The sequence below is a fragment of the Caproiciproducens galactitolivorans genome (assembly GCF_026672255.1).
Taxonomy (GTDB): domain Bacteria; phylum Bacillota; class Clostridia; order Oscillospirales; family Acutalibacteraceae; genus Caproiciproducens; species Caproiciproducens galactitolivorans_A.
On sequence record NZ_JAPOHA010000002.1, the window covers coordinates 172,059 to 287,401 of the forward strand.

A 115,343-nucleotide genomic window follows, 5' to 3' on the forward strand; every position below is an offset into this window, starting at 1 on the left:
TTGCGTCCTGTATCTCGTTCGGTGCGGTTGCATCGGCTTTGATCATGAAAGGCTCAAACGCCAATATACCGCAGGCGCTTCTTGTACTTGTTATAACCGGGCTGCTGGTGGGGGTCGTAAACGCACTGGGCATTATTTATGCAAATATCGCTCCGCTCGTAATGACTCTTGCGGTGTCCAATGTACTCAATGTCATACAACTGATTATCTGCAACGGGTCCCCCACCGGATCGCTGGCGCCCGCCGTAGGATTTCTCGGAAAATATAAGCTGGTATCGGTTCTATCGATGATTACTTTTTTGCTGATTATCGCCGCGATTTTCGTGTACTTTGGCTTAAAGCATAATAACTACGCAAAGCAGCTTTTCGCAGTCGGCAACAATCGCAATGCCGCTCTGCTCGCGGGAATCAATGTAAATAAAGTAATCGTGATTACTTATATTATTTCGGCTATACTTGGCTGCCTGACCGGGATGCTGCTGCTGGGATACGTAAACTTTCCTTACATCAATATGGGCGCCTCCTATGGCATGCTGACCGTTGCCGCGGTTGTTATCGGCGGAGCATCCTTTGCAGGTGGAAAAGGAAACTTTTTAGGCACCATTATCGGGTCCTTGGTTCTTGTTAACTTGTCCAACATTCTGGTTGCCATTCAATTGAACGATGCAGTCAAAAATGTGATTAACGGATTGGTACTGCTGATGATTCTGGTTTTCTATACCAGGGAAAAAGCAATCCGGCAGTGAAAGGGCGGAAGACAATTCACAAATTGCTGTCTGACAACTTAACCATTGATTCCTAAGCATTTAGAAAGGATGGAGAACATGCATAAAAGAATTATCGCGGTGAATTCAAACTGTTACCATGGTTTTACCATTGATGAAGCAATCGATGGCGTTAAGGCGGCCGGATTTCACTATATTGAGTTGACGGCCACCAAAGGGTGGACGGAGCACGTATTTCCGACGCACAGCTTTTCCGAACTGGTAAGAGTTAAGAACAAACTGGAAGCTGCCGGGCTTAATCCAATCGCAATGAGTGGACATTGCAATCTAATGGACCAGGAGCGAATCGGAGATTTTATTCTGAATATGGAACTGGCGGATTTTTTTGGATGCAAATACATCGTATCTTCCATCGGCGAAGCGCATCTGAATGACAAGGTGTGTTTGTCCAATATCGAAGCCGCAGAGAATATCAGAACACTGGTCCCCTATTTAAAGAAGCATCATTTAAAGCTTGTCCTGGAAACCCACGGCGATCATGGCACAGGCGTTATTCTGAAGCAAATTGTGGATTTGGTTGGATCCGAACTGGTTTCCATCAATTACGATACCGGAAACGTTGTTTTCTATGGGAATGCCAATATCAAAGAAGATCTGGAGGCCTGCATAAAAGAAGTAGGATATGTACATTTGAAAGATAAAAAGGGAGCAGCAAAGGAATGGAATTTTCCTGCTATTGGGGAGGGAAATATCAATATGCCGATGATCTTCGATACGCTGGAGAAGGAAAACAACTTTTGTCCGTTTAGCATTGAGATCGAGTTTACCCAGGCCGGCCCTAAAAATCTGGCGGAGGTAAACAAAGCCGTAAAAGCATCTTACGACTATCTTGCGGCATATGGCTTTGTGATTTGAACCGGTTGAACAGATGAAATACTTACTGGAAACACTTAATACGGCATAAAACAGGAGGTTATTGTGTGATTAAAGTTGGCTTGGTCGGTCTCGGAGGAATGGGAACCGTCCATTGGAACAATTATAAATATATAGAAGACTGCAGGGTCGTCGCGGCGGTAGGAAATTCAGAAAATGATATAAGAAACGCAAAAAGCTGGGATATTCCTCTGTTTTCCGATGTCAATGAAATGCTGGATCAGACGGAGGTGGATGTTGTTGATATCTGCACGCCAACCTTCCTGCACTACGAGCATGCCAAAAAGTCCCTGAGCAGGGGGATCCATACATTTATAGAAAAACCGATTGCCCTGCACAAGATTCAAGCCGAGGAACTGTATCAACTGGCGCAGGAGAAGGGTGCCATCCTTTTAGTCGGGCAGGCCGTACGATTTAGCAAACAGAATGCGTTGTTAAAAGAACTGGTACGGACAGAAAAATATGGGAAAGTATTGGACGCATATTTTGAACGCCTGTCCGCCGCCCCGCGCTGGGCCGTTGGAGGCTGGATGTTCGACAAATCAAAAAGCGGTCTTCTGGTATTTGACCTTCATATCCATGATCTTGATTTAATCGTCAGTATTTTCGGCAAACCGCTCAGTTATTCTTATACAAGCGCGGGAAATAAAAATAAAGCATATAAGGAGCAGTACCGTTTTACATACAAATATGGTGACTTCAACATTTCCGCAGAAGCGGCCTGGTTTAACGCGAGCATTCCCTTCATGGCAAGATGGCGCGTATATTTTGAAAATGCAGTGGTAATTAATGACGGGGTCACGGTAACCGCTTATCAGTTTGACCATGATCCCTATGTCTTTGATACCGAGGAAGTGAATAAGATACCAACCGGCATTAATGTGCCGCCGACAGAAATGTATCTGAACGAATTGAATCACTTTATATCTTGTATACGCGAAAACAAGAAATCGGATATCATTAAAAAAGAAGAAATTTTTAATGTACTTGAAATCCTGGAGGATGTCTCTTTCCATAGTGAAAATGAATAAAATCCGAATAAACAGTTTTTCATAGATATTTCTTCCTCGGATTTTTTCTCTGGAAATAACCATCAAAAGTGCCGTTTGGGCCTAACCCTAAACGGCGCTTTGTCTACAATCTAAAACAATATGAGCCATACCCGGAGGTATGGCTCATATTGTTTTCGCAGAGAAATAGTACGGCAGGCCATGTACACAACAGAACGTCCCAATTTCCGGTTTTCCCCGGTTGCCCGGGCGGCCGTTGGCGCCTTCATTGGACGAAAGCTATATCGGTGCTCCCGGATTACGGATACGATTCAGATGTATAAAATTCTACGAGATTTTTACAATGCATTGCCTTACTGCGTTTTCACCGGGCATTTGGGTGTAGATTCCGGTTTCTTCGCCGGATTTGCCGGTGGCGGTGATTTTGAAATAGTAGTCGCTGCCGCTCTTTTGGACAAACTGCGTTTTGAACACGCTGCCGTTGCCCACGGTGAACTGCGGGGTTGCGGTGCTCGCGCTTAAAACGGTCATTTTGAAGATATAGGAAGCTCCTTTTTTCATTGAGAAAGTCATCGTGGTGTCGGATTTTACGGAAGGACCGGCATTTGCCGTAAATGAAGCGCCCTCGCTCCCCATGCGGGTGGTAATCACCGCGCTGCCCTGCTTCAGGCGCGTGATGCGAAACAGGTAGCCGCCCGTGGTTTTCCGCAGGTAGCTGACGGAAACCGCCGCCGCATTGCCGGAGGAGGCCGTCGGCGCGGTGGAAGAGCCGATTCTTACGAGGTAGATGTATGTATTCCGCTGACCGAAATCATAGGTCCCGGTGGTATCAAGGTTGAAGCTCTTTGCCGGGCTTAGTATCGCGCCGAGGGAAATAAAAGTGTATCCATGGGCGGAAGCAAAGGTTTGCGCCGCGGTGTTTTCATATCCCATAATAGAGGCGATGTTGCCCCCGAAGAGCGCCTCTCTGTCGATGTCCGTAACGCTCGCCGGGATGGTGATGCTGTTTATCTTGCATTCCGGGAAAACTCCGGGTTCGATACGCTTTACGCCTTCGGGGATTACGACGGTCTTTAAAGAGCTGCAGTGGGAAAACGTCTCGCTTTCAATGGTGGTCAGTCCCGCTGAAAGGGTTGCGCTGGTCAGACCGGAGCAGCCCGCGAAAGCGGAGGAATTCAAAGTGGTTACGCTGTTCGGCAGCACAATGCTTTGCAGGGCCGAGCAGCCTAAAAATGCGCTGTCGCCGATGGTCTGCAGGCCATCCGGCAGCGTGATGGATTTCAGATTGTTGCAGAGCTCGAAGGCGCCGTCGCCGATTGCTTTCAGGCCCTTCGCGAGCTGCACGTCCTGCAGAGCGTAATCCTGAAGAAAGACTTGGTTGTTTAATTGCTGAAGGCTTGCAGGGACAGAAACGCTCTTAAGGTGGAAGCAGTAACCGAAGGCGCTATCGCCCATACTGGTCAGGTTTCCCGGCAGGGTGACGGCGGTGAGATCGGAGCCCTCAAACGCATGGTCATCGATGGTGGTCAGGCTGTCGGGCAGCGAAATCCCGGTCAGGCTGCCGTCGTACTGAAACGCATACCCTTTGATTTCCGTTACTCCCTCTGAAACGGTGAGATGGGTCAAGGTCTGATTGTCTGCAAAAGCCGAGTTGCCGATGATGCGCACACCGGAGGGGAGAGTGACGAGGGCGTCGCTCCCCTTGTAAGTGAGGAGAACTCCGTTTAAAACAACAAAGGGGGAGGGATTGTTGTTTAGAAAGGCGGTGTTTTCAAACGCGCCGCTCCCAAAATCCGTCAGCGTTTCCGGAGCGGTAACGGTTGAAAGATTGGTACAGTCTTTGAACGCGCCGTCGCCGACTTTTGTTACGCTTTGCGGAATGTTAATGCTTGTAAGCATGGAACCGTCAAACGTGAAGTTTTGAATCGCTTTCAGTCCTTCTGGCAGCGTAACGGTAGTCAGGCCGGTGTTGGAAAATGCGCCGGTTTCAATATCCGTAACGCTGTCGGGAATCACGATGCTGCCCAGATTCAGACAGCTCCCAAATGCGCCGCTTTCGATGGAGGTAACTCCTTCGGGAATGGTAACGGAAGTTACCGTTCTGTTGTTGAAAAATGCGCTCCCCCCAATAGCGGTCACGCCGTCGGGAATCACAACTTCGCTTTCCGCGCCGTTGTATCGGGTGAGAACCCCGCTGCCGTCAATGACGAAATCGCTGCTGGAATCGGCTGCGAAAGCAGCCGTGCCGGTAAAGATGCTGATGACAAGGAATGCCGCGAGGAAAAGTGCGGTGAATTTTCCGGTTCTTTTCATATTGTCTCTTCCTAACTCAATTTGTTTTTAAAACTATAATCGGTATCTAACCATTATGAAAAATATGGATGTTTCTTATAACTCACAATAATTTCTATCGGTATATTAATTTGCAAGTGAGTTCTCTTCGCCGGAATAGGGGGCAATCCTCCCAGCCGAATTATTAAGCAATTTTCACGATACAGTGCCTTACTGCGTTTTCACCGGGCATGGTAGTGTAGATCCCGGTCTCATCCCCGGAGTTGCCGGTGGCGGTAATTTTAAAGTAATAGTCATTTCCGGATTTTTTGACATACTGCGTCTGGAATACGGAGCCGTTGCCCACTGAAAACTGTGGAACGGCGGTGCTGGCGCTGAGTGCAGTCATTCTGAATGTGTAGGTCGCTCCTTTTTTCAGCGCAAACGACATCGTCGTGTCCGACTGGACGGAAGGACCTGCCTGCGCCGTAAAGGAGATACTGTCGGAACCGACTGTCGTGGTGATTTTGGAAGTTCCCTGTGCAAGGCGGTTGATGCGGAACAAATATCCGGCGGGGGTCTTCTTCTCGAAGCTCACGGAGACTGCGGCCGGGTTGCTGGAAGAAACCTTCGGAACGGTGGAAGAAGAAGTCCATACCATGTAGCAATAGGTTTTCCCGCTGCCGAAATCGTAAGTTCCGTAGGTGTCCAGACTGAACTTCGGAAGTGGAGTTCCGACCACGCCGAGTGAGACGAACTTCGCTCCGCTGTTGTTTGTGTAGTACTGCGCCGCCGTATTCTCATAGCCCCGGACGGTCAGGCGGGACTCGATATTCTGGAACGCGGAGGAATCAATAAAAGCGATGCCCTTCGGGATGGTGATGGTGTCAAATGTATAGCAGTTGTAGAAGGCAAGAGAATCGATTTTGGTAACGGTTTCCGGCAGCGTCACGTTGGCCAGCTTTTTGCAGTCGGCGAAGGCGCTGCTCTGAATCTCGGTTAGTTGGTTCGGGATGTGGATTTCGGTCAGGCTTTCGCAACCGTTGAAGGCGGCGTTGCCGATCTCGGTGATGCTGTCCGGCAGAATAACGCCGTCGAGGTGGGTGCAGCTTTCGAACGTGGCGAGCGGGATGCTCCGGATACCATCTTCAATGAAGGCCGTCGTGAGATTTTCACAGTCGAAGAAGGTGTTTGTGCCGAATTCCGCGAGGCTTGCGGGCAGGGAGACCTTCTGGAGGGAAGAGCAGAACGAGAAAGCGTAATCTCCCAGATGAATCAGGCCGTCCGGCAGCGCTGCTTCCGTTACCTTTGTGCGGATAAAGGCCTGTTTCCCGATGCTTTGCAGGCTGCTCGGGAACGTGATGCCGGTCAAGTTCGAACACTGAAAGAAGGCTTCGTCGCCAATGCTCCGGAGGCCCTCCGGCAAAGTCACCTGCGTGAGCGCCGTGTTATTTTTGAAAGCGGCAGCGGCGATCTTCGTGACCCCGTCCGGAATCACGACCGACGCAGCGTTTCCGCGGTAGGAAAGAAGCACGCCGTTGAAGATCATCATGTCGCCCGCGAAGTTCTGATCCCAAGGGGTTCCCTCGAAAATGGATGTTCCGAAGTCGGTTACGCTTGGGGACATGGTGACGCTGGTCAGATTCGGGCAGCCGTAGAAAGCGTGATCGTCAATTTCTTTGAGCTGCTCCGGGAAAACGATCTCTGTCAGCTTGGTGTCGGCGAAGGCATAGGCCCCGATTTTGGTCAGACCGTTCGGCAGGTTGATTTCAGCGAGGGGCTCGTCCGCAAATGCCCGGTCGTCGATTTCCCGCAGACTGGAGGGTATTGATGGAAGTCAGCCCCGAGGAAAGGGTCACGTTGTTCAGATTGGAACTGCCCTGAAAGGCGCTGCCGCCCAGGCTGGTCACGGAATCGGGAAGGGTGATTTTCGTAAGGCTGTTACAGTACGAGAATGCCCTGTCGCCAATGGTCTGCAGGCCGTCCGGCAGTGTAAAGGACTTGAAGGAGCTGCAGTTCCCAAAGGCATAACTGCCAATCCCTTTTAGGCCCTTCGTAAGCTGCACATTTTCAAGGGAGGTACATTGGTAAAAGGTGCTGTCTCCGAGCTGCTGCAGGCTCGCGGGGATGGACGCGCTTTTCAGGGATGCACAGTTAGAAAAGACGCTGCCGCCGAGACTCACAAGATGGCTCGGCAGAGTAACCGAGGTCAAGCCGGTCTCCTTGAACGCATTGCTCCCAATCTTTATCATGCTGTCGGGCAGGGAAACCGAAGCAAGATTCGTGTCGTATTCAAACGCATTGTCGCCGATTTCCGTTACCCCTTCGGGGATTGTGATCCCCGTCAGGGACAGATTGCCGGAGAAAGCATTCTGATTGATTTTGCGCACGGTTTCGGGAATGGTGGCGTTCCCAAGCCCTCCCCGGGTCGCAATCAGAATCCCGCCCACGACGATAAAATTGGAGGGATAATTCTGTACCCAGGCGGTTCTCTCAAATGCATCCGTGCCGAATGTCTCCGGCGTTCCGGCAAAAGTGACGTTTTCGAGGGAACTGCAGTCGGAAAAAGCATTGTCGCCGATCGCGGTCACGCTCTTAGGAATACGGATACTCGTCAGCTTTGTATTTCGGAATGTACGGCTTCGGATCTCCGTCAAGCCTTCCGGCAGATTGATCGATGCCAATCCGGACCAGTCGAAAGCTTCGCCCCCGATTTTCGTGACACTGTCCGGCAGTGTAAGACGGTTAAGCTTCGAGCAGCCTTTAAAAGCATCAAAACCGATGCTGGTGATTCCATTTCCAAGGGTAACGGAGGAAAGGCTAATACAGGACTGAAAAGCCTCCTTTCCGATGGAAGTCACACTGTCCGGAATCGTGGCGGAAGTCAGGGAATAATCTGAAGAAAACGCATCGTCTCCAATTGAGGTCACGCCATCAGGAATTATTACGGAAATCAGGTCGATTTTATTGGCAAACGCTCCGTTTCCAATCGCGGTCACGCCGTCCGGGATGACGACGTCTCCGCCGCTTCCGTTGTATTTGGTCAGGACCCCGTTGCTGTCGATTTGAAAATCACCGGTCGCCGCGTACGCAGCCACATTGGAAAAGATGCTGATGAGAATGGTAAATGCTAAAAGAACCGCGGTAAATTTTGCTGACCGTTTCATAGTTCCACCTTTATCCCCTTTTTAGTTCATAATTTATTCATTATTATTATACGGTTAGCAAATTTTTCTTTCAATGCACAATAACTTCCAATAAATATTCCTTTTTTATGAAAATCCGGATTTATAGGATGTTATTCCCCGCCAAAAAAACCGATCGCCCGCGGGATCGCGGAGTTTTTATAAATTTTATAAATCCAGCAAGAAATTAACTGCTATTTTTTATGAAAAAACAGACAAACTATCTGGGAAGAGGTGCGAATGTCTGAAGGGTTTCTTAAATTAAGGAGGAGCTTCAATTGCAGATCTTGCTGAAAAAAATTCATTTTGATATAGATTCACCGTTTCTGCCGGTTGTTTTCCTGATACTGATTGTCCTGTTCTGTTTTGTCCTGTTCATACGGTATTACCGGCTTGGCCATTTTGATAAAAAAGTGCGTTTTTCGGTTTGTTCCCCGGGCGAAGGAGACAAACCGGGTCCGAGCGAGTGGGAAAAGCAGATGCTTGCTCTGGCGGAAAGCCACAGTCAGGTCAGGCTGACCGGCTATAGCTATGTTCTGAATTATTATAATCAGGCCGCCTATAAAGAACTGAATAAAATCAGAGACAGCATCTCTGCCGTATCCACCGATATTATTTCCCTGATTCCGGCAGCGCGCTGGCTCTTTGACAATTTCCAAATGCTGTACCGGGAAATTAAAAAAGTGCCTTCCTCGGGAACGGGCTATGCCGTATTGCCAATCCTCAAGGGAAAGGAATACCATAACTTTCCCCGTATTTATATTGTGGCAAAAAAGATGGTGGCTCTTTCCGGCGGACACCTGAGTGAAGAAAATATTTCCGTAATGCTGAAAGCTTATCAACAGAAGATAGCGCTCACAGACAAGGAAATCTGGGTTTTGCCGGAAATGCTGGGGTTTTGCCTTCTTGAAGAGATCATCGCAATCGCAAATGAAATTCTTCATATGATTGATGTAAAGTCGAAGGCGGAAAAATTTCTCCGGGATAAGCTGGCAGACAGGCAGGGACCGGCCGATATAGCGGCATTGCTCTGCGAAATAGAGGATGACTTACGGCTGAACTGCTCGTTCCATGCCCATGTAATATACATGCTGAAAAATATGTCCTTTGATGAGGCTTCCATTCAAAGATATCTGAAATATCATTTTGTTTCCCAGGGAAGACAGATGAAATCTTCCGGCATATTCCTCGAGGAAGGAAAGATTGAATCCTTTCTTGAGACAAATATCCGGACCTTCATTGTCAGCCTGAGGGATATCAATGAAGTGGATCAGGAAAAATTCTTTCAGGAATATTCCTGTCTGGAGCAGATTTTATCACAGGATCCGGACGGCGTTTATAAGAAAATGGATTTGGAATCCAGGGGCATGTATCGCGGAGTCATTGTTAAATTATCGCTCCGTTATCGGCTGACGGAAGAAAAGATAGCGAAGGACTGTCTGGAACTGGCGGTTCAGGGAAGGGAGGACCTGTACGGTTCTCATCATGTAGGGACCTATCTTTTGGGTAAGGGATATCCGATTCTGAAAGCCAAGGCATTCGGAAAACCGATTCCCAAAAGCATTAAAAAAAGGGTGAACATAAAGGGCTTCCTTTATTTTCTCACCCTGTTCCTTATTACTCTGGGGCTGAGCGTTTGCCTGCTCTATGCTTTCCGAACCCTCGGCGGGCTGCAGGATACCGGCCGGTATGTCATTACCCTTCTGGCGGCAATGCCGCTGCTGATGGGTATATCCATCGAGATTACAAATTTTATATTTACCAGAAGAATCACCGTTAAGAAAATTCCCTCCCTGAACTATTTGGAGGAAATACCGGAGGAAGCAAGAACCTTTGTGGTCATGCCGGTTATTGTTTCCTCAAAGGAACAGGGACTGGAGTACATGGACCGCCTTCAAAAGCATTATCTGGCAAACCGGCAGCCGAACCTTTACTTTGCATTGCTGCTTGATTTTAAGGATTCCCCGAATCCGTTCATGCCGAAGGACGAGGTGATTGAAAGCGCCCTTGTCTTACGCATGAAGGAACTGAACGAACTCTATCCGTCTGAGCACCAGCGCTTTTCCCTGTTCTTCCGCTGCCGCAAATGGAATCAGGCGGAGAACTGTTACATGGGGTGGGAGCGCAAGCGAGGAAAGCTGGAAGAGTTTAACAGCCTTTTAAATGGGGAAGAAAAAGAGAATACCACCTTTTCCTCCATTTACTGCGACGAGGAGCTTCTTACCACCTTCCGGTATGTGATTACACTGGATGCGGATACCAATCTGATCCGCGACAATGCCGCGAAACTGGTCGGACTGATCGATCATCCTTTAAATAAACCGATTCTGGATCAAGCCAATCAAAAGGTGAAAGAGGGCTATGTCATCATACAGCCCTCGGTAAGAAATCATATCGTCGATAAGAACGGCAGCAAGTTTACAAAAATTTTTGGAGGGGAATCGGGCCTTGATCATTATGGAACCGTGATATCGGATATCTATCAGGATATTTTTAACGAAGGAATTTATACGGGAAAGGGTATCTATGATATCAGGGCCTTCCATAAGGTGCTGCAAAACAAGGTGCCGGAAAACCGGATTCTCAGCCACGACCTTTTCGAGAGCTGCTATGCACGGACGGCTTTTTCCAGCACAGCCAAGATTATGGACAGTTTCCCGAACAGCGTTTTATCCTTTACCAAAAGGGAACACCGGTGGCTGCGCGGGGACTGGCAGCTTCTGCCCTGGTTATTTATGAAGAAGACCTCGGACGGGAGAAGTTTATGCGCATTGTCAAAATGGAAAATCTTCGACAACCTGAGAAGAAGTCTGGTGCCTCTGAGTAAGATTCTGTTTATCCTGCTGAATCTGGCATGGATGCCAAAAGCATATTATCTTTGGCTGCCCTTTGTTTTCTTTAGTGATCTATTTGCTATGGTGATCCTTTTGTTTTCAGTAGCAGCCCAGAAGCTGATCCGGCCGAAGCTCATCCTTGTTTATAAAAGCTTCTTAAAGGAACTTGGTGTGATGGTGGAAAAAGCATTTCTGGAGTTTACAATCACGCCCTATCGCGCTTATATTGCATCCGACGCCATTGTCAGAACGCTGTATCGGCTCTTTATCAGCAAAAAAAATCTGCTTCGCTGGAATACGGCGGAAGCAGTGGACGCCTCCATTGTCAATACCAGAAAAGGGTATTTTCTTACCATGTGGAGCTCGCTTCTTCCGGCTCTTGCGCTCGTGATCCTTTTATTCATGAAATATCTGAGCCCCGCGGGAATGATTCTGACAGCAATCGTAATTGCCGGCTGGAGCATGGCCTTTGAAATCGCGTACCGGATCAGTCAGCCGGAAAACAAGCTTCATTCGAAGGATGAAGCACAGGACGGGGAACTGCTTCTGGATACCGCACGCAGAACCTGGCTGTTTTTCAAGGAACTTTCCACGAAGGAAAATAACTGGCTCTGTCCGGATAATTATCAGGTTTCAACGGTTGCAAAAGTCAGCGATAAAACATCGCCGACCAATATCGGGCTTCAGTTTCTGGCAATCCTGTCAGCCAGGGATTTTGGGTTTGAAACGCTGAGCTCTACCGTTGAAGCCGCGGAAAACCTGATGGAAACGGTTCAGAAAATGACGAAATGGAAGGGGCATCTCTATAACTGGTATGATATTCAATCTCTGGAGGTGCTCAATCCCGCCTATATATCAACGGTAGACAGCGGTAATTTTCTGGGACATCTGATTGCCTTGAAAAACGGCCTTTTGGAGCAGATCGACAAGCCGGTTTATCCGGACAGTTTTCTGTCCGAACTTAGGATTGCGGTTCAGAACAGCAATGAGGAAATCCAGATGAAAACAGGCGATTCCTCCGAAAACAGGCTCGGGACCGGGTATCAAAGCATAGGCGAACTGATCGAAGACATTGCGGATATCCGGGAAAATTTAAACGCGAGGGCGCCCAGACTGCCTGTGGATTACCGCTGCACCAGACGTTTGATGAGCCTCCTTGACAGTACTGTACAGGAGGCTGCGGCCTTAAAACTGAAGGAAGAAAGCTTTTCTTCCTGCCCTGCGCTTCGCCGTATTGCAGCGGAGGGCAATCCATTTGCGGATAGCATGATTAACCGGATCAAAGCACTCTGTGCTAAAATCGACTGCCTTTTAGCAAATGCCGATTTCCGCTTTTTATTTAACGAACAGAGAATGCTGTTTCATATCGGGTATCATGTATCCTCGCATACGCTGGACGACGGCTGTTATGACCTGATGGCGTCGGAATCGGCACTCACAAGCTTTCTTGCGGTCGCTATGGGGGAAGTGCCGTTAAAGCATTGGTATAAACTGGGAAGACCCCTGACCCTTGTCGAGGGCATTCCGTGTTTTGTATCGTGGAGCGGTACGATGTTTGAATATCTGATGCCCAATCTTGTATTCAAAGAATATGAAGGCTCCGTCTATGCGCAGACTTCTAAAGCAGCGGTACTTCAGCAGATGGAGTATGCAAAGGAAGCGGAGATTCCCTGGGGGATATCGGAATCCCAGTATTATCGTTTTGATTTAAACTTAAATTACCAGTACAAAGCCTTCGGTGTTCCAAAGATAAGGCTCCAGCCTGTCCGCAGGAACTCCCTTGTGGTTGCTCCCTATGCAACGATGCTGGCGCTGGATATCGCAGAAGAGGAATGCATAGGGAATTTAAGGCGGCTGAAGGAATTAGGCGCCTTCGGCGCCTACGGTTTCTATGAGTCCGTTGATTTCAGCGTACCGAATTCTGTGGAACTGACACCTTATTGCATAGTAAAATCCTATATGGCGCATCATCAGGGGATGAATCTTGCTGCCATTAATAATTATCTGAACGGGGGCATCCTTCGGGAGCGGTTTCATGCGGAGATGATGATCAAGGCTTCGGAAGTCCTGCTGGAAGAAAAACGCCGGTCCTATTTGATTTCCATTGCCAGACAGGGATATACCATAAAAATCGGAAAGCCGCTTTTTAAAGAAGATGTTTACAGCAACCGATCGGTCAACAGTGCGGGCGTGAATCCTCCGGTTGTGAATTACCTGTCAAACGGCAAGTATTCACTGATGATCACTTCGGACGGGGACGGCTTCAGCAAATATGAGGATCGGATGCTTTACCGCTGGCGATCGGATATTTACGCGAATACAGGCAATTATATCTATATCAAGGACATGAAGCAGGGAAAGTTCTGGAGTGCCGCCTATCATCCTACCAGAACGGAGCCGGAGGATTACCAGGTGATTTTCTGCCCGCATCAGGCGGAATTTAAACGCAGGGACGGGGATATCGAAACAGACATGATTGTCAGCCTGGACGCGGATCATGATTTTGAGATACGCAAGGTTACCTTTACCAATCACGGGAATCAGGAAAAGCAGCTGGAAGTGACCAGTTATCTTGAGGTGGTGGATGATACCCATCTGGCGGAATTGAGCCATCCTGCGTTCAATAAGCTCTTTCTGGAAAGTGAATATCTGGAAGAGCAGGGAATCTTCCTTACAAAAAGACGACGAAAGAAGGAGGAGGATCATCCTTATCTAATGCACATGGTAAGAACAGGAGCGAAGCTGTGCAAAAAATTAGAATATGAAAATGACAGAAAACGCTTTATCGGAAGAAGCAATACTTTGGAGAATCCGGATTCTGTGGTTAACAGCATTGCTTTTTTTAATAATTCGGGCTTTTGTAACGATCCGATTATGAGCCTGCGGGCGCAATTCTGCATCGGAGCAGGTGAAACCGCCTGCATTTCTTTCATTACCGGGGTATGCGGCAATAAGGAGGAAGCAATAAAAATAGCAGGGGAATTGAATGTAAGTTACCGGATTGATGATATCCTGGAGAAATTCAGGCTTCAAAAGAACTTGGAGTTAAAGTATCTGGAGATTACCAGAACCCAGCTGAACGCCTTTCAGGATTTGATCAGCCCGGTCTTCTATTCTGCGGGCAGTTACCGGGGGCCGGATGAAAATATACGCCGGAACTTTATGAACCAGAGTTTCTTATGGAAATTCGGCGTATCCGGCGATAACCCCATTCTGCTTTTAATGGTTCGGTCCGTCGAAGAGGAAAGAATCGTGAAGGACGCATTAAAGGCTTACGAATATCTGCGGATTAACCATGTTATGGTGGATCTGGTTATCCTGATTGATTCCAAGCATGGCTATCTTCAGGAAGTGGATGAATTCATCAACGATATGACAAGCTCTCTTCGGATTTATGATTCCGGAAACGAGAAGCCAAGCTTTTTTACACTGCACACGTATGAGATGAAACCGGCGGAGATCGATTTGCTGTATACGGCAGCGCGGGTTGTATTTTCAGAGAAGACGGGGATTTATTTTAACAATGTAAAAGAAAACCTGTATGAGTTACTGGAGAAATATTAGTCTTTAAGGAGGAAGGAGGCTTGGATACAGCACATACACCGGCAGCACAGGAGAAAGAAACAGAGAATTATGAATTTTTTAACGGCTTTGGAGCATTTGCCTGTGGGGGCAGAGAATATGAAATTCTGCTGGAGGGCGATAACAGGCCGCCGGCACCCTGGATTAACGTTATAGCAAACAAGAGCTTCGGGTTCCAGATATCGGAGTCGGGCGCGGGCTTTACCTGGAATATCAACAGCAGGGAAAATAAGCTTACGCCCTGGTCCAACGATCCCGTAAGTGACAGAGCCTCCGAGGCAATCTATATTCTGGACGAAATAACCGGCGAGGTAATGACTCCCATGTCCCTCGGAAGGTCTGACCGGGGCATTTACCGGGTAAGGCATGGTTTTGGATATAGCAGGTTCCTTCATAATGAAGCACTTGTTGATCAGGAACTGACGGTTTTTACCCCTTTGGATGAGTCATTGAAGGTATGGAACCTTAAGCTGACGAACCGTTCCGATAAAGTGAAATATCTGAGCCTGACCTATTATGTAGAATGGGTTATGGGCACGCAGAGGGAGCAAACCAATCCCTATATTCTTACTTCCTATGACAATGAGCATGAATGTTTCTGTGCAAAGAACATCTATACCATGAACTTTCAAAACCTCTATTCCTACCTGTTCTCCAGTGAAACGATCATCGGTTATACCGGCGACAGGCAGGAGTTTCTGGGGCAGAGGGGCAGCATCCGGGAACCGCGGGGAGCGGAAGTTAAGCTGTCGTGCAATACGGGGGTATGCTATGATTCCTGCGGAGCAATCCAGGTATCCGTTGCAATACAGCCGCAGGAGAGCAAGACGGTGCTGTTCGGGCTCGGGCAGAGCGGCAGCCTGAACGAGATCTACAAAACCAGATCCAAGTACCGGGATGCCGCCGCCGCTGAAAAAGAGCTTGATCGGGTGAAAGCCTATTGGGACGAATTATTAGGGACGGTTCAGGTGAAAACAAAGGACAGGGCGGTCGATATTCTGGTGAACGGCTGGCTGCTCTATCAGACGCTGTCCTGCCGCATCCAGGCAAGAGCAGGCTTTTATCAGTGCGGAGGAGCTTATGGGTACCGGGATCAGCTTCAGGATACCCTTTCGCTTCTCTTTGCGGATTCCAGTATTCTGCGCAGGCAAATTCTCATTGCCTGCGGCAGGCAGTTTGAAGAAGGGGATGTTCAGCATTGGTGGCATCCCCCGATGGGCATCGGGGTAAGGACGAGAATATCGGATGATTTACTGTGGCTGCCTTATTGTACCGCCGCCTATATCCGAAGCACCGGAGACGCCGCGATTTTGAAGGAGCCGGTACTTTATATCAGGGGCCCGGTGCTTAAGGAGGGCCAGCAGGATGTAATGTTTACCCCGGAAATTTCCGAACGTTCCGAAAGTGTTTATGAGCATTGCAAAAAAGCCATCGACCGGACCCGCTTTGGGGAACATGGGCTTCCTCTCATGGGGGGAGGCGACTGGAACGACGGGATGAATGCGGTAGGAGCGATGGGGAAGGGAGAAAGCGTTTGGCTTGCCTGGTTTTTGTATACCGTACTGGGTGACTTTCTTCCTTTATGCTTTCAGGAAGGCGATGAGGCCTACGGCCGGGAACTGGAACAGAAACGGGAAACCCTGCTTCAAAACATTGAAGAACACGCATGGGATGGGGAATGGTATCTTCGGGCCTTTTACGACGACGGCTCGAAGCTCGGTTCCAATGAAAACGACGAGTGCAGGATCGATTCTATCAGCCAGTCCTGGAGCGTGATATCAAAGGGGGCGAAAAAGGAACGGGCGAAAACAGCAATGCAGTCGGCATGGCGTTATCTGGTAAGGGAGGAAGAATCCCTTTCCCTGCTTTTGGCGCCTCCTTTTAATAAGACAAGCAAAAACCCGGGTTATATCAAAGATTATATCCCCGGCATACGGGAAAACGGAGGGCAGTATACCCATGCGGCGGTTTGGCTGGCGATTGCCGCGTCGATGCTGCCCGACTATAACATGACGCAAACCCTGTTCACTATGCTCAACCCGATTCACATTACGCAAAACAGGAAGGATGCGCTTCGATACGAGAAGGAACCGTATGTAATGACGGCGGATATCTCCCTCAGCCCGCCCTATACCGGAAGAGGCGGCTGGAGCTGGTATACCGGTTCCGCAGGCTGGATGTATCAAGGACTGTTAAACTGGTTTTTGGGTATTCGGAAAGAGGGGAATGAGCTGGTCATTGATCCGGCGACACCTGCAAGTTTCGGGGATTTTTCGATTGAATATAAGTATGGGAGGTCTCTCTATGAAATCAGGGTTGAAAGCAGAAGTAAGGGAACGCTGACAACGGAAGCAATCACTGTGGATGACAGGTTCATTCAGGGGAACAGAGTATTGCTGGAGGATGACGGAGAAAAGCATCGGATTGTTGTATAGTCCCTTGCTCGGCTCCACACCGGCAGTCAAGCGGTCAGGAATGCTCCCCATAGAAGAAGCCCGCATGGCTCTGGGCTATGCGGGCTTTTTGCTTCTGATTTTTGCCCAAATGGCGATTGGACCGTTATTGAAAACGAATCTTCACATCTTTGTGATTCCCGCTTTCCTTTTGGAGGGCGGGGTTTTTTATCATGCGGAAAAATGGAGCTGTAAAATGGAAACGCCTGTTCCTTTCCACAGAACGTCCTTAAAACATTCATGACTAGTTAATAATTATAGTATAGAATAAAAAAATAGCGAATAAATTTCTAAAATATAACGAATTAAAAGGAGTTTTATCATGAAAGAGATTATTTTAAATGCAATGGAACGAAACGAAAAAACGAAAAAAGTGAGAAATGAAGGTTTTGTTCCGGGTGTTCTTAACGGGCCGGGCGCAGCTTCCACCTCTGTGAAGTTTGAAAGTGCGGCGCTGAACAAAATCATCGCAAAAGAGGGGCCAAATGCGAAATTATGGGTTGCATTAGGTGACCGAAAAGAATTCGGCTTCATTAAGGAAGTTCAGAAACACCCTGTGGAAGACCGCATTCAGCACGTTGCAATCCAATTGGTAGAAAAAGACCAAACGGTCAAAATGAAGCTGCCGGTTAGTTTTCTTGGCCAATCGGAATTGGAAAACAGATTGCTGCAATTGCAGGTTGTTAAAGCAGAGATTGAAGTAGAAGGACAGGCGGCGCTTATCCCGAATGAGGCTGTAGCGGATATTTCCGAGAAAACGTCCGGAGAAAACGTCACCGGCGTTGATTTTAAACTTCCTTCCGAGATTAAAATCCTGGATTCGGAAGAGGAAATTTACGCTGTTATTAAGGATGACAAGAGAAAATTTGCGGAAGCCGAAAGTGATTAAATTTTAAGTTTGCGTAGGGTACAAATCCCCATTTTATGTATAAAGCCAAGCCCGCCTATGATTTGATAGGCGGGTTATTTTTACGACTTAAAGATAATAAGGAGTTTGAGCGGAGGATAAATCCAAATAATAGGAAACGGCCGCCCATTTCTGGACGGCCGTTTCCTGGAAATTAAGCAGTATTTCTAGAGTCTTATAATCTCAAATTATACCTGTATTATAAACGCATACCGCATAAGTTTGGTGATTTTAAAAAAAAATCTCTAAAAAAAATCTTTAAATTTAATCTATATGACAGGACAGGGGAATATACGCTTTGGAGCAGAAATATTGGATACACTTTTCACACAAAACAAACTTACCCGCCGAACTATATGGATTGGCAATCATTTGCACATTTATCACATACTTCTGCGCATTTTATGCAATGGTCGTCTTGAAACATTTCGCATTCCTGCCCGCATTCCTCGCAGATCAAAGCGCAAAGTTTGCATAGATCCGCAGCGTGACGCGAATCCATCGTCATGAAGGAAACTGCTACTTTGCAAATGCATGCACATTCCTGAAGCTTGGATATGCATTTTTTGCGCTCGGCAGCATCCGGTTCATTTAAGCATAAATTCATACATTCCACACAAGCCTGTGCGCATTGGTTGCACTCATCAATGCAGCCTTGATATTTGCTGGTGCCGTCTGTTACTACACCCATATTGAGTCTCCTTTAAAATGGTATTTTTATTATTGTTGCCCCCTGAAACGGCATTATGTAAAGAAAGGTATTTGGAAACTGGGGATATTCGGGTACATCGGCATTTGGCAGTGCGCCTTTTATAGCCAAAGACCCTTGCAGGATTGCGGGTGTTTTGTACTTTCTTGATATTCATATATTGAAAAAAACCTGTAATGCTGTTAAAATGAATGCATAGTGTTGTCTTGCCTGACCATCAAATTTCAGGAGTGTAAAAATGTCTGATTCACTGATTACAAAAAATGCAATAGCGGCATCGATCAAGGAATTAATGCGAAAAAAACCGCTTCAGAAGATATCGGTCGCTGATATTATGGAAAACAGCAAAATTAACAGGCAGACCTTCTATTACCATTTTAAAGACAAGTACGATCTGGTGGACTGGATCTATTATAACGAGGTCGTTTCGGCAGTCACACAGCATCGAACCTTTAAAGAATTGGATGAAGTGGTGTTCGACGTATTGAACGCAATGAAAAAAGAGCAGTATTTTTATACGAATGCGTTCAGTGTAACCGGCCAGAACGCTTTTCAGGATTATTTTTTCAGCGTAACCAAAGTGCTTTTGGAAGAGATTATCGACGTCCTTTCGCAGGGGCAGATTGAAAATGAGGACAAGGATTTTATTGCCGATTTTTATGCGTTCGGGCTGGTGGGGATCGTTATCCAGTGGGCGCGCCGGGGAATGAAACAGCCGCCGGAGCAGATTGTTCAGCGGTTGACGCATTTTATAAACGACAGTAAATATAATGCCGCCGTCCGCTATTTAAAAGAACATGAGGAGGAACAGATTGACACTCCGGTTTTTAAAAGCGATTTTGACTGAAAGTATTCGGGAAAATGAGTGGATATCCGGCAGTTTTCATCTTTAAAATAAGGAATAATATGATATACTTATAGATAGATTCAAAAGGAGGTTCGGCGATGCAGATTACGAAGCTTTCTGTTATTATTCCGGTGAAAAATATAGAGCAGGAAATGTCGGGCGTTTTGCGCTTTGTTGCACAGCAGGCAGCCGGGCTGGAAACGGAATTTATCGTAGTCGATATGGGTTCGTCGGACAAGACGGTTTGGGAAGCGGTTCAGTTTATAAAAGAACAGAAGCTCCGGGGATTTGTCATACAGAACGGCGACGGGCCGGTAGCCGCTGCTTTGAATACAGGCCTGCAAAAATCCAGCGGCGATTATGTTACTTTTATATTCGCAAGAAGATTGTACCGCGATTTTATTCAGGGCTATTATGAAACCGCCGTTCGCACTTCCGCCGATTTTGTCTTCGGAAGCTTGAATGAAGAGGAGTCCAATGCTGCGGAGCGGCGAATCAGTAAGGTCGTTTTTCAGGAGCCGGGCACACAGTATATAAAAAATATTCTGAACAATATCGTTCATATTGATATATCGGCTATTTTCATCAAACGGAAATTCCTTTTTGAACGGCAGATTCGCTTTTTCGATACGTGTGCACACGGTTATGCGGAAGAATTTGTTTACCGCTGCCTGCTGTCCGCCGCAGTCATTGCGCAGTCGTCGACGATTCTAAAGCGCGACAATCTTTTTGAGCTGAAAAGGGGCAAGCTGAAGCCGGTTGGCAAAAATATTTTTCAGCATACCGATGCAATGCTGCGTATTTTGGACATCCTAAAGACGAACCATCGGGAAGATGCAGAATTAATACGGCTTTTTGAGCGCCGGAAGCTGCCGCTTACCGTTATGAACGGAGTCGATATTCTTCTTCAGGAAGGAATGGGCTATAATGCGGTTCGGGGATATCTTCGCGTAGCAGGATATGACAAGCTGCTCCTTACCGGAAAGCAGACCGATCGGGACCTGAAACGCCGGATTACCGTTTGGCGCGCGGTTCCCTGGATGTACAAGGTAAAAAAATAAGTACGGTGAAAGCCCCGCGGTTCACAGGAGCCGTGGGGCTTTTGTGCATTTTTCCTTGAAGTGATTCCGGCAACATGGTATAATAATGTGCAAACCATATATTGGGGGAGGTAAACCCTTTTGTCAGAACAATTTCCGGTTCAAATATTGCCGCAGACCCGGCCGCAGGCCGATTATATCCGCGACTTGGCGCAAATTATGGCGGTGAGAAAGCGCGGCTCCGTTCCGATGGCGCTTGTGCACACCTATGGCTGCCAGCAGAATATGGCAGACGGTGAAAAAATCAAGGGCCTTCTTTCGGAAATGGGCTTTTCCTTTACGGACAAAGAGGAGGAAGCCGACCTCATTCTCTATAATACCTGCGCCGTCCGTGAACATGCGGAGGACAGGGTTTTCGGCAATGTGGGCGCTTTAAAGAATGTGAAGCGCCGCAATCCGTCGCTGATTATCGCACTTTGCGGCTGTATGATGGAGCAGGAACATGTTTCCGAACGCATACGCAAAAGCTTCCCGTTTGTCAATCTGGTTTTTGGCACGCATGTGATTCACCGACTGCCGGAGCTTTTGTTTACGGCGATTACCGACGGGCACCGGGTGTTTGAACGCGGCGACGACAGCGAGGACAAGCAGATTGTGGAAGGCCTTCCGGTTCGCCGTGACGGGGACATCAAAGCGTGGCTTACCGTTATGTACGGCTGTGATAATTTCTGTTCCTACTGCGTGGTGCCCTATGTCCGCGGGCGGGAACGCAGCCGAACGCCGGAAGCGATCTTGGAAGAGTTCACCGGCCTTGTAAAGGAAGGCTATAAGGATATCACGCTGCTTGGGCAAAACGTGAATTCGTACGGGAAGAATCTTGATCATCCGGTAAACTTTTCGCAGCTTCTCCGGATGCTTGACGAGGTGGAGGGCGATTGTCGTATCCGCTTTATGACTTCGCACCCGAAAGACGCAACGCATGAGCTGATCGACACCATTGCGAACGGAAAGCATATCAGCCATCATCTGCATCTGCCGTTTCAGTCCGGAAATAACCGGGTGCTGAACGAAATGAACCGCCGGTACACCCGGGAAAAATACCTTGCGCTGGTCGATTATGCAAAGGAAAAAATTCCGGACCTGTCCCTTACCTCCGACGTAATTGTCGGCTTCCCGGGCGAAACCTACGAGGAATTTCTCGATACGGTTGATTTAATTAAGACGGTGGGCTTTACTTCCCTTTATACGTTTATCTATTCGCCCCGTGTGGGGACAAGAGCCGCAAAAATGCCCGACCCGGTTCCGGCGGAGGAAAAATCAAAGTGGTTTGTGGAACTTTGCAAAGCACAGGAGCAAATTGCGGCGGAACGCTGCGCGGGCATGGTCGGCACGACCCAGCAAGTGCTTGTTGAAGACCGGAATCCGAAAACGGGACTTTTAACCGGAAGAACCGACGGCAACATTGTTGTGGATTTTCCGGGAGATCCGAGCATTATCGGGAGCTTTCAAAATGTGAAAATTACCTCCGCGCGCAACTGGATATTAAGCGGAGAGCTAATAAAATAAAAAATAATTTTAAGGAGTTTCAACATGGATATTATCAGCCTGGCCAGAGAGATCGGCAAAGAGATTCAAAAGGATGACAGGTATCTTAACTGGCAGCTTGCCAAGCAGAACAGCGATGACGACCAGCAGCTTCAGGATTTAATCGGGGAATTTAATCTGAAAAGAATTGCGATTAACAACGAAGCGTCAAAACCGGAGCAGGATACCGACAAAATGCAGCTGCTCAATCAGGAACTGCGCCATGTCTATGCCAAGATTATGCAGAATCCGAATATGACCGCGTACAATAAGGCAAAAGAGGAAATAGACGCTCTGCTTCAGCGTGTTGACGCGATTATCCGGCAGTCCGCCGATGGCGAAGACCCGGAGACAACCGATTATGAACCGTCTTCCTGCGGCGGAGACTGCTCAGCCTGCGGCGGATGCCACTAAATTTTACCGATTCAAGAAGGAGATGAAATGCAAGCGATGGCAAACCTGTCACCAATGATGCAGCAGTATTTTGAAATTAAAAAACAGAATCCAAACACGATCTTGTTTTTCCGACTTGGTGATTTCTATGAAATGTTTTACGACGACGCCAAGCTTGCATCGAAAGAGCTGGATTTAACACTGACGGGGCGCGACTGCGGACAGGAGGAACGCGCCCCTATGTGCGGTGTGCCTTTTCACAGCTATGAAAGCTACGTTGCCCGCCTTGTGGCCAAAGGATATAAGGTGGCGATCTGTGAGCAGATGGAAGACCCCGCTTTAGCCAAAGGCCTGGTAAAGCGTGATATTATCCGCGTTATTACGCCCGGTACCGTGCTGGAAAGCAGCATGCTTGACGAAACGCGCAATAATTTTATTTGCTCGCTATGCGTCGAAGGCGCAGAGGCGGGCATTTGCTTTGCGGATATTTCCACCGGCGAACTGCACGCCACCACCCTTTGCGGCGGGGATTTATCCGAACAGCTGAAAAATGAACTGTCGCGGTTTTCACCGCGGGAAATACTCATCAACCAGAATGTTCTGGAATTTTCCGAACTGCCGAAGTTCATAAAGGAACGCCTTTCCGCCAGCCTTGAACTGCTTGACGGCGAAAATTTTGAAAAAGAATCCTGTACGTCCCTTGTTCTGCGGCAATTTCAGCGGGAGAATCTCGAATCTTTAGACCTTTCTGGGCAAGACAATATTGTTCGCGCGCTCGGGGCGCTGTTTTCCTATTTAAAACAAACGCAGCGCACTGGCATTGAGCGCATTAATGCGATTGACCTTTACAGCGGCGCGCAGTATATGCATTTGGACTTAAATACCCGCCGCAATCTGGAACTGCTTGAAACCATGCGCAATAAGGAAAAACGCGGCTCGCTCCTGTGGGTGCTTGACAAAACGCGCACGGCGATGGGCAAACGCTTAATCCGCAGCTGGATTGAACAGCCGCTTTTAAGTCCGGCGCAAATCAGCAGACGGCTGAATGCCGTTCAGGAATTGTCGGATGACCCCATTTTGCGCGACAGTATTGCCGAACAATTGAGCGGAATCCATGATCTGGAACGTCTGATGTCCCGAATTGTTTACGGCTCCGCAAACGGAAGGGAACTTCGTTCGCTTTCCTCCGCGGCTGAGAAGCTTCCGGGTTTAAAAAATATCCTGAAAGGTGTAAAGTCAAATCTCCTTACAGATATTTATCAAAGCATCGACGTACTGGATGACGTATTCCGGCTGATTGAACGTTCCATTGTTGAAGAACCGCCGTTTTCCATCCGCGAGGGTGGCATGATAAAACCGGGTTATAACGAAGAATTGGACCTTCTGAAAGGAGATATGAGCGACGGGCGGGGGATTATCGCTCAAATCGAAGCGCAGGAACGGGAAAGAACCGGTATCTCAAAACTGAAAGTCGGTTACAACCGCGTTTTCGGCTACTATATTGAAATCAGCAACGGCTATAAAGATCAGGCTCCGCCGGAATACATACGAAAGCAAACGCTTACAAACTGTGAAAGGTTCATAACCCCCGAACTGAAAGAACTGGAGGGGAAAATTCTCGGCGCGCATGATAAGTCGGTGCAGCTGGAATTTCAGCTTTTCGATGCCGTACGAAAGGAAGTCGCCGCACAGCTTACCCGCGTACAGAAAACAGCGCACGCCGTCGCACAGCTCGACGTCCTGACCTCTTTCGCGCAGGTTTCGGCCGATAACCATTATATCCGTCCGGTCGTGAATCTGGACGGCAAACTGATTTTGAAAGAAAGCCGCCATCCGGTGGTGGAGATTTTGCTCGACGCTCCCTTTGTCCCCAATGACGTTACCCTCGACCAGAACGAAAACCGGGTAGCCATTATTACCGGGCCGAACATGGCGGGAAAATCCACGTATATGCGGCAGGCGGCGCTCATCGTCATTATGGCGCAGATCGGGTGCTTTGTTCCGGCTTCTTACGCGGAAATCGGTATCACAGACAGCATATACACGCGTGTAGGCGCGTCGGATGATTTAGCTTCCGGGCAGTCGACCTTTATGGTGGAAATGTCCGAGGTTGCCGATATTATGAAAAATGCAACCGAAAGCAGCCTTCTTATTCTGGATGAGATCGGGCGCGGTACCTCCACCTTTGATGGGATGAGCATCGCCCGCGCCGTTTTGGAATATGTGGCCGATAAAAAGCTTCTCGGCGCAAAAACGCTCTTTGCAACGCACTATCATGAGCTTACGGAACTGGAAGAACTGGTGGACGGCGTTAAAAATTATAATATTGCCGTGAAAAAACGCGGGGACGATATCACTTTCCTCCGTCGGATTGTACGCGGCGGAGCGGACGACAGCTTTGGCATTGAAGTTGCCAAGCTTGCCGGTGTTCCGGATAAAATTGTAAACCGCGCGAAACAGGTTCTGGCGGAACTCGAAAGCGGCCAGCAGGTAACGATGCCGAAGAAACGCGGCAGACGCAATACGCAGGTGGAACAGGAAGAGATGCAGCTTTCGATTACACCTCCGAATGAAGCGGAAGTGATGGACAGGCTTAAAAAGCTCGACGTAAACACGTTAACGCCGATCGAGTGCATGAATACGCTGTTCGAACTCGCAACGCTGGCAAAAGAATAGGGGCCGCGGTATGTGCAACCGGATTATGCAGCGGTATTGGATCAATTTAGAATGATACGGCTTTGTAAAGGAGGTAAATGATGGGCATAATCAATGTATTGGATAAGCATGTCGCCGAGCTGATTGCGGCGGGAGAAGTCGTTGAGCGCCCTGCCTCCGTGATTAAAGAACTGGTTGAAAACGCGATCGACGCGGGTGCCTCCGCCGTTACCGTCGAGATAAAAAACGGCGGGATAACGTATATGCGTGTTACGGACAACGGGAGCGGCATATTCCGCGACGATGTTGCCGTTTCCTTTTTACGCCATGCCACCAGTAAAGTTCACAGCCAGGACGACCTCGATACCATTTCCACCCTGGGTTTTCGCGGGGAAGCGCTCGCTTCGATTGCGGCGGTTTCCCATGTGGAGCTGCTGACGCGCACACAGGATGAGCTTGCGGGCACGCGTTATGTGATAGACGGCGGCGTGGAGCAAATCTGTGAAGACGCCGGCTGTGCGCAGGGAACGACCATTGTGGTGCGGGATCTGTTTTATAATACCCCGGCCCGTATGAAGTTTCTGAAAAAAGATGTTGTGGAAGCCAACGCGATCGCGGCCATTCTTGACCGGATTGCGCTTTCCCATCCGGAGGTTTCCCTGCGTTTCCTCCGCGATTCGCGGGAAGCGCTGCACAGCCCCGGCGACGGGAAGCTGAAATCCGCGGTCTACGCGGTTTACGGCAGGGAATTTACTTCCGGATTAATACCCGTCGACTATGAGCTGAACGGTGTAAAGCTTTGGGGCTTTATCAGTAAACCTTCCGCCGCGCGCCCGAATCGAAGTATGCAGCAGTTTTTTATCAATGGCCGTTATATCAAAAGCCGAACCGCGATGGTTGCGTTGGAGGAAGCTTTTAAAGGTTCCATTATGGTCGGGAAGGTTCCGGCCTGCGTGCTTCATTTAAAAATCGCTTTTCAGGCGGTGGATGTGAACGTTCATCCCACGAAAATAGAAGTTCGGTTTATGAATGAAAAGCCGATTTTTGACGCGGTGTATCATGGCGTGAAAACCGCGCTGAATCAGGGGGACACGCCAAATGTGCTGTCTCTGCCGAAGCCGGTTCTTCCGCCGTTTGAACAGCCGAAAGCGCCGGTTCAGCTGGAACTGGGTACAAAATCGCCGGCACAGGCCGTTAAAAAAATGGACGGGCCGCCCCGCCTGTTTGTCGTCAACGACGTTCAGGCTCCGCTTTACAATGCCCATTTTGAAGTGAAGAAGATAGAATCTCCCGAGCCTGCCCCGGTTCCCCCAAACCTAAATCCACCCGCTGCACCAAAGACGGATGAAATTCCGGTCGAACCGAAGGCTCCGTTATCGGAAGAAATACCGTCGGAACCGCAAAAGCCGGAAAAACTGATCGGCGAGGCGTTCAGCACGTACATCATTGTGCAGCGCGGGGGAGACGAACTGGTTTTTATCGACAAGCACGCCGCCCACGAACGGATGCTTTATGAAAAGCTGAAAGCAAACGGCGGTCAGGCGGTTCGGCAAATCCTTCTTGAACCGGTAACCGTTACGCTGGAGAAAAACGAATACGCCGCTATCCTTGAATCCCTTGCCCTTTGTGCCGACGCGGGTTTTGAAATTGAGGATTTCGGCTCCGGTACCGTACTTGTCCGCAGCGCGCCGATGATTCTCGGCGGGGAAGACGTTGCTTCTGCGGTAATGGAAATAGCCGGTTATCTGCAAACCGCAAAAAATGATATTACGACCGAAAAGCTCGACTGGCTGTACCATAATGTTGCGTGCCGCGCGGCGGTTAAAGCCGGAAGCGAAAGCTCGCCGCAGGAACTGATCGCGCTTGTTCAGAGAATGGAAAATGAGGACATCCGTTACTGCCCGCACGGGCGGCCGGCATATATTATCATGAAAAAGAAAGATTTGGAGCGCCAATTTGGGCGAATACAATAACCATGGACAGGAATGAGAAAATACCCGTGGTTGCGGTCGTCGGGCCGACTGCTTCCGGCAAAAGCCGCCTTGCGGTTGAAATCGCGCTTCGGTTAAACGGCGAAATCATATCCGCAGATTCGATGCAGATTTATAAAGGAATGAATATCGGAACGGCGAAGCCGACGGAACAGGAAATGCGGGGAGTGCCGCACCATCTAATCGATTTTGCCGACCTTTCCCGGCCGTTCAGTGTCGCGGATTACGTTTCGCTTGCTTCGCAATGCATAACCGAACTGCATTTGCGCGGAAAACTGCCCATTCTTGCCGGAGGAACCGGCCTTTATGTCCGTTCCCTGCTTCAGAATATCCAGTTTACCGAAACCGACCGGGATGAAAAATTGCGGGAGGAACTTGCCCGGAAAGCGGAAAGGGAAGGCCCGGAAGTCCTTGTGGAAGAGCTGAAAAGCTTTGACCCGGAATCGGCGGAACGAATCCACCCGCATAACATCGGCCGATTGATACGGGCAATCGAAATTTACCGTACAACGGGCGTGACCATGACCGAACAATTAGAACGTTCGAAGCAAGCGCCTTCTCCTTACGATTCCTGCCTGATCGGTTTGGATTTCAAGGACCGCCAAATGCTTTATGACCGAATTAACCTCCGTGTCGATTTGATGATGAAGGAAGGTCTGCTTCGCGAAGCGAAGGAAGTTTTAAGCAGGCCGGATTCACAGACCGCGCTGCAGGCAATCGGTTATAAGGAGCTGCTCCCGTATTTAAACGACCGGTGCACGCTGGAGGAAGCGGTGGAAAGAATCAAGCAGGAAAGCCGCCGCTATGCAAAACGCCAGCTTACCTGGTTTCGACGCGATGCGAATATCAACTGGATTATAATAGACGAAACAATGGACTTTGATTTGGTGGCGCAACAGGCCATGCAGATTATCAGCCGGAAAGGGTGGTTCGATGAATAGCCTGCTTTTAAGAAGAGCCTCGTCGGCTATTTTGGCCATCCTTTTGTTTGTTTATTTAGGATATCAAATTTATAACGCCCATTATGAACCGGTGCAGACGGAAACGGCGTCCTACGCCAGCACCGCCGACACCGTACAGGTGAACGGTACGGCGGTACGGAAGGAACGCCCGATTACCGCGCAGGCAAACGGCGTGATTACTTATGTTGTCAGTGACGGCGGTAAAGTCGCCACGGGCGGAAAGGTCGCCCAGATCTATGCAAACGAACAGAGCACGGCCGCCCATCAGGAGCTTGAAAATCTGGACAGCCAGATTGCCGAATTGCAGAAGCTCAATACGCCGGGCGATACGTATGCGGCAAGTCCGGATTCCATCGGAAAGCAGATTAACCGGAAGCTTACGGAAGTTCTTACCGATTTGAATGCGGGGGAAACTGTAAAATTAGCGAACGCCCGAAGCGATTTGCTGTATTTAATGAATGAGAGACAGATTGTTACAAACCGCTCTGTGAATTTCAGCGCCAGAATCGCGGCCTTGCAGGCAAAGCGGAACACGCTTGCCGCATCCGGCAGTGCGGCGACGGGGTCCATAACCGCCCCGGCTTCGGGCTATTTTATTCGTTCAACAGACGGATACGAATCCGTATTTGATTACAACAATATCCTTACGCTTTCACCCGCCGTACTGAAGGAAGATCTGAAAAAAGCGCCTGTCCCGCAAAGCGGAGCAATCGGTAAAATCTGCGAAGATTTTAACTGGTATTTTACGTTTGTGATTCCGGGAAATCAGGTTGTAAAATTCAGGCTGGGAAATAAAGTTACGATGAATTTTCCGTTTGCTTCCAGCGAGGCGGTTCCCGCAAAAGTTGTTGCGGTCAATCAGCCAAATAAGGATTCCGAGGCTGTCGTTGTTTTGGAAAGCAATTATATGAATTCCTCTATTGCCTCCATGCGCAATGCAACCGCTCAGATACAAATTGAGGAATATACGGGAATACGGGTCAGTCAGAAAGCCGTTCATTTTGCAACGGTGACAAAAACGGTAAAAGATAAGAAGGGCAACAAATCCACTGTTAAAAAAGAGGTCAACGGCGTTTATGCAATGCATGGCAGTGAATTGGTGTTTGAACAGATCTTTCCGCTTCTGAGCACGGGAGATTACGTAATCTGTGATGTTGATCCGCCGAAGGACGAGCTGATGACTGCTTCAACCGTGAAACTGTTTGATGAAGTTGTGATAGAAGGGACCGATTTATATGATGGAAAAGTCGTCAAATGAGTTTGCACAGCGTTTTCAAAGTCTGGAAGAAAACTATAAGATAATTCGAAATACAATTGCCGAGGCGGCTGTTCAATCAGGCCGCGAACCCAAGGACATTACGCTGCTCGCCGCAACGAAAACCGTTCCAGTCGAAGTGATTAACCACGGGATAGAGCTTGGAATTGACCATATCGGGGAAAACAAGGTACAGGAACTTTGTGAAAAATACCCGTCCTATGCGCTTGATCATTGCGAACTTCAGTTTATCGGCCATTTGCAGACAAACAAGGTGAAAAACCTGATTGGGAAGGTCGGCATGATTCAATCGGTCGACAGCGTAAAGCTGGCGGGGGAAATTTCCCGGCTGTCCCTTTCCCATAATCTTACAACGGATATCCTGATCGAAGTGAATATCGGCAAAGAGGAAAACAAGTCCGGTGTTCTTCCGGAGAATCTGAATGATTTGATACAGCAAATTGCAGTTTTGCCGTCTTTGCGCATCCGCGGTTTAATGGCGATACCGCCGGCGGACGCGGATGAAAAGGAAACACGGGGATATTTTACAAATATGCATCAATATTTTGTTGACATAATGGGTAAAAAAATAGATAATGTTAACATGGAGTTTTTATCCATGGGAATGTCATCGGATTATTCTCAGGCAATTTTATCGGGAGCCAATATGGTTCGGGTCGGTTCCGCCCTGTTTGGCTCAAGAGTATACAAATAAAATAATTTTAGGAGGGATACCTATGGCAGGAATTGTAGAAAAAATCAAAGATATGTGGAACCCACCGGAGGACGAATACGATTACGATTATGACGGCGTTCAGCAGGAAGAAGCGCCTGCACGCCAAAACGAGGAAACAGAAGTACATGAACGCGACACCATTAAGCGCGCTTATGTTCCGAACAACAATAATAAGGTAGTCAACATTCATGCGACGGCGCAGCTTCAGGTCGTTCTGTTTAAGCCGGAACGCTTTGGCGAAGAAACCTGCGCGGTGGCGGACGAGCTTTTAAAAATGCATACCGTGGTATTGAATCTTGAAAATACAAACAAGGATATTTCCCGCCGGATCATTGATTTTCTAAGCGGCGTTGCTTATGCAAACGGCGGAAAAATCAAAAGGGTTGCCACAAGCACGTTTATTATAACTCCATACAATGTAGATCTTACGGGTGACGATGTTTTAGATGAATTAGAAAATAACGGTGTTTATTTTTGATGGACAAGCAGGCGGAGGACGGAATTCTCGAAGCAAAGCTTAACGACGCCGTGCGTCTGGCGCAAAACGGAGGAAGGCCGCGTTTTGTCGGTTTTCTGGATGAGCGCCAGGCGCATCTGGCGGAAAACAGAATGTCGCATATTCATTTTAAAAACTATATGCTCTTCGGCGGAAAGGAAGACGCGGAGCGTGTAGTTTTTGGCGCATTTCCGGACTTTCTTGAGCCGGACGCCGAGCTATTCCCAATCAGCGCGGTAACGGCGTGTTTTCGTTCCTGCGACAGCCTCGGCCACCGGGACTTTATGGGTGCTATCCTTGCAGCCGGAATTCAGCGGGAGGCTCTCGGCGATATTTTAATCGAAACGGGACGATGCGTTTTCTTTGTGCGCAGCGAAATTTCCGATTTCATCCTGTCGCAATTGGACAAGATCGGAAAAGTGGGCGTTCAGATGAAAAAGGGTGCCGAACAGCCCCTTCCGCCCTGCGGGCAATTTGCGGATTTTTCCGCCGTAGTGGCTTCTTCCCGGCTGGACTGCATTGTTGCAGCTGTCATTGGCACCAGCAGGGAAAAATCATGTGAATTGATTCGTTCCGGTATGGTTATGCTGAACCATGAAGAAATTTTGTCCGTAAATGCTGCCGTAACGCCGGGCAGTAAACTGTCGGTCAGGGGAAAAGGCCGCTTTGTTCTTGACCGCCTCGGTCCCGTTACCAAAAAGGGCAGGCTGAGCATTGCAGGCAGGAAATATATTTAACGGAGGGCTTCCAAAATGTTATCTATGAACGATATTATCAACGCCAGTTTTCGAAAAGCAGGCTTTTCCGGTTACCGAACCGATGATGTGGATCAGTTTATCGATGCGGTTAAGGAATCCTATGATTCCCTTCTGAAAAAAGAAGTGGAACAGAAAGAGGAATACGAAAAGCTGAAAGGCGAAAATAACCAGCTTGTTGAGAAGCTTAAAATTTTAGCCGCGAAAGTGGAAGATTACCGCAAGGAAGAGGATGAAATTAAAAACGCGCTTGTCAGTGCCCAGAAGCTGGGGGACGCCTCGATCCGCGAATCCCGCCATAAGGCTGAAATCATCATTAAAGACGCCAATATTAAGGCGGAACGGATTATCACCGGCGCGAAGCAGAGTGTTGTCGAGCAGCAGAAGGAACTGGAAACCCTGCAAAAGACGGTCTCTGATTTTCGTTCCAAGCTTTTAAATATTTATAAAGAGCACCTGACCTTAATTGATGCGCTGCCGACTCAAAAACCCGCGCCGGAAACCGCTGAGCCGCCGAAGCATGCTGCGAAAGAAGAGTCTCCGGAAAAGGAGAAGCAGCCTTCTGAACCCCAAGCGGCGGATGAGCAGCCGCAGGACGATGCGAAGACCGCCCAGAAGCCGGACGATCTTTTTAATGCGGAGATTTCCAATTTTGACGATGATCTGCAGGATACTTCCTCGCCTTACCGTTCACCATACAGTGCTGCGGATAATCTCTCCGGCAATAAGACTTCTCCGGACGGCAGCTCGAATTAAAACAACGAATTCTGTCTAAGGAGATTACCGTTTCTTATGGACGGCGTAAAATGCGCGCGCTCCGGAGTTACAGCCGTACGGTTGGGGAAAACTGTGAGCATTCGGATGTTTGCGGCCGCCGCGCGAAGGTTTTAAAATAATTTAGAAAAGGGCGGGCGGATGGTTCGCCCTTTTTATCACAGGATTGGAGAGATTCCGTTGGCAGTCATTGCTTTACTACTGTCGGTGGCGGCAGTTGCCGTTGACCAGATTATCAAGCTCCTTGTTACATCAAATCTGAAGCCGGACAGCGGATTTACCGTTATAAATGGCTTTTTGAATATTTTTTATATTAAAAATAGAGGCGCGGCTTTTGGAATTCTGCAAAATCAAAGATGGTTTTTCATTGTTGTCACTTTAGCAATCAGTATATTGCTGATCATTTCGCTGTTTAAATATGAAAATCACACGGTTTACTCCTATATCGCCGCAATCCTGATTATTGGCGGGGGCTTTGGAAATTTAATCGACCGCATTCTTCATGGGTATGTGATCGACTATCTCAGTGTTTCTTTTTTTCCGCCGATCTTTAATTTTGCGGACTGCTGTGTAACGGTCGGAACCGTATTCTTAATGATTCATATTCTGTTTTTTTCAAATTTGGATTCCGACGCCGAACGGGTTATTCGTAAAAAGTAATGAACAGTGAATTAAAAATCGTTATCGGACCGGAGGACGTCGGTCTTCGGCTGGATAAACTGATCAGTATCAAGGTTGACGGTTTGACGCGTTCCGGGGCGGAAAAGCGGATTGAAGAAGGCTGTGCTTCCCTGAAAGGCAAAACGCTCAGTAAAAGCTATCGCGGCGCCGAGGGCGACTGTATTTGTTTATTGCTGCCGGAACCGGAGAAAACGGATGTGGAGCCGGAGAATATCCCGCTCGATGTCGTTTATGAGGACAATGACCTTTTGGTTGTCAACAAGCCAAAGGGGATGGTTGTCCATCCGGCCGCCGGAAATCGTACCGGTACTCTGGTGAATGCGCTTCTGGCGTATTGCGGCGATTCTCTGTCTGGCATTAACGGTGTTATCCGGCCTGGAATCGTACATCGGATTGACAAGGACACAAGCGGCCTGCTCATTGTTGCAAAAAATGATTTTGCACACCGGAAGCTGGCGGCGCAGATTAAAGCACACAGTTTTACACGCATCTATGAAGCGGTTGTCCACGGCAATGTTAAAGAGGACGACGGAACGGTTGACGCCCCCATTGGGCGGCATCCGGTTAACCGGAAGATGATGGCGGTAACGGAAAAGAATTCGAGGAATGCCGTTACGCACTATCATGTTCTTGCGCGCTATGAAGGTTTTACGCATATCCAGTGCAGGCTGGAAACAGGAAGAACGCACCAGATCCGGGTGCATATGGCCTATATCGGCCACCCGGTGGCGGGCGATCCGGTTTACGGCCCGAAGAAGCCGGTTCCGAATCTGAACGGACAGTGCCTCCACGCCCGCGTTATTGGCTTTGAGCATCCGCGTGACGGCCGTTATCTTGAAATTACAAGCGATCTTCCCGAGTACTTTACCGGATTTTTAGCGAAACTACAGCAGAAATAACAGGAGATAGGCGGGTCTTGTTATGGATGAGGATACCCTGCAAACAAGATATTTAATTGTGATTGCGGCGTTTCTGTGTGCGCTGATTATCGGATACAACGCCTTTTATGTTCCGGAAGCCATGAATGTTACGGTTGCGGCCGACAGTACTTCTTCGGGAGAGGAAGCCTACACGCCGCAGGCCGTTTCCGGTCTGCCTCCCAAAGAAAGGGAGATGCAGAGCAAAGCGGAAAGCCGGGTCGGAAAAGTGAACATCAACACCGCTACTGCGCAGCAGTTATGCGAGCTGGATGGAATCGGCTCCGTTATGTCCAAACGGATTATCGATTACAGGCAGCAAAAAGGAAAATTTAAATCGATTGAAGAGCTTAAAAACGTAAGCGGTATCGGAGAGAAAACCTTTGCAAAATTAAAAGACCATATAACGGTATAATTGTGTATATAAAATTCAGTAATAAAGGCTGGTATCGTTACTAACGATGTCGGCCCTTTTTGTATACGCAAAAAATGAAATCGGCGCCCCTTTTTCAGGGCGCCGATTTCAATGTCCGGGTGCGGTTCGGTTATATTTCTTCCGGTTCCGTTTCCTCCGCGTTTTTCTTTTGATACAGCCGTGCGGCCTTTTCCATTTCCGGAAGGGCTTTTTGCGCTGTATCGACGCAGCGGAGCAATTTTACGACAAAGTAACCGCTGTAAACGGTGAGCGCAACTGTCAAAGCGGCAGTAATCGCCCCCGCGGCCGTCGCCGCCTTCATCCATTTTGAATTCCGAATCCTTTGCATTTTCATGATAAACCTTCTTTCTATCAGTCTCCAAAGCTGATTCCGATATCACGTGCGGTTTTTATAATATCGCTGTCGGCGGGGACACCCTTTAATTTTCCGGCAACCTCGTTCAGCGGAACGGGTACAATCACATTATTTTGAAGCGCCGCCATGAATCCGTATTTTTTATCCGCGATCAGTTTTGCCGCCGCCGCGCCGAATCGGGTTGCAAGCAGGCGGTCGTACGGGCAGGGGCTTCCGCCGCGCTGAAAATGCCCCGGTACGGTAACGCGGATTTCCTGACCGGTCCGTTCGCTGATTTCCTTTGACAGGCGGTAGGAAATAGAGGGGTAGGGCATCTTCGCCCGAGCCGCTTTAAATTCTTTTTTGCCCATGGAGGCTTCTTCCTGGGACAGTACGCCTTCCGCGACGGCTAGAATGGAAAACCGTTTTCCGTTTTTGTTGCGCTGTTCCAATGTTTTTACAATGCTGTCGATGCTGTAGGGAATTTCGGGGATAAGAATCACGTCCGCCCCTCCTGCAATACCCGAATGCAAAGTCAGCCACCCGGCTTTATGCCCCATAATTTCCACAATAAATACCCTGCCGTGCGACGTTGCCGTTGTATGGATACAATCCAGAACGTTGGTGGCGATTTCCATTGCGCTGCTGAAACCAAAGGTCATTTCGGTACCCCAAACGTCGTTGTCAATGGTTTTAGGCAGCGTTACAACGTTCAAGCCCTCTTCGCTGAGAAGGTTCGCCGTTTTATGCGTACCGTTTCCGCCCAAGACGACCAGACAGTCCAGCTTCATCTTTTTGTAATTTTCTTTCATATTCTGGACTTTGTCCACGCTGTTGTCATCCATAACACGCATGAGCTTAAATGGCTGGCGGGAAGTTCCGAGAATCGTTCCCCCAAGGGTAAGAATCCCTGAAAAATCATCCGGTTTCATCTGTTGATAACTGCCTTCGATTAAGCCCCGATAACCATCGTTAATGCCATAGATTTCAACGTCTTTACCGAATTCCACATAAAGTCCCTTTGCAACGCCGCGAATCGCTGCGTTTAATCCCTGGCAATCTCCGCCGCTTGTTAAAATTCCTATTCTTTTCATAGCTTTCCTCTCATTTTACCCGATTATTTCATTTGTTCCGCATTGTATATTGGCCGGAAGGGCTTACTGCTGTCCTGCTCAATCAATTGTTTTACCGCATCCTGTGCCAGACGCGAAAATTCGATCTGGCAGTTGCAGGGCGCTTTTCCTCGTTTATCGATATGGGTATAAACGGTATCCGACTGCATAACGCGCGCGTTGATGTTGTCGCTCAGCATCAGGTTCAGAATATCGAATGCCCGCTGCCGCAGGGCCTCGTCTTCTACCGGAAATACGAGTTCTACGCGCCGGTCAAGATTGCGCTGCATCCAGTCGGCGCTGCCCATGTAAATTTTCGGATTCCCTGCGTTTTCAAACCGGTAAATCCGGCTGTGTTCGAGCAACTGCCCGACGATGCTGTAAACCGTTATATTTTCACTGACGCCCGGCAACCCGGGAATCAGGCAGCAGATTCCGCGGATGAGGAGCCGAATCGGAACCTTTGCCTGCGAAGCCTTGTAAAGCAGGGCGATCAGGTCGGGGTCTGTCAGGGAGTTTATTTTTACGGTGATGCCGCAGGGGAGATTTTGTTCGGAATTTGCAATTTCGTTTTCGATCATGCGCACGAAAAAGCTCCGCATGCCCTGCGGGGCAACAACAAAGCGGTTGTATTCCGGCGGGCGGGAATACCCGGTCAGAACGTTAAACAGGGAAGAGGCGTCCGCTCCATAAGGCTCTTTGCAGGTGAAAATGCCGATATCCGTATAGATTTTTGCGGTGGAATCGTTGTAGTTCCCTGTTCCCATATGCAGGTAGCGGCGGATACCGTCTTCATCGCGGCGTACAACCAGCAGAATTTTGCAGTGGGTTTTCAGGCCCGCAAGGCCGTAAATAACATGACAGCCCGCTTCCTCCAGCTTTTTTGCCCAGAGAATATTGTTCTCCTCGTCGAACCGCGCTTTCAGCTCGACCAGAACGGTTACCTGCTTGCCGTTTTCAGCCGCGGTAATCAGCGCGTCGATGATCGGGGAATGGCCGCTGACACGGTAAAGCGTCTGCTTAATGGCAAGCACGTTCTTATCCTCCGCGGCCTTTCGCACAAAATCAACGACCGTCTCGAAACTCTCGTAAGGATGGTGCACCATACGGTCCTTCTCACGGATTGCTTCAAAAATATCCTCGTAGCCCCAAAAATCGGCTGCCGGATAGACCGGCGTAATCGGTTTGAAGCAAAGGGCTTCAAAATCGGAAAGGGATGCAAATTTGGAAAAGAAGGTTAAATCCAGCGGGCCGGGGAACTGATAAATATCGTCCGGCTGAATATCCAGCATGTCGATCAGAAATTCCTGTGTTTCCGCGTCGCTTTTTTGCAGCAATTCCAGGCGGACGGGCTTTCCGCGCTTCCGCTTTTTAATGGATTTCTGAATTTCAATTAATAAATCCTCCGATTCTTCGTCAATATCAAGGTCGGAGTTGCGGGTGATTCGGAAGGGGCAGGCTGCCCGGATGTCACTCAGTTCAAACAGTTCGCCCATTTTATAAATAATGACGTTTTCCAGCAGCACATAGCATTTTCCGCTGTCGGATGGAATCTGAAGAAAACGGGAAAGAATCGCCGGAACCTGTACCACGGCAAAATAGGAATCCTCTTCGCCTTTCAGCCGGACCGCAATGTTTAAACTCTTGTTTGCCAGCAGCGGAAACGGGCGGCTGCGGTCAACGGCGAGCGGTGTTAAAACGGGGAACAGGACCTTGTCAAAATAATCGGATATATACTGTTTTTGTTCGGCATTCATTTCTTCCGGTGTTAAAAAGGCGATTCCTTTTCTTTTCATCGCCGGAACAATCGAACGGTGCAGGCAGGAATACTGCTTCTCCGTAAACGCATGGATTTTTTCAGACAGCAAAGGGAGGAGCTGCTTCGGCGTCAGCCCGGAAGTATCTTCCACACGATAGTCGGAACTGACTTGTTCCTTCACCCCGGCTACCCTTACCATAAAGAATTCATCCAGATTCGAGGCCGTAATGGACAAAAAGCGGATGCGCTCCATCAGCGGATTGGCTCGCTTAAAAGCTTCCTCCAAAACGCGCGCGTTAAAGTCCATCCAGCTTAATTCCCGGTTGATAAACGGTATTTTTATTTTGTCGTTTTTGTCATTCATTTATTACCACGCCTTATGTTAAATTAGGGAGGAGCGGACGGTCAGAATCGGATTACAGCCGAAAACCTCCTGGAAGAACGGGGCGCATTGTTCAAACGCCCATTTTTCAAGATAAACGTTTTCGTTGCTGTCCGCTGTGATCAATAATTTGTCGTTATCCAGTTTTACCCGAATATCCTTGAGTTTCTGCTTCTGCGCCTTGTCAAGCGCGTTTGCAAGCCGGAAAATGGCCACAAGCTTGGAGACGATCAGCCTGTTTTTATCGCTCAGACGAATAAATTCAATGTCGTCGTAATTCGGCACATCGTATTCGTTGTAGCGGGAAACATAGGCTGTTATCAGCATTTCTTCATCGGTCATACCGTAAATGTCGATATCCTTAATCAAATCAAACGTACTCAGCAAATGCTGTTTAGCGGTTACATAATAGCCGCAGTCATGCAGGATGGCCGCGAGCTCCAGAAGCAGCCTTTTACGGTGGTCAAGTCCGTGCGCGCCTTTCATCTTGTCAAAAATCCGGCAGGCGAATTTCCGGACGTTTTCGGAATGAAGATGGTTGCAGTTGTAGGTTTTCGCAATTTCCTGTGCGCAGGAGATGGCGTTTTCACGGACATGGTCAAAATATTCCTCGCCGCTTTTGGGGAGAAGCATGTGGCGCATCAAAGCGTCCCACAGCTCCACCTTGGGCGCAATAATAACATCGGATTCGGAAAATTCAATCAGCCGGATATAAATCGCAAGCGCGGAATACAGCAGTTCGGCCGTGTCCTCGTTAATGCCGTAGTGGCTGCTGATCTTTTCCTGCGACATGGAGCGTATCTGATTAAACAGGTCGGAAAGCATCTGCGCGGGAATCGTGTAGCAGCCGTTTTCGGGCATTACGCCGCAAATCCGGGCAATTAACTGAATTTCATTCCCCGTCAGAATCAGGTTGGAAACAAGCCCCTTGCTGAACGGGATACGGATATGGCCAATAATGGAATTGAGGTATTCTTCCACGACGGTGTAAAAATCCTCCGTAAGCTCCTGAATATTCCCGAGCATATCATGAAGCTTTAAGGCGCCCATCGGAATGTTCTGCGAGAAGATCATATGCTTTCCGTTATAAAGGGAAAAGCCGATGGTTCCGGCGCCGATATAGGAAATCAGCGCGTTTTCTCCTTTTTTATTTTCCATTTTATCGAGTGTATTTAAAATTTCCGAGTAAATCAGCGTTTTTTCCTGATCATCCTCCAATACCTGGACGGTCATGTCGTTCTGGATTTTTAACTGGTCGATCACATAGGAACGGTTTTTCGCTTCCCGAAAAGCGGTTGTCGCCACTACTTTGTATTGATCCACTCCGTATTCTTTTAAAATGCTGCTGTATCCATGCAGGATACCGGAAAGTTCACGCAGGCTTTCAAAACGGATTTTTCCGTCGGTAAAGACTTCGTGGCCAAGGTTTAAGGGATATTCCAGTTTTTCAAGGTCCGTAATTTCTCTTTTTTTAAGCTGTGAAATTCTCATTTTCAGCATATTCGAGCCGATATCGATCACTGCGGCCACTCTGCTGCTTTTTTTACGATTCAAAACGTCACCACCTATGCTGATTTCTATGGATAATTATAGCAAATCGTTGTTGATTCTACAACGCTTCTTACTATATTATTGTTCTTTTCGGTTTATGAATAAATTTCTCTTCGAATCCGCGGCAATATGAATTTTTCTATTTGCATTGTTCTTCAAAATGAACTGTTCAAAATCATACAAATTCTCCTTGCAGAAGGTCCTTTACAGGATTTAAATTTGTAAATTCGAAATAAATCCTTCATAGTCATATCGTTTCGTAAATATAATGGAAAGAGGCAGGTAAGATTGAATTGTCAAACTGTAAAGGAAATGAATATAATGAACTACGAGCAAAAGAGTATCTTAAAAAGCTTTAAAGACTTTGGGCTCGCTTTATTTTCCAACTGGGTCTTTCAGCAGATCATTTATTTTCTGTTTCCGTTTATCCTTTCATGCGTTATCAAAAACTCAAACAAGCCTTTAAGCCCGGCTTCTTTCTATTCTTATCCGCAGATTATTTATTTTTCTTTGTATATTTTCATCTTAATAGGATTTTCCGCCGCAAATAAGCATATATTGAAGCAGCGAAAAAATTCGGAATTAAACAGGTCTGTCATTGATGAACTGCAAAATAACATAACCAGTTTGACACGGTATATGTCTACGCTTGGCCCCGATGAAAAGGAAGAAATCTTTGCTTCTTTGTCGCAGTTTGTCTGTAATTCATTATATACGATTTTTTCAAATCAATACGAAGACCGCAGCTTTCGAATCAGCGTTATTAAACAAATTCTGAATCGGAATGAATTGATGTATACCATGCCCGGGTATAAATCGAACAGTTTAAGCAAGGGCGACAATCGCCCGCAGCCGGTGTCAAATTGTGAGAAATTTTTTAAAAATATTCTCATGACGTCCATAGAAAAGACCTATATTTTAGACGAAAAAGGGATTAAAAAGAAATTTGGCCCCACACATGAAAAAATCACCGAATATATTGCGATTTCTCACAAGGGAGATTTTGATAATATTTGTTTTATTCTTCAGCTTGATTGTACAAAGGCGGGAAGCTTTGGAAAAAACAAAGAAGAAATTGAAGATTTTATCCAGCAGTACATAGAACCTTTTATCAAACTCCTTGAAAACGCTTATGTTCAGGAAAGAATGAATTTTATGAATAGAGGGGTCGACGACATTGAATCACAAACCTTTTACACTCATTGAGGGGAACAGCGAGATTGACAATGAGCTTTTTTACGAAAAAATAAATAAAATTATAGAAGAGGAGCGTAAGAAAAACGCTGATATACGAACCATTCCAAACAATACCACGGATGAAGTGAAATACTCTTCCTGATAGAATTATGGAATCCCGATGCTATATGATTCGCCCTGCCGGTCTACCGGCAGGACATATTTCATTCTCTCCGCTCTTCTGTTCATTTGCATTTATTGTGGAGTATAAAAAGCGGAGAGCCCGTCCGACTTACCAATTTCTATAGAAAAAAGCCCATCAGCTTATGCTGATGGGCTTTTTGGCGGAGAGGATGCGACTCGAACGCACAATGCCTTGCGGCACACCACATTTCCAATGTGGCTCCTTACCATTAGAATACCTCTCCGAATGGCAATTGTTGCTTGGTTATCAAAGGCAACTCTGATATTATAACGAATGTTTCAGCAAAAATCAACCCCTATTTTGAAGATTCTCGAAATTTTCACATTTTCCGGCGTATTGAGTATTGCATAGCGCGGATTCGTGTTATAATATAAATATATTCTGGAAGCAAATTTAGGAGGTATTCAGATTGAAGAGAACTGAAATAACCGAATTATATTCGAATACGGCGGAGCTTGGCGGGAAAACGGTAACGGTCTGCGGCTGGGTTCGTACGATTCGCGATTCCAAGGCGCTGGGATTCATTGAATTGAACGACGGCAGCTGCTTCAAGGGAGTTCAAATTGTTTTTGAGGCGGATCGAATTTCGAATTTTACAGAAGTTACGAAATTGAACGTCGGTTCAGCCATTGTAGTTACCGGAGAACTGGTTTTGACGCCTCAGGCGAAACAGCCGTTTGAAATCCATGCCGATAAAATTGAAGCGGAAGGCCTTTCCACTCCGGATTATCCGCTGCAGAAGAAGCGTCATTCGCTGGAATATTTACGTACGATTGCGCATTTGCGCCCGCGTACCAACACGTTCAGCGCGGCGTTCCGCGTGCGTTCGGCCGCGGCGTTTGCCATTCATAAATTCTTTAACGAGAACGGATTCATTTATGTCCATACCCCTCTGATTACCGGAAGCGACTGCGAAGGCGCCGGCGAAATGTTCAACGTTACCACACTGGACGCGGACAACCCTCCGCGCAAAGAAGACGGGACGATTGATTATTCTCAGGACTTTTTCCAAAAGCATACGTCCCTTACGGTTTCCGGCCAGCTTGAGGCGGAATGCATGGCGATGGCGTTTGGCAAGGTGTATACTTTCGGCCCGACGTTCCGCGCTGAAAAATCCTATACGCAGCGCCATGCGGCGGAATTCTGGATGATTGAACCGGAAATTGCGTTTGCGGATTTGCAGGACGACATGCGGCTTGCCGAAGCGATGATGAAGTACGTCATTCAATATGTTATGGACACCTGTCCGGATGATATCGCGTTTTTCAATCAGTTTATAGACAAGGGGCTTGTTGAACGTTTAAATAACGTTGTCCATTCGGATTTCGCCTGTGTTACGTATACGGAAGCAGTCGACATTTTAAAAAAGAACAACGATCAATTTGAATATAAGGTGGATTGGGGAACCGATCTGCAAACAGAGCATGAAAAGTATTTAACGGAGCAGGTATTCGGAAAGCCTGTTTTTGTAACCGATTATCCGAAAGAAATTAAAGCCTTCTACATGCGTTTGAATGACGACGGAAAGACGGTTGCCGCAGTTGACCTTCTTGTACCGGGTATCGGCGAGATTATAGGCGGCAGTCAGCGTGAGGAACGCATGGAGGTTCTTCAGCAGAGAATGAAAGACTTTAAGCTGAACGAGGACAATTACTGGTGGTATCTGGATTTAAGGCGTTATGGCGGTACAAAGCACGCGGGGTACGGTCTCGGCTTTGAGCGCCTTGTGATGTATTTGACCGGTATCGCAAATATTCGGGATGTGCTGCCGTTCCCGCGCACAACGGGCACCGCAGAATTTTAGAAAGGACGTGTCTCATATGGCAATGTGGAAAGAAAGTCTGAAAATAGGAGTATCGCTGATTGACAGCGAACATAAGGAACTGTGCGATCGAATTGACCAGCTCTTTGCCGCGTGCAATCAGGGAAAGGGCAGGGACGAAATCATCAAGACGCTTGAATTCCTGGAGGGGTACACCATCAAGCATTTCTCCGATGAGGAGAAACTGCAGCGCAGCAGTACTTATCCGAAATGCAAGGAACATAAAGAAATGCATGAGTATTTTAAAAAGCAGATTGCTGATTTAAAGAAGGATATTACGGAAAACGGCGCTTCGATTGCGGTTGTATCCAAAACAAATTACTTTCTTATGAATTGGCTTCTGAACCATATTCAAAAGGTAGATACCGAATTGGCAAATTACATAAAATAAAATAAATATGCTCTCCTTTTCTTATATGCAGGATTTATCAATTTAACTTGCATTTTTTCATATTATATATTAGAATAGTACCTAGTTTTTAACTTGATATGCATTTTAAGATAGGGAGATGCTCATATTGGATTTCGCGTCAATGTCAGAAAAAGAGTTAAGCCAGGTAAGGGCGGACTTACAGGAACGCTATAACCGTTTTAAAGCAAAAGGGTTAAAATTAAATATGGCCCGCGGAAAGCCGGAAACAGAACAGCTTAAACTTTCCATGGGTATGCTGGACGCATTAAACTCCGCATCCGATCTTTACGCTTCAACCGGGGAGGATTGCCGCAACTACGGTATGCCGTACGGGCTTCCCGAAATGCGCGAACTCTTTTCAAAGTTGATGGGGGTTGAAGCCTCGAATATCATTGCAGGCGGCAATTCCAGCCTGAATATGATGTTTGATACGGTTTCCTGCGCAATGACCCATGGCTTTTCGGGCTGTCAGCCGTGGGGCAAACAGGGCCCGGTGAAGTTTTTGTGCCCGTCTCCCGGCTACGACAGGCATTTTGCCATTACGGAATACTTCGGCTTTGAACTGCTTACGGTGCCCATGCTGCCGACAGGTCCGGACATGGATGTCGTGGAAAAGCTGGTTTCAAATGATGAAACCGTCAAAGGAGTCTGGTGTGTTCCAAAGTATTCCAATCCGGAGGGGATCACCTATTCCGATGAAACCGTTCGCCGTTTTGCCGCTTTAAAACCCGCCGCAAAGGATTTCCGGATTTTTTGGGATAACGCCTATTGCGTGCACGATTTAACCGATACGCCGGATCAGCTCCTGAATTTATGGCTTGAATGCAAAAAGGCGGGCAATGAGGATTTGCCGATCTTCTTTGTATCCACCAGCAAGATTTCTTTTCCGGGTGCCGGCGTGGCGGCGCTGGGCGCAAGCGACAGCAACCTGGCCGTTTTGAAAGAGTATTTTTCCTATCAGACAATCGGTCCGGATAAATTGAATCAATTAAGACATCTGTATTTCTTTAAAAACTATGACGGCGTGATGGAGCAGATGAAGAAACACCGCAGGCTGATTGCACCGAAGTTTAAAGCGGTAATCGATAAGCTGGAATCCGAGCTTGGGGGAAAGGGCGTTGCCCGATGGACCCATCCAAACGGAGGGTATTTTATCAGTGTCGATGTTTTGAACGGATGTGCAAAGCGGGTGGTTTCCCTTTGCAAAGAAGCCGGAGTAACCCTTACCGGTGCGGGCGCGACTTTTCCGTACGGGAAGGATCCGAACGACAGCAACATCCGTGTTGCGCCGACGTACCCGCCGGTTGCCGAGCTGCAGGTTGCCATGGATTTATTCTGTATTTGCGTTCAGCTTGCCGCGGCGGAAAAATTATTAAATCCATAAGAGAGGGAGCTTGGCTCCCTTTCTTTTTTTGGATGTCTTCACGAATAATCTTGTCAAACTAATTGACATTTTAATGTATTAACCATATAATTGATGTGTTACGTCTGCGAGGATTCACAGAAAACCAAAATTGGAGGATTTACGAATGAAGCGAGTAGCAAAACCTGTATTTTTCATCGTCGCCCTCCTCATACTGTTTTTAACTTATTCCGCAACCTTTGGAATTAAGGGTAAAAACGGGGATAATTCGACCACCTACATAAAGGGTGTTGGCGACATTAGATGGGGAATAGACATTAACGGCGGCGTCGAGGCAACATTCAGCCCGGCAACTTCAAAAAAAGCGACCAAAGAACAGATTGATTCCGCAAAATCAATCATTGAAGTCCGCTTAACGACCAATCACATTACCGATTATGAGTTATATTCCGATTATAACAATGATCGTATTATTGTACGTTTCCCTTGGAAGAACGATGAAAAGACCTTTGATCCGGAAAGCGCCATTAAAGAACTTTCCGCGACTGCGATGCTTACCTTCCGCGCGGGAGACGAGTATACAACAGCGACAACCGGTTCGGATGGACAACCTGTCTACAAAACACCGAAGGGTGAGACAGCGACCAATGTTATTTTAACCGGCAGTGATATTAAAAGCGCCAAGTCTGAAATGTATCAGGATCAGACGACCGGCAAGGCAACTTATCAGGTCGGCATGGTACTCAATGACAGCGGCACCAAGAAATTTGCCGCCGCCACCGAGAGCATGCAGGGCAAAATCATCTCCATCTGGATGGACGACGTCCGTATTTCCAATCCAAGAGTAGACGCGGTTATTACCGACGGCAAGTGCTCGATTCAGGGCAACTTTACGGCTGCGGAAGCTTCCGCTCTGGCAAACAAGATTACCGCCGGTGCGCTTCCGTTTAAGCTTACGACATCAAACTTCAGCACAATCAGCCCGACGCTGGGTTCCTCTTCTCTGCACGCAATGCTGATTGCAGGAATGATTGCTTTTGGCATCATCTGTGTATTCATGCTGTTCCAGTTCAGGCTTCCGGGCTTCATTGCGATTATCGCTCTGCTCGGACAAATTGCGCTGTCCTTTGCGGCAGTATCCGGGTACTTCGCGTTTATCCCCAGCTTCACGCTGACGCTGCCCGGTATCGCCGGTATCATTCTTTCCATCGGTATGGGCGTCGACGCAAACATTATTACCGCCAGCAGAATTAAAGAAGAACTCTGGTCTGGAAAAACCCTTGACGGAGCAATTCAAAAGGGCGACGACAACAGCTTCTGGGCGATTTTCGACGGGAATATCACCGTTGTTATCGTTGGTGTAATTTTGATGCTTGTATTCGGGCCTTCCAACATCCTCTCCGCGATGTTCGGCGCATCCACTACCGGCTCGATCTATTCTTTCGGCTACACGCTGCTTATCGGTATTGTCGGTAACTTCCTGTTCGGCGTAACGGCTACCCGTTTAATGACAAAATCAATTTCCGGGTTTAAGTTCGCGCGCAATAAATGGTTATACGGAGGTGCCGCAGAATGAAAACCTTTAAAATTAGATTTTTTGAAAACAGAAAGATTTTCTTTGCAATCTCTCTCGGCATTATGGTCATCGGATTGATTTTTAACGTTATATTCGGTACCCAGCTGGATATCCAGTTTAAGGGCGGCGCCGAAATCAAATATTCCTTTGACGGCAAGATCGTACAGGAAGAAGTAGAAAAAATCGTTCAGGATACAACGAAAAAGGACGTTACAGTCCATATTTTGGAGAATGTGAAATCCTCTGACGGCAAATCTGTAAAAAATAATGTTTCGATTTCTTTTGCAGGAACAGAGTCTATTTCCGTTGATAATCAGCAGGCAATTGCGAAAGCGCTTACCGTAAAATATCCGGATGCGAATTTCCAGGTTGTATCATCCAGTTCTGTTAACCCGACCATGGGTCACAGTTTCTTTGCAAAATGTATGGTTGCTATTTTGCTTACCTGCGTTCTGCTCGTATTTTACATTGCGCTCCGGTTTAAAAAGATCGGCGGTATGTCCGCCGGTGTAATGGCCGTTCTTGCATTGCTGCATGACGTCATTATGGTTTATTTCACATTTATTATCTTCAGAATTCCGCTGAACGACAGCTTCATTGCCGTCGTACTGACCATTCTGGGTTATTCGCTGAATGATACGATCATCATTTATGACCGTATCAGAGAGAACCGCAGACTGATGGGTCCCAAAACGCCGTATTCCGTTTTGGTTAACACAAGTATCAACCAGACGTTTACCCGTTCCCTCTTTACGGCGGGCTGCACTTTCTCTTCCATTGCAACCGTGTTTATAGTCGGACAGGTCTATGGAATTTCCAGTGTAACAACGTTTGCACTGCCGATGATGGTCGGTATTGTTACCGGCTGTTATTCATCCGTCTGTATTGCAGGACCTCTTTATGTTATGTGGCAGAACCATAAGGCAAAACAAAAAGCCGAAGCAAGAGCCTAAAAGCTTACAAAACAATATTTATAAAGAACCACCGATGTTTCCATTCATCGGTGGCTTTTTTATTGCCGCTCTATAGATGAAATGAATTAAAATTGTCTGAATATTTCAGGAAAGACAGGAAAACGGTTCGAATATTTCTGTTTTTCTTCCATTCTTATCTCGAAGAAGAATAAAATATTGAATATTATTTGTCAAAATGATACAATGATTAATTATGGGGTAGGTGTCGTTTGTGAGTTTAAAGAAATGGGAAGTATTTCAGAGTAATCCGAATGTAACAAAACAGATTACAAAAGATATGAATATATCCGGGCTTCTTGCCGTATTGCTGGAAGAACGCGGCATTGTGGAAATGGAACAGTTCGAAAAGTTCTTTCGTTCAGAAGGAAATCTTTCCGATCCTTTTCTGATTACCGATATGGAAAAAGCGGCTGACCGTATTTTAAATGCGATTGAAAATTTCGAAAAAATCGCTGTTTACGGAGATTATGATGCAGACGGCGTAACCGCGACCGCAATGCTGTATTCCTATCTGGAATCCTGCGGCGCGAATGTCATCTATTATATTCCCGAGCGTGAAGGGGAGGGCTACGGCCTGAACTGCAATGCGGTCGATACGCTGCATGCGCAGGAAGTCAATCTGATTGTAACCGTGGACAACGGCATTTCTTCCATCCAGGAAGTAGCGTATGCGAATCGTTTAGGGATGGAAGTTGTCGTAACGGACCATCACCGCCCGCGGACGGAATTGCCGGAAGCATATGCTGTGGTCGATCCTTATCGCGTGGATTGTGACTGCCCTTATAAAGACTATTCCGGCGTTGGGGTGGCATTTAAGCTGATTATGGCACTGGAAGGCGAGGACTGTAATCTCGGAGCTTTGCTCGATAATTATGCCGACCTTGTTGCAATCGGTACAATAGGAGATGTCGTACCGCTTACCGGCGAAAACCGAAGCTTTGTAAAAGCCGGATTAAAAATGATTTCGCGTACGGACCGGTTAGGACTGAGGGCGCTGATGGAGCGGGCCGGTGTGGAAGGAAGACAGCTTACGGCCGGAAATGTTGCCTTTACGCTGGTTCCCCGCATTAATGCAACCGGGCGGATTGGTTCTCCGGACCGCGCGGTTCGTCTTTTAATTTCCGAATATCCGGAGGAAGCGTGTGAGCTTTCCACGGAAATCAATGATGATAACGAATACAGACGTCAGATTGAGAAAGAAATATACGAAAAAGTCATGCAAAAGCTTCAGGATGAACCGGAACGCCTTTATGACCGTGTTTTAGTGATTGAGGGTGAAAACTGGCATCACGGGGTCATCGGCATTATTTCCTCCCGTATTACCGACCAGTTTGGGAAGCCGAGTATCATTCTTTCCTATAACGGGGAGGAAGCGAAAGGCTCCGGCAGAAGTATTGAGGGATTTTCGCTGTTTCAGGCGGTCAGCGCCTGCGGCCAATTCCTGTCGCAGTATGGCGGCCATCCGATGGCGGCCGGTTTGACTTTATCAACAAAAAATATTCCCGCGTTTCGAAAGGCAATCAACGATTACGCCGCTTCCTTGGGTAGTCTGATGCCGACGCAGGTACTGAAAATCGATTGCATTCTGAATCCGCGCGACCTGTCGGTGGAGATTCCGCAGGAAATCCATGCGCTGGAACCCTTTGGCATGGGAAATCCGTCCCCGCTGTTCGGCCTGTATCATGTAACCCTGTCCAATATTACGCCGGTCGGCGGCGGAAAACATCTGCGTGTGAGCGTCATGCAGAACGGCTGTACTGTCCGCTGCATGAAATTCGGTACGACTCTTGAACAATTTCCGTACCGTCCGGGTGATATCCTTGACCTTGCAGTAACCTTGGACGCAAGGGAATACAACGGCAAAAATACGCTTTCCATCTTTATTAAAGACATAAAATTATCCGATATCGACGTAGACGCGGTTCTGGCAGACACGGCGCTTTATGAAAAATCCAAAAGAGGGGAACGGCTGTCAAAGAACGAATTGGAACGGCTGTTCCCAAACCGCGGTGCGTTTGCCGCTGTTTACAGAATGATTCGGGACGTAAACGGCTTTTGCGGAAGTCCGGAAATTCTTTTGGAACGCGCCAAGGACGTCGGCAACATGGCAATGCTTTTAACCGTGCTGGATGTTCTGGCGGAGTACCGGCTGATTACGCTGGAAAAGCCGGGCGACATCATCAAGGCGGAAATCGTACATACAACGCATAAAGTTGATTTATTCGGCTCCGACATATTGAAAAATCTGAAACTGCTGGGAAGGGTGGGGGAATGATATGGCATGGCCGCTGAAAACTTACGATGATCTTATCGCTTTAATTAACGAAAGCGAGCACGACTACGACATGCCCGTAATCGACCGCGCCTACCAGCTCGCACTTACCTCCCATCAGGATCAAAAACGCCTTTCCGGAGCACCCTATATTTCTCATCCGGTAGCGGTAGCCTGTATTCTTGTTGAACTGGGTATGGATACCGAATCGGTAGCGGCCGGCCTGCTGCATGATGTTGTCGAGGATACGCCGGTCAATCTGGAGCAGATTAAGAAAAGCTTCGGCCCGGAAATTGCAAATCTGATTGACGGTGTGACGAAGTTAGGCCGCATCCCTTATTCTTCCCGCGAGGAACAGCAGGCGGAAAACCTTCGGAAAATGCTGATTGCAATGGCGGATGACATCCGCGTTATCATTATTAAATTGGCCGACCGCCTGCACAATATGCGTACCATCGAATTTATGTCTCCGCAGAAACAGCGTGACAAAGCGCTGGAAAATATGGAGGTTTACGCGCCGATTGCGCACCGCTTGGGTATTCGTGCCGTTAAGGAGGAATTGGAGGATTTATCCCTCCGGTGCCTGGACCCGGTTGCCTACGAAGAAATTGAAAACGGCCTTGCTTTAAGAAGAAACGAACGCAAGGCGTTTATTGACCAGACGAAAAAGTATATTTACGAACGCGTATCGCCGCTGATTCCCAATGTTTATCTGGAAGGGCGCGTAAAGAGTATTAACGGTATTTTCCGTAAGACCTTTATTCAAGGCCGTTCCATGGAAGAAATCTATGATATTTACGCGGTTCGCGTGATTGTTGATACAGTAAACGACTGTTATAACGTACTGGGCATTATCCATGATATGTACCGCCCGATTCCGAACCGGTTCAAGGATTATATTTCCACGCCGAAGCCGAACCTGTATCAGTCCCTCCATACAACGGTAATCGGGAAGGACGGCATTCCGTTCGAGGTTCAGATCCGCACATGGGAAATGCACCATACTGCGGAATATGGTATTGCCGCGCACTGGAAATATAAACTGGGTATCGGCCCCAAGAGCAATGATTCGCTGGAGCAGCGGCTTGCCTGGATTCGCCAAATGCTGGAAAATCAAAAGGACAACGAAGACGCCACCGACCTTGTCCGCACCATCAAGTCGGATCTGGTTCCGGAAGAAGTGTTTGTGTTTACGCCGCGGGGCGATGTCATCAGCCTTCCTTCCGGTTCAACCGTCATCGATTTTGCCTATGCGATTCACAGCGCCGTCGGCAACCGCATGGTCGGCGCAAAAGTGGACAAGCGCATTGTGCCGATCGATTATAAAGTCAAGACCGGACAGATTATTGAAATTCTGACTTCCAAGGAAACGCACGGGCCGAGCCGCGACTGGCTGAAAATTGTAAAGACAAGCGAAGCGCGCAATAAAATCCGCGCGTGGTTCAAGCGCGAAAAGCGCGACGAGAATATTATTGAAGGCAAGGCCGAACTGGAGCGTGAATTCCGGCGCAACGGCATTGAACTGAACGAAGCGGAGCTTGCCGCCCTGCTTGAAAAAATCGGCGCAAAGCAGAACTGCACCAGTGCGGACGACGTGTATTCCGCAATTGGTTACGGCGGCATCCAGCTTTGGAAGATTATGCCGAGAATTAAAGAAGACTATATGAAGGAGAAGCGCCCCGCTCCGCCTGTACCGGCGCAGGCTCCGGCAAAGCAGGCGCCGAAAAAGCCCGTTGGCGGTGTTACCGTTGACGGAATGGACAACTGTCTGATTAAATTTTCCCGCTGCTGCAACCCGCTTCCGGGCGACGATATTATCGGCTTTATCACGCGCGGGTTCGGCGTATCCATTCATAAACGTACCTGTTCCAATGTACCGAAAAATCTGAGTGAAGCTTCCGAACCGGAAAGATGGATTCAGGCGCACTGGACGGGAGTAGTAAAAGAAGAATTTAAATCTACGCTGGAAATTGTTGCGATAGACCGTTCCGGTCTGCTTGCCGATGTGACACAGCAGCTTTTCAATATGCATATTTTTATCCATTCCTTGAATTCGAGGGAGACAAAGGATGGCAGCGCCGTCATTTGTGCCACGATCACGATTAACGGACTGGAGCATCTGAACAGTATCATTTCCCGCCTTTCCAATATTCAGGGGATTATCTCCATAAAACGTTCCTAATACAAATTCGAATAGAGGTGTATTCTATGAAGATAACAGAAATTACCGGCGGCGTTGTTCCGACAAACTGCTATCTATTAACCGACGACGCTACGGGGGATACGGCGGTAATTGATCCGGGCTTTGAAAGTCCGGAACTGACAAAGGCGGTCATGGAGGCCGGAGCGGGCAAAGTCAAAGCAATTTTGTTAACGCATGGCCACTTTGACCATATACTGGGTGTAAATGCAGTCAAAGAGCTGACGAACGCAGTGGTTTATCTTTACAGCGACGACGTGCCCTTTACAAGCGACAATTCTTTGAATTTATCCACTGCGATTACATCGCAGCCGGTCCAGGCGTTCAAGGCAGATGTTGTGCTGAACGACGGCGATACCATTAAGCTTGGCAGTTTGAAAATCCGTGTTCTGCATACGCCGGGGCATACGATCGGAAGCTGCTGCTTCGTTGTGGAAGACGCCATTTTTACGGGGGATACGCTGATGCAGTGCAGCTGCGGCAGAACGGATTTTCCGACCGGCAGCTATACCCAGATGCTCCAATCTCTGAAAAGACTGGAAAACCTGAAAGGGGATTACCATATCTATCCCGGGCATGAAAGCGAAACGACACTGGAATTTGAAAGAAAAAACAATCCGTTTATGGGGAACAGCGCTTATGACCCTGCTGATTGACGGCCATACCTTCCATTATGAGATGGAAAATCTGTGCCGGCTCTTTTTCCCATACCAAAAAATCAAAGTTTTGGGGAAATTTCCGGAAAACTGCAAAGAGAAAATGCTTATCTATACGGGGATAAAAAAGGAACCGAATGGGCTTACTTTAACGGTACGCGTTCAATTTGGCGAATATTGCAGGGAAGAAACGGAGTGGATCGGTTCTCCCGAATGCGGGAATGAGAACGAGCAGGAACGGCATATGGCGGTTTTGCTTTTCCGGCTGCTGACGGCTTATTGCGGCTTTGTACCGAAATGGGGGATTCTGACCGGCGTCCGGCCGGTGAAGCTGCTGCGCCGTCTTATTTCAGAAATGGGCGAGACAAAAGCGCTGGATTTTTACCAAAATCAGCTGCTGGTTTCCGAACAAAAAACGAAATTAAGCCTCCTTACCATGCAGAACGAGGGCAAAATTCTTTCCTTGTCAAAGCCGGAATCCTTCAGCCTTTATATTTCTATCCCTTTTTGCCCGACACGCTGCTCCTATTGCTCTTTTGTCTCTTCATCCGTGGAAAAAACGGCAAAACTGGTTCCGGAATACCTGCGACTTTTGTGCCGGGAAATTGAGCATACGGCTCAAGTCGCCGCTTCCCTGAAACTGCGGCTGGAAACCGTCTATATCGGCGGGGGAACGCCCACCACCTTGTCTGCGGAGCAGCTTGATACCCTTCTCAGTACGATACGGAGAAGTTTTCACCTTTCTGCCTGCCGCGAATTTACGGTTGAAGCCGGAAGGCCGGATACCATCACCGCAGAGAAGCTTCTTTCCCTGAAAAAACACGGGGTAACCCGTATCAGCATTAACCCGCAGACTTTAAACGATGAAGTCCTGAAAACCATCGGCCGCCGGCATACGGCGGAGCAGACGCTCTCGGCCTATGCCCTTGCGCGCGACCTTGGTTTCGACAATATCAATATGGATCTGATCGCCGGACTGCCAAAGGACAGCCTTGAAAGCTTTGTTTCCACGCTGGATCGGGTGATCGGCCTTGCCCCGGAAAGCATTACGGTTCATACGCTTTCTTTAAAACGGTCGGCCAGATTGTTTCAGGATGAGAGCGAACCTTTCCGCAATGATACCCAAACTGCGGAGCAAATGATCGATTACGCCGATGAACAGCTGTTAAAATACGGATATAAGCCGTATTATCTTTACCGCCAAAGCCGGATGGTCGGCAATCTGGAGAACACCGGATGGGTGAAACCGGGCTTTGAAAGTCCGTACAATGTTTTTATTATGGATGAAACGCATACGATTCTTGCGTGCGGCGCGGGAGCCGTCAGCAAAATCAAGGATCCGTATTCCGACAGCCTCAACAGGATTTTTAACTTTAAATATCCTTATGAATATATCAATCGCTTTGAGGAAATGATTATTAGAAAAGATCAGGTGAAAGCTAATTATGGTAAATTTTGTAGAATATCAGAACGAACTCCATCTGATTAATGCCGCGGCTTCGGATCAGCCGGAGGCCTTTGTCAATCGGACGGAGGAAGCTTACCACGAGAACATCCGCAGCATTGCAGAGAATATTATCTCGCAGAAGAAAAATTGCAGGCTGGTTATGCTTTCCGGGCCGTCCAGCAGCGGAAAAACAACCACGGCGAATCTTTTAAAGAATGCATTCCAAAAAGCCGGTGTCGGCGCGACCATTATCTCTCTCGATGATTTTTACCGCGGGGAACGGCAGGCGCCGCTTCTTGCAAACGGGCAGCACGATTATGAAAGCGTAGACGCGCTGGATGTTCCGGAGGTGGAAAGATGCCTTCTCGATTTAATTCAAACAAACCACTGCAATATGCCGGTTTTCAATTTTGAAATCCACATGCCTTATCCCCACAAACGCCTGGTCTCTTTAGGGGAGCATGATATTGCAATCGTGGAAGGAATCCACGCGCTGAATCCGGTTTTTATCGATCAGCTTCCCCAAAAGGGCGTCTGTAAGATTTATATCAGCGTAAAGCAGGGAATTCATGACGGCAAAACCGAACTCTTCGGCGCGAATGAAATGCGTTTGGTAAGAAGAATCGTACGGGATTACAATTTCCGCGGGGCCAAACCGGAACGGACGCTGGAAATGTGGCCGAATGTAATGGACGGGGAAAGAAAGTACATTAAACCCTACCGCTGCGACGCCGATTACACCATTAACTCTTTGCATGCTTATGAAACCTGTGTCTTGGTGAATCAGGCGATTCCGATTCTGAAAGATGTTCCGAAGGACTGCGAGGATTACCCTATATCCAGGAAACTGATTGAAAATCTGGAGAAATTTACCGCAATCAACAGTGAGTTCGTGCCGAAGAATTCAATTATTCGCGAGTTTATCGGCGGCGGGATATATTAATGAATTTTATTGATTTTTCCGCCGTTCGTGTTATAATCTCATTAAGATAACATTAAAAGGAGCGTGTATTTATGGGATTGTTTGAAGATGTAGTTGTCAATGCAAAATCAGCAGTGAATGTCGTGGGGAAGAAAGCAGGCCAGTTTGTTGATGTATCCAAGCTCAGAATCAGTTCTGCAGATTTAAATAATGAGATTTCAAAGCGTTTCGAATCGCTGGGCAGGACGGTTTATGAAGCGAAGAAGACGGATAATGATGCTTCCGATTTAGTAAATGAATGCATTACGGCAATCGACGATTTGTATGAACAGCTCGACGCCGTGAATGAGCAGCTGGTTTCCATGCGCGCAAAGCAGGTTTGCAAGAACTGCGGTCAGGAAAATCCGCAGGGTGCGGATTACTGCAGCAAATGCGGCCATAAGCTTACGGAGGAATAAGAACGGCATTCGCAAAAAAAGGGGTGTTGCACCCCTTTTTTTAATGCTTGCAATTCTGTTCATATTATTTTTATTTATATAGTATACTATTTTATCGTGCAGTAATGCGTGTAACTATATTGTATTGGATGTGTCTCAATGGAAAGTAAACGGGCTGCTGCCCCAGGAAAACAGAGTTTTTTGCACGGCGCCCTGATTTTAATGGTAGCGATTGCGCTGGTTAAGATTATCGGCGCGCTGTTTAAAATACCGCTTGCATGGATTCTTACCCCGGTGGGGAACGGCTATTTCGGAAATGCATATTCCCTTTATTTTCCGATCTTCAGTCTTGCAACCGCGGGATTCCCGATTGCGATTTCCCGGCTGGTTTCCGAGAATTCCGCACGCGGCCGTTATCGTGACATCCGCCAGATACATACGGTTTCCATCCGGATCTTTTTCATTTTAGGGATTGTCGCGTTCTCAATTATGTTTTTCGGCGCAAAGCCGTATGTTTCTTACGCGGCAAGCAATAATCCGGAAAACGCTCTGCCTGCTATTTACGCTTTAGCCCCGGCTATTTTATTCAACAGCCTGATGGCAATTTACAGGGGATATTATGAAGGGCTTCGTAACATGTATCCCACGGCTATTTCTGAAATTGTCGAAGCTTTAAGCAAACTTGTGTTCGGGCTTACCCTTGCGGCGCTCATTATTCAGTCCGGAATGAACGAGTATGCCGCAAACGGTACGGTTTATGGCATAAAACGGGCCTCGGCAGAATATGCTAAGATCGCGACCCTGCCGTATGCCGCCGCGGGAGCGATTTTCGGGGTTACCATCGGTTCGGTCATGGGCTTTCTCTTTCTGTTTGTATATCATAAGCGGCACGGCGACGGGATAACGAAAGAAATGCTCCGCGCCTCTCCGCGCCCCCTTCCGATGCGGCTAACGACTTCCCGCCTGATTCGAACGGCGATTCCGATCGCGCTTGGTTCCCTGGCGGTCAACCTGTCCACTTTTATTGACAGCACCTTTTTGCAGAAGCGCATCAATGATATTATGGCCGAGAATTCGCAGGTTCTGCTGAAAATGTACGAGGGCGTTATCCCGGATTCGGTTATTCAATTGAATAATGTTCCCACGTTTTTATTCGGATGCTTTTCCAATGCGTCCACGCTGTTTATGCTGGTGCCGGCGATTACGCAGGCATTCGGCGTCAGCGCGCTTCCGAATGTAACGGAGGCCTGGACGGGCGGTGACCCGAAACAGATCAGACGAAGCATAGAGCAGGTTTTGCGAATCGTTTCCATGATCACGATCCCTGCCGGTCTGGGGCTTTCCGTCCTCGCAACCCCGATTGCCTCTTTATTGTACGGAGAGAAAAACGCTCCGACCATAATCGGGAAAATCCTCGTTGTATTGGGCCTCGGCGCAATATTCGCCGCGATGAGCACGCCGATCAACAGTATGCTTCAGGCGGTTGGAAGGGTTGATCTTCCGGTAAAACTGCTGGTGGTTGGCCTTGCGATTAAACTCGTGCTGAACTATACGCTGGTTGGAATCCCGGAAATCAACGTGATGGGAGCCGGTACGGGAACGTTGGTGTGTTACATCTTTATCATGGTTTTCGCGCTGTATTATCTCTGCCGGGAAACAAAGGTTCATCTCAATTATATTCAGATTTTTTTCAAGCCCCTTTTAGCGTCTGTCATCAGCGTGGGTTTGGCCTATTTTGTCCAAAAAGCGGGAACTTTGCTGCATTTGGACAAATTATTCACGCTGCTCGCGATCGCGTTTGCGGGAGTGGTTTATCTGGTTTGCATGCTGTGGTTTAAGGCTCTTACAAGAAACGATATTCTCATGATGCCCAAGGGACAAAAAATTGCGAAAATACTTGAAAAACATAATTGGATAAGGTAAAATAATAAAAGTTTACCGATATTTGGTTTTACAGGAGATATCAATTTGGATTTTCAATTTAAAGAGAAATATAATATGGAGGACCTTCTGAAAATCATGGAGATTCTCCGGTCACCGGAAGGATGTCCTTGGGACCGGGAGCAAACGCACCAAAGTATCCGGAACAACTTCATTGAGGAAACCTACGAAGCGGTTGAGGCGATTGATAATAATGACGCCGAGCTTTTAAAAGAAGAATTGGGCGATGTTTTACTTCAGGTAGTATTTCACGCGCAATTGGAAAAAGATAAGAACAGTTTCGGGTTTTCGGATGTTGTGGACGGCATCGCAAAAAAGCTGATTGTCCGTCATCCTCATGTTTTTGATGATACCGTTGTCAGCAGTTCGGCTGAAGTGCTTGTCAACTGGGATGCCATAAAGAAAGAAACCAAAAACCAGACAACGCAGACGGAAGTCCTGCAAAGCGTTTCCAAAGCCCTGCCCGCGCTGATGCGCAGTGCGAAAGTGCAGCATAAAGCGGCAAAGGTGGGATTTGACTGGCCCGATGTATCGGGGGCGCTTGACAAAGTTGCCGAGGAAACCCGCGAATTAAAAGAGGCGATCGACTCCGGCAGCGGGGAAGACCGAATGGAAGAGTTAGGCGATCTGTTGTTTTCCGTGGTAAATGTTTCTCGATTTTTGAAAGTTGAGCCTGAACAAGCGTTAAGCAATTCCTGTGATAAGTTCATCCGGCGTTTTCAAAAAATGGAACAATTTGCGGAAGAACGAGGAACCGACATGGCTGCCATGTCACTGGAACAGCTTGATTCCCTTTGGAATGAAGCAAAGACTTAATCATTCTCAGCTTTCAGCTGTTGAATAATAAAAAAACGGAGGTCAAATTTATGAACAAAACAGAATTAATTGCTGCTGTTGCTGAAAAAGCAGGTATGTCCAAAAAAGATGCCGATAATGCTGTTAATGCGATGATTGACACAATCGTTAATGCTGTTGCCGAAGATGAAAAAGTACAGATAGTAGGTTTTGGTACATTTGAAGTCCGCAGCCGCAGCGAAAGGCAAGGCCGCGACCCGAGAACAAATTCTCCCATTACAATTCCTGCTTCTAGGGTTCCCGCGTTTAAGGCAGGTAAAGCATTTAAGGAAGCTACAGCAAAATAATTTAACTGTTTGGTTTTTAGGCTGTAACAAATTCGATGTTACAGCCTTTTATTATGAGAGGATCAGTATGAGACTGGATAAATATTTAAAAGTATCGAGAATAATCAAACGGCGTACCGTTGCAAACGAGGCTTGCGACGCCGGGCGCGTGCTGGTGAACGGAAAAGCCGCCCGTGCTTCCTATGACGTGAAGACCGGCGATATTCTGGAATTGCAGCTCGGTTCGCGCAGCGTGAAGGCGGAAGTCCTCAGCGTAAACGAATACGCCAGAAAGGAAACCGCGTCGGATATGTACCGGATTGTGTCCGATGGGCCGGCAAACCTTTAAGTATATGTCCTTCTGCTAATGCATACAAATTGGTATGAATGAGTAGGAGGGTTTTGAAATGGCAGAAGAAAAAAAATCTGTTAAAGGCCCGCAAAATCTGATTCTTGAAAACCGACGGGTGCTTACTGCGACGGGTGTTTCCAATGTTGACAGCTTCGATGAGCAGACGATCATCGCTTATACCGATTTGGGGCAGCTGATTATCAAGGGAACGAAGTTGCAGATCAATAAACTGAATATTGATACGGGGGAGCTCACCCTGAACGGAGAAATCAGTTCGATGTCCTATTCGGAGAATCAGCCGACGGGCGGATTTTTAACAAAGCTGTTCAAATAGAGGAGTGAGGTTGCTTGAATGTTTCACTCACTTGGCAGCTTCAGGGATTTTTGATCTCCATTGCAACAGGCTTTTTTTTAGGGGCGTTTTACGATATTTTCCGCATTTTTCGGACGGTTTTCCAATCCGAACGGCGTGCGGTATTTTTTCAGGACCTCTTTTATATGTTTGTGATCGCCTTTATCACGTTCCTTGTGGCTTTAGGCATCAATTATGGGGAAGTGCGGTTTTACATACTGGCCGGGGAAGGCATTGGGTGGTGCTTTTATTTTTTAACGGTCGGGTTTGTAACACTGCGGGTATTTCGGTTCCTTTCAAAAATTATAAAAGCCTATCTTTTTAGGCCGATTCGGTGGGTCGTCTCGAAAATATCTCATTTCATTCTTCGAATCCTAAAGAAAATTGTGAAAAATACAAAAATAGTAACAGCAATTCCGAAAAAACGCTTGAAACATTGCCGTTCAATAGTGTATAATCAATATATTGGCAAAGTGAAAAAGAAGGCAAAGGTTAAAGGGGGCCGCGCTGCACATGAAAGTCATAAAAAATAAGAAGCAGAAAAGCAGCTTACTGCTGCGTCTCGCTGTTTTCGCATTTGCACTCTACGCTGCCGTCTCGCTTGTCAACCAGCAAATCCTGATTAGCCAGAAACGTCAGGAATTGGATACGATTAAGCAAAAAATTGTTGTTCAGGAAATTAAAAATGAAGATATGAAACACGCTTTGCAGACGGGGACCAATGGGAACAGCGACTATATTGAGCGTGTAGCGCGCGAAAGCCTTAATTTTGCAAAACCGGGAGAACGCGTGTTTGTCAATATCGCGGGAAATTGATCTCTCTAATTTTTAAGGAGGAAATCATTTACATATGCAGCTTGAGGTAGGAACCATCCTGGAAGGGAAAGTTACGGGAATAACAAAATTCGGCGCTTTTGTTGAATTGCCGGGAGGAAAAACCGGCATGGTGCACATTTCGGAGGTAGCTCCCACTTTTGTTAAGGAAATTCGTGATTTTGTAACTGAAAATCAAATGGTAAAAGTTAAGGTTATGAGTATCAGCGAGGATGGGAAAGTAAGCCTTTCCATGAAGAAAGCGGTTGCGCCCGCCCCGAGGAACAGTACGCCTGCCCCTCGTTCTTCAAGACCCGGAAATTATGAGTGGCAGAGCAGAAGAAATGAAGCTGCCAGCTTTGAGGATATGATGTCCAAGTTCAAGCAGACAAGCGATGAAAAGATTTCCGATCTTAAAAAATGTGTGGAATCGAAGCGCGGCGGTTTTTCGAAGCACGGTTCCAATCAACCGAAATAATTTTAAGCGGAGTGTGCGCACTCCGCTTTTTTTTGGAGGCAAACGATGTTAATTATTCATGCAAAAATTCATACGATGGCAGGGAATACGATCGATAACGGCTGGATACATATTAAAAAGAACAAAATTGAAGCGGTCGGTCCTTTTTCGGATCAGTCGGCGGAGGATGGCGAGGTCCTTGATGTTCAGGGCGCCGGTGTTTATCCCGGTTTTATCGATGCGCACACCCATCTTGGCATGTGGGAAGACGGCCTTACTTTCGAGGGGGACGACGGAAATGAGGAAACGGACCCCGTAACCCCGCAGCTTCGGGCGATTGACGCGATCAATCCCATGGACCGTTGTTTTTCCGAGGGCCTTGCCGCGGGCGTGACGACGGTTGTAACCGGGCCCGGCAGCGCAAACCCGATCGGCGGGCAGCTTGTAGCGCTGAAAACGGCCGGTTCCCGTGTGGATGATATGATCGTAAAAGCGCCGGTTGCGATTAAAATGGCGCTCGGTGAAAACCCGAAATCCGTCTATCATGGGAAAAATCAGGCGCCGTCCACCAGAATGGCAACGGCAGCCCTGATCCGTGAGGAATTGTTTAAAGCAAAACGTTATATGGCCGATCTGGAACGCGCCAAAAACGACGAAGATTTCGACGCACCGGAATTTGATATTAAATCGGAAGCGCTTTTGCCTGCGCTTCGGGGCGAAACGGAAGTTCATTTCCATGCGCACCGTTCCGATGATATTTATACCGCCATCCGGATTGCAAACGAGTTCCACCTGAATTACGTCATTGTCCATGGAACGGAGGGGCACTTGATCGCGGATAACCTTGCAAAAGAAAGTGTCCGTGTGCTTGCCGGACCGTACCTTTGCGAGCGCTCGAAACCGGAGCTTAAAAACCAGACGCCCGCCAACCCGGGGATTCTGGCAAAAGCGGGCGTCTTAACGGCGATTATTACCGATCATCCCGTTATTCCTTTGCAGTACCTTCCAACGTGCGCGGCGCTTGCCGTTCGTGAAGGAATGGATTATGAAGAAGCTTTAAAGGCAATTACGATCAATCCCGCGAAAATTTGCGGAATTGATCAACGTGTCGGGTCCATTGAAGCGGGCAAAGATGCGGATTTGGTTGTTTTCGATTCGGACCCGCTTCAAATGACATCAAAACCGATTCATGTAATCGCCGACGGTAAAATTGTTTTATAAGGAGACAGACGATGAGAGAAATTGACGTTTCAAAAATTACGGCTGCGGTGAAATCTCTTTTCATAGACGCGAACCGCGTCTTGCCGTCCGACCTGGAAAACTGCATTGCGGATGCGGCGAAAAAGGAAACCTCCCCAATTGGCAAAGAAGTTCTTTGCGATTTATGCGAGAACATGAAAGCGGCAAAGGAACTGAACATTCCGGTCTGTCAGGATACGGGAATGGCGGTTGTGTTTGCCGAAATCGGGCAGGAAGTTCATATGACCGGCGGTTCCTTTGAGGATGCTGTCAATGAGGGCGTGCATCAGGGCTATGTGGAAGGACTTCTCCGCTGTTCGGTTGTGGCCGATCCGATCCGGCGCGGAAATACCGGCGACAACACCCCGGCAATCCTTCATACCCGTATCGTACCGGGCGATCTACTTGTTCTCACTGCGGCGCCGAAGGGCTTCGGAAGCGAAAATATGAGCCGGATGAAAATGTTTACCCCGTCCGCGGGCATAGAGGACATTGTGAATTTTGTCCTTGATACCGTCCGAACCGCGGGCAGCAACCCGTGTCCGCCGATCGTGCTCGGCGTCGGCATCGGCGGGGACTTTGAAAAGTGCGCTTTGCTTGCAAAAAAGGCGCTTTGCCGCCCGGTATCCGAACGGAATGCCGATCCTTTCTATGCGGAGCTGGAAGGCAACATGCTGAAAAGGATCAACGAACTGAATATCGGGCCGCAGGGGTTTGGAGGAATCACGACGGCGCTTGCCGTTAATGTCGAGCAGTATCCTACCCATATTGCGGGTTTGCCCGTGGCTGTCAACGTCGGATGCCATGTGACCCGCCACAAAAAAATTACGATTTAAGGGCGAATACTTTCTTTTGACAGAATATTATGGTATATTATAGTCGATGAATGTTTTTCCTCAATTCTAGAAAAAGGAGATGCTCACATGAAGATTTCAATAACTGGCAGAAAAGTGAATTTGAGGGACAATTTCAAAGAACTTGCTACAAAAAAGCTATCCCGCTTTGACCGGATTTTTGACGAAGACGCGCAGGCAAATGTCGTTGTAACATTGGAAAGAAACCGACAGACCGTCGAAATTACCATAAAATCACGCGGCAGGATCTATCGGGCCGAGGCAACCGATTTTGAAATGAACGACGCGCTCGATCAGGTCATCAGCGCTCTTGGCAGACAGATTCGCAAGAATAAGACACGGCTTGAAAAAGAAATCCATTCCACCGCACTGGATCAATATGTGCAGGATTATCTCCATTCTCCCGAAGAGGAATCCGGCGAATATAATATTGTACGAAAAAAACATTTTTTTGTAAAGCCGCTCAGTGTTGAGGAAGCGATTTTACAGATGAACCTTCTTGGCCACCAATTCTTCATGTTCCGTGACGAAGAAAGCGGAGAAATTAACGTAGTTTACAAACGGAAAGATGGGAATTACGGCTTATTGGAGCCAGATGTGGAATAATAGAATACTCGCACCCATAGATCAGGAATTGGTGCCTAACGGAAAAGAGCTTTTCTAAATTGGGGCTGCGTACCGTCGCAGCCCCCTATTTTATTTTATGGAGAGAAATATGAATACGTTTAAACTTGTATGCCCATGCCTTCTCGGCGTGGAAGGTTTGGTTGCAGAAGAATTAAGGAAGATGGACGCGCAGAATGTTGAACCGCAAAACGGGCGTGTTGTTTTTGACGGCTCCGAAGAAATGCTTGTCCGCGCGAATATCGGTTCCCGGTTCAGCGAGCGGGTACTCGTTCAAATGGGGAATTTTCAGGCCCGAAGCTTTGAGGAGCTGTTTCAGGGCGTGAAAGCGCTCCCATGGGAAGCATGGATTAGCAAAAACGATTGTTTCCCTGTGAAAGGGCGAAGCTTGAGTTCCAAGCTTTCCAGCGTGCCGGACTGCCAGTCCATCATTAAAAAAGCGATTGTGGAACGCCTGAAACAAAAATATAAAGTAAACTGGTTTGAAGAAACAGGTACGCTGTACCAGATTCAGTTCCTGATCATGAAAGACAATGTAAGCATCATGATCGATACTTCCGGCGAAGGACTGCATAAACGCGGGTACCGCGCCAGTTCTACGGAAGCGCCGATTAAAGAAACCCTTGCGGCCTGCATGGTGCATCTGTCGCGTGTGCGGCACGACGCGCATTTTATCGACCCGTTCTGCGGTTCCGGTACCATCCTGATTGAAGCCGCCATGTATGCGCTGAATATTGCCCCGGGAATGCGCCGCCGTTTTTCCGCCGAAAACTGGGCGCAAATCAATCCTGGCCTCTGGCAGAAAGAAAAAGAGCGGGCGCAAAGTCTTGTACTGCATGACGCACCGTTTACGGCTCAGGGCTATGACATTGACGGTGCGGCCGTATCGCTTACATTGGAGAATGCCAAAAAGGCGGGCGTTATCTCCCAGATTCACGCGGAGAGACGGTCCATCGAGGATTTCAAGGCCATTGGGGAATATGGCTGTGTGATCTGCAACCCGCCATATGGGGAACGCCTGCTGGACATCCGTCAGGCGGAAGAGCTTTACCGGACGATGGGGAAGGTTTTCGAACGAAAGCACGGATGGAGTTATTCCATCATCAGCCCGGATGAAACGTTCGAAGAATGCTTTGGCAGCAAGGCGGACCGGCGCAGAAAGCTTTACAACGGGATGATTAAATGCCAGTATTACATGTACTTTAAATAATGCATTTTTGGGGCGTTATGCGTTATGTTTTACCCGTCGGCACGGACGGTCCGCTGAATGAAACAGCCGCGGGAATTATTGGAAGAAAAAATGCAGGATTAGGAATTTTTTCCTATGGGTCTGGAAAGATTATATTACAATCATTTTTTCTCATTACAGCAATTCCATTTCGTATGCGAGACAAAATGTGTTCATCCTCCGCCTACGGCGGGGGATGAACAGAAGCTAACGCTACGATTAAACTGGAAATGCTGTAATTGTAAATAATTTATTAAATTGCAGATTTTAGTAAAAAAGCTCTTGATTTTCTGTAAGCAAGTATATAAAATAGAATTAGCACTCAGGAACAGCGAGTGCTAAAAGATCGATTAATTTGAAGGAGGACATATTATGACTATCAAACCATTGGCAGACAGAATTCTAATTAAAATGGAAGAAGCCGAAGAGACAACGAAAAGCGGCATTCTTCTTGCCGGTTCCGCAAAGGAAAAGCCGCAGATTGCCGACGTTATTGAAGTAGGCCCGGGCGGCGTCGTTGACGGCAAAGAAGTGAAGATGTACGTGAAAAAGGGTGATCGGATCATCACCAGCAAATATTCCGGAACCGAAGTTAAAATCGATGGCCAGGAATATACGATCGTACGCCAGAGCGATGTTCTTGCGGTCGTTGAATAATAGATCGCTGTCAAAATTTTGATATTGGAGGAAATATACGATGGCTAAACAGATTATTTACGGCGAGGATGCCAGAAAAGCACTTTTAAGCGGCATTAACCAGCTTGCCGATACAGTGAAAATCACACTTGGCCCGAAGGGCAGAAATGTTGTTCTCGATAAAAAATTCGGCGCACCCCTGATTACAAACGATGGTGTAACCATTGCCAAAGAAGTTGAGCTTGACGACCCGTTTGAGAACATGGGCGCACAGCTTGTAAAAGAAGTTGCCACAAAGACCAACGATGTTGCCGGTGACGGTACCACAACCGCGACCCTGCTTGCACAGGCAATTATGCGCGAGGGCATGAAAAACGTAGCCGCCGGCGCAAATCCGATGATTATCCGCAGAGGCATTCAAAAAGCGGTTGACGCATCCGTAAAATCGCTGAAAGAGCATTCCAAGAAGGTTTCCGGTTCAGAAGATATTGCCCGTGTTGCAACGATTTCCGCTTCCAGCGAATTCATTGGCAAGCTGATTTCCGAAGCAATGGAAAAGGTAACCGCCGACGGCGTTATCACCGTTGAGGAATCCAAAACGGCTGAAACATATTCCGAAGTTGTCGAAGGCATGATGTTTGACCGCGGCTATATTACTCCTTATATGGTAACCGATACGGAGAAGATGGAAGCTGTTATCGACGACGCTTATCTTCTGATTACCGATAAGAAGATTTCGAATATTCAGGAAATCCTCCCGCTTCTGGAAAAGATCGTTCAGTCCGGCAAGAAGCTGGTTATCATCGCGGAGGATATTGAGGGCGAAGCTCTTACCACCCTGATTCTGAACAAACTGCGCGGCACATTTACCTGCGTTGGCGTGAAGGCTCCCGGCTTCGGCGACAGAAGAAAAGAAATGCTCCGCGATATCGCCACTCTGACCGGCGGCCAGGTTATTTCCGAAGAGCTGGGTTTGGAACTCAAGAATGCAACCATTGAACAGCTCGGCCGCGCCCGTCAGGTTAAGGTTGACAAAGAGAATACCATTATTGTCGACGGTATGGGCAATAAGGACGATATTAAAGATAGAGTTGCACAAATCCGTTCACAGATTGCTTCCACCACTTCCGACTTTGACCGTGAAAAGCTCCAGGAGCGCCTTGCAAAGCTTTCCGGCGGCGTAGCGGTTATCAAGGTCGGCGCGGCAACCGAAGTGGAAATGAAAGAGCAGAAGCTCCGCATTGAGGACGCTCTTGCAGCTACCAAGGCAGCTGTGGAAGAGGGTATCGTAGCCGGCGGCGGCGTTGCTTTGATGGACACGGTTAAAGATGTAGAAAAAGTTGTTGCTGACAGCGAGGGCGACGAAAAGACAGGCGCCCAGATTATTCTGAAGGTTCTGGAAGAGCCGCTTCGTCAGATCGCGGCAAACGCAGGCCTGGAAGGCTCTGTTATTATTGAGCACATTAAGAACGCCAACAAGGTTGGTTACGGATTCAATGTTCTTACCGAGGAATACGGCGACATGATTTCCTTCGGCATTGTTGATCCGACAAAGGTAACCCGTTCCGCATTGCAGAACGCTTCTTCTGTTGCGGCGATGGTGCTTACAACAGAGTCCCTTGTTGCAGATAAGAAAGAACCTGCAGCAGCTCCGGCTATGCCGGCAGACCCGGGCATGGGCGGCATGTATTAATTTCCCAGCTCGAATAAACGAAATAAAAAAACGGACGTCAAATTTTGACGCCCGTTTTTTTACGTAAAAGTGTTTGGAAAGCTTTGCCATCCCGTTGCGTTACAAAAAATATTTCCTTTTTTATTCTTATGTGATATAATAATTTTATAAAAGTAATAAGTGAATTTTTCGCTTGTTGGAAAATTAACAAGTGGCTGTGAATCGACACGAGCCAACCCGCCCGGATTCGATTTCCTAACACGGTATGATGGATTCCTCTAAAACGCGTTAAATTCCGGTTTTTCAGCTTATTCCCGCCTTTGTATTGGAATTCAATTTATGATAAGATAGCAACTACACCGGGAAAGGGGTGGTAACATGGAGGCATATTTACCGTATATTTGGCTTGGAGTTATTATTTTGGCGGCGGTTGTGGAAGGGTTAACTGTACAGCTTGTGTCGATTTGGTTTGTAATAGGCGGCGTGGGCGCGCTGATTGCGAATCTTTTAGGCGCTCCGCTGTGGCTCCAAACAGTTGTCTTTGCGGCGGTAACAACGATCACATTGATCGGGACCCGGCCGGCTGTCAAAAGACTGATGAATTTTAAGAAGGAGGATACGAATGCCGGCCGTTATATTGGCGAAACCGGTCTGGTAATTGCCGAAATAAATAATACACTCGGCGTTGGCCAGGTGAAAGTTCGCGGCAGTATCTGGACGGCCCGCAGTGAAGATGGTTCCAATATTAAAGAAGGAGAAAATGTAAGGATCAACTCCATTGAAGGAGTAAAACTGATTGTCAAATCCATACATAAATAATATTTAGGAGGATTTCTTATGGGTTATGTTTTATTAGGTTTGGTAATTGTGGCTGCTTTGATTTTTATTACAAATATTAAAGTCGTTCCGCAGGCGCATTCTTATGTTATTGAGCGTTTGGGCGCCTATAACAGCACGTGGTCAACCGGGCTTCACTTCAAGATTCCGTTTGTGGATAAGATTTCGAAAAAGGTATCTTTGAAAGAACAGGTTATTGATTTCCCGCCCCAGCCGGTTATTACGAAGGATAACGTCACCATGCAGATTGATACGGTTGTTTATTTTCAGATCACCGACCCGAAGCTCTATGCTTACGGCGTTGAACGCCCGATTTCCGCAATTGAGAATCTGTCCGCAACAACGCTGCGTAACATCATCGGTGAACTGGAATTGGACCACACGCTTACTTCCCGCGACGTCATCAATACGAAAATCCGCATCATCCTTGATGAGGCGACCGATGCCTGGGGCATTAAAGTAAACCGTGTCGAACTGAAAAATATTATCCCGCCGAAGGAAATCCAGGAATCCATGGAGAAGCAGATGAAGGCGGAACGCGAGCGCCGCGCGCAGATTCTGACGGCGGAGGGTGAAAAGAGCAGTGTGATTCTGATTGCCGAAGGTGAAAAGGAATCCGCGATTCTGCGTGCCGATGCCAAGAAGGAAACCCAGATCCGTGAAGCACAGGGTGAAGCGCAGGCAATTATGCTGGTTCAGCAGGCTTATGCGGACAGTATCAAGCTTTTGAACGAGGCGGATCCGCACGAAGGGGTTATTGCGCTGAAGAGCCTGGACGCATTTACAAAGGCGGCCGACGGCAAAGCGACAAAGATTATTATCCCTTCCAACATCCAATCCATCGCCGGCCTTGCGGCTTCTGTTAAGGAACTGGTTACAGATGATCCAAAACCGGTCGAATAACGGCGTCATATTATACAAATAATGTTCCGTTTCATACCATACAGCAATAGTTCTATACAAAAATAATTTTTCGTATGATCATCTATTGAAATTCACGGTTGAATCCCCTACAATAAATACATCATAAGTTGTCGGAGGGAAATGCAAATGACAGGATCTTCCGTTCCTAGCAATTTTGGAATGAAAAGAATTCATTGTCGAGTTGCGCCAATATCCCGTTTGTTATCATAAGCTCAGGCTGTGCCTTTTTGAGGTGCAGCCTCTTTTTTATGTTTATCTTACGGGCCGACGGAAACAATAGGAGAGTGTAATGATGGGTGTAAAAAAGGCAGCGATTATTATGGGCAGCGACAGCGACTTCCCAACCGTTTCGGCCGCTGTAAAGCGCTTAAAATCCCTTGGGATTCCCATGGAGGTTCATGTCATGTCCGCGCACAGAACGCCGCAGGCGGCAGCTGAATTTTCCGGTTCCGCCGTGAAAAACGGTTTCGGCGTCATCATCGCCGCGGCTGGAAAAGCGGCGCACTTAGCGGGCGTACTTGCCGCAAATACGACATTGCCGGTCATCGGCATCCCGATTAAATCGTCGACTCTGGACGGCCTGGACGCGCTTTTGGCCACCGTACAGATGCCGAGCGGCATTCCGGTTGCTACGGTGGCAATCGACGGAGCGGATAACGCCGCGATTCTGGCCGCTCAGATTCTTGCGCTTTCCGATGAGACACTTGCCGCGAAACTGGTCGAAATGAAAAAGCAAATGGCGGAGGGCGTTGCGCAGAAGGACGCGGCAATTCAGGCGAAAATTCAGGAACTGTAATATTAGGGGGATAAAAATGAAGAGTTTCAGCGACAGCTACAAAGCGGCCGGAGTGGATGTTACCGCCGGGTATAAAGCGGTTGAATTAATGAAAAATCATGTTGCGCGAACAAGCATACCGGGTGTTGTTTCCGGGCTCGGCGGTTTCGGCGGCCTTTTTCAGCCGGATCTTTCCGGAATGAAAACGCCTGTATTTGTAAGCGGGACGGACGGCGTGGGAACAAAGCTGAAAATTGCCTTTTTAATGGACAAGCATGATACCATTGGAATTGACTGCGTGGCCATGTGTGTAAACGATGTGGTTTGCTGCGGAGCGAAACCGCTGTTTTTCCTCGATTACCTCGCGGTGGGTAAAAATTATCCGGAAAAGATTGCGCAGATTGTGTCCGGCGTGGCGGAAGGCTGCGTACAGTCTGGCTGTGCGCTGATCGGCGGGGAGACCGCGGAGATGCCCGGATTTTATCCGATCGACGAATACGACCTTGCCGGTTTCTCCGTCGGAATGGTCGATCGGGAAAAAATAATCGACGGGTCGCAAATGGAAGTGGGCGACGTGCTGGTTGGCCTGCGCTCCTCCGGCGTTCATTCCAACGGTTTTTCGCTGGTTCGTAAAATCTTCAATATCAGCGAAAAAAATATCAATATGCATATTGATGAACTGGGTCATACGCTTGGCGAAGAACTGCTTACGCCGACAAAAATCTATGTGAAATCCGTTCTCGCGCTGATGGAAAAGATCAACATTAAAGCGATTTCCCATATTACCGGCGGCGGATTTTTCGAAAATATTCCGCGTATGCTGAAGCCGGATACCACCGCTCAGATTGAGCTTGCGTCCCTGCCGAAGCTGCCGGTGTTTTCCATGATGCAGCATCAGGGCAATATTCCGGAGCGCGAAATGTACAATACGTTCAATATGGGAATCGGTATGTGCATGGTTGTTTCAAAGGAACAGGCCGATACGGCGGTTGAAGAACTGAATGCCATGGGAGAACAGGCCTATATCATCGGAAGCGTCGTCAGCGGCGGCGAAGGGGTATCCCTATGCTGAATATTGCCGTTCTGGTATCCGGGGGCGGCACGAATTTGCAGGCGCTGATCGACGCGCAGAACCGCTCCGAGATAACGGAAGGCAGAATTGCGGTTGTCATTTCGAGCAGGGAGGACGCCTACGCGCTGGAACGCGCAAAAAAGGCCGGAATCCCAACGGAAATTATCATTCGTAAAACCTATGCCAGTCAGGAAGAGTATGATACTGCATTGCTTGAAATTTTGGACCGCTATCAAATCGGCCTGATTGTTCTTGCCGGTTTTATGACGATCATCAGCGGCAACGTGATCCGTCATTATGAAAATAAAATGATCAATGTCCATCCGGCGCTGATTCCGTCGTTTTGCGGCGAAGGATTCTATGGACTGCGGGTGCATAAGGCGGTACTGGAAAAGGGCGTTAAACTGACCGGCGCGACGGTGCATTTTGTAAATGAGGTCTGTGATGGCGGCCCGATTATCTTGCAGAAGGCGGTGGAGGTACTGCCGGACGATACGCCGGAAATTCTTCAGCGCAGGGTAATGGAACAGGCGGAATGGAAACTGCTTCCCAAGGCGGTCGCGCTGTTCAGCGAAGGGAAAATAACGGTTGAGAACGGAAAAACCAAGATACGGGAGGATGCCATATGAAAAAACAATTCCTTTTGGAAAATCTGAAAGCAAATACATATCCGGGACGCGGAATCGTCGCCGGAAAAATCAGCGAATGCGCGGTAATTGCCTATTTTATCATGGGCCGCAGCGAAAACAGCCGCAACCGTGTATTTGTCAGGGACGGCGACGGCATCCGCACGGAAGCGTTCGACCCGGCAAAGCTGGTTGATCCCTCCCTGATTATTTATTCCCCCGTCCGTGTACTGGATGACACAACGATTGTGACAAACGGCGACCAGACGGATACAATCTATGTGTTCATGAAAGAGGGCAAGTCTTTTGCCGACGCTCTGCGTACGCGTACTTTTGAACCCGATGAGCCGAATTATACGCCCCGCATTTCCTGTATCGTCGACAAGTCCGGCGATTATAAGCTCTCTATTCTGAAAAGCGCACACGGCAATCCGGATTCGGTGCAGCGCTATTTCTTTGAATATTCTTCGCCGGTCAGCGGGGAAGGCCATTTTGTCCATACGTACTGCGGAGACGGCAATCCGCTTCCGTCTTTTGAGGGCGAACCGACGCTCGTCGGAATTTCCGGCGATATTGATGAGTTTACCGATAAAGTATGGGAAAGTCTGAACGAAGAAAATAAAGTTTCTTTATTTACCCGGTTTATCAATTTGGAAACCGGCGCGGTGGAAACACGGATCGTCAATAAAAATCAATAATTTTTAGGAGGCTTTGAAATGGCAAACGAGCTTACTCTAAAATACGGATGTAATCCAAATCAGAAGCCGTCGCGCATCTATATGAAAGACGGCGGAGATCTGCCGGTACAGGTTTTAAACGGCAGACCGGGATATATCAATTTTCTGGACGCTTTCAACAGCTGGCAGCTTGTAAAAGAGCTGAAAGCGGCGACCGGCCTTCCGGCGGCGGCTTCCTTTAAGCATGTCAGCCCGGCGGGCGCCGCGGTTGCAACCGAGCTTTCGGATACCTTAAAGAAAATTTATTTTGTAGACGACCTTGAACTGTCCCCATTAGCCAGCGCTTACGCTATGGCGAGGGGAACGGACAGAATGTCTTCCTACGGCGACTGGATTGCCCTTTCCGACCCCTGCGACAAACAGACGGCTGCCCTGATTGCACGCGAGGTTTCCGACGGCATTATCGCGCCGGGCTATTCGGAGGAAGCGCTGGAAATCCTCAAATCCAAACGCAAGGGCGGTTACAACGTCGTTGCGATCGACCCGAATTATCAGCCGGACCCGATTGAACGCAAGGACGTATTCGGAATCACCTTTGAGCAGGGCAGAAATGAAATCAAAATTGACGGCGAAATGCTGGAAAATATCGTTACCAACAATAAAAATATCCCGGAAAGCGCAAAACGCGATTTGCTGATTTCCCTGATCACGCTGAAATACACACAGTCGAATTCCGTCTGCTATGCCAAGGGCGGGCAGGTGATCGGCGTAGGCGCCGGACAGCAGTCCAGAATCCACTGCACACGTTTGGCAGGCAATAAAGCGGATACCTGGTTCTTACGCCAGCACCCGAAGGTGCTCGGTTTGAAGTTCAAGGAAGGCATCCGCCGTCCGGACCGTGACAATACCATTGACGTTTATATTTCCGACGAATATAGGGACGTACTGGCGGAGGGCACGTGGCAGAACCTGTTCGCGGAAAAACCGGAACCGCTTACCCGCGAGGAAAAACGCGCGTGGCTCGATACCCTTACGGATGTCGCGCTTGGTTCGGATGCCTTTTTCCCGTTCGGCGACAACATTGAGCGCGCGCACAAGACAGGCGTGAAATACATCGCACAGCCGGGCGGTTCCATTCGGGATGATAACGTAATCGACACCTGCAATAAATACGATATCGCCATGGCGTTCACCGGCATAAGATTATTCCACCATTAATCAGCCATAAATAAAACGGATTGAGGCGAAAGCGATGAAGATATTGGTAATCGGCGGGGGAGGCCGGGAGCACGCGATCATCCGCAAGCTGAAGGAAAGCCCCAGAGTAACGGAAATCTGCTGCGCCCCCGGAAACGGCGGAATCTCCCGGGACGCCGTCTGCGTGGACATTCCCGTAACAGATATCGACGGAATTGTAACGTTTTCCCGGAACAAGAAAATGGACATGGTTTTTGTTGCCCCGGACGATCCGCTTGCCGCCGGAATGGTGGATGCACTGGAAGAGGCCGGAATCCGCGCGTTCGGGCCGCGCTCCAATGCCGCGATGATCGAAAGCAGCAAGGTGTTTTCCAAGGATTTAATGAAGCGGTATCACATCCCTACCGCGAACTATGAAGTATTCAGCGATTCGGGCAAAGCATTGGAATATATCCAGAAGAACGGCCAATACCCGATTGTGATTAAGGCCGACGGCCTCGCCCTCGGCAAAGGCGTGATTATCGCCGCCGATTACAGGGAAGCGGAGGATGCCGTAAAATCCATTATGGAGGACAAGGTATTCGGCGCTTCCGGAAATCAGATCGTCATTGAGGAGTTTATCACGGGGCCGGAGGTTTCTGTTTTGGCTTTCACGGATGGGAAATGCGTAAAGCCGATGGCATCTTCGAAGGATCACAAGCGTGCCCTTGACAACGACAAGGGGCTAAATACCGGGGGGATGGGAACGATCAGCCCGAATCCCTATTATACCGAAGAGACAGCCGGGCTTTGCATGGATACGATCTTTCTTCCGACAATCAAAGCGATGAACGCGGAAGAAAGAACGTTCAAGGGCTGCCTGTATTTTGGCCTGATGCTGACGAAAGACGGGCCGAAGGTGATTGAATACAATTGCCGTTTCGGTGATCCGGAAACACAGGTTGTGCTGCCGCGTTTGAAAACAGATCTTGTCGATATTCTTGACGCCGTAATCGACGGCCGTCTGGAAGACCAGCCGATCGAGTGGAGCGGCGAAGCCTGCGCCTGTGTGGTGATGGCTTCCGGCGGGTATCCGGGGAAATACGCCAAAGGCATGGAAATAACCGGACTGGACGAGAACGGCCAAGTAGCGGGCGCCACAGTGTACCATGCGGGCACGTCTTACAAGGACGGTAAATTCTATACCAGCGGCGGGCGTGTGCTCGGCGTTACCTCTTTGGGGAAATCGCTGGAGGAAGCGCTCGGGAAAGCATATGCGGCAGTGGATAAAATTCATTTTGAAGGCGCGCATTTCCGGCACGATATCGGCAAATAAAAGTACATAAAAAAGGCGGTACGGTTCCATTCCGTATCGCCTTTTATTCTGTTGTTTTTATTCCGCCAGAGCCCTTGTAAGCCAGGCATCCGCAATATCCATTGCCAGGTAAAGTCCTTCTTTTTCGCTGGATTTTACAATCTGTTTCCGTGCGCGGATGTTCTGGTCGGTATACATCAATTGGATGGTTACCTTATCGGCAACCTCAATGTCCTTCACTTTCTTTTTGCTTTTGATTTCAAGCCGGACAACATATTTATCTTTCATGCTTCCGTAATAAATCACATCACCGCAGCGCACCAGCGGTTTGCCCTTATAGGTGGGGAACTGAGGTGTGCTCTCCTTCGCGTCATTCATTCAAAAGTGTCCTCCTTCTGTTCAGTTCATAAGTGCTTCTGTAAAAGTGCTGTGATTTACTCACCTAAATACGATTTTAATAATACTTGTAACAACTCATCACGATCAATTCTGCGGATCAGGCTGCGCGCATTATTGTGTGTAGTAATATATGTGGGGTCCTCCGAAAGGATATAGCCGACGATCTGGCTGATGGGATTGTATCCCTTTTCTTTCAAAGCATCATACACCAGGGTGAGTGTTTTTTTAATATCCTCTTCACGGTCGTTTCCGAGTGAAAAGGTCATTGTTTTATCAAGCATTGGAAACACCTCCGATAATGTCATCATACAACATACATACAATAATTTCAAGAACTATTTTATGAACAGATGTTTATGAACGTAAATTTGCACCCACTTTTTCAAGCTCTTTTATCGTTTTTTTAATGATTCCGCTTACGCGGTCTTCGGTCAGCGTATCGTTCAAAGAACGCAGAACGATACTGAATGCAACGCTCTTTTTGCCTGCTTCAATCTGCTCTCCCTTGTAAACGTCGAAGAGCTTGATGTTTTCAAGCAGGTTTCCCGCGCCGCGTACAATCGCCTTTTCAAGCGTTAAAACAGGAATGCTGTCGTCACAGATCAGCGCAAGGTCGCGGGTAACGGCCGGGAACTTCGGCAGCGGTACATACGTTTTTTCTGTTTTCGCGTACTGGAACAGTAAGTCGACATCCAGCGTGAAGCAATAGATTCGTTCGTCTATCCCGTAATTTTCCGCAACCTTCGGATGAATTTCACCGATAACACCCAAACGGTACCCGTCGATACGCAGCACGGCGCAGCGCCCGGGGTGGAAGCTTGCCTCCTCGGAAGAAGCTTCTATTTCATAATCATATACGCTCAGTCTTTCCAAAAGCTGCTCCGCCATACCCTTTGCGGTGAAGTAATCCGCTTGATTGCCGTACATTCCGGCAATCAGGTTTGTTTTTTCCGTTGGCAGTTCGTCTTCGGTCGTTGGAATATATTCACTGGCCAGCTCGAACAGGCACGCGTCCGCATTGCGGTTGTTATAGTTGCGGGAGAGCACTTCCAGCATGGAGGGAAGGGCGGTCGTGCGCATGATGCTGGAATCTTCGCCGAGCGGATTGGAGATGATCAGGGATTTCCGAAGCGGAGAATCGGCAGGCATGCGGATTTTATCGTAGTATTTGGGGCTGATAAAGGAATACGTCATAATTTCGCTGGCTCCGAGCGCCAGCATCGTGTCGTTGATAACGCGGTTGAATTTCTGGCGGGGAGAATATTTTCCCTGCGCGCCGCCGCTGAGGGACGTTCCGGGAATCTTGTTGTATCCGTAAAACCGGGCGATTTCCTCCGCGATATCCGCTTTATGCTCCAGATCGGGACGGAAGGTCGGAACCAGGATATCGTCTCCGTCAAATTCGCAGTCCAGTTTGGTCAAAATCGCTTTCATCTGGTCGGCGTTCAGATTCAGGTCGAGGAAACGGTTGATCCAGTCAACATCCAGACGGATTCTTCTGCGTTCGCTGCTGGAATGATTATCAAGAATCACATCGTCCAGAACGTCGCCCGCGTCCAGTAATTCGACCAGCTCGCACGCACGCTCGAGAGCGGGCAGGCAGTTGTTCGGGTCAAGGCCCTTTTCATAACGGGAGGAAGCGTCTGTGCGCATACCCTGGTCTCTGGCGGTCGTACGCACGGAGGCCCCGTTAAAGCAGGCGGATTCAAAAACGATGGCGGTTGTGTCGTCCATAATTCCGCTGTATTCGCCGCCCATTACGCCGGCTATGGCAATCGGTTTTCTGGCGTCCGCGATCACAAGGTTTTTCGAGGTGAGCTTGCGTTCAACGCCGTCCAGCGTGGTGATGCTTTCGCCGTCTTTTGCGCGGCGCACACGGATTTTGCCTTCGTCGATGAAACGGATATCGAAGGAGTGCATCGGCTGGCCGTATTCCAGCATAACGTAATTCGTAATATCAACGATATTGTTGATCGGGCGCACGCCCATGGCGCGAAGGCGCTCGCGCATCCAGCGCGGCGACGGCTTTACACGCACGTTTTTTACAACACGCGCGGAATAAATGGGGCATAGATCGGTGTCTTCGACTTTTACGTCAAGCAGCTCCTTACAGGAGCCGTTTCCCGCTTTCACCACGGGCTTATGCAGGTTGAGCGGCTTGTCGAAAGTAGCGGCGGCTTCCCGTGCAAGCCCAATGACGGAGAAGCAGTCCGGCCGGTTCGAGGTGATTTCAAATTCGACCTTTGTGTCGTTGAAGCCGAGCGCCTCGCAGATCGGCTGCCCAAGCTGGCAGTCTTCCTGTAAAACAAAGATACCGTCTTCAATGGCGTAAGGAAAATCGTGTTTTGTCAGTTCCAGCTCGCCGAGCGAGCAAAGCATACCGTTGCTTTCCACGCCGCGCAGCTTGCCCTTTTTGATCTTTTTGCCCCCCGGGAGAGAGGAGTTGTTCATGGCGACAGGAACAACGTCGCCGACTTTTAAATTCTGTGCGCCGGTAACGATCTGGACCGGTTCGCCCGAACCGACAGCAATCTGCGTAATCCATAAATGATCGGAATCCGGATGCTTATCCAGAGAAAGCACCTTGCCGGCAATTACATTCTCAATTTCGCTGCCTTCAACTTCCCAGCCCTCCACTTTGGAACCGCTCATCGTCATCGCCTCGGTGAAATCCCGAATCGGCATTTCATCCAGCGTTACAAATTCTTTTAACCATCTCATAGAAAGATTCATTGTTCCGAACCCCCTTAAAATTGCTTCAGGAAACGTACGTCGTTTTCATAGAACAGGCGTAAATCGTCAATATTGTATTTCCGCATGACCACGCGCTCAAGGCCCATTCCGAGCGCAAAGCCGCTGTAGACCTCCGGGTCAATGCCGCAGTTGGAAAGAACTTTCGGGTGCACCATGCCGCAGCCGAGAATTTCGATCCAGCCCTCGCCCTTGCAAAGTCGGCAGCCTTCTCCGTGGCAGTTGAAGCACTGCACGTCCACTTCGGCGGACGGCTCGGTAAACGGGAAGTGGTGCGGGCGGAAGCGTACAACGGAATCTTCTCCGTACATCCGCTTAACGAAAGTCTCAAGGGTGCCTTTCAAATCCGCAAAGGTAATCCCTTTGTCAACGACCAGTCCTTCAATCTGATGGAAGACAGGGGAATGGGTGGCGTCCACTGCGTCGGAACGGTAGACTCTTCCGGGCGAGATAATACGGATCGGCGGCTTTTGTTTCTCCATCACGCGAACCTGAACCGGGGAGGTTTGTGTGCGGAGCAGAATTTTGTCATTGATATAGAAGGTGTCCTGCGTATCGCGCGCCGGGTGGTCTTTCGGAATATTCAGCGCTTCGAAGTTATAGTAATCGTATTCCACTTCCGGGCCTTCTACAATTTCAAAGCCCATGCCGACAAAGATTTCCTTAATGGCGTCGAGTTCAATGCTCAAGGGATGCTTTGCGCCGAGTTCGCGGCGGGTTCCCGGCAGGGTGACGTCGATTTTTTCCTTTTCCAGCCTTTTCTGCATTTCCTCTTCTTTTATTTCGGTCGCGCGTTTTACTAAGTCTTCCTCTATAAAAGAACGGATTTCGTTGGCCAGCTGCCCGATCTTCGGACGTTCATCCGCCGAAAGGCCGCCCATTTGTTTTAAAATGGAGGTAAGTTCTCCTTTTTTTCCAAGATATTTGATTCGCAGATTTTCCAGTACCTGCTGCCCTTTTGCTTCTTCCAATTCACGCCTCGCTCTGTCGCGAATTGCCTCAAGCTCCTGCTTCATAGCAAAATCTTCCTTTCAGATTAGAAATAAAAAACGCCCTCGCCCCGAAAGGGACGAAGACGAAAACTCCGTGGTACCACCCTAATTGATTCTTTATGGGGCCTTTAACGGTGCCTGCCGTCGCAGCCTACTGCAATTTCAGCTGTGCCACTCCGAAGGGAACTTCACTGTTTTCACTTGCAGGCACGCTTTCAGCCGGGACGCGCCCTCTCTTGGCAAGCAGGGTAAACGGTTACTTCCTTCATCATTGTGTTAATAATAAATAATATAGCACCTTCCTGCGGCAATTGCAAGCATAACCTGATCATTCCGGGCAAGGCCCCGTGGAATCCCGGATAATCAGTTCCGGTTTCAGCAGCAACTTGCTGATGCTGACGCCGCCGATCAGCTCCTCAAGCATGATAAACGCGCTTTTTCCCAGAGCCACACGATCCTGGCGAATCGTTGTAAGCGTAGGGGAAAGGTGCCGGGCGATCGGAAGATCGTCAAAACCGGTTACGCTGACGTCCTTTGGAACCTGAACCCCCAGCCGTTTCAGCTCGTTAATCACGCCGGATGCGATCAAATCGCTGGCGCATACGATGGCTGTCGCGCCGTTACTGAGAAAGGTACCGACGTGATCCTTTGCACAGTCCGCTACGTAATATCCGTTGGCAATCAGGTTTGGATCCACTTTCAGCGAATACCGGTCCATTGCCTGAAGGAACGCGAGACGGCGGTCGTTTGTCACCATACTGTTTTTCGAGCCGTTTAAAAGGGCGATTTTTTTATGCCCGTAGTCATATAAATGTTTGATTGCCATGTCGATGCCGTTGTATCCGTCGGTGCCGACATAACCGACATGCCTGTTGGGATTGTAGTTGTCAAGCAGGACGGTCGCCACATTTGTTTTATCAAGCTGCCGGATATAATCATCGTGAAGGGCAAAACCTAGAAGAAAGGCTCCGCAGAATCCGTTTTTCAGCATAAAAGTATCGTATTTTTCCTGTGTGAGCATATTCAGATTGGTAGGAATCACGGAAACTTCGCAATGGCGCCGGACCGCGCTGAGCTTAAAGCCGACGACGATTTCATATCCGAACTGATCAATATTTTCGTATTCCATATTTTCGATTAAAATACAGACTTTGCGCTTGCCCAGCTTCTGTATCCTTTTCGAAGCGTAACCCATTTCTACAGCGGTATCCAGTACCATCTGGCGCATTTCTTCGCTGATATCCCCTGCGCCGTTAAGCCCTTTTGATACGGTGCTGATGGAGATTCCCAGTTTCTTTGCAATGTCTTTTATCGTGGCCACTGTAATACCCCTTTTTCTTAATCTTCCAATATGGAAATCGTTTTATTCATTTGAAATCATACAATAAAATTTTCAAAAATGAAACAGTTACAGCGAAATTTAAATAAAAATGGAATTGACATTGTTTATCCGCTTTGCTATTATTATGTCATAATTTTCGTAAATTTTCGTAATGAGGGGCTGATATCCTTGCCAAACACGGCAAATAACAAGCAACCTAAGCGAAGTTCCGGTATTTTACTTCCGATCAGCAGCCTGCCTTCCGATTACGGAATCGGCACTTTCGGGAACCAGGCATTTCAATTTATTGATTTTTTAAAAAATGCCCGGCAGAAGTATTGGCAGATTCTTCCCATTGGGCCAACCAGTTTTGGAGACAGCCCGTATCAGTCTTTTTCCGCTTTTGCGGGGAATCCCTATTTTATCGATCTCAATATTTTAATAAACGAAGAATTGATAATGAAAACGGAAGCGGACGCGTTCGACTGGGGCGGCGGGAATGAAGTGGACTATTCCGCTCTCTTTGAATCGCGTTATACGATTTTGCGCACGGCTTATCATAGAAGCAAACATTCTGGCACGGAAGAATACGAAAAGTTTTGTACGGAAAACGAATACTGGCTGAAGGATTACAGCCTTTATATGGCGCTGAAGTTTCATTTTGATCAGCAGCCCTGGTGGCTTTGGCCGGACGATATCCGCGTTTATCAAGCCGCCGCCGTTCGGAAATACACGGAAGAGCTGAAAGCCGAAACCGAATTCTGGAAATTTTTACAGTTTAAATTTTTTGAACAGTGGAAAAGGATAAAGGATTATGCGAACCAGAACGATATAAGGATTATCGGCGACATCCCGATTTATGTGGCGCTGGATAGTGCGGATGTGTGGTCGCACAGCGAATTGTTCCAGCTGGACGCGCAGCGCAGGCCGGTAAAGGTTTCGGGCGTTCCGCCGGATGCCTTTTCCAAAGAGGGTCAGCTTTGGGGAAATCCGCTGTACGATTGGGATGCAATGGAGCGGCAGGGCTTCGACTGGTGGAAAAAACGGATGGAGTATTCGGCGAAGATTTATGATAAAATCCGGATAGACCATTTTATCGGTGTTGCACAGTATTATGCCATCCCGGCGGAAGAAACGACAGCGATCAGCGGCAACTGGCAGAAAGGTCCCGGACTGAAACTTACAAACGCGATCAACTCCTCCATCGGGAAATCCCGAATCATTGCGGAGGATTTGGGCGTTGTGGCGCCGGAAGTGAAGAAGCTTCTGAAAAAGACAGGCTATCCCGGAATGAAGGTTTTGCAGTTTGCTTTTGAGGGAAACCCGCAAAACGAGCATTTGCCATGCCATTATACAAACAATATGGTGGTTTATTCCGGAACGCATGATAACAACACCCTTGTCGGCTTTTTTGACGGTTTAAAAAGGAAGCACTTGAAATTTGCAAAAGAATACCTTCACGTCAGGAAGAAAAAGGAACTGCCGCAGGCTGCCATACGCGCTTTATACGCCAGCGTTGCGGACACCGTTATTTTACAGGCGCAGGACATTTTAATGCTGCCCGGCAGCGCAAGAATGAATTTCCCTTCGACAATCGGTACGAACTGGCGCTGGCGTTTGAAAAAAAACCAGCTTACCGAAGATCTTGCAAAAGAGCTGGAACGTTTAACGATCGTTTATGACAGATAAATTTGGGTTAGGGGAGAATGCTATGAACACATTTAAAAGTGATGTTATTGAATTGCTGGAATTGGAGTACGGAAAAACAATTCAGCAGGCAAATACCGTTGAGCTTTATCATGCAATTACAAAAGCAGCCATGAAACCGGTAAAAGCAAAATGGGATGTTCCGGCGGCAGGGAAAAAAGCCTGTTATTTTTCAGCGGAATTTTTAACCGGCCGGCTGATTTACAGCAATCTGATGAATTTAGGCCTTTTAAATACGTTGTCGGAACTATTTAATGAAAACAATATCGATATTCGTGCCTTGGAGGAAGTCGAAGACGCCGCCCTTGGCAACGGCGGGCTTGGCAGGCTGGCCGCCTGTTTCCTTGACTCCGCAGCGACAAAGGGAATTCCGCTGAACGGATATGGCATCCGCTATCACTACGGGCTGTTCAAGCAGTATTTTGAAAACGGATTCCAGAAAGAAACGGCGGATGACTGGCTAAGGTTCGGCGATCCGTGGTCCCTGCGGCGCGAAGACGAAAAGGTAACCGTCCAGTTTAAAAACCAGACCGTGTACGCGGTGCCGTATGATATGCCGGTGATCGGTTACGGTGCGCAGATGGTGAATACGCTTCGCCTGTGGCAGGCGGAACCGATAAATGCCTTTAATTTTCGGCTCTTCAATGACCAGAAATTTGAGTTGGCGGTTCGCGAGCGGAATGAAGCGGAGGCCATTTCCAGTGTATTGTATCCGAACGATTCCACCGCAAAGGGGAAAAAGCTCCGGTTAAAGCAACAGTACTTCTTTACCAGCGCTTCCTTACAGGATATGATACGCAGCTATAAGAAAAAGTATGGGAATAACTTTTCGCATTTTCCGGATGAATACGCCGTACAGCTGAACGATACGCATCCGGTTGTGTCGGTTCCCGAATTTATACGCCTTCTGGTTACAAATGAGCGGGTATCGTTCCCGAAAGCGCTAAAACTTGCAAGGCAGACCTTCGCCTATACAAACCATACTATTATGGCGGAAGCTTTGGAAAAATGGGACGTTAACCTCTTTCGGAGCGTTATTCCGAATGTATACCGCTATGTTGTGATGATCGACAGGGCGTTGGTCAAGGAACTTGTAAGCCTGGGTGTTCCGGAAGAACAGCAGGAACAGTATCGCATTATCGCTGAAAATAAGCAAATCCATATGGCAAGGCTGGCTGTGTTTGCCACGCATTCCGTAAACGGCGTTGCAAAAATTCATACGGAAATTTTGAAAAACAGTACGCTGAAAGAATGGTATGCCCTTTACCCCGAACGGTTTAATAATAAAACAAACGGGATTACCCAGCGCCGCTGGCTTGCGCTGAGCAACCGGGAACTGTCCGGTTTTATCACCGAAAAAATCGGCAGTGCGTGGTTAACAGATTTAAGCAAATTAAAGAATCTGGAAAAGTACAAAGATGACGCGGAAGTGATCCGGCAGTTTGCGGAAATCAAACAGATTAAAAAACGCCAGCTTGCGGAATATATCGAAAAGCAGGAAGGCATAAAACTGAATCCGGATTTCGTATTCGACGTTCAGGTAAAGCGAATGCATGAATATAAACGGCAGCTGTTAAATGCTTTTTCCATTTTGGATATTTACTATGGAATAAAAGAAGGAAGAATTCCGGATTTTCATCCTACGGTTTTCCTTTTTGGCGGAAAAGCGGCTCCCGGTTATCTCCGCGCGAAGGGAATTATCAAGTTTATCAATGAAATCGCCGGTAAAATCAATAACGATCCCGCAATAAACGAAAAGATGAAAGTGGTATTTGTTTCGAATTACAATGTTTCGTATGCGGAAAAAATCATGCCGGCCGCGGATATTTCCGAGCAGATTTCAACGGCGGGAACGGAAGCCTCCGGAACCGGAAATATGAAGCTGATGCTGAACGGGGCGGTAACGCTGGGAACCTATGACGGTGCAAATATTGAAATTGTGCAGCAGGCCGGAGAGGAAAACAATTATATTTTCGGGGCGCGCGTGGAAGAATTGGGAAAAATGGAAGAATCCTATGACCCGAAAAAAATCTATCAGCGTGAAGAAAGGGTGCGCAGGGTGGTAGACAGTCTGGTCAACGGAGAACTGGATGACGGCGGAACGAACCTGTTTAAGGAACTGTACGATTCCTTATTAATGGGTGCGAGCTGGCATAAACCGGATGTGTATTTCCTGCTGTATGATTTTCTGCCCTATTGTGATGCGAAACTTCAGGCGATTCAGGATTACGCCGACCGGTTCGGTTTTACCCGGAAATGCTTTTTGAATACGGCGAATGCAGGCGTATTTTCCAGTGACAGAACCATTCAGGAATATGCGGCGGAAATCTGGAATGTGTAAAGGATTCCGATGGGACTGTCCTTGCAAACCGGAGCATGTTATGCTACAATAACGAATAATATATGGTGTTGGAGAGATATGAATGGATATTTTTATTGAACAGATTGTCAAGAAAAAAATTGGAAGCAAGGATATTTTCATCTATATCGCCGTACTTCTCGGAATCGGAATCATTCTTTCCCTGATCGCCGCGATGATTCCCATGCTCCTTCTGCCTGTGCTGGTCGGTCTTATTGCCGCGGCTTATTTTATTTTTACATCCCGCAGCATTGAATACGAGTACAGTGTGACGAACAGCGATATTACCATCGATAAAATTATTTCCCGCCGTAAAAGAAAAAGTGTTCTTTCCGTGGATGCGCACGATATCGAATACTTTGCAAAATACCGTGCGAAGGATCAGCATGCAAAATCGTATTCACAGCGCATCGATGCGTCGGATAACGAAAAGGGCGAGAATACCTGGTGCTTTGTCGCGCGTCATCCGCAAAAGGGAAACGTTTTGGTGCTGTTCAGTCCCAATGAAAAGGTTCTCACGGCGATAAAGCCATTTCTTACAAGGCAGGTAGCATTGGATGCTTTTGGTAGGAATTGATCTGATAGAAAATAAAAGAATAGAAAAATCGATATCCAATCCGCGCTTTTTAAGGAGGATACTCGGCAAATCCGAGTATTCCCAACTTGAGATGCGCGGATTTCCTGTTCAGAGCGTTGCGGCAAGCTTCTGCGCAAAAGAAGCCTTTTCCAAAGCGCTCGGCACCGGGATACGGGGATTTTTGCTCAGCGATGTCGAGCTTCTGCGGAAAAACAGCGGGGAACCGTATTTGCATTTAAGCGGAAACGCGCTGCGAATTGCGGAACAGAGGGGAATCATTTTTCACGTCAGTGTAACGCATACGAAAGAATATGCGTCCGCGGTCGTAATCGGGGAGGAGAAACGCGATGAAGGTATTAAACTGTGAACAGTCGAGGGAGCTTGAAAAAAAGGCCGTAGACGCAGGGATGAGCTATTTGGAGCTGATGGAAAACGCCGGTGCCGCGGCAGTCCGGTTTATGCGGAAAAAGTTCAGCTTAACCAACAAGCAGGCGGTGATCCTATGCGGAAAAGGAAATAACGGCGGGGACGGATTTGTTGCCGCCCGCCTCCTTTCGGAATACGGCGCACAGGTTTCCGTGCTCCTTGTCGACGGCTATCCTGTGACGGAAATCGCGAAAACCATGTTTTCCCGCCTGCGCGGCACAGCGGTTCGCATCGTCAATTACAGCGACAACGCGGATACGGCCGACCGGCTGATTTCGGACGCGGATTTTGTTCTGGATGCAATTTACGGAACGGGCTTTCACGGTTCCGCCGCGCAAAGCCTGCTTCGTCCCTTCCATGCGGTTCGCAATTCCTCCGCGGTCGTTATTGCCGTTGATATGCCGAGCGGGGCGAACTGCGAAACCGGCGCGGTGGAAGGGGAATGTATAAAAGCGGACTATACGGTTACGTTTTCCACTTTGAAGAACGGACATCTGATTCGGCCCGCGCAGGAATTTTGCGGGGAAATCGCCGTTGCGCCGATCGGTATCCGCTCGGAGCTTATCAATAGTCAGGAGCATTCCTTTGAAGTAACGGAGCAGGCCGATGTCCATTCTTTCTTTTCACGGAGGAGCCCGGAAAGCAACAAGGGGGATTATGGGCGTCTGCTGTGCCTGTGCGGAAGTGACGGGATGGCCGGAGCGGCAATTATGAGCGCGAAGGCGGCTGTTCGCTGCGGCGCCGGTCTGGTAAACGTGGCGCTCCCGAGGTCGATTTATCCCATTGTCGCCTCCCGGGTAATCGAACCGGTTTATACTTTGCTTGATTATGATCAGGAAGGGAATTTACAGGATGGAAGCCGTGCGGCTTTCTTTCAAGCTTTCTCCGCTGCAAGCGCCTGCCTGATCGGGTGCGGGCTGGGGAAGAGCAAAAAAACCGCGGAACTTGTCTGCCGGCTTATTTCCGAATCACAAATACCGCTCATCGTTGACGCGGATGGCATAAACATACTGGCCGAGAATATAAATATATTGAAAACAGCCCATGCCCCGATCGTATTAACGCCGCATCCCGGTGAAATGGCCCGCCTGCTGAAAACCTCGGTAAAAGACGTCCAGTCCCATCGGCTCGAGTATGCCCGGAACTTTGCAAAAGAGCACAATGTGATTCTGGTACTCAAAGGCGCCGGCACGCTGATTGCGGAACCGAACGGGATGGCGCATTTGAATATGACCGGAAATGCAGGAATGGCAAAGGGCGGCAGCGGCGACGTACTGGCGGGGATGATGGCTTCCTTTCTTGCACAGGGCATGGAACCGGTAAAAGCGGCGGTCGGTGCGGTTTACCTTCATGGAGCCGCCGGTGACCGGTGTGCCAAAGAACTTTCCCAGTGCGCGATGCTTCCGACCGACATCATTGAAATGCTTCCAGGGCTGTTTTTGGAAATTGAGCAGGAAAGCCGCCTGTTTTCCGCAAAATAACGCGGCGCTCAATATTATTTTTGCGGAGAATGTACAGCCATGCGCCGAATATTCTGTATTTTTGCTTTTTTCATTTTGATGTTGCCCTCCACAGCCTGCGCGGCATCGACCATGGAAACAACCGATATTAATTTCTGTTTCCAATGCAAAGCCGATGTAAATTTTAACGGCGAGCAATTTTCCTGCAACCTGAGCCGCAGCGCGCCGGGCAGGGCAAGTGTTCAGCTTTTGAACGGCGATTTAAACGGTTTATCCTATAACTGGGACGGAGACGGCTTTTCCGTTTCCTACGGGGATGTCTGCGCAAAAAGCGAAGACTGTGTACTGCCGGATACTTCCTTTGCCGTGGCTCTTTTGCAGGTTTTGGATTATGCGGAAAGAAGCGATTCTTTAACGCCGGGTTCAAACGGAACCTTTACCGGGAATTTGAATGACTGTGATTTCACTATTACCGTCGATAAAAATTCAGGCAATATCCAAACGCTCGCTTTTCCGCAAAAAAATTTATCCGTAAAGTTTTATAATTACAATAAAGAAAAGGTGTGACGTCGGTTGCACCTTTTTTATTTTATATTTATGTCATCAACCGCCCGTAAATAATATTATGTGTTAGGGACTGCCTGTGAATAAAACCATTTTGCAATGTCAAGAATATTGGCAGAAACTATATCATAAATTATGCGGAGCGTGAAAGTGGTGAATATTCGAAGAGGCGATATCTATTATGCCGACCTGAGCCCTGTCGTTGGTTCGGAGCAGGGAGGCGTCCGTCCGGTTCTGATTGTACAAAACGACGTTGGAAACCGGTTCAGTCCGACCGTGATCGCGGCGGCAATTACCAGCCAGCGGGCGAAAGCCAATCTTCCAACGCATATTATGCTGAACGCACAAACCACCGGTCTTGCCAAGGATTCCGTCGTATTGCTGGAACAGGTTCGTACAATTGATAAGCACAGGCTGAAAGAGCGCATGGGGCGCCTTGATAATACGTGTATGTCACAGGTTGATCAGGCTTTATCTATCAGCTTTGGCCTTGATCTTGAAGAGGAGCAACGTGAGGCTACATAGAATTGCCTGAAATCATAAAAAGGAACGTATATTTTATTTGGATATGCAAAAAATAAGGAAACCAAATAAAAAAGGAGTGTTGTAATTGGCGTTAACGGAAAGGGAACTGACCGCAATTGAGGATCAGCTCAACGGAGAAAAACTTCTTATCACAAAGTTTAAAGCTTACTCCCAGATGTGTTCGGATTCGGCCATCAAGCAGAAATGCGATTCGATCGCGAACCGCCATCAGGGACATTACGATAAGCTTTTAAGCTTTTTAAGTTAAGGAGTGGAAAAAATGAACAATTCACAATCAAGTACTTCACAGTCCGGCAGTGCGCAGATGCAGGATAAAGAGATTTTAGAGGATGTTCTGACCTCTCAGAAACATCTGACGGAATCTTATAATACGTTTGCAAACGAATGCGTAACTCCGAATATCCGGGACGAATTTATGCGCATTCTGGAGGAAGAGCACCAGATTCAGGCGGAAGTTTTTGACGACATGAAAAAACGCGGCTGGTATCAGACCCCTGCCGCGGAACAGCAGAAAATCCAGCAGGCAAAACAGAAATTCCAAAATCCCGGCCAACAATAAAATGAAAATGCCGGCTCCAAAAGGGGCCGGTGTTTTTTTATCTCCCTTTTTAATTCTTTATCCAATACAATATTTGACACAATGTTTGACCTTGTACCGCTATAATAATTTTAACGCGGGGAGGGATCTCTTTGAAGCAGAAGATCTACATAGATATTCTGGTCGGCGTGAATCTTTTTATTAATTATTTTTTATTGCTTGCCGTTTCAAAATTCCTTTCCGTCCCCGTAAAACGGCCCCGCCTGATTGCCGCCGCTTCTTTGGGCGCCGCGGGTTCCCTGTCCATCTTATTGCCCGAAATTCCGATGCCTTTGTCGTTTTTATGGAAGCTGCTGCTGTCGGCGCTGATTATTCTGGCGGCTTATCGATATGATGGATTAAAAAATTTTTTGCGTGAGCTTGCCGCGTTTTATGTCATTAGCTTTTCCTTCGCGGGCTTTATGATTGCATTATGGTATTTTTTGGCCCCTCAGGGGATGATTATAAAAAATTCGGTGGTCTATTTTAATATTTCACCGCTGTTTTTGGTTGGAATGACGGTTGTCTGTTATTTCATCATCCGGCTGATTCACCGCATAACCGGACGGCAGGCTCCGGAAGACTTGTTTTGTACGATTCAGATTGATATGAACGGAAAGACCGTTTCCTGTTCGGCAAAAGTCGATACCGGCAATACGCTGACCGAACCGTTTTCGAATCATCCGGTTGCCGTAGTTTTTGAAGACTGCATCATCGATATCATACCGAAGCAGAATGAAAAATTTCGTTTGGTTCCTTACCAGTCCGTTTCCGGCCCCGGGCTCCTGCCCGCATTTAAGCCCGATAAACTGACCGTATGTTTCGGAAACCGGAAAACGGAGATTCATGAAGTGTACATAGCGGTTACAAAATCGAAGCTGGGAGCGTTCAGCGCGCTTCTGAATCCGGATTTATGTCAAAAAACGTCCGCCTAAATTTGGCCGTAGGCGGACGATTCATTCGCCGCGGCGGCAGCGGCAAAAGGGAAAAGTGAAAATGGGAATGAATAATTTCATAAGGGAATTGGGAAATAAGCTGTCACGAATATGGCTTCGGCTGGGTCTAAACGGGCATATACACTATATCAACGGACCTGAAACGCTTCCTCCGCCGCTGACCAGAAAGGAAGAGGAGAAGGTGATGCAGAACATTCTGAATAACCTCCCGAATGCGCGGGAGCCGCTCATCACCCATAATCTCAGGTTGGTTGTGTATATCGCGAAAAAATTCGAGTCAAGCAGCGCCGGGGTGGAAGACTTGATTTCCATCGGTACGATCGGTCTGATCAAGGCCGTAAACACGTTTTGCCCCGAACGGAATATCAAGCTCGCTACATACGCTTCGCGCTGTATTGAAAACGAAATTTTGATGTATCTGCGCAAAAGCTCCCAGCTCAAGAACGAGGTATCGATTGATGATCCGCTGAATGTCGACTGGGACGGGAACGAACTTTTGCTTTCCGATATTTTAGGCAGTGATCAGGATACGGTGAACCGGAATATTGAGCAGGAGGTGGAACGGGACCTGCTGTTGAATGCGGTTTCCCATCTGGCCCCGCGTGAACGGGAAATCATGCAGCTTCGTTTCGGTTTAAACAACACTAAGGAACATACCCAGAAAGAAGTTGCCGACACACTGGGGATTTCCCAATCCTACATATCGCGTCTGGAAAAACGGATCATTGAAAGATTAAAGAAGGATTTGGAGCGGGTAAGTTAATTAATCTCGAGATAGGGAAGAATTACGCCGTATGCTTCTTTTAAACGTTCGTAGTTGTAATGGCGGCAGTTGGCGGGGCTGGTGGAAGGCAGGGGGATCGCGGGAACGCCGGCGTCCTTCTCGCAAAAGCGATGATAAAGGGAAGCGGCTTTTGAACCGGTTGTAAATACCGTGTTTATTCCGGTTGCTTTCAGTAACCCTGCGATATTATTCGGTATGGGATTGTGAATGCTGCTGTCGTCCGCGCCGGTAATCGTACAGCTTTTCAGAACGTCCCAAAGCGCAATATGATTTTTAAGCAGGAAGCATGTCTTTTCCTCGTTTGTTGTGGGAAGCTCCTGTGACAGCAGATCGGAAACGACGCGCCAGAAACGGTTCTGCGGATGAGAGTAATAAAAACCGGCCTCGCGGGATTTGGGCGACGGCATGGTGCCCAAAATCAAAATGCGTGAATTTTCGTCGTAAACCGGCTGTAAAGTATGTTTAACCGTTTCCATTGAAGGTTCCTTCTTTTTTGATGTATTTTATCAGTTCCGAATGCTCATTCGGGCATTTTCCGTCCATTACGGCGTTGAGAAGAAAAGTAAGCGTTTTGCCGACCTCGGCTCCCTCCGGGATACCCAGTTTCATTAAATCCGCTCCGCTGACAGCAAGACCTTTCAAAGAATAGCATAGCCCGGATTTCAGGATGTATTCCAGCATCCGATCTGCCTTTTCCAAATCTTCCAGCGTTTTGCTGTCAACCGGAAGCTGCGCTTTCGCGTCCGCCTCTTTTACTTTTAACAGCAGACGGAAATTTTCTGCGCCGAAACGGTTTAAATACCGCAAAATCTGTTTTTCTTCAGGGATCAGCGGCAGATTATGCCGCTTTACCAGCTCCGATATGGTACGGACAGTCCATCCGTCATATCGGAGCTTTTTTAGGGCCTGATTTGCAATTTCAGCACCTTTTAAATCCGGATTTGCTTTATTTTGATTGTCATAAAACGGTTTCCCGATTTCGTGCAGAAGCATCGTCAGACGAAGCACGGGTACCGCTTCCGCAGCGGTTATCGCTCTCAGCGTGTGTTCCCAAACATTCTGCCCGGATTCGGTTTGCAATGCGGCTAAAGGCGCGATTTCGGGCAGGAACTGTTCGATTGTGAATCGGTAATCCCGTAATATTTCTTCGGCGTTCCGTCCGCAAATCAGTTTTGTAAATTCCGTATTGATTCGTTCGGCTGAAATCAGGCGAAGGCGCCCGCAATTCCTGTGGATGCTTTCCGACGTTTCCTTTTCAATTTCAAAATCGAGAACGGAAGAAAAGCGGAGCGCTCTTAAAATCCGCAGACCGTCCTCCTGAAACCGAAGGTCAGGATCGCCTACGCAGCGGATTCGCCGGAGCTTGATATCCTTCAGCCCTTCGAAACAGTCGATCAGGCCGTTTGCGGGATGATAGGCCAGAGCGTTCATGGTAAAATCTCGGCGCGCTAAATCTTCTTCCAGTTTGCGGGTAAAACGCACGCTGTCCGGATGGCGGCTGTCGCTGTATTCCCCGTCTATCCGGTAAGCAGTCACTTCAATCGGCATTTGGCCGATCAGAACGGTTATCGTTCCGTGTTTTATTCCGGTTTCAATCCGTTTATAGCCGGTAAACGCGTTCTTTATTTCTTCCGGCATGGCGGAAGTCGTAACATCCCAGTCAAAGGGCTGTTTCCCCATAAGGGTGTCGCGCACACAGCCGCCGACAACGTATGCCTCAAATCCGGAATTATTCAGCGTTTCGATGGCCTTTTCAACCTGCGGCGGTAAATTTATTTTCATTGTTCCGCCCCTCTTATCCTATAAAATTACAATTATAAATAGTATATACGAGAATACGGTGAAAAAGCAAACAATCCCTTTGAATATTTTTAACTTGCCCTTCGCATGAATCACCCTGCCCATGGTAATAATGATAGTAAGTTTTACATGGAATGAGGGGACGGCATGCAGTACAACAAAGTTGAAATCTGCGGGGTGAACACCTCAAAGCTGAAAGTACTTACCGAAAAGGAGAAAATGGAGCTGCTGCGCCGTGTAAAGGAAGGCGATACAAAAGCGCGCGAAGATCTGATTAACGGAAATCTGCGCCTTGTATTAAGCGTAATTCAGCGATTTACAAACAGAGGGGAAAATCTGGACGATCTTTTTCAGGTCGGGTGCATCGGTTTGATTAAAGCAATCGACCATTTCGATATCAGTCAGGGGGTTCGTTTCAGCACATACGGCGTACCCATGATCATCGGCGAAATCCGGCGCTATCTGCGGGACAATAACTCCATCCGTGTCAGCCGGTCTCTGCGCGATACGGCCTATAAAGCGATGCAGGCAAAGGAAAAAATGACGGCACAAAACAACCGGGAACCGACCATTGACGAAATTGCAAAGGAATTGGAGCTTCCGCGGGAGGATATCGTTCTGGCGCTGGAATCCATCGCCGAACCGGTTTCCCTTTACGAGCCGGTCTTCTCGGACGGCGGCGACACGATTTACGTAATGGATCAGGTGGGGGATAACAACGACGATTCCAACTGGCTCGATGAAATCGCGCTCAAGGAAGCTATCCGGGATTTAAATAACAGGGAAAAGCGAATCCTTTCCATGCGTTTTTTTCAGGGGAAAACGCAGATGGAGGTTGCCTCGGAAATCGGTATCAGTCAGGCGCAGGTTTCCCGGCTTGAAAAAGCCGCGCTTGATAAAATTAAAAAAGACATATAATGATCATTTGTTTATCATGCTGTCGTCGCAATGAATCGTTCGAATCGCTGTATTTGATTTTAGAACAATCCTCTATACAGCGATTTTCGTATTCCATATTAGACTGCACTTTTTTGGTGCCTTCTTTTGCGCTTAAGCCGCAGAAAAGCCGCTGTGAATTTTCACAGCGGCTTTTACAATCTATTTCATTTACAGAACTTCTCTAAATAACTGTTGATGCAGGACTGAATGATTTCTTCCGCGTCCGCCGGCCCTTTTACCTCGTCGATGGCCGTGACCTTTCCTTCGAGCTGTTTGTAAACAGAGAAAAAGTGGGTCATTTCATCAAAGATATGCTTCGGAAGTTCGTTAATATCGTGGTAACTGTTATAGTTCGGGTCGTTAAACGGTATGGCGATGATTTTTTCATCCTTCATACCATTGTCCACCATAATAATAACACCGATCGCGTAGCACCGAACCAGTGACAGAGGCTGAATATCCTCTGAACAGAGGACCAAAACGTCTAACGGATCGTTATCACTCGCGTAGGTACGCGGGATGAAACCGTAGTTAGCAGGATAATGGGTGGATGTGTAAAGAATTCGATCCATAATGAGCAAGCCGGTTTCTTTGTCCAGCTCATATTTGATTTTGCAGCCTTTTGGTATTTCAATTACGGCGCAAAAATCATCTGCATGAATTCTTTTTGGTGAGATATTATGCCAAATATTCATATTGGCCTCCTGATTTTATTTTACTCTATTCTACCATTTTTGATAAGGTTATTCAATTAATTAATTATATAACAAAGTCTGGCATATAACTGTAGTGGAGGTGGGAGCGTGAATTGCAGAATTATTGATATGCGCCATAAAGAAGTGATCAATATAAAGGACGGCATGCGGATAGGATGTGTTTGTGATGTGGAGATCGATACGGCGGACGCGCGCGTGATTGCGATTGTAATTTACGGCCGCCTGCGCTGGTTTGGCCTTTTAGGAAGGGAGGATGACATTATTATTAAATGGCAGGATATACAGGTTATCGGTGACGATACTATCTTAGTGTGTTATAATAATTGCTGTCATACAAGAAAACGTCCGCGCGGATTTGGCGGATTTTTTGGCAACAACTGAAAAAAACTTGAAAATTCTTACCTTTTATGGTATAATCATCTGCGCAATAAAAATCACACGCTTTACTATGACGATTTGGTGCCCGAAAGGGTGTTGCGTCTGATCCGGTAAGGCGGCGGAAAAACCAAGGAGGAAAAATTATGTCAGTCGTATCAATGAAACAGCTTTTGGAAGCAGGCGTTCACTTTGGTCATCAGACCAGAAGATGGAACCCGAAAATGGCTCCGTATATTTTTACAGAGCGCAACGGCATTTACATTATCGATCTGCAGAAAACCGTTCGAAAACTGGAAGAAGCCTATAACTTTGTACGCGACCTTTCCATGGAAGGCAAGTCCGTACTGTTTGTAGGTACGAAAAAGCAGGCTCAGGATTCCGTTAAAGAGGAAGCAGAGCGTGCAGGTGCTTATTATGTTAACGCACGCTGGCTCGGCGGTATGTTAACAAACTTCCGTACCATCCGCCGCAGAATCGACCGTTTGAACCAGCTCAAGAGCATGGAAGAAGACGGTACGTTTGATCTTCTGCCAAAGAAGGAAGTTATTAAACTTCGCCTGGAAATTGAAAAACTCGAGAAATTCCTTGGCGGTATTAAAGAAATGAAGCAAATTCCCGGCGCGCTTTTCATTGTTGACCCGCGCAAAGAGAGAATCGCTGTTGCCGAAGCAAAGAAACTGGGCATTCCGATTGTCGCTATTGTCGATACAAACTGCGATCCGGACGAAATCGACTATGTTATTCCGGGCAATGATGATGCGATCCGTGCCGTTAAATTGATTTCCGCAACAATGGCAAACGCGATCGTTGAAGGAAAAGAAGGCCAGATGGGCGCCGCTGCGGCAGAAGAGAAAGAAAACGAAGAAGCGGCAGCGGAATAAATTACTTTATATTTAGATTATACAAGAGCGGAGGAATATATAAATGGCTTTTACAGCAAAAGACGTTGCAGCACTTCGCGAGAAGACTGGCTGCGGAATGATGGATTGTAAAAAAGCGCTTTCAGCTTCGGACGGAAATATGGAAGCTGCAATCGATTTTCTTAGAGAAAAGGGCCTTGCTGCCGCCACGAAAAAGGCCGGCCGCATTGCTGCCGAGGGCGTGGCTTATGCAGGCGTAAACGAGGAAGGCAATATCGGTGTTGATATTGAAGTCAACGCAGAAACCGACTTCGTTGCAAAGAACGCAGAGTTCCAGAACTTTGTAAAAACCTGCGCGGATACCGTTATCGAGCAGAATCCTGCCGATATTGACGCGCTTCTTCAGTGCAAAGTGAAGGGTACGGATCAAACCGTCGACGCTCTCCTGAAAGATAAAATTCTTACAATCGGTGAAAACATCAAGATTCGCCGCTTTAAGCGTTTGGACGGCGTCGTTTCCGCCTATATCCACGCAAACGGAAAAATCGGCGTTCTGGTTCAATTTGATACAACCCCCGATATTGCTGCAAAAGAGGAATTCAAAGAATACGCAAAAAATATTGCCATGCAGATTGCGGCAATCAATCCGCAGTACCTCAACGAAAAAGCCGTACCGGCCGAAGTTGTTGAGCATGAAAAAGGGATTCTGAAAGAGCAGATCATCAACGACGGAAAACCGGCTGCGATTGCCGAGAAAATTGTTACCGGCAGACTCGGAAAGTTCTTCAAGGAAATCTGCCTTGTAGATCAGGCCTACGTGAAAGACGGCAACCTTTCCGTTCAGCAGTATACGGATGCTACCGCGAAGGAACTGGGCGGCAAAATTGCAATCGTCGATTATGTGCGCTTTGAAAAAGGCGAGGGCATTGAAAAGCGTGAAGATAATTTTGCTGAAGAAATCGCCAGCATGGTTAAGTAATATCGCTTTTATAAATGGCGCAGGATACATCCTGCGCTGTTTTTTTGCGTCTTTCCGGTGGGGCTAAATGTTTCTAAATTATAAAACTTGACAATAATAACTATATTTAGTAATGAAAGCCTTTACTTTACACAATGCTTATTGTAAAATATTATAAAAAGATAATGGGGTGTTCTGTTTGAAACCTAAATATAAAAGAGTCCTTTTGAAACTGAGCGGCGAGTCCCTTGCCGGGAACGCAACGCATGGAATCGATTTTGACACCGTCTTAAAAATCTGCGAACCGATCAAGAAATGCGCGGACATGGGCGTACAAATCGCAATCGTCGTCGGCGGCGGCAATTTCTGGCGCGGCCGCAGCAGCGGACAGATGGACAGAACCCGTGCCGACCATATGGGGATGCTCGCAACCACGATCAACGCGCTCGGCGTTGCCGACGCGCTGGAGCAGCTTGGAATGCAGGTTCGCGTACAGACCGCAATCGCGATGCAGCAGATTGCGGAGCCGTATATCCGCAACCGTGCCGTACGTCATCTTGAAAAGGGCAGAGTGGTTGTATTCGGATGCGGCACAGGAAATCCTTTTTTTTCAACAGACACGGCGGCGGCGCTCCGGGCGGCCGAAATCGACGCCGATATTATTATGAAAGCAACAATGGTTGACGGCGTTTATGATTCCGACCCGAAGAAAAACCCGAATGCCGTTAAATATGATTCGTTATCCTTTATGGAAGTACTGAATAAGAACCTTCAGGTAATGGACAGCACGGCTGCTTCATTATGTAAGGATAATAAAATTCCGATTCTGGTATTCAGCATCAATGAGCCGGAAAATATTTTAAAGGCCGTATGCGGTGAACCGATCGGTACAATTGTAGAGGAGGATTCGTAATGAAAGAAGTATTGGCAAATGCAGAGGAACGCATGAAAAAGAGTATTGACGCATTGTCGGATGAGTTTGCGTCAATCCGGGCAGGAAGGGCAAACCCGGCGGTACTGGATAAGATTAAAGTCGATTATTACGGCACCCCGACTGCAATTAACCAGCTTGCCGCGGTCGCCGTAAGCGAAGCAAGAATTTTAACGATTCAGCCCTGGGATGTTTCCGTTTGCAAAGCGATTGAAAAGGCGATTCAGACTTCGGATATTGGTATCAATCCGCAGAGCGACGGGAAAATTATCCGTATTACCTTTCCTCCGCTCACAGAGGAAAGGCGCCATGATTTAGTCAAAGATATCAGCAAGATGGCGGAGGAACGCAAGATTGCCATACGGAATATCCGCCGTGATGCAATGGAAAAGCTCAAGGGAATGAAAAAGAATTCGGAACTCTCCGAGGACGAATTGAAACAGGCCGAAAAGAAAACACAGGATTTAACCGATAAATACTGCAAACAGGTTGACAGTGTGTTTGAGAAAAAACAAAAGGAAATTTTGGAAATATAGGATAACATATGGAAGATCAATACCTGCCACGCCATGTCGGTATTATTATGGACGGGAATGGCCGCTGGGCCAAAAAGCGCGGGTTACCGCGTTCTGTCGGCCATTCTGCCGGCGCGGCTGTTTTTAAAACCATTACGCGATACTGCGGTTCCATCGGGATACAGTATCTGACGATTTACGCATTTTCAACCGAAAATTGGAAACGGCCGCAGGAAGAAATCGGCGGTCTGATGAAACTGTTCAAGCAGTATTTGGAAGAAGCCTTGCGCGACTTTTTGAATGAGAATATAAAGGTACGTTTTATTGGAGACACCACAGTTTTTTCGCCGGAGCTTCAAAAATTATTTGCCGAAACAGAAGCGGTTTCGGCAGATCATACCGGTATGGTATTAAATATAGCCATGAATTACGGCGGACGCGCAGAAATAACGCGTGCAATGAAATTATTAGCGGAAGAAGTTAAAAATGGCGGATTATCACCGGAAGAGATTGACGAAAACTCCATAGCCAAAAAACTGTACACAGACGGGCAGCCCGATCCGGACTTGATTATCAGGCCGAGCGGGGAGAACCGTATTTCAAATTTTTTACTGTGGCAGTCCGCCTATTCCGAATACGTTATTATGGATATTTTATGGCCGGATTTCAAAACGAGAGATTTGGATCGCGCGCTGAAGGAATATGCAAACCGCAACAGGCGATTTGGAGGGGTTTAATTGAAACAAAGAGTTGCTTCGGGAGTTTCTCTTGTAATTTTTTTAGCAGCAATCGTATTATTTAACGATACTTGCCCGGCAGCTTTGAATGTAGCAATTTCTCTCATTTCCGTATTGGCAGTTTATGAAATTATTTTAGCTTTGGGACTATCCAAAAACCATGTCCTTATTATACCAAGCCTCCTGCTTTCTGCGGCGATCCCGCTGATGCAGCTTGTTGCCGAATCGTATGGAATTAAGCTTGCGATCCTGCAAGAGGGGGCTTATTTTCTTTATACCGTTGTTATTTTCAGCGCGCTGATACTCTATCATAAATTTATTACCTTTCGTGAAGTCGGCGTTATATACAGCATGTCGCTGATGATTCCGTCCTCTCTTCAAACGATTATCAGTCTGCGCACCTTTGGCGGAGAACACGGCATGTTTTATGTTATCATTGGAATTTTTTCAGCGTGGATTGCGGATACCGGAGCGTATTTCGCCGGAAGCCGCTGGGGGAAGCATAAGCTTTGCCCGGATATCAGTCCCAAAAAGACGGTGGAAGGGGTTATCGGCGGTTTTGTGCTGAACATCATTGCCATGATCGTTTTCGGTTACATTTTTCATGTGGTCTTTTATGCTTACAGCGTTGATATTTCCTATTTATCGCTGCTTTTAATCGGCTTCTTCGGGACAATTATGTCCATTTTGGGCGATCTCAGTTTTTCGCTGATTAAGAGGAGCTGCCATATTAAGGATTTCGGTGAACTGATTCCGGGTCACGGCGGGATTCTGGACCGCTTCGACAGTGTGATTTTCGAAGCACCGTTCGTATATTTGTTCGTTCATTTTCTGCCGATTGTTATCCATTAATTTAAGGCAGAGATGCAATAAAATTGCAAAATGGTGAATAATAATGAAAAGATGTCTATCAATTTTAGGTTCAACAGGCTCGATCGGCACGCAGACGCTGGATGTCGTGCGTGGGTTGGGCCTTCGTGTTTGTGCGCTGGCGGCGAATTCCAATATCACGCTGCTGGAAAATCAAATTCGCGAGTTTAAACCGGAACTTGTTGCGGTTTTTGATATAGATGCGGCGAAAAAGCTGAAAATTGCGGTGGCGGACACCCCGGTTCGGGTGGTCGGCGGAATGGAAGGCCTTTGCGAAGCCGCGGCGTTTTCCGGCGCGGATTTGATTGTAAACGCGGTTGTCGGTATGGTCGGTTTAAAGCCGACTCTTGCCGCAATTGCTGCCGGAAAAGACGTTGCCTTGGCGAATAAGGAGACGCTTGTTGCGGGCGGTTCCCTGGTTATGAAAGCGGCAAAGGAAAATTCCGTCCGGATTTTCCCCGTGGACAGCGAACATTCCGCTATCTTCCAGTGCCTGCAGGGCTGTCCGGAGAAAAAAGCATTAAAACGCCTGATTCTTACCGCTTCCGGCGGGCCGTTTTTAGGAAAAACCAAAGAGGAACTGCGGGATATTACACCGCAGCAGGCCCTGAAGCATCCGAACTGGAATATGGGGGCAAAGGTTACGATTGATTCCGCCACCATGATGAACAAGGGACTGGAAATTATGGAGGCTTCCTGGCTTTTTGATATGCCGTCTTCCAAGATTTCCGTCGTTGTACACCGTGAAAGCGTAGTGCATTCCATGATCGAATATGAAGACAATTCCGTGATCGCGCAGCTTGGCCTGCCGGATATGCGTATCCCGATCCAGTACGCCGTTACATGGCCGCAGCGTGTTCCTTCTCCGGTTGGGCAGCTGGATTTGACCGATTACGGTAAATTGACTTTTTATAAACCGGATTCGGAAACCTTTACCTGCCTTGCCGCCTGCCGGAAAGCAATCGAACGCGGCGGGCTTGCGCCCGCAGCGGCAAACGGGGCGAACGAAGTCGCCGTTAAGCTGTTTTTAAATCAGCAGATTTCTTTTCTTCAAATCGGCGAGCTGGTCGCTCAGGCAATGGAAAATCAGCCGGATGTCCGGGAGATTTCATCCATTGACGATATTTTAAATGCAGATACATACGCCAGAGAATATGTTCTAAAAGCAGCTGGCAAATGATGAGGTGATCGTATTATACAAGTATTATTAGTGATTATAGCGGTATTGCTTTTCAGTTTTATTATTTTTATTCACGAATTCGGGCACTTCTTTACGGCGAAACTGTCCGGAATCCGCGTTAATGAGTTTGCAATCGGCATGGGGCCAAAGCTTTGGCATGTTCAAAAAGGGGAAACGACGTATTCCCTGCGCGCCTTTCCGATCGGCGGTTTTTGCGCTATGGAAGGGGAAGACGAGGACAGCGCGGACGACCATGCGTTTAATAACCGGCCCGTTTGGAAACGGATTTTGGTAGTGGTAATGGGCGCGGTAATGAACATCATCCTCGGCATTGTCCTGATGATGATCCTGCTGGGCAAGCAGCCTGCTTTTTCTTCCACAACCATTGCCAAGTTTACGGATCATTCCGCTTTTCAGGCGGCAGGCTTGCAGGTTGGCGACAGATTTAAAAATATTGACGGCTACGATATCAACGGCGACCGTGATTTAAGCTTTGCGTTATCTATTATGAACCCGTCGAAAACGACGATACAGGTTATCAGAAACGGGAAACTGCTTACTTTTGACAACGTCAAGCTGAATACAAGAGAAGTCAATGGAAAAAAAGCGCTTGTAACGGATTTTTATGTAGCGCCGATTGAAAAAAATCCGATTACGCTTGTGCAAAAATCCGTTCAGGATACGGTGTCCACCGTCCGGCTGGTTTGGTTCAGTCTGGTGGGAATGGTTACCGGGAAATTCGGAATGAAAGACGTTGCGGGACCGGTCGGTGCGGCAAGCATGATCGGGCAGGCGGCTTCCATCGGTTTGAAGCAAAGCTTTCTTGCGGCACTGAACAATATCATCATGATGATGATGCTGATTACGGTGAACCTCGGCGTTGTGAATCTGCTTCCCCTTCCGGCTTTGGACGGCGGCAGGCTTTTGTTCCTGATTGTTGAGGGAATCCGCCGCAAACCGATTAATCCAAAGTACGAAGGGCTGGTAAATACGGCAGGCTTCTGCTTGCTGATGGGCTTAATGGTTCTTGTTACGTTCAATGATATTGTCCGGTTGGTGACCGGCAAGGGGCTGGGGGCATAATGAAAAAGACCAGAAAAATTTACGCGGGCGGACTGCCGATCGGCGGCGGTTCAACCATATCGGTACAGTCCATGCTCAACGTGCCTTCAACGGATGTGGAAGGCAGTGTAAAACAGGCGGTGGAACTCGAAAAAGCCGGCTGCGATATGATTCGGGCTGCGATACCGAATATAGAAGCTATTCCGTTGATTCCGGCGATTAAAAGCGCTGTAAAAATCCCCCTTGTTGCGGATATCCATTTTGATTACCGCCTTGCACTTGAGGCGGTTGCCGCCGGAATTGATAAAATTCGAATTAACCCGGGAAATATTGGTTCCGACGACCATGTGAAAGCGGTTGCCGACGCTTGCAGAAGCAAAAATATACCAATACGCATCGGCGTGAATTCCGGTTCCCTGGAAAAAGAAATCCTCGCGAAATACGGAAGTCCCACGCCGCAGGCGCTGGTGGAAAGCGCCCTGTATCATGCCTCTTTGCTTGAAAAATTTGATTTTCAGGATATCGTAATTTCGATGAAATCCTCCGATGTTGACACAACAATCCGGGCGTATGAACTGGCGTCGGAAAAGTGCGATTATCCGCTCCATCTGGGCGTAACCGAGGCGGGAACGGAACGCATGGGCATTATCAAGTCCGCTATCGGCATCGGTTCCCTTTTACAGCGCGGAATCGGCGATACCATTCGGGTATCTCTTACAGCCGACCCCGTCAAAGAGGTTGCGGCCGGACTGGATATTCTAAAAGCGCTGAATTTACGGCAGGAGGGCGTTCAGTTTGTATCCTGTCCTACCTGCGGCAGAACGCGGATTGATCTGATCGGAATTGCAAACGAGGTGGAAAAGCGCCTGCAAGGGTGCAGAAAACCGATAAAGGTTGCCGTTATGGGCTGCGCGGTAAACGGCCCCGGAGAAGCCCGCGAAGCCGACATCGGCATTGCCGGGGGAAACGGGGAAGGCCTGCTCTTTAAAAAGGGACAGATTATCCGCAAGGTTCCCGAAAATGAATTAATAGACTGCTTAATGCAGGAGATCGATAAAATGTAGAGGGTGAATCCCATTGAAGACGTTTGGGGAATTTTTTGGCGAATACATAGAAGCCGCACGGCTTCCTTCTCCCGTCTGCAACGGCTGTATTTCGTCGCTGCAGATTGATACCGGAAAAAGAATGATTACTGCGGACGTGGCGTTTCCATCTTTGGTGGAGCGCCGCGTGCTTTATGACGTGGAAAAGCGGATTGTTGCCTGTAAAGAGCTAAAGCTTTCCAAAGCGCGCATCCTTCCGTCCTTCCCTTCGGACAGCTTCAGCATCGATTATTATCCAAGCCTGGTAATGGAACTGAAGCACCGCGAAGCCAGCGTGAATGGAATCCTGAAGGGTTCCACCGCGCGGCTGGAAAACGGGAAGCTGATTGTTTCTCTGCTGCACGGGGGCCGCGATCTGCTGCTTGCGCGCCATGTCGACCGGATGCTTTCCAAATTAATTCAGGAAGAATTCGGCGTCGGCCTGACGGTAGAGTTTGACGGCCTTCTTTCGCTGGACAGCCAAAATCCGGTTTATATTGAAAAAAAGCTGAAACAGCAGGAAAAGGTTCGGCGTGAAGCAGTCGTGGAAGAGGTAGAAACTTACGAATCGAATCTGAACCACGACAAAACGCCGAAAACGATTCAGATTCGTTCCGGCGAAACGCTGCTTCCCACGATGATTCCCGAAACCGCCCGTGAGTTATATGGACGCCCGACAAAAACGAAACCGATTCTGATCAGCCGGGTTACTCCCGATATCGGCACGGTAACCATTTGGGGCGAAATCTTCCAGAAAGACGAGAGAATCACGCGGGACGGGCAAAGAAAAATCATCACGATGAATATAACGGACTACACCGGCTCAATGACGCTGAAAATCATTGAGATGGTTCCCCAGTGCAAAGCGCTTGATACGCTGGGAAACGGAATGTCTATTATTGCGCACGGCGAGATCGAATATGATAAATACGACCACGAAATTGTGCTGCGGGCAAAAAGTATCCGTACGGTGCAGCAGATGAAAGTGGTGGACAAAGCGGACGTAAAGCGGGTGGAGCTCCATCTGCACACCAATATGTCAAGTATGGACGGTGTAAATTCCGCCGGAGAGCTGATTAAACGCGCGGCGGGATGGGGGCAGAGCGCTATTGCGATTACCGACCACGGCGTTGCGCAGGCATTCCCGGAGGCAATGAATACGGTTGAAGAATTGAAAAAGAAAGATATCCATATCAAAGTGATTTACGGCGTGGAAGCCTATTTTGTCAATGATTTGGTACAGGCTGTAAAAGGAAAGTCTTCCAAATCCCTCGACGATGAGTTTATTGCATTTGATATTGAAACAACCGGTTTAAGCCCGAGTAAGGAACGGATTACCGAAATCGGTGCGGTCCGGGTGAAAAACGGTGAGATTACGGAAAGCTTCGATACCTTTGTCAATCCGCAGATACCGATTCCGGCTAAAATAACGGAGCTGACCGGAATTACGGACGATATGGTGAAAGACGCGCCTCTGGAAAAAGAAGCTATTCAGGCTTTTTATGATTTTTGCGGGAGCGACGCGGTTTTGGTTGCGCATAATGCCGATTTCGATACATCGTTTATCCGGGTCGCGGCGCAGCGGAGCGGAATGGAGTTCCCGTATACCTATATCGATACGGTGCCAATGTGCCGGTCGATGCTGAAAGGGATTAAAAACTGCAAACTGGATACGGTTGCCAAATATTTAAAACTCGACCCGTTCAATCATCACCGCGCAAGCGACGACGCCACCGTGCTCGGCAAAATCTTTATCGCACTTCTGCTTCGCCTGAAAGAGGATACATCCGCACAAACGGTAAAGGATATCAATACGTCGCTGGCAGGCGGTGACCCGAAAAAAATGCCGTCCTACCACCAGATCATACTGGTAAAGAATAAAGCCGGTCTGAAAAATCTGTATAAACTTATTTCGAAAGCCCATCTGAATTATTTTTATAAAAAACCCCGTATCCCCAAAAGTGAGCTGGTGCAGCATCGGGAAGGGCTGATCATTGGCAGTGCCTGTGAAGCGGGTGAACTTTACAGGGCGATTTTCAATGCGCAGCCATGGGAAACCCTATGTGAAATTGCCAGCTTTTACGATTATCTTGAAATTCAGCCGCTTGAGAACAATCAGTTTATGGTGCGGGACGGTCTGGTGCCGGATGAGGAAAAACTCAAGGAGTTTAACCGTACCGTCATTAAACTGGGCGAAAAACTGAATAAACCCGTGGTTGCTACCTGCGACGTCCATTTCATGGACCCGAAGGACGGCGATTACCGGAAAATTCTGATGGCCGGGCAGGGTTTCAAGGATACGGACATGCAGGCCCCGCTTTATATGCGTACAACGGCGGAAATGCTGCAGGAATTCTCCTATTTAGGCGAAGAGAAAGCCTATGAGGTGGTTGTGAAAAACACCAATCGGATTGCCGATATGACGGAAGAAATCCGGCCGATTCCGGAAGGCACTTTCCCTCCGTTTATTGAAGGCGCGGAGGAACAGCTTACCAGCATTACCTGGACAAGGGCGAAAGAAATTTACGGCGACCCGCTGCCGGAAATCGTAAAGAAGCGCCTAGACCGCGAACTCGGCTCCATTACGAAGCACGGCTTTTCCATCTTGTATATGACCGCACAGAAGCTGGTTGCCGATTCGGTGGCGCACGGCTATCTGGTCGGCTCGCGTGGTTCCGTCGGGTCTTCCTTTGTTGCGAATATGTCCGGTATATCGGAAGTGAATCCGCTGGAACCGCACTATGTCTGCCCGCACTGCAAGCACAGCGAGTTTATTACGGACGGCAGCTACGGAAGCGGTTTCGACCTGCCGCCGAAAAAATGCCCCGTCTGCGGCACGGATTACAACCGGGACGGCCACACGATTCCGTTCGAAACCTTCCTTGGATTTGATGGCGACAAAACGCCGGATATTGACCTGAACTTTTCCGGCGAATACCAGACAAGCGCGCACCGCTACACGGAAACACTGTTCGGAAAGGACAATGTTTTTAAAGCCGGAACGATTGCTACGGTTGCGGACAAGACCGCCATTGGATTTGTAAAAAAGTACGCGGAAGAAAAAGGCATCGTTATGCACCGCGCGGAGGAACAGAGGCTTGCAACGGGCTGTACCGGAATCAAACGGACCACGGGCCAGCATCCGGGCGGCATGGTTGTTGTTCCCAGAGGAATGGAAGTTTACGATTTCTGCCCGGTTCAGCACCCGGCGAACGACCAGAATTCCGATAACATTACCACACACTTCGATTTCCATTCCATTCACGACACGATCTGTAAGCTGGACGAACTTGGCCATGATGTGCCGACCATTTACCGCTACCTTGAAGATTACACCGGGATTCCGGTCATGGAGGTATCCATGAGCGATCCCGAGGTAATGTCCCTGTTCACGTCCACCAAAGCGCTCGGGGTTGAGCCGGAGGATATCGATTCCAAAACCGGCACGTTTTCACTGCCGGAAGTCGGTACAAGCTTTGTCCGCCAGATGCTGATCGATTCCCAGCCGAAAACCTTTTCCGACCTGCTGCAGGTATCCGGCCTGTCCCACGGTACGGATGTCTGGCTTGGCAACGCGCAGGAACTGATTAAAAACAAGACCTGCACCATTTCGGAAGTAATCGGTACCCGTGACAGCATTATGACCTACCTGCTGCACAAAGGTCTTGAGCCGAAAATGGCATTTAAAATCATGGAAATTACCCGTAAGGGCAAAGCGACGAAGCTCCTTACGGAAGAGCATATCAAAGCAATGAAAGATCATAATGTGCCGCAGTGGTACATTGATTCCTGTATGAAAATAAAGTACATGTTCCCGAAAGCGCACGCCGCCGCGTACATGATTTCCACTTTACGCCTCGGCTGGTACAAGGTGCACAGGCCGGTCGAATACTATGCCGCCTACTTCACGGTTCGGGGGGAAGATTTCGACGGGGCTACGGTTATGAAAGGCAGGGAAGCCGTACGGCGCCGCATGAATGAAATCAGCATGAAGGGAAAAGAGGCCAGCGCAAAGGAAGAAGCCGCGTATTCCACTTTCCAGATCATTAATGAAATGCTCGCGCGCGGAATCGACGTGCTTCCGGTTGACCTTTACAAGTCGGACGCCAGAAAATATCTGGTGGAAGACGGAAAAATCCGGCTCCCGTTTTCTTCGCTCAGCGGCGTTGGCGAGGCTGCCGCAAACAGTCTGGCTGACGCGAAAGAAAAGGGCCCTTACATATCGGTTGACGATTTGCAGGCACGTTCCAAAGTATCCAAATCCGTTATCGAAACCCTGGGAGAAGCCGGCGCGCTTGCCGGTTTGCCGCAAAGCAGTCAAATGACTTTGTTCTAGTACTCTGTAATACCAAATCCTATGGATATTGGCGGTTTGTTTTGGGGAATACGGCGGCTGTTATCCGTCGAATGCGTACGTATTTTGAAGCCTTCGCCCTTTTTTGCTCAAAACATTCCCGCCAATATTCTATCATTCTTGATGTTGCAGAGTATTTCTTGACATAATGATTTTAGTATGCTATTATAGTAGCACGCTAAAGCGGATGGCTTTCGGATGGGGAGTGAATACCATGAAAAAGTATAACAAAATAACGCCTGAGGGGACGAAAGATCTGCTTTTTGAAGAATGTCTGGTACGGCGGCACATTGAGAAAACCCTTACCGGTGTTTTTTCATCCCATGGATTCAAGGAAGTGGTTACCCCGGGTCTGGAATTTTACGACGTTTTTGACCCTGAATTTTCGGGTATCGGGCAGGAAGTCATGTATAAAATGTCGGACAAACGCGGCAGACTGATCGTGATGCGCCCCGATTCCACCCTTCCCATTGCCCGGCTTGTAGCGACAAGGCTGCAGAACCTTCCAAAACCGGTTCGGCTTTTTTATACACAGCCGATTTACCGGAATAACACGGCATTAACCGGCCGCAGCGATGAAACCGTACAGACCGGGATTGAAATGCTTGGGGCGGAAGGAATGCGGGCCGACCTGGAAGTCATTGTAACTGCGGTTGAAGCGTTAAATAAATGTGTGCCGAATTTCCGTTTCGAATTGGGCCACGCCGGCTTTTTCCGCGCTTTGGCGGAACAGCTTCCCGTATCGGAAGATTTGCGGGAGGATATCCGTCAGGCGATTGAATCGAAAAATTATGCGGCGCTCAATACGATTCTTGACCGTCTGGAACCTTCCAGACAGGTTACAGCCATGCGGACGCTGCCGCGCCTGTTCGGCGGGGAAGAGGTCTTCGACCGGGCCGCGTCTTTCTGTCTGGATGAAAAATCCGCGAATACGCTTACGTATCTGCATGATTTGTACCGCTCTTTAATCCAATTTGGGCTTGGGGATAAAATCATGGTGGATTTAGGTCTGGTACAGAGAAATGATTACTATACCAATATCGTATTCAGCGCGTATGTGGAAGAATGCGGGGACGCCGTGCTGCTCGGCGGACGCTACGACAAGCTGCTGGAGCGGTTTGATATGCCGATGCCCGCCATCGGTTTTGCCATTAATGTCGACGCAATTTCAAAAATCCTGTTAAGCAGCGGCAATACCGCTGAAATTTTACCCGCGGACGTTTTGGTGCATGGGGAAGCCGGATTCGAAATTCAGGCTTTAAAATATGCTTCCGCGCTGGTTCAAAAAGGGTTGAAATGTGAAAACAGTATTTTTGATGAAAGAGCAAAAGCGCTGGAATATGCGAAAATCTGCGGGATAAAACGGGTAGACTGTATTGGAGACACAATCGAATCAATCATGATATCACAGGATGGAGAATTATGAAACCACTCAGAATCGCTTTAACGAAGGGCAGGCTGGAAAAAGATACGGTCGCGCTGTTTGAGAAAATCGGCTTTGACTGTACGGCATTAAAAAATAAAGGGCGGAAGCTGATTCTGCCGGTCGGCGGCCATCAGTTCGAGGTCGTGCTTGCAAAGGCGGCCGACGTGATTACTTATGTTGAACACGGCGTTTGTGATTTAGGCATTGTCGGGAAAGATACCATTTTGGAAATGGGAAGCGGCTTCTACGAAGTGCTTGACCTGGGATTCGGAAAATGCAAATTTGCGCTGGCCGGGCCAAAGGGCGCCGATTTTTTCAGCGGGTATTCTTCGAAAACCATTGCCTCTAAATATCCGAATGTGGCAAGAAACTTCTTTGAAAGCAAAGGAATGGATGTAAAGATCATTAAAATTGAAGGCTCTGTTGAACTTGCTCCTTTGCTTGGGCTTTCCGACGCGATTGTGGATATCGTGGAAACGGGTTCCACGTTAAAGGAGAACGGGCTGGAGGTTTTTGAAACCATTTGCGACGTTTCCGCAAGGCTGATTGTAAACGCGGCCAGCCTGAAGCTTCGAAAAGCCGAAATTGAGAATCTTGCGGAGAAAATGGACAGGGCAAAGGAGGAGAGACCGTGATTCGGATTGTAAAAGAGGGCGGAAGGATTGGCCTTGATTTTATTAAGCAATTAAAGCTGCGCAATGAGGAGACAAATAAACAGGTAGACGCTGTTGTATCGGAAATTATCGATACCGTTCGCACGGACGGCGACAAGGCACTGCTTGCTTATACGCAGAAATTCGACGGCAGAATACCGGAAAAGATAGAAATCGATAAGACGGAAATAAAGGATCTGGCGAGTCGCTGCGATCCGGAATTTTTAAAAGCTCTCCAAAATGCCGCGGAAAACATCCGGGATTTTCATATGCGCCAGAAACAGCAAAGCTGGCTGAACACCCGCCCCGACGGCGTAATCATGGGTCAGCGAATCCGGGGCCTTTCGAGGGTCGGAATTTACGTACCGGGCGGTACGGCCGCTTACCCTTCCTCCGTGTTAATGAACGCGATTCCTGCAAAAATTGCGGGGGTGGGCGAAATCATCATGGTCACCCCTCCGGGAAAAGGCGGAAAGCCGAATCCCGACATTCTGGCGGCAGCGCTTATCGCGGGCGTTGACCGGGTTTTTCTGGTCGGAGGCGCACAGGCGGTAGCCGCGCTTGCCTTCGGAACGGAAAGCATCCCGAAGGTCGATAAAATAGTTGGCCCGGGAAATATTTATGTTGCGACTGCCAAGAAGCATCTCTACGGAACGGTGGATATTGATATGATCGCCGGGCCGAGCGAAATTCTGATTATTGCCGACGAAACCGCCAATCCGAAATTTCTGGCGGCCGATTTAATGTCGCAGGCGGAGCACGACGTGCTGGCTTCCGCTATTTTGCTTACCACCTCGGAAAAAATCGCGGAGCAGACGGTTGCACAGCTATACGAGCAAATGGAACGTCTGTCGCGTAAGGAAATTATCAGACAGTCCCTTGACCGCTTCGGGGCGGTGATTCAATGCAGGAATATGGACGAAGCGGTTGCGTTTGCGAATGAACTGGCGCCGGAACATCTGGAAATCTGCGCGGCGAATCCGATGGAATACATCGGAAAGATCAACAACGCAGGCTCCGTCTTTTTAGGGAATTATTCACCGGAGCCGCTCGGCGATTATTATGCCGGCCCGAACCATGTTCTGCCGACAAGCGGTACGGCCCGGTTCTTTTCTCCGCTCTCGGTGGACAGCTTCATTAAAAAATCCAGTTTTATTTATTATACGGAAGAGGCATTGCAGTCTGCTCAGGAAGATATTCTCCGGCTCGCGCGGGCCGAAGGCCTGACTGCCCACGCAAATTCAATCGAAGTGAGGCGTTGATATGGCATACCGGCTGAATGAGAAAATCCGGGATTTAAAGCCTTATGATCCGATAAGCGGGGACTTTTCCGTCCGGCTGGACGCGAATGAGTCTTTTCTTCCGGTACCGCAGAAGATCCTGCAAAAAATTGCGGAGGCTGTTATTTTAGCGTCTTATAACCGCTATCCGGACCCGCTTGCGAAGGAGCTTTGCCAAAGTCTCGGGGAATATTACCATGTAAGCCCGGATTTGGTAACCGCCGGAAACGGTTCGGATGAATTAATTTCGATCATTTGCAGCGCATTCCTGATGAAAGGTGACACCATGCTGACGCTGTCGCCGGATTTTTCAATGTACCGCTTCTATGCCTCCATTGCTGAGGCAAAAAGCAAGCAGTATTTCAAGAAACCCGACATGACGATCGATATCGATCAATTGATTGCCGCGGCAAATGCCAGTCAGGCAAAAATGATTCTGTTTTCTAACCCATGCAATCCGACCTCGCTCGGTTTAAAAAGAGAGGAAGTCAGGCGGCTGATTACTTCCGTGGACGCGCTTGTTGTTCTTGACGAAGCCTACATGGATTTCTGGGAGGAATCCATGCTTGACGAGGTGGAGAACTACGATAATCTGATGATTCTGCGCACCTGCTCGAAAGCGTTCGGAATGGCCGGAATCCGGCTGGGTTTTGCCGTTGCGAACCGGACGCTTACCAATGCGCTGAAAGCGGTAAAATCTCCGTATAATGTAAACACCCTTACACAGAGAACCGGTTCCGTCATTTTAAAGGAAGGCCAATGGCTGCGTTCCTGCATAGAGGAAATCAAATCCTCCCGTGATATGCTTTCGGAAAAAATGAGCGTTCTGGAAAACAATTACAGCCAAAGGATGCATGTGTATCCTTCCGTTACGAATTTTCTGTTCGTAAAAATTGCTCAGGCGGAGGAAGTTTATCGTGAGCTTTTAAAATCCGGTGTCGCCGTGCGGTATTTAGGGGATTTTCTTAGAATCACCACCGGTACAAAAGAAGAAAACGAAAAATTTATGCAGGCGTTTGAAAAAGCCATCCGGCTGTAAAAGAGGTGTATCCATGAGAACGTCCATTCAAAAAAGAAAAACCAAAGAGACCGATATTTGCATCGAACTGAATCTCGACGGGGGAGAAACGGAAATCTCCACGGGAATCGGATTCTTTGACCATATGCTGAATTCTTTCGCCGTCCATGGCGGATTCGGGATGAAAATTCAGGCAAAAGGCGATTTACAGGTTGACGGGCATCACACGGTTGAGGACGTAGGAATCGTTCTGGGAAAAGCCTTTTCACAGGCGCTTGGCGACCGTTCCGGTATTGCGCGCTTCGGTTCCTTTTTTATTCCCATGGATGAAGCGCTCGCTTTTGCCGCCGTGGATATCAGCGGCAGACCGTTTCTTGTTTTTCAGGCGGATTTCCGGCAGGAACGCGCCGGGGACTTCGATACCTGTCTTACGGAGGAATTCTTCCGCGCTTTTGCGATGAACGCCGGAATTACGCTGCACACCCGCGTGGAATACGGTGTGAACGCGCATCATGAAATAGAAGCCCTGTTTAAAGCGGCCGCCCATGCTATGCGGCTGGCGGTCACCCAAACAGACGCCGGCACCCTGTCCACAAAGGGCTGCCTTTCCTAATTTCGGGAGGTTACTATGATTCTTTTGCCTGCCATTGATATAAAAGACGGCGAATGTGTGCGCCTTATCAAAGGGGATTATGCAACCGCGCATAAGGTCGCTGCAAACGCCGAAGAAACGGCGGAAGGCTTTCGCGCCGCGGGGGCGGAGTGGCTTCATATGGTTGATTTAAACGGTGCGAAGGCAGCCGAGCCGGTGAATACGGAACTTATTTTCCGTGTTGTGAAAAACAGCGGCCTGAAGGTCGAGGTCGGCGGGGGCATACGGAGTATCAAAACGATCGGCGATTATCTTGAAAACGGAGTTTCGCGGGTGGTTTTGGGTTCGGCGGCTTTAAAGAATCCTGCGCTTGTGCGGGAAGCCGTTCTTCAATATGGAGAAAAAATCGCCGTGGGGATTGACGCGCGAAACGGGATGGTTGCCGCGCAGGGATGGACGGAAACTTCCGATCTGAATTATCTGGAACTGGCGAAGCAAATGGAACAGATTGGTGTAAAGTACATTATCTTTACAGATATAAGCCGCGACGGTACCCTTACCGGGCCGAATCTAGAAATGCTGAACGCTCTGAACCATGCGGTAACCTGCCATATTATCGCAAGCGGGGGCGTCAAAAACCTTGAGGATATCGCAAATTTGCGGAAATTGAATCTTTACGGAGCCATTTGCGGCAAAGCCGTTTATACCGGTGATCTGGATTTGAAATCCGCGATTTGCTTATGTGAGGAAGAAACATGAAAGCAGAAGTAGGTGTAAAGGCAAATACCTTTATAGATGAATTTTTCAAAAAATCGGCGCTGCTTCCTGCAATTGTACAGGAAGCGGAAACGAACAAGGTCTTAATGCTGGCCTATATGAACCGGGAGTCCCTGCAAAGGACGTTTGAAACCGGATATACCTGGTTTTACAGCCGGTCGAGGCAGGAACTTTGGAATAAGGGCGCCACTTCCGGACATTTGCAGAAAGTCGTCCGGATTTACGGGGACTGCGACGACGACACGCTTCTGGTAATTGTAAAGCAAACCGGCGCGGCCTGCCATACAGGTGCGCACAGCTGCTTCTTTAATGAAATTTGGAGGGATTCCGGTGAATGATACTTGGCAGGAGTTATACAAAACCATACAAAGCAGGAAAGAGAACCGTCAGGAAGGGTCTTATACCTGTTATCTGTTCGAAAAGGGAATCGATAAAATCTTAAAAAAATGCGGGGAAGAATGCAGTGAAGTCATCATCGCGTCAAAAAACGGGAACAATGCCGAAACGGTGCTCGAAATCTCCGATTTGCTTTATCATCTGACGGTTTTAATGGTGAACGAGGGCATCCGCCTTGAGGATATACAGGCGGAACTGGATAAACGCAGCGAAAAAACAGGAAATCTGAAAACCTTTCATCAAGTCGATAAAAACAGCTGACAAAAGACCGGCGCACTGCGCCGGCCTTTTCTATGCTTATTTCCAACTGTAAAAATCCTTTAAAAACCAGATTTCTTTTGCTTCATACTTCTGATTATTCAGGTAGTTTAAGATTCCTGCATCGGTGGAAAAGGTAAAATTCAATCGATAGGAATACAGCGCCTGATAAGAAAATCCTATTTTTTTATTTAAGGCGTTGGTTCCGTATTTTCCGTCCCCGGCAAGCGGGTGGCCGATGGACGCTAAGTGCGCGCGGATTTGATGGGTTCGGCCTGTCAGCAGTTCGACTTCCAGAAGGCTGTACCCGCCTCTTTCCTCCAGCACACGGTAGCGGGTGCGAATAGGTTTCGTTCCCTTGGCCGCTTTTTTGGAGATATATACACGGTTTTGGCTTTCGTTTTTTTCAAGAAAACCCTCCAAAGTATCCTCTTTTTTTTCCATTCTGCCATACACGATACACAGGTACAGCTTTTGCATTTCCCGATTTTTAACTTTTTCATTCATAATGCGGAGCGTTTCCGCGTTTTTGGCTGCCATTACGATTCCGCCGGTATTCCGGTCGATCCGGTTAATGAGGGCGGGGGCAAAGGAATTTTCATCTTCCGGCCGGTATTCGTGTTTTTCATACAAATAATGCTGCACGCGCGCAATCAGGGAATCAAAATGATAATTTTCGTCCGGGTGGACAATCAGCCCCGGCTTTTTGTCCAGAATCATGATATTTTCATCTTCATAAATGATGTTCAGCTTGTTCGGCGCTTTCAGAAAATCATACTCTTCCGGTTTCTGCTGAAAGAACTCGTCTTTTAAATACATCGTCAGGACATCGCCTTCATTCAGATGGGTGGAAATTTCACAGCGCTTTCCATTCAGCTTGATATCCCTTTTCCGGATACTTTTATACATCATGGAATGCGGAAGATTCTGAAAGGTTTTGGTTAAAAATTTATCCAGTCTTTGTCCGGCGTCATTTTGGCCGATAATGATTTCTTTCATATTTTTTAAGACCGCTCCTTCAATGAATTTGCCGTAAATACTGCAAATACCTGTACGATTATAACATGGATTGCGCGGGAGAGAAAGATTAAATACTTTTCAAAAAACATTTTTTAGTATATAATAAAATGAAATATAGTAAGGGGTTTTGAATATGATAACGCAGCAAAGAGTAATGGAAATATTACAGGAAGCAGGTGTTTTGCTTGAAGGACATTTTAAATTGACATCCGGCAGACACAGCAATAAATATCTGCAATGCGCTAAAATTTTTCGAAATACAAAATACAGCGAGGAGCTTTGCGCCGCTCTTGCGGAGCAGTATCAGAACGACAACGTGCAGATCGTGATCGGGCCGGCAATGGGCGCCGTGCAAATGGCTTATGAAGTTAGCCGTCCTTTGCATTGCGAAAACTTTTTCGCGGAGCGCGATGAGAACGGCAAAATGACCTTACGGCGCGGTTTCGCTGTAAATCCCGGCGACAGGGTCCTGGTTGTGGAAGACGTGGTTACAACCGGCGGTTCCGTGCGGGAAGTGATTGATCTTGTAAAGGAGGCGGGTGGTATCGTTGTTGGCGTAGGTTCCATCGTTGACCGCACCGGCGGGAAGATCGATTTCGGTGTGCCGTTTCGGGCGGTTATATCGCTTGACGTACAGTCCTGGGAACCTGAAAATTGTCCTCTCTGCAAAGCCGGAGCTCCGGCACCGGTGAAACCTGGCAGCCGTAAAATATAAAAAATAGGGGGGCAGGCGCCGTTGGTTCAAAACAAGGAAGGCCAAGAGAAAAAAACAGACGCGGCCAAGCCTGTTCACAGTGGACACAGAGAACGAATAAAAAGTAAATTTCTAAAGGAAGGGCTTGACGGTTTCGAACCGCACGCAGTTTTGGAATTGCTCCTATTTTACGGGATTCCATTAAAAGATACGAATCCCATAGGACATGCCCTGCTGCAAAAATTCGGTTCGCTTTCCGCCGTATTTGACGCACCGTATGAGGAACTTTTAAAAGTGGACGGAGTGGGAAAATCCGCCGCGACGCTGATAAAATTAATTCCGCAGGTTTGCCGCCGATATCAGGAAAATCTGGACAAAGACAAGAACATGATTTTCAGCTACGAAGAGGCCGGCAGGATTTTAATCAATAAATTTATCGGCCGCCCCGAAGAAGCCATTGTCCTGATGCTTTTGGACAGCAGAAACCGGATGATCTATTGCAGCGTCATGAACGAAGGAACGGTAACGACCGCAAATATCTATGTGAAAAATATCATCCGGCTTGCCGTTCAGTATAATGCGGCCTATGCGATCCTTTCCCATAATCATCCCAGTGGGGACTGTATGCCGTCAAGGCAGGATCTGCGTTCAACCGAGTCGATCAGCGAAGCTCTGAAAACCGTGGAGGTCAAGTTGATCGACCATATTATCGTGAGCGGGAATGATTTCTTTTCTCTTGCAAACAGTGGGATTTTACCGGAAGTTTTTGATTCCGGATTCGATACGGAGTAAACTATGGATTTTAAATTGGTCTCGAAATATCAGCCGAAGGGTGATCAGCCCAAGGCAATTCAGCAGCTTGTCGACGGAATTTTAAAAGGTGATAAGGAACAAACGCTTCTTGGTGTTACCGGTTCCGGCAAAACATTTACGATGGCAAATGTCATTGCGCAGCTGAACCGTCCGACGCTTGTTTTGGCGCACAATAAAACACTTGCCGCCCAGCTTTGTTCCGAATTTCGCGAATTTTTCCCGGAAAATTCGGTGGAATACTTTGTAAGCTATTATGATTATTACCAGCCGGAAGCGTATATCGCCACGACGGATACCTATATTGAAAAAGATTCCGCGATTAACGATGAAATCGATAAGCTGAGGCACTCTGCTACCTCGGCTCTTTCGGAGCGCCGCGATGTTATTATTGTTGCCAGCGTGTCCTGTATTTACAGCCTCGGCGACCCGATCGACTACCGCACGATGGTCATCTCTCTGCGCCCGGGAATGAAAAAGAGCCGGGACGAATTGCTGCGCAAGCTGGTTGAAATTCAATACGAGCGAAACGATATCAATTTAACCCGTAATAAATTCCGTGCGCGGGGCGATGTTGTGGAGATTTTCCCGGCTCAGTCAAACGATACGGTTATCCGTGTGGAATTCTTCGGGGACGAGATCGACCGGATCAGTGAAATCAACGCCCTGACAGGGGAATTAAAAGCCGTACTAAAACACGTTGCGATTTATCCGGCGTCCCATTATATTGTACCCAGAGAGAAAATGCAGCGTGCTTTAAAAGAGATTGAACAGGAAATGGAAGAACGCGTCGCGTACTTTAAAAGCAAGGAAAAACTGATCGAAGCGCAGCGGATTCAGGAACGTACGCAGTATGATATTGAAATGCTGGGGGAAATCGGTTTTTGCAAAGGGATCGAAAACTATTCGCGCGTAATGTCCGGCCGGGCGCCCGGAAGCGCGCCGTTTACCCTTCTGGACTATTTTCCGAAGGATTTTTTGCTGTTTGTAGATGAATCGCACGTTACCCTGCCGCAGGTGCGTTCCATGTATGCCGGCGACCGTGCGCGGAAAGAATCGCTGATTGAATTTGGCTTCCGGCTTCCGTCGGCTTATGACAACCGTCCGTTGAATTTTGATGAATTTTACACGCACGTGAATCAGGCGGTCTTTGTCAGCGCGACACCCGGTGATCTGGAAAAGGAAAAATCCGCTCA

At 48.0% G+C, this 115,343-nt stretch carries 107 protein-coding genes, 1 tRNA gene, 1 pseudogene and 1 other annotated feature (2 of these 110 cut by a window edge); of the genes and pseudogenes, 90 read left to right on the forward strand and 19 right to left on the reverse strand.

What is annotated here, in order from left to right; all coding sequences use genetic code 11:
• The 3 genes from OUY18_RS02495 to OUY18_RS02505 form a co-directional block, all read left to right on the forward strand.
• On the forward strand, nt 1-746 hold the 3' portion of the coding sequence (locus OUY18_RS02495; protein ID WP_268057123.1) for an ABC transporter permease. 226 nt of this gene lie to the left of the window's left edge; the window shows 746 of its 972 coding nt (coding positions 227-972); its start codon lies beyond the left edge, outside the window; the stop codon is at nt 744-746.
• A gap of 78 nt (nt 747-824) precedes the next feature.
• Entirely contained in the window at nt 825-1,640 is an 816-nt protein-coding gene (locus OUY18_RS02500) for a sugar phosphate isomerase/epimerase family protein (RefSeq protein WP_268057124.1), read from the forward strand.
• Between the two features lie 65 nt (nt 1,641-1,705).
• Nucleotides 1,706-2,689: a Gfo/Idh/MocA family protein gene (locus OUY18_RS02505; RefSeq protein ID WP_268057125.1), complete on the forward strand. Its 984-nt coding sequence runs from the start codon at nt 1,706-1,708 to the stop codon at nt 2,687-2,689.
• 306 nt (nt 2,690-2,995) lie between these two features.
• Here OUY18_RS02505 and OUY18_RS02510 read toward each other — a convergent pair whose 3' ends face one another.
• The 4 genes and pseudogenes from OUY18_RS02510 to OUY18_RS02520 all read right to left on the reverse strand — a co-directional run bounded on the left by OUY18_RS02510 (nt 2,996) and on the right by OUY18_RS02520 (nt 8,106).
• Complete coding sequence (locus OUY18_RS02510; RefSeq protein WP_268057126.1) at nt 2,996-4,981, reverse strand: leucine-rich repeat domain-containing protein; 1,986 nt, start codon at nt 4,979-4,981, stop codon at nt 2,996-2,998.
• Nucleotides 4,982-5,144: 163 nt separating this feature from the next.
• Nucleotides 5,145-6,566 carry a leucine-rich repeat domain-containing protein gene (locus OUY18_RS02515; protein WP_268057127.1) on the reverse strand — a complete coding sequence of 474 codons (1,422 nt, stop codon included), beginning with the start codon at nt 6,564-6,566 and terminating at the stop codon, nt 5,145-5,147.
• Nucleotides 6,567-6,578: 12 nt separating this feature from the next.
• Nucleotides 6,579-6,767: pseudogene (locus tag OUY18_RS13840) on the reverse strand (leucine-rich repeat domain-containing protein); the annotation flags it as partial.
• Nucleotides 6,709-8,106 (reverse strand): leucine-rich repeat domain-containing protein, encoded by a 1,398-nt coding sequence (locus OUY18_RS02520; RefSeq protein WP_268057128.1) that lies wholly within the window; start codon nt 8,104-8,106, stop codon nt 6,709-6,711. The pseudogene OUY18_RS13840 and the gene OUY18_RS02520, both read right to left, overlap by 59 nt.
• 296 nt (nt 8,107-8,402) lie before the next feature.
• On the opposite strand from OUY18_RS02520, the gene OUY18_RS02525 reads away from it, so the two are divergent.
• The 4 genes from OUY18_RS02525 (at nt 8,403) to OUY18_RS02540 (ending at nt 17,882) form a co-directional block, all read left to right on the forward strand.
• Nucleotides 8,403-14,522, forward strand: coding sequence for a glucoamylase family protein (locus OUY18_RS02525; protein WP_268057129.1), 6,120 nt, complete (start codon nt 8,403-8,405; stop codon nt 14,520-14,522).
• Between the two features lie 20 nt (nt 14,523-14,542).
• On the forward strand, nt 14,543-16,975 hold the full coding sequence (locus tag OUY18_RS02530; protein WP_268057130.1) for a GH36-type glycosyl hydrolase domain-containing protein: 2,433 nt from the start codon (nt 14,543-14,545) through the stop codon (nt 16,973-16,975).
• Nucleotides 16,944-17,237: a hypothetical protein gene (locus OUY18_RS02535; RefSeq protein ID WP_268057131.1), complete on the forward strand. Its 294-nt coding sequence runs from the start codon at nt 16,944-16,946 to the stop codon at nt 17,235-17,237. The genes OUY18_RS02530 and OUY18_RS02535 overlap by 32 nt, the downstream gene beginning before the upstream one ends.
• Nucleotides 17,238-17,315: 78 nt before the next feature.
• Nucleotides 17,316-17,882 (forward strand): 50S ribosomal protein L25, encoded by a 567-nt coding sequence (locus OUY18_RS02540; protein ID WP_268057132.1) that lies wholly within the window; start codon nt 17,316-17,318, stop codon nt 17,880-17,882.
• A gap of 370 nt (nt 17,883-18,252) precedes the next feature.
• Here the strand turns inward: OUY18_RS02540 and OUY18_RS02545 are convergent, their stop codons facing one another.
• Complete coding sequence (locus OUY18_RS02545) at nt 18,253-18,591, reverse strand: four-helix bundle copper-binding protein (RefSeq protein WP_268057133.1); 339 nt, start codon at nt 18,589-18,591, stop codon at nt 18,253-18,255.
• A gap of 256 nt (nt 18,592-18,847) precedes the next feature.
• On the opposite strand from OUY18_RS02545, the gene dhaS reads away from it, so the two are divergent.
• From dhaS to OUY18_RS02620, 15 genes are all read left to right on the forward strand, one after another.
• On the forward strand, nt 18,848-19,456 hold the full coding sequence (gene dhaS / locus OUY18_RS02550) for a dihydroxyacetone kinase transcriptional activator DhaS (protein ID WP_268057134.1): 609 nt from the start codon (nt 18,848-18,850) through the stop codon (nt 19,454-19,456).
• A gap of 98 nt (nt 19,457-19,554) precedes the next feature.
• Nucleotides 19,555-20,517 carry a glycosyltransferase family 2 protein gene (locus OUY18_RS02555; RefSeq protein WP_268057135.1) on the forward strand — a complete coding sequence of 321 codons (963 nt, stop codon included), beginning with the start codon at nt 19,555-19,557 and terminating at the stop codon, nt 20,515-20,517.
• A 198-nt stretch (nt 20,518-20,715) separates the two neighbouring features.
• Nucleotides 20,716-22,062 carry a tRNA (N6-isopentenyl adenosine(37)-C2)-methylthiotransferase MiaB gene (miaB, locus tag OUY18_RS02560; protein WP_419196113.1) on the forward strand — a complete coding sequence of 449 codons (1,347 nt, stop codon included), beginning with the start codon at nt 20,716-20,718 and terminating at the stop codon, nt 22,060-22,062.
• Between the two features lie 24 nt (nt 22,063-22,086).
• Nucleotides 22,087-22,494 carry a YlbF family regulator gene (locus OUY18_RS02565; protein ID WP_268057137.1) on the forward strand — a complete coding sequence of 136 codons (408 nt, stop codon included), beginning with the start codon at nt 22,087-22,089 and terminating at the stop codon, nt 22,492-22,494.
• Between the two features lie 36 nt (nt 22,495-22,530).
• Nucleotides 22,531-25,149 (forward strand): DNA mismatch repair protein MutS, encoded by a 2,619-nt coding sequence (gene mutS, locus OUY18_RS02570; RefSeq protein WP_268057264.1) that lies wholly within the window; start codon nt 22,531-22,533, stop codon nt 25,147-25,149.
• 80 nt (nt 25,150-25,229) lie between these two features.
• Complete coding sequence (mutL, locus tag OUY18_RS02575; protein WP_268057138.1) at nt 25,230-27,101, forward strand: DNA mismatch repair endonuclease MutL; 1,872 nt, start codon at nt 25,230-25,232, stop codon at nt 27,099-27,101.
• A 2-nt stretch (nt 27,102-27,103) separates the two neighbouring features.
• Nucleotides 27,104-28,060, forward strand: coding sequence for a tRNA (adenosine(37)-N6)-dimethylallyltransferase MiaA (miaA, locus tag OUY18_RS02580; RefSeq protein ID WP_268057139.1), 957 nt, complete (start codon nt 27,104-27,106; stop codon nt 28,058-28,060).
• Nucleotides 28,053-29,339 (forward strand): HlyD family efflux transporter periplasmic adaptor subunit, encoded by a 1,287-nt coding sequence (locus tag OUY18_RS02585; protein ID WP_268057140.1) that lies wholly within the window; start codon nt 28,053-28,055, stop codon nt 29,337-29,339. The genes miaA and OUY18_RS02585 overlap by 8 nt, the downstream gene beginning before the upstream one ends.
• Complete coding sequence (locus tag OUY18_RS02590; RefSeq protein WP_268057141.1) at nt 29,317-30,051, forward strand: YggS family pyridoxal phosphate-dependent enzyme; 735 nt, start codon at nt 29,317-29,319, stop codon at nt 30,049-30,051. The genes OUY18_RS02585 and OUY18_RS02590 overlap by 23 nt, the downstream gene beginning before the upstream one ends.
• Before the next feature lie 22 nt (nt 30,052-30,073).
• On the forward strand, nt 30,074-30,550 hold the full coding sequence (locus tag OUY18_RS02595; protein WP_268057142.1) for a cell division protein SepF: 477 nt from the start codon (nt 30,074-30,076) through the stop codon (nt 30,548-30,550).
• The gene (locus tag OUY18_RS02600) at nt 30,550-31,305 is read left to right on the forward strand and encodes a YlmH/Sll1252 family protein (RefSeq protein WP_268057265.1); all 756 of its coding nucleotides are present in this window, start codon (nt 30,550-30,552) and stop codon (nt 31,303-31,305) included. Before OUY18_RS02595 ends, OUY18_RS02600 begins: the two co-directional genes overlap by 1 nt.
• A gap of 15 nt (nt 31,306-31,320) precedes the next feature.
• Entirely contained in the window at nt 31,321-32,079 is a 759-nt protein-coding gene (locus OUY18_RS02605) for a DivIVA domain-containing protein (RefSeq protein WP_268057143.1), read from the forward strand.
• A gap of 198 nt (nt 32,080-32,277) precedes the next feature.
• A complete protein-coding gene (gene lspA / locus OUY18_RS02610) occupies nt 32,278-32,757 on the forward strand; it encodes a signal peptidase II (RefSeq protein ID WP_268057144.1) in 480 nt (159 codons plus the stop codon).
• Nucleotides 32,757-33,677 (forward strand): RluA family pseudouridine synthase, encoded by a 921-nt coding sequence (locus OUY18_RS02615; RefSeq protein WP_268057145.1) that lies wholly within the window; start codon nt 32,757-32,759, stop codon nt 33,675-33,677. The genes lspA and OUY18_RS02615 overlap by 1 nt, the downstream gene beginning before the upstream one ends.
• Nucleotides 33,678-33,699: 22 nt before the next feature.
• Complete coding sequence (locus tag OUY18_RS02620) at nt 33,700-34,110, forward strand: ComEA family DNA-binding protein (RefSeq protein WP_268057146.1); 411 nt, start codon at nt 33,700-33,702, stop codon at nt 34,108-34,110.
• Nucleotides 34,111-34,240: 130 nt separating this feature from the next.
• Here OUY18_RS02620 and OUY18_RS02625 read toward each other — a convergent pair whose 3' ends face one another.
• The 4 genes from OUY18_RS02625 to OUY18_RS02640 are packed head-to-tail and all read right to left on the reverse strand — an operon-like array spanning nt 34,241 to nt 39,272.
• Nucleotides 34,241-34,465: a hypothetical protein gene (locus OUY18_RS02625; RefSeq protein WP_268057147.1), complete on the reverse strand. Its 225-nt coding sequence runs from the start codon at nt 34,463-34,465 to the stop codon at nt 34,241-34,243.
• A gap of 17 nt (nt 34,466-34,482) precedes the next feature.
• Nucleotides 34,483-35,559: a 6-phosphofructokinase gene (locus OUY18_RS02630; protein WP_268057148.1), complete on the reverse strand. Its 1,077-nt coding sequence runs from the start codon at nt 35,557-35,559 to the stop codon at nt 34,483-34,485.
• Between the two features lie 23 nt (nt 35,560-35,582).
• Nucleotides 35,583-37,700: an RNA degradosome polyphosphate kinase gene (locus OUY18_RS02635; RefSeq protein ID WP_268057149.1), complete on the reverse strand. Its 2,118-nt coding sequence runs from the start codon at nt 37,698-37,700 to the stop codon at nt 35,583-35,585.
• Nucleotides 37,701-37,718: 18 nt separating this feature from the next.
• Nucleotides 37,719-39,272 (reverse strand): phosphatase, encoded by a 1,554-nt coding sequence (locus OUY18_RS02640; protein WP_268057151.1) that lies wholly within the window; start codon nt 39,270-39,272, stop codon nt 37,719-37,721.
• An 888-nt stretch (nt 39,273-40,160) separates the two neighbouring features.
• Between OUY18_RS02640 and OUY18_RS02645 the strand changes: the two genes are divergently transcribed.
• On the forward strand, nt 40,161-40,475 hold the full coding sequence (locus OUY18_RS02645; RefSeq protein ID WP_268057152.1) for a hypothetical protein: 315 nt from the start codon (nt 40,161-40,163) through the stop codon (nt 40,473-40,475).
• A gap of 312 nt (nt 40,476-40,787) precedes the next feature.
• On the opposite strand, the gene OUY18_RS02650 is transcribed toward OUY18_RS02645, so the two are convergent.
• Nucleotides 40,788-40,873 (reverse strand) — tRNA-Ser (locus OUY18_RS02650).
• Between the two features lie 186 nt (nt 40,874-41,059).
• Between OUY18_RS02650 and asnS the strand changes: the two genes are divergently transcribed.
• The 33 genes from asnS to purD all read left to right on the forward strand — a co-directional run bounded on the left by asnS (nt 41,060) and on the right by purD (nt 73,443).
• Nucleotides 41,060-42,454: an asparagine--tRNA ligase gene (gene asnS / locus OUY18_RS02655; RefSeq protein WP_268057153.1), complete on the forward strand. Its 1,395-nt coding sequence runs from the start codon at nt 41,060-41,062 to the stop codon at nt 42,452-42,454.
• A 16-nt stretch (nt 42,455-42,470) separates the two neighbouring features.
• On the forward strand, nt 42,471-42,863 hold the full coding sequence (locus OUY18_RS02660) for a bacteriohemerythrin (protein WP_268057154.1): 393 nt from the start codon (nt 42,471-42,473) through the stop codon (nt 42,861-42,863).
• Nucleotides 42,864-43,005: 142 nt separating this feature from the next.
• Nucleotides 43,006-44,268 carry an aminotransferase class I/II-fold pyridoxal phosphate-dependent enzyme gene (locus OUY18_RS02665; RefSeq protein WP_419196108.1) on the forward strand — a complete coding sequence of 421 codons (1,263 nt, stop codon included), beginning with the start codon at nt 43,006-43,008 and terminating at the stop codon, nt 44,266-44,268.
• 145 nt (nt 44,269-44,413) lie between these two features.
• Nucleotides 44,414-45,823, forward strand: a complete 1,410-nt coding sequence (gene secD / locus OUY18_RS02670; RefSeq protein ID WP_268057155.1) for a preprotein translocase subunit SecD — start codon at nt 44,414-44,416, stop codon at nt 45,821-45,823.
• Nucleotides 45,820-46,776, forward strand: a complete 957-nt coding sequence (gene secF, locus OUY18_RS02675) for a protein translocase subunit SecF (RefSeq protein ID WP_268057156.1) — start codon at nt 45,820-45,822, stop codon at nt 46,774-46,776. Before secD ends, secF begins: the two co-directional genes overlap by 4 nt.
• Before the next feature lie 232 nt (nt 46,777-47,008).
• The gene (gene recJ, locus OUY18_RS02680; protein WP_268057157.1) at nt 47,009-49,072 is read left to right on the forward strand and encodes a single-stranded-DNA-specific exonuclease RecJ; all 2,064 of its coding nucleotides are present in this window, start codon (nt 47,009-47,011) and stop codon (nt 49,070-49,072) included.
• A gap of 1 nt (nt 49,073) precedes the next feature.
• Nucleotides 49,074-51,251 (forward strand): RelA/SpoT family protein, encoded by a 2,178-nt coding sequence (locus OUY18_RS02685; RefSeq protein ID WP_268057158.1) that lies wholly within the window; start codon nt 49,074-49,076, stop codon nt 51,249-51,251.
• A 26-nt stretch (nt 51,252-51,277) separates the two neighbouring features.
• Complete coding sequence (locus OUY18_RS02690; RefSeq protein WP_268057159.1) at nt 51,278-51,925, forward strand: MBL fold metallo-hydrolase; 648 nt, start codon at nt 51,278-51,280, stop codon at nt 51,923-51,925.
• On the forward strand, nt 51,909-53,414 hold the full coding sequence (gene hemZ, locus OUY18_RS02695) for a coproporphyrinogen dehydrogenase HemZ (protein ID WP_268057160.1): 1,506 nt from the start codon (nt 51,909-51,911) through the stop codon (nt 53,412-53,414). The genes OUY18_RS02690 and hemZ overlap by 17 nt, the downstream gene beginning before the upstream one ends.
• Nucleotides 53,371-54,315, forward strand: a complete 945-nt coding sequence (locus tag OUY18_RS02700) for a uridine kinase family protein (RefSeq protein WP_268057161.1) — start codon at nt 53,371-53,373, stop codon at nt 54,313-54,315. Before hemZ ends, OUY18_RS02700 begins: the two co-directional genes overlap by 44 nt.
• 71 nt (nt 54,316-54,386) lie before the next feature.
• The gene (locus OUY18_RS02705; protein WP_268057162.1) at nt 54,387-54,752 is read left to right on the forward strand and encodes a zinc ribbon domain-containing protein; all 366 of its coding nucleotides are present in this window, start codon (nt 54,387-54,389) and stop codon (nt 54,750-54,752) included.
• A gap of 138 nt (nt 54,753-54,890) precedes the next feature.
• Nucleotides 54,891-56,654: a putative polysaccharide biosynthesis protein gene (locus OUY18_RS02710; RefSeq protein WP_268057163.1), complete on the forward strand. Its 1,764-nt coding sequence runs from the start codon at nt 54,891-54,893 to the stop codon at nt 56,652-56,654.
• Nucleotides 56,655-56,699: 45 nt separating this feature from the next.
• Complete coding sequence (gene mazG, locus OUY18_RS02715; RefSeq protein ID WP_268057164.1) at nt 56,700-57,488, forward strand: nucleoside triphosphate pyrophosphohydrolase; 789 nt, start codon at nt 56,700-56,702, stop codon at nt 57,486-57,488.
• Nucleotides 57,489-57,538: 50 nt separating this feature from the next.
• The gene (locus OUY18_RS02720; protein ID WP_268057165.1) at nt 57,539-57,814 is read left to right on the forward strand and encodes an HU family DNA-binding protein; all 276 of its coding nucleotides are present in this window, start codon (nt 57,539-57,541) and stop codon (nt 57,812-57,814) included.
• Between the two features lie 67 nt (nt 57,815-57,881).
• Nucleotides 57,882-58,142: an RNA-binding S4 domain-containing protein gene (locus tag OUY18_RS02725; RefSeq protein ID WP_268057166.1), complete on the forward strand. Its 261-nt coding sequence runs from the start codon at nt 57,882-57,884 to the stop codon at nt 58,140-58,142.
• A gap of 58 nt (nt 58,143-58,200) precedes the next feature.
• Complete coding sequence (gene yabP / locus OUY18_RS02730) at nt 58,201-58,479, forward strand: sporulation protein YabP (protein ID WP_268057167.1); 279 nt, start codon at nt 58,201-58,203, stop codon at nt 58,477-58,479.
• Between the two features lie 14 nt (nt 58,480-58,493).
• Nucleotides 58,494-59,030, forward strand: coding sequence for a spore cortex biosynthesis protein YabQ (gene yabQ, locus OUY18_RS13845; RefSeq protein WP_419196109.1), 537 nt, complete (start codon nt 58,494-58,496; stop codon nt 59,028-59,030).
• A complete protein-coding gene (locus OUY18_RS02735; RefSeq protein WP_268057168.1) occupies nt 59,011-59,313 on the forward strand; it encodes an FtsB family cell division protein in 303 nt (100 codons plus the stop codon). Before yabQ ends, OUY18_RS02735 begins: the two co-directional genes overlap by 20 nt.
• A gap of 34 nt (nt 59,314-59,347) precedes the next feature.
• Nucleotides 59,348-59,788 (forward strand): S1 RNA-binding domain-containing protein, encoded by a 441-nt coding sequence (locus tag OUY18_RS02740; protein ID WP_268057169.1) that lies wholly within the window; start codon nt 59,348-59,350, stop codon nt 59,786-59,788.
• 45 nt (nt 59,789-59,833) lie between these two features.
• A complete protein-coding gene (locus tag OUY18_RS02745) occupies nt 59,834-60,988 on the forward strand; it encodes an amidohydrolase (protein ID WP_268057170.1) in 1,155 nt (384 codons plus the stop codon).
• Between the two features lie 11 nt (nt 60,989-60,999).
• Nucleotides 61,000-61,842 carry a fumarate hydratase gene (locus tag OUY18_RS02750; RefSeq protein ID WP_268057171.1) on the forward strand — a complete coding sequence of 281 codons (843 nt, stop codon included), beginning with the start codon at nt 61,000-61,002 and terminating at the stop codon, nt 61,840-61,842.
• An 87-nt stretch (nt 61,843-61,929) separates the two neighbouring features.
• Entirely contained in the window at nt 61,930-62,466 is a 537-nt protein-coding gene (hpf, locus tag OUY18_RS02755; RefSeq protein ID WP_268057172.1) for a ribosome hibernation-promoting factor, HPF/YfiA family, read from the forward strand.
• Between the two features lie 109 nt (nt 62,467-62,575).
• On the forward strand, nt 62,576-63,694 hold the full coding sequence (locus tag OUY18_RS02760) for a THUMP domain-containing class I SAM-dependent RNA methyltransferase (protein WP_268057173.1): 1,119 nt from the start codon (nt 62,576-62,578) through the stop codon (nt 63,692-63,694).
• A 390-nt stretch (nt 63,695-64,084) separates the two neighbouring features.
• Nucleotides 64,085-64,369, forward strand: coding sequence for a co-chaperone GroES (locus OUY18_RS02765; protein ID WP_268057174.1), 285 nt, complete (start codon nt 64,085-64,087; stop codon nt 64,367-64,369).
• A gap of 40 nt (nt 64,370-64,409) precedes the next feature.
• Nucleotides 64,410-66,041 carry a chaperonin GroEL gene (groL, locus tag OUY18_RS02770; RefSeq protein WP_268057176.1) on the forward strand — a complete coding sequence of 544 codons (1,632 nt, stop codon included), beginning with the start codon at nt 64,410-64,412 and terminating at the stop codon, nt 66,039-66,041.
• Between the two features lie 357 nt (nt 66,042-66,398).
• Nucleotides 66,399-66,839, forward strand: coding sequence for an NfeD family protein (locus tag OUY18_RS02775; protein ID WP_268057177.1), 441 nt, complete (start codon nt 66,399-66,401; stop codon nt 66,837-66,839).
• 18 nt (nt 66,840-66,857) lie between these two features.
• Nucleotides 66,858-67,760: an SPFH domain-containing protein gene (locus OUY18_RS02780; RefSeq protein WP_268057178.1), complete on the forward strand. Its 903-nt coding sequence runs from the start codon at nt 66,858-66,860 to the stop codon at nt 67,758-67,760.
• Between the two features lie 310 nt (nt 67,761-68,070).
• Nucleotides 68,071-68,577, forward strand: a complete 507-nt coding sequence (gene purE / locus OUY18_RS02785; protein WP_268057179.1) for a 5-(carboxyamino)imidazole ribonucleotide mutase — start codon at nt 68,071-68,073, stop codon at nt 68,575-68,577.
• Between the two features lie 16 nt (nt 68,578-68,593).
• Nucleotides 68,594-69,628: a phosphoribosylformylglycinamidine cyclo-ligase gene (purM, locus tag OUY18_RS02790; RefSeq protein ID WP_268057180.1), complete on the forward strand. Its 1,035-nt coding sequence runs from the start codon at nt 68,594-68,596 to the stop codon at nt 69,626-69,628.
• Complete coding sequence (gene purN / locus OUY18_RS02795) at nt 69,622-70,257, forward strand: phosphoribosylglycinamide formyltransferase (protein WP_268057181.1); 636 nt, start codon at nt 69,622-69,624, stop codon at nt 70,255-70,257. Before purM ends, purN begins: the two co-directional genes overlap by 7 nt.
• Nucleotides 70,254-70,952 carry an IMP cyclohydrolase gene (locus OUY18_RS02800; protein ID WP_268057182.1) on the forward strand — a complete coding sequence of 233 codons (699 nt, stop codon included), beginning with the start codon at nt 70,254-70,256 and terminating at the stop codon, nt 70,950-70,952. Before purN ends, OUY18_RS02800 begins: the two co-directional genes overlap by 4 nt.
• 18 nt (nt 70,953-70,970) lie before the next feature.
• The gene (locus OUY18_RS02805; protein WP_268057183.1) at nt 70,971-72,149 is read left to right on the forward strand and encodes a phosphoribosylaminoimidazolecarboxamide formyltransferase; all 1,179 of its coding nucleotides are present in this window, start codon (nt 70,971-70,973) and stop codon (nt 72,147-72,149) included.
• Between the two features lie 34 nt (nt 72,150-72,183).
• The gene (purD, locus tag OUY18_RS02810) at nt 72,184-73,443 is read left to right on the forward strand and encodes a phosphoribosylamine--glycine ligase (RefSeq protein ID WP_268057184.1); all 1,260 of its coding nucleotides are present in this window, start codon (nt 72,184-72,186) and stop codon (nt 73,441-73,443) included.
• 57 nt (nt 73,444-73,500) lie between these two features.
• Here the strand turns inward: purD and OUY18_RS02815 are convergent, their stop codons facing one another.
• From OUY18_RS02815 to OUY18_RS02835, 5 genes are all read right to left on the reverse strand, one after another.
• Nucleotides 73,501-73,800, reverse strand: coding sequence for a hypothetical protein (locus OUY18_RS02815; RefSeq protein ID WP_268057185.1), 300 nt, complete (start codon nt 73,798-73,800; stop codon nt 73,501-73,503).
• A gap of 56 nt (nt 73,801-73,856) precedes the next feature.
• Nucleotides 73,857-74,102, reverse strand: a complete 246-nt coding sequence (locus OUY18_RS02820; protein ID WP_268057186.1) for an IreB family regulatory phosphoprotein — start codon at nt 74,100-74,102, stop codon at nt 73,857-73,859.
• A gap of 73 nt (nt 74,103-74,175) precedes the next feature.
• The gene (gene pheT / locus OUY18_RS02825; protein WP_268057187.1) at nt 74,176-76,554 is read right to left on the reverse strand and encodes a phenylalanine--tRNA ligase subunit beta; all 2,379 of its coding nucleotides are present in this window, start codon (nt 76,552-76,554) and stop codon (nt 74,176-74,178) included.
• Nucleotides 76,555-76,568: 14 nt separating this feature from the next.
• The gene (gene pheS / locus OUY18_RS02830; protein WP_268057188.1) at nt 76,569-77,588 is read right to left on the reverse strand and encodes a phenylalanine--tRNA ligase subunit alpha; all 1,020 of its coding nucleotides are present in this window, start codon (nt 77,586-77,588) and stop codon (nt 76,569-76,571) included.
• A 46-nt stretch (nt 77,589-77,634) separates the two neighbouring features.
• Nucleotides 77,635-77,845: a binding site (T-box leader), on the reverse strand.
• Between the two features lie 47 nt (nt 77,846-77,892).
• A complete protein-coding gene (locus OUY18_RS02835; RefSeq protein ID WP_268057189.1) occupies nt 77,893-78,885 on the reverse strand; it encodes a LacI family DNA-binding transcriptional regulator in 993 nt (330 codons plus the stop codon).
• 189 nt (nt 78,886-79,074) lie between these two features.
• Here OUY18_RS02835 and malQ point away from each other — a divergent pair, with 189 nt between their 5' ends.
• The 11 genes from malQ to sigE all read left to right on the forward strand — a co-directional run bounded on the left by malQ (nt 79,075) and on the right by sigE (nt 88,820).
• Complete coding sequence (gene malQ, locus OUY18_RS02840) at nt 79,075-80,574, forward strand: 4-alpha-glucanotransferase (protein ID WP_268057190.1); 1,500 nt, start codon at nt 79,075-79,077, stop codon at nt 80,572-80,574.
• 22 nt (nt 80,575-80,596) lie between these two features.
• Nucleotides 80,597-82,933, forward strand: a complete 2,337-nt coding sequence (locus OUY18_RS02845; RefSeq protein WP_268057191.1) for a glycogen/starch/alpha-glucan phosphorylase — start codon at nt 80,597-80,599, stop codon at nt 82,931-82,933.
• An 82-nt stretch (nt 82,934-83,015) separates the two neighbouring features.
• The gene (locus OUY18_RS02850; RefSeq protein ID WP_268057192.1) at nt 83,016-83,528 is read left to right on the forward strand and encodes a DUF6106 family protein; all 513 of its coding nucleotides are present in this window, start codon (nt 83,016-83,018) and stop codon (nt 83,526-83,528) included.
• Nucleotides 83,509-83,895 carry a holo-ACP synthase gene (gene acpS, locus OUY18_RS02855; RefSeq protein WP_268057193.1) on the forward strand — a complete coding sequence of 129 codons (387 nt, stop codon included), beginning with the start codon at nt 83,509-83,511 and terminating at the stop codon, nt 83,893-83,895. The genes OUY18_RS02850 and acpS overlap by 20 nt, the downstream gene beginning before the upstream one ends.
• Nucleotides 83,876-85,435, forward strand: a complete 1,560-nt coding sequence (locus OUY18_RS02860) for an NAD(P)H-hydrate dehydratase (RefSeq protein ID WP_268057194.1) — start codon at nt 83,876-83,878, stop codon at nt 85,433-85,435. The genes acpS and OUY18_RS02860 overlap by 20 nt, the downstream gene beginning before the upstream one ends.
• Before the next feature lie 111 nt (nt 85,436-85,546).
• Nucleotides 85,547-85,981, forward strand: coding sequence for a hypothetical protein (locus OUY18_RS02865; protein ID WP_268057195.1), 435 nt, complete (start codon nt 85,547-85,549; stop codon nt 85,979-85,981).
• Nucleotides 85,982-86,113: 132 nt separating this feature from the next.
• A complete protein-coding gene (locus OUY18_RS02870) occupies nt 86,114-86,503 on the forward strand; it encodes a type II toxin-antitoxin system PemK/MazF family toxin (protein WP_419196110.1) in 390 nt (129 codons plus the stop codon).
• An 85-nt stretch (nt 86,504-86,588) separates the two neighbouring features.
• Entirely contained in the window at nt 86,589-86,771 is a 183-nt protein-coding gene (locus tag OUY18_RS02875; protein WP_268057197.1) for a spore coat protein, read from the forward strand.
• 12 nt (nt 86,772-86,783) lie between these two features.
• Entirely contained in the window at nt 86,784-87,083 is a 300-nt protein-coding gene (locus tag OUY18_RS02880; protein WP_268057198.1) for a spore coat protein, read from the forward strand.
• A gap of 131 nt (nt 87,084-87,214) precedes the next feature.
• Complete coding sequence (locus OUY18_RS02885) at nt 87,215-88,036, forward strand: sigma-E processing peptidase SpoIIGA (RefSeq protein ID WP_268057199.1); 822 nt, start codon at nt 87,215-87,217, stop codon at nt 88,034-88,036.
• A gap of 61 nt (nt 88,037-88,097) precedes the next feature.
• Nucleotides 88,098-88,820, forward strand: coding sequence for an RNA polymerase sporulation sigma factor SigE (gene sigE, locus OUY18_RS02890; protein WP_268057200.1), 723 nt, complete (start codon nt 88,098-88,100; stop codon nt 88,818-88,820).
• Here the strand turns inward: sigE and OUY18_RS02895 are convergent.
• Both OUY18_RS02895 and OUY18_RS02900 read right to left on the reverse strand, forming a co-directional pair.
• Nucleotides 88,817-89,317, reverse strand: a complete 501-nt coding sequence (locus tag OUY18_RS02895; RefSeq protein WP_268057201.1) for a DNA-deoxyinosine glycosylase — start codon at nt 89,315-89,317, stop codon at nt 88,817-88,819. The genes sigE and OUY18_RS02895 overlap by 4 nt on opposite strands.
• Nucleotides 89,304-90,623, reverse strand: coding sequence for a CCA tRNA nucleotidyltransferase (locus OUY18_RS02900; protein WP_268057202.1), 1,320 nt, complete (start codon nt 90,621-90,623; stop codon nt 89,304-89,306). Before OUY18_RS02900 ends, OUY18_RS02895 begins: the two co-directional genes overlap by 14 nt.
• A gap of 165 nt (nt 90,624-90,788) precedes the next feature.
• Here OUY18_RS02900 and sigG point away from each other — a divergent pair, with 165 nt between their 5' ends.
• Nucleotides 90,789-91,559, forward strand: a complete 771-nt coding sequence (sigG, locus tag OUY18_RS02905) for an RNA polymerase sporulation sigma factor SigG (protein WP_268057203.1) — start codon at nt 90,789-90,791, stop codon at nt 91,557-91,559.
• A gap of 185 nt (nt 91,560-91,744) precedes the next feature.
• Here the strand turns inward: sigG and OUY18_RS02910 are convergent, their stop codons facing one another.
• Nucleotides 91,745-92,275 carry an inorganic diphosphatase gene (locus tag OUY18_RS02910; protein ID WP_268057204.1) on the reverse strand — a complete coding sequence of 177 codons (531 nt, stop codon included), beginning with the start codon at nt 92,273-92,275 and terminating at the stop codon, nt 91,745-91,747.
• Nucleotides 92,276-92,383: 108 nt separating this feature from the next.
• Here OUY18_RS02910 and OUY18_RS02915 point away from each other — a divergent pair, with 108 nt between their 5' ends.
• From OUY18_RS02915 to hisE, 19 genes are all read left to right on the forward strand, one after another.
• Complete coding sequence (locus OUY18_RS02915; protein WP_268057205.1) at nt 92,384-92,677, forward strand: YlmC/YmxH family sporulation protein; 294 nt, start codon at nt 92,384-92,386, stop codon at nt 92,675-92,677.
• Nucleotides 92,678-92,817: 140 nt separating this feature from the next.
• A complete protein-coding gene (rpsB, locus tag OUY18_RS02920; protein WP_268057206.1) occupies nt 92,818-93,555 on the forward strand; it encodes a 30S ribosomal protein S2 in 738 nt (245 codons plus the stop codon).
• Between the two features lie 43 nt (nt 93,556-93,598).
• A complete protein-coding gene (gene tsf / locus OUY18_RS02925) occupies nt 93,599-94,513 on the forward strand; it encodes a translation elongation factor Ts (RefSeq protein WP_268057207.1) in 915 nt (304 codons plus the stop codon).
• Nucleotides 94,514-94,691: 178 nt separating this feature from the next.
• Entirely contained in the window at nt 94,692-95,405 is a 714-nt protein-coding gene (gene pyrH / locus OUY18_RS02930) for a UMP kinase (protein ID WP_268057208.1), read from the forward strand.
• Entirely contained in the window at nt 95,405-95,959 is a 555-nt protein-coding gene (gene frr / locus OUY18_RS02935; protein ID WP_268057209.1) for a ribosome recycling factor, read from the forward strand. The genes pyrH and frr overlap by 1 nt, the downstream gene beginning before the upstream one ends.
• A gap of 8 nt (nt 95,960-95,967) precedes the next feature.
• Nucleotides 95,968-96,675 carry an isoprenyl transferase gene (locus OUY18_RS02940; RefSeq protein ID WP_268057210.1) on the forward strand — a complete coding sequence of 236 codons (708 nt, stop codon included), beginning with the start codon at nt 95,968-95,970 and terminating at the stop codon, nt 96,673-96,675.
• On the forward strand, nt 96,676-97,527 hold the full coding sequence (locus OUY18_RS02945) for a phosphatidate cytidylyltransferase (protein ID WP_268057211.1): 852 nt from the start codon (nt 96,676-96,678) through the stop codon (nt 97,525-97,527).
• A 43-nt stretch (nt 97,528-97,570) separates the two neighbouring features.
• A complete protein-coding gene (locus tag OUY18_RS02950) occupies nt 97,571-98,725 on the forward strand; it encodes a 1-deoxy-D-xylulose-5-phosphate reductoisomerase (protein WP_268057212.1) in 1,155 nt (384 codons plus the stop codon).
• A gap of 30 nt (nt 98,726-98,755) precedes the next feature.
• On the forward strand, nt 98,756-99,808 hold the full coding sequence (locus OUY18_RS02955; RefSeq protein ID WP_268057214.1) for a M50 family metallopeptidase: 1,053 nt from the start codon (nt 98,756-98,758) through the stop codon (nt 99,806-99,808).
• Entirely contained in the window at nt 99,808-100,851 is a 1,044-nt protein-coding gene (gene ispG / locus OUY18_RS02960) for a flavodoxin-dependent (E)-4-hydroxy-3-methylbut-2-enyl-diphosphate synthase (protein WP_268057215.1), read from the forward strand. Before OUY18_RS02955 ends, ispG begins: the two co-directional genes overlap by 1 nt.
• Before the next feature lie 13 nt (nt 100,852-100,864).
• Entirely contained in the window at nt 100,865-105,205 is a 4,341-nt protein-coding gene (locus OUY18_RS02965; protein WP_268057216.1) for a PolC-type DNA polymerase III, read from the forward strand.
• Nucleotides 105,206-105,437: 232 nt separating this feature from the next.
• On the forward strand, nt 105,438-106,649 hold the full coding sequence (hisZ, locus tag OUY18_RS02970; RefSeq protein ID WP_268057217.1) for an ATP phosphoribosyltransferase regulatory subunit: 1,212 nt from the start codon (nt 105,438-105,440) through the stop codon (nt 106,647-106,649).
• Nucleotides 106,646-107,284, forward strand: coding sequence for an ATP phosphoribosyltransferase (hisG, locus tag OUY18_RS02975; protein ID WP_268057218.1), 639 nt, complete (start codon nt 106,646-106,648; stop codon nt 107,282-107,284). The genes hisZ and hisG overlap by 4 nt, the downstream gene beginning before the upstream one ends.
• Complete coding sequence (gene hisD, locus OUY18_RS02980; protein ID WP_419196111.1) at nt 107,281-108,564, forward strand: histidinol dehydrogenase; 1,284 nt, start codon at nt 107,281-107,283, stop codon at nt 108,562-108,564. Before hisG ends, hisD begins: the two co-directional genes overlap by 4 nt.
• Nucleotide 108,565: 1 nt before the next feature.
• Complete coding sequence (gene hisC / locus OUY18_RS02985) at nt 108,566-109,621, forward strand: histidinol-phosphate transaminase (RefSeq protein WP_268057219.1); 1,056 nt, start codon at nt 108,566-108,568, stop codon at nt 109,619-109,621.
• A 13-nt stretch (nt 109,622-109,634) separates the two neighbouring features.
• Nucleotides 109,635-110,213, forward strand: a complete 579-nt coding sequence (gene hisB / locus OUY18_RS02990; RefSeq protein WP_268057220.1) for an imidazoleglycerol-phosphate dehydratase HisB — start codon at nt 109,635-109,637, stop codon at nt 110,211-110,213.
• 15 nt (nt 110,214-110,228) lie between these two features.
• The gene (gene hisA, locus OUY18_RS02995; protein WP_268057221.1) at nt 110,229-110,951 is read left to right on the forward strand and encodes a 1-(5-phosphoribosyl)-5-[(5-phosphoribosylamino)methylideneamino]imidazole-4-carboxamide isomerase; all 723 of its coding nucleotides are present in this window, start codon (nt 110,229-110,231) and stop codon (nt 110,949-110,951) included.
• Nucleotides 110,948-111,307 carry a phosphoribosyl-AMP cyclohydrolase gene (gene hisI, locus OUY18_RS03000; RefSeq protein WP_268057222.1) on the forward strand — a complete coding sequence of 120 codons (360 nt, stop codon included), beginning with the start codon at nt 110,948-110,950 and terminating at the stop codon, nt 111,305-111,307. The genes hisA and hisI overlap by 4 nt, the downstream gene beginning before the upstream one ends.
• Nucleotides 111,279-111,626, forward strand: a complete 348-nt coding sequence (gene hisE / locus OUY18_RS03005; RefSeq protein WP_326492973.1) for a phosphoribosyl-ATP diphosphatase — start codon at nt 111,279-111,281, stop codon at nt 111,624-111,626. The genes hisI and hisE overlap by 29 nt, the downstream gene beginning before the upstream one ends.
• Nucleotides 111,627-111,662: 36 nt before the next feature.
• On the opposite strand, the gene OUY18_RS03010 is transcribed toward hisE, so the two are convergent.
• Entirely contained in the window at nt 111,663-112,622 is a 960-nt protein-coding gene (locus OUY18_RS03010; RefSeq protein ID WP_268057224.1) for an RluA family pseudouridine synthase, read from the reverse strand.
• Nucleotides 112,623-112,776: 154 nt separating this feature from the next.
• Between OUY18_RS03010 and pyrE the strand changes: the two genes are divergently transcribed.
• The 3 genes in view from pyrE to uvrB are tightly spaced (at most 21 nt apart) and all read left to right on the forward strand, a layout consistent with a single transcriptional unit that may run on beyond the window.
• The gene (pyrE, locus tag OUY18_RS03015) at nt 112,777-113,358 is read left to right on the forward strand and encodes an orotate phosphoribosyltransferase (RefSeq protein WP_268057225.1); all 582 of its coding nucleotides are present in this window, start codon (nt 112,777-112,779) and stop codon (nt 113,356-113,358) included.
• 21 nt (nt 113,359-113,379) lie between these two features.
• Complete coding sequence (locus tag OUY18_RS03020; RefSeq protein WP_268057226.1) at nt 113,380-114,129, forward strand: JAB domain-containing protein; 750 nt, start codon at nt 113,380-113,382, stop codon at nt 114,127-114,129.
• 3 nt (nt 114,130-114,132) lie between these two features.
• Nucleotides 114,133-115,343, forward strand: partial view of an excinuclease ABC subunit UvrB gene (gene uvrB, locus OUY18_RS03025; protein WP_268057227.1) — the 5' portion only. Its footprint extends 751 nt past the window's final position; 1,211 of the gene's 1,962 nt are visible here — the first part of the coding sequence; it begins with the start codon at nt 114,133-114,135; its stop codon lies beyond the right edge, outside the window.

What these genes read in the sequence shown, in the direction of transcription:
- OUY18_RS02870 (WP_419196110.1), top strand. Translation starts at nt 86,114, where the DNA reads ATGCGGAGCGTGAAAGTGGTGAATATTCGAAGAGGCGATATCTATTAT.
- OUY18_RS02585 (WP_268057140.1), top strand. Translation starts at nt 28,053, where the DNA reads ATGAATAGCCTGCTTTTAAGAAGAGCCTCGTCGGCTATTTTGGCCATC.
- OUY18_RS02615 (WP_268057145.1), top strand. Translation starts at nt 32,757, where the DNA reads ATGAACAGTGAATTAAAAATCGTTATCGGACCGGAGGACGTCGGTCTT.
- OUY18_RS02635 (WP_268057149.1), bottom strand. Translation starts at nt 37,700, where the DNA reads ATGAATGACAAAAACGACAAAATAAAAATACCGTTTATCAACCGGGAA.
- mutL (WP_268057138.1), top strand. Translation starts at nt 25,230, where the DNA reads ATGGGCATAATCAATGTATTGGATAAGCATGTCGCCGAGCTGATTGCG.
- OUY18_RS02620 (WP_268057146.1), top strand. Translation starts at nt 33,700, where the DNA reads ATGGATGAGGATACCCTGCAAACAAGATATTTAATTGTGATTGCGGCG.
- sigE (WP_268057200.1), top strand. Translation starts at nt 88,098, where the DNA reads ATGGGAATGAATAATTTCATAAGGGAATTGGGAAATAAGCTGTCACGA.
- OUY18_RS02745 (WP_268057170.1), top strand. Translation starts at nt 59,834, where the DNA reads ATGTTAATTATTCATGCAAAAATTCATACGATGGCAGGGAATACGATC.
- acpS (WP_268057193.1), top strand. Translation starts at nt 83,509, where the DNA reads ATGCTTTTGGTAGGAATTGATCTGATAGAAAATAAAAGAATAGAAAAA.
- OUY18_RS02545 (WP_268057133.1), bottom strand. Translation starts at nt 18,591, where the DNA reads ATGGGTGTAGTAACAGACGGCACCAGCAAATATCAAGGCTGCATTGAT.
- frr (WP_268057209.1), top strand. Translation starts at nt 95,405, where the DNA reads ATGAAAGAAGTATTGGCAAATGCAGAGGAACGCATGAAAAAGAGTATT.
- purE (WP_268057179.1), top strand. Translation starts at nt 68,071, where the DNA reads ATGATGGGTGTAAAAAAGGCAGCGATTATTATGGGCAGCGACAGCGAC.
- purN (WP_268057181.1), top strand. Translation starts at nt 69,622, where the DNA reads ATGCTGAATATTGCCGTTCTGGTATCCGGGGGCGGCACGAATTTGCAG.
- groL (WP_268057176.1), top strand. Translation starts at nt 64,410, where the DNA reads ATGGCTAAACAGATTATTTACGGCGAGGATGCCAGAAAAGCACTTTTA.
- OUY18_RS02540 (WP_268057132.1), top strand. Translation starts at nt 17,316, where the DNA reads ATGAAAGAGATTATTTTAAATGCAATGGAACGAAACGAAAAAACGAAA.
- OUY18_RS02520 (WP_268057128.1), bottom strand. Translation starts at nt 8,106, where the DNA reads ATGAAACGGTCAGCAAAATTTACCGCGGTTCTTTTAGCATTTACCATT.
- OUY18_RS02515 (WP_268057127.1), bottom strand. Translation starts at nt 6,566, where the DNA reads ATGTCCCCAAGCGTAACCGACTTCGGAACATCCATTTTCGAGGGAACC.
- OUY18_RS02665 (WP_419196108.1), top strand. Translation starts at nt 43,006, where the DNA reads ATGTCAGAAAAAGAGTTAAGCCAGGTAAGGGCGGACTTACAGGAACGC.
- yabP (WP_268057167.1), top strand. Translation starts at nt 58,201, where the DNA reads ATGGCAGAAGAAAAAAAATCTGTTAAAGGCCCGCAAAATCTGATTCTT.
- OUY18_RS02780 (WP_268057178.1), top strand. Translation starts at nt 66,858, where the DNA reads ATGGGTTATGTTTTATTAGGTTTGGTAATTGTGGCTGCTTTGATTTTT.
- hisE (WP_326492973.1), top strand. Translation starts at nt 111,279, where the DNA reads ATGAAATTTGGAGGGATTCCGGTGAATGATACTTGGCAGGAGTTATAC.
- OUY18_RS02800 (WP_268057182.1), top strand. Translation starts at nt 70,254, where the DNA reads ATGAAAAAACAATTCCTTTTGGAAAATCTGAAAGCAAATACATATCCG.
- OUY18_RS02760 (WP_268057173.1), top strand. Translation starts at nt 62,576, where the DNA reads ATGAATACGTTTAAACTTGTATGCCCATGCCTTCTCGGCGTGGAAGGT.
- OUY18_RS02805 (WP_268057183.1), top strand. Translation starts at nt 70,971, where the DNA reads ATGGCAAACGAGCTTACTCTAAAATACGGATGTAATCCAAATCAGAAG.
- OUY18_RS02500 (WP_268057124.1), top strand. Translation starts at nt 825, where the DNA reads ATGCATAAAAGAATTATCGCGGTGAATTCAAACTGTTACCATGGTTTT.
- OUY18_RS02700 (WP_268057161.1), top strand. Translation starts at nt 53,371, where the DNA reads ATGGTAAATTTTGTAGAATATCAGAACGAACTCCATCTGATTAATGCC.
- dhaS (WP_268057134.1), top strand. Translation starts at nt 18,848, where the DNA reads ATGTCTGATTCACTGATTACAAAAAATGCAATAGCGGCATCGATCAAG.
- OUY18_RS03010 (WP_268057224.1), bottom strand. Translation starts at nt 112,622, where the DNA reads ATGAAAGAAATCATTATCGGCCAAAATGACGCCGGACAAAGACTGGAT.
- rpsB (WP_268057206.1), top strand. Translation starts at nt 92,818, where the DNA reads ATGTCAGTCGTATCAATGAAACAGCTTTTGGAAGCAGGCGTTCACTTT.
- hisZ (WP_268057217.1), top strand. Translation starts at nt 105,438, where the DNA reads ATGAAAAAGTATAACAAAATAACGCCTGAGGGGACGAAAGATCTGCTT.
- hemZ (WP_268057160.1), top strand. Translation starts at nt 51,909, where the DNA reads ATGACCCTGCTGATTGACGGCCATACCTTCCATTATGAGATGGAAAAT.
- OUY18_RS02750 (WP_268057171.1), top strand. Translation starts at nt 61,000, where the DNA reads ATGAGAGAAATTGACGTTTCAAAAATTACGGCTGCGGTGAAATCTCTT.
- OUY18_RS02630 (WP_268057148.1), bottom strand. Translation starts at nt 35,559, where the DNA reads ATGAAAAGAATAGGAATTTTAACAAGCGGCGGAGATTGCCAGGGATTA.
- OUY18_RS02605 (WP_268057143.1), top strand. Translation starts at nt 31,321, where the DNA reads ATGTTATCTATGAACGATATTATCAACGCCAGTTTTCGAAAAGCAGGC.
- OUY18_RS02725 (WP_268057166.1), top strand. Translation starts at nt 57,882, where the DNA reads ATGAGACTGGATAAATATTTAAAAGTATCGAGAATAATCAAACGGCGT.
- OUY18_RS02910 (WP_268057204.1), bottom strand. Translation starts at nt 92,275, where the DNA reads ATGAATATTTGGCATAATATCTCACCAAAAAGAATTCATGCAGATGAT.
- OUY18_RS02705 (WP_268057162.1), top strand. Translation starts at nt 54,387, where the DNA reads ATGGGATTGTTTGAAGATGTAGTTGTCAATGCAAAATCAGCAGTGAAT.
- pyrE (WP_268057225.1), top strand. Translation starts at nt 112,777, where the DNA reads ATGATAACGCAGCAAAGAGTAATGGAAATATTACAGGAAGCAGGTGTT.
- OUY18_RS02765 (WP_268057174.1), top strand. Translation starts at nt 64,085, where the DNA reads ATGACTATCAAACCATTGGCAGACAGAATTCTAATTAAAATGGAAGAA.
- OUY18_RS02685 (WP_268057158.1), top strand. Translation starts at nt 49,074, where the DNA reads ATGGCATGGCCGCTGAAAACTTACGATGATCTTATCGCTTTAATTAAC.
- pheT (WP_268057187.1), bottom strand. Translation starts at nt 76,554, where the DNA reads ATGAATCTTTCTATGAGATGGTTAAAAGAATTTGTAACGCTGGATGAA.
- OUY18_RS02710 (WP_268057163.1), top strand. Translation starts at nt 54,891, where the DNA reads ATGGAAAGTAAACGGGCTGCTGCCCCAGGAAAACAGAGTTTTTTGCAC.
- ispG (WP_268057215.1), top strand. Translation starts at nt 99,808, where the DNA reads ATGAAAAAGACCAGAAAAATTTACGCGGGCGGACTGCCGATCGGCGGC.
- OUY18_RS02865 (WP_268057195.1), top strand. Translation starts at nt 85,547, where the DNA reads ATGGAAACAACCGATATTAATTTCTGTTTCCAATGCAAAGCCGATGTA.
- mutS (WP_268057264.1), top strand. Translation starts at nt 22,531, where the DNA reads ATGGCAAACCTGTCACCAATGATGCAGCAGTATTTTGAAATTAAAAAA.
- OUY18_RS02555 (WP_268057135.1), top strand. Translation starts at nt 19,555, where the DNA reads ATGCAGATTACGAAGCTTTCTGTTATTATTCCGGTGAAAAATATAGAG.
- OUY18_RS02815 (WP_268057185.1), bottom strand. Translation starts at nt 73,800, where the DNA reads ATGAATGACGCGAAGGAGAGCACACCTCAGTTCCCCACCTATAAGGGC.
- OUY18_RS02880 (WP_268057198.1), top strand. Translation starts at nt 86,784, where the DNA reads ATGAACAATTCACAATCAAGTACTTCACAGTCCGGCAGTGCGCAGATG.
- purM (WP_268057180.1), top strand. Translation starts at nt 68,594, where the DNA reads ATGAAGAGTTTCAGCGACAGCTACAAAGCGGCCGGAGTGGATGTTACC.
- OUY18_RS02645 (WP_268057152.1), top strand. Translation starts at nt 40,161, where the DNA reads ATGACGTCCATAGAAAAGACCTATATTTTAGACGAAAAAGGGATTAAA.
- tsf (WP_268057207.1), top strand. Translation starts at nt 93,599, where the DNA reads ATGGCTTTTACAGCAAAAGACGTTGCAGCACTTCGCGAGAAGACTGGC.
- OUY18_RS02850 (WP_268057192.1), top strand. Translation starts at nt 83,016, where the DNA reads ATGGATATTTTTATTGAACAGATTGTCAAGAAAAAAATTGGAAGCAAG.
- OUY18_RS02690 (WP_268057159.1), top strand. Translation starts at nt 51,278, where the DNA reads ATGAAGATAACAGAAATTACCGGCGGCGTTGTTCCGACAAACTGCTAT.
- secD (WP_268057155.1), top strand. Translation starts at nt 44,414, where the DNA reads ATGAAGCGAGTAGCAAAACCTGTATTTTTCATCGTCGCCCTCCTCATA.
- OUY18_RS02940 (WP_268057210.1), top strand. Translation starts at nt 95,968, where the DNA reads ATGGAAGATCAATACCTGCCACGCCATGTCGGTATTATTATGGACGGG.
- OUY18_RS02860 (WP_268057194.1), top strand. Translation starts at nt 83,876, where the DNA reads ATGAAGGTATTAAACTGTGAACAGTCGAGGGAGCTTGAAAAAAAGGCC.
- OUY18_RS02565 (WP_268057137.1), top strand. Translation starts at nt 22,087, where the DNA reads ATGGATATTATCAGCCTGGCCAGAGAGATCGGCAAAGAGATTCAAAAG.
- pheS (WP_268057188.1), bottom strand. Translation starts at nt 77,588, where the DNA reads ATGAAGCAGGAGCTTGAGGCAATTCGCGACAGAGCGAGGCGTGAATTG.
- hisC (WP_268057219.1), top strand. Translation starts at nt 108,566, where the DNA reads ATGGCATACCGGCTGAATGAGAAAATCCGGGATTTAAAGCCTTATGAT.
- OUY18_RS02735 (WP_268057168.1), top strand. Translation starts at nt 59,011, where the DNA reads ATGAAAGTCATAAAAAATAAGAAGCAGAAAAGCAGCTTACTGCTGCGT.
- OUY18_RS02660 (WP_268057154.1), top strand. Translation starts at nt 42,471, where the DNA reads ATGGCAATGTGGAAAGAAAGTCTGAAAATAGGAGTATCGCTGATTGAC.
- OUY18_RS02625 (WP_268057147.1), bottom strand. Translation starts at nt 34,465, where the DNA reads ATGAAAATGCAAAGGATTCGGAATTCAAAATGGATGAAGGCGGCGACG.
- secF (WP_268057156.1), top strand. Translation starts at nt 45,820, where the DNA reads ATGAAAACCTTTAAAATTAGATTTTTTGAAAACAGAAAGATTTTCTTT.
- miaB (WP_419196113.1), top strand. Translation starts at nt 20,716, where the DNA reads ATGGCGGTGAGAAAGCGCGGCTCCGTTCCGATGGCGCTTGTGCACACC.
- hisI (WP_268057222.1), top strand. Translation starts at nt 110,948, where the DNA reads ATGAAAGCAGAAGTAGGTGTAAAGGCAAATACCTTTATAGATGAATTT.
- OUY18_RS02775 (WP_268057177.1), top strand. Translation starts at nt 66,399, where the DNA reads ATGGAGGCATATTTACCGTATATTTGGCTTGGAGTTATTATTTTGGCG.
- OUY18_RS02820 (WP_268057186.1), bottom strand. Translation starts at nt 74,102, where the DNA reads ATGCTTGATAAAACAATGACCTTTTCACTCGGAAACGACCGTGAAGAG.
- OUY18_RS02900 (WP_268057202.1), bottom strand. Translation starts at nt 90,623, where the DNA reads ATGAAAATAAATTTACCGCCGCAGGTTGAAAAGGCCATCGAAACGCTG.
- OUY18_RS02595 (WP_268057142.1), top strand. Translation starts at nt 30,074, where the DNA reads ATGGCAGGAATTGTAGAAAAAATCAAAGATATGTGGAACCCACCGGAG.
- hpf (WP_268057172.1), top strand. Translation starts at nt 61,930, where the DNA reads ATGAAGATTTCAATAACTGGCAGAAAAGTGAATTTGAGGGACAATTTC.
- miaA (WP_268057139.1), top strand. Translation starts at nt 27,104, where the DNA reads ATGGACAGGAATGAGAAAATACCCGTGGTTGCGGTCGTCGGGCCGACT.
- OUY18_RS02950 (WP_268057212.1), top strand. Translation starts at nt 97,571, where the DNA reads ATGAAAAGATGTCTATCAATTTTAGGTTCAACAGGCTCGATCGGCACG.
- OUY18_RS02510 (WP_268057126.1), bottom strand. Translation starts at nt 4,981, where the DNA reads ATGAAAAGAACCGGAAAATTCACCGCACTTTTCCTCGCGGCATTCCTT.
- hisG (WP_268057218.1), top strand. Translation starts at nt 106,646, where the DNA reads ATGAAACCACTCAGAATCGCTTTAACGAAGGGCAGGCTGGAAAAAGAT.
- OUY18_RS02600 (WP_268057265.1), top strand. Translation starts at nt 30,550, where the DNA reads ATGGACAAGCAGGCGGAGGACGGAATTCTCGAAGCAAAGCTTAACGAC.
- OUY18_RS02740 (WP_268057169.1), top strand. Translation starts at nt 59,348, where the DNA reads ATGCAGCTTGAGGTAGGAACCATCCTGGAAGGGAAAGTTACGGGAATA.
- OUY18_RS02590 (WP_268057141.1), top strand. Translation starts at nt 29,317, where the DNA reads ATGATGGAAAAGTCGTCAAATGAGTTTGCACAGCGTTTTCAAAGTCTG.
- OUY18_RS02535 (WP_268057131.1), top strand. Translation starts at nt 16,944, where the DNA reads ATGACGGAGAAAAGCATCGGATTGTTGTATAGTCCCTTGCTCGGCTCC.
- hisB (WP_268057220.1), top strand. Translation starts at nt 109,635, where the DNA reads ATGAGAACGTCCATTCAAAAAAGAAAAACCAAAGAGACCGATATTTGC.
- OUY18_RS02845 (WP_268057191.1), top strand. Translation starts at nt 80,597, where the DNA reads ATGAACACATTTAAAAGTGATGTTATTGAATTGCTGGAATTGGAGTAC.
- hisA (WP_268057221.1), top strand. Translation starts at nt 110,229, where the DNA reads ATGATTCTTTTGCCTGCCATTGATATAAAAGACGGCGAATGTGTGCGC.
- purD (WP_268057184.1), top strand. Translation starts at nt 72,184, where the DNA reads ATGAAGATATTGGTAATCGGCGGGGGAGGCCGGGAGCACGCGATCATC.
- sigG (WP_268057203.1), top strand. Translation starts at nt 90,789, where the DNA reads ATGCAGTACAACAAAGTTGAAATCTGCGGGGTGAACACCTCAAAGCTG.
- OUY18_RS02895 (WP_268057201.1), bottom strand. Translation starts at nt 89,317, where the DNA reads ATGGAAACGGTTAAACATACTTTACAGCCGGTTTACGACGAAAATTCA.
- OUY18_RS02720 (WP_268057165.1), top strand. Translation starts at nt 57,539, where the DNA reads ATGAACAAAACAGAATTAATTGCTGCTGTTGCTGAAAAAGCAGGTATG.